Origin of the sequence: Pseudomonas sp. Teo4, from assembly GCF_034387475.1 — a bacterium.
Taxonomy (GTDB): domain Bacteria; phylum Pseudomonadota; class Gammaproteobacteria; order Pseudomonadales; family Pseudomonadaceae; genus Aquipseudomonas.
The window spans coordinates 1,250,548-1,365,890 of record NZ_JAXCIL010000001.1; the positions used below are offsets into that span (position 1 = coordinate 1,250,548).

At 63.0% G+C, this 115,343-nt stretch carries 65 protein-coding genes and 37 pseudogenes (2 of these 102 only partly in view); 51 read left to right on the forward strand and 51 right to left on the reverse strand.

Features of this window, described 5'->3' with window-relative positions; all coding sequences use genetic code 11:
- Positions 1-911 carry the 3' portion of an aliphatic sulfonate ABC transporter substrate-binding protein gene (locus tag PspTeo4_RS05925; protein ID WP_322362813.1) on the forward strand. Its footprint begins 19 nt before the window's first position, so the window shows 911 of its 930 coding nt (coding positions 20-930); its start codon lies off the left edge, out of view; the stop codon is at positions 909-911.
- 133 nt (positions 912-1,044) lie between these two features.
- Here the strand turns inward: PspTeo4_RS05925 and PspTeo4_RS05930 are convergent, their stop codons facing one another.
- Positions 1,045-1,524, reverse strand: coding sequence for a GNAT family N-acetyltransferase (locus PspTeo4_RS05930; protein WP_322362814.1), 480 nt, complete (start codon positions 1,522-1,524; stop codon positions 1,045-1,047).
- Positions 1,525-1,653: 129 nt separating this feature from the next.
- Here PspTeo4_RS05930 and PspTeo4_RS05935 point away from each other — a divergent pair, with 129 nt between their 5' ends.
- The 4 genes from PspTeo4_RS05935 to PspTeo4_RS05950 all read left to right on the forward strand — a co-directional run bounded on the left by PspTeo4_RS05935 (position 1,654) and on the right by PspTeo4_RS05950 (position 4,627).
- A complete protein-coding gene (locus tag PspTeo4_RS05935; protein ID WP_322362815.1) occupies positions 1,654-2,283 on the forward strand; it encodes a LysE family translocator in 630 nt (209 codons plus the stop codon).
- A 21-nt stretch (positions 2,284-2,304) separates the two neighbouring features.
- Positions 2,305-3,177: an alpha/beta hydrolase gene (locus PspTeo4_RS05940; protein WP_322362816.1), complete on the forward strand. Its 873-nt coding sequence runs from the start codon at positions 2,305-2,307 to the stop codon at positions 3,175-3,177.
- Positions 3,178-3,278: 101 nt separating this feature from the next.
- A complete protein-coding gene (locus tag PspTeo4_RS05945; protein WP_322362817.1) occupies positions 3,279-4,166 on the forward strand; it encodes a pirin family protein in 888 nt (295 codons plus the stop codon).
- Positions 4,167-4,366: 200 nt separating this feature from the next.
- Entirely contained in the window at positions 4,367-4,627 is a 261-nt protein-coding gene (locus PspTeo4_RS05950) for a DUF1652 domain-containing protein (protein ID WP_322362818.1), read from the forward strand.
- Between the two features lie 40 nt (positions 4,628-4,667).
- Here the strand turns inward: PspTeo4_RS05950 and PspTeo4_RS05955 are convergent, their stop codons facing one another.
- The 3 genes from PspTeo4_RS05955 to PspTeo4_RS05965 form a co-directional block, all read right to left on the reverse strand.
- Entirely contained in the window at positions 4,668-4,955 is a 288-nt protein-coding gene (locus tag PspTeo4_RS05955) for a hypothetical protein (RefSeq protein ID WP_322362819.1), read from the reverse strand.
- A gap of 110 nt (positions 4,956-5,065) precedes the next feature.
- Entirely contained in the window at positions 5,066-6,574 is a 1,509-nt protein-coding gene (locus PspTeo4_RS05960) for a phosphoethanolamine transferase (protein ID WP_322362820.1), read from the reverse strand.
- A 380-nt stretch (positions 6,575-6,954) separates the two neighbouring features.
- A complete protein-coding gene (locus PspTeo4_RS05965; protein WP_322362821.1) occupies positions 6,955-7,857 on the reverse strand; it encodes a DMT family transporter in 903 nt (300 codons plus the stop codon).
- 166 nt (positions 7,858-8,023) lie between these two features.
- Here PspTeo4_RS05965 and PspTeo4_RS05970 point away from each other — a divergent pair, with 166 nt between their 5' ends.
- Together PspTeo4_RS05970 and PspTeo4_RS05975 are read left to right on the forward strand one after the other, a co-directional pair.
- Positions 8,024-8,914 carry a LysR substrate-binding domain-containing protein gene (locus PspTeo4_RS05970; RefSeq protein ID WP_322362822.1) on the forward strand — a complete coding sequence of 297 codons (891 nt, stop codon included), beginning with the start codon at positions 8,024-8,026 and terminating at the stop codon, positions 8,912-8,914.
- A 110-nt stretch (positions 8,915-9,024) separates the two neighbouring features.
- A complete protein-coding gene (locus PspTeo4_RS05975) occupies positions 9,025-9,729 on the forward strand; it encodes an SDR family oxidoreductase (RefSeq protein ID WP_322362823.1) in 705 nt (234 codons plus the stop codon).
- Between the two features lie 54 nt (positions 9,730-9,783).
- Here the strand turns inward: PspTeo4_RS05975 and PspTeo4_RS05980 are convergent, their stop codons facing one another.
- The 3 genes from PspTeo4_RS05980 to PspTeo4_RS05990 form a co-directional block, all read right to left on the reverse strand.
- Entirely contained in the window at positions 9,784-11,145 is a 1,362-nt protein-coding gene (locus PspTeo4_RS05980) for a purine-cytosine permease family protein (RefSeq protein WP_322362824.1), read from the reverse strand.
- Positions 11,146-11,158: 13 nt separating this feature from the next.
- Positions 11,159-11,833 (reverse strand): isochorismatase family cysteine hydrolase, encoded by a 675-nt coding sequence (locus tag PspTeo4_RS05985; RefSeq protein ID WP_322362825.1) that lies wholly within the window; start codon positions 11,831-11,833, stop codon positions 11,159-11,161.
- Between the two features lie 129 nt (positions 11,834-11,962).
- Entirely contained in the window at positions 11,963-12,145 is a 183-nt protein-coding gene (locus PspTeo4_RS05990; protein WP_322362826.1) for a hypothetical protein, read from the reverse strand.
- Between the two features lie 290 nt (positions 12,146-12,435).
- Here PspTeo4_RS05990 and PspTeo4_RS05995 point away from each other — a divergent pair, with 290 nt between their 5' ends.
- Positions 12,436-13,254, forward strand: a complete 819-nt coding sequence (locus PspTeo4_RS05995; protein ID WP_322362827.1) for a substrate-binding periplasmic protein — start codon at positions 12,436-12,438, stop codon at positions 13,252-13,254.
- Between the two features lie 153 nt (positions 13,255-13,407).
- Here PspTeo4_RS05995 and PspTeo4_RS06000 read toward each other — a convergent pair whose 3' ends face one another.
- The 5 genes from PspTeo4_RS06000 to PspTeo4_RS06020 are packed head-to-tail and all read right to left on the reverse strand — an operon-like array spanning position 13,408 to position 19,090.
- Positions 13,408-13,998, reverse strand: coding sequence for a nucleotidyltransferase family protein (locus PspTeo4_RS06000; protein ID WP_322362828.1), 591 nt, complete (start codon positions 13,996-13,998; stop codon positions 13,408-13,410).
- Entirely contained in the window at positions 13,995-15,008 is a 1,014-nt protein-coding gene (locus tag PspTeo4_RS06005) for an XdhC family protein (protein ID WP_322362829.1), read from the reverse strand. Before PspTeo4_RS06005 ends, PspTeo4_RS06000 begins: the two co-directional genes overlap by 4 nt.
- Before the next feature lie 13 nt (positions 15,009-15,021).
- Positions 15,022-16,368, reverse strand: a complete 1,347-nt coding sequence (locus PspTeo4_RS06010; protein WP_322362830.1) for a cytochrome c — start codon at positions 16,366-16,368, stop codon at positions 15,022-15,024.
- 17 nt (positions 16,369-16,385) lie between these two features.
- Complete coding sequence (locus PspTeo4_RS06015; protein ID WP_322362831.1) at positions 16,386-18,635, reverse strand: xanthine dehydrogenase family protein molybdopterin-binding subunit; 2,250 nt, start codon at positions 18,633-18,635, stop codon at positions 16,386-16,388.
- Positions 18,635-19,090 carry a (2Fe-2S)-binding protein gene (locus tag PspTeo4_RS06020; protein WP_322362832.1) on the reverse strand — a complete coding sequence of 152 codons (456 nt, stop codon included), beginning with the start codon at positions 19,088-19,090 and terminating at the stop codon, positions 18,635-18,637. Before PspTeo4_RS06020 ends, PspTeo4_RS06015 begins: the two co-directional genes overlap by 1 nt.
- Positions 19,091-19,479: 389 nt before the next feature.
- Between PspTeo4_RS06020 and PspTeo4_RS06025 the strand changes: the two genes are divergently transcribed.
- Entirely contained in the window at positions 19,480-21,669 is a 2,190-nt protein-coding gene (locus PspTeo4_RS06025; protein WP_322362833.1) for an OsmC domain/YcaO domain-containing protein, read from the forward strand.
- A gap of 3 nt (positions 21,670-21,672) precedes the next feature.
- Here the strand turns inward: PspTeo4_RS06025 and PspTeo4_RS06030 are convergent, their stop codons facing one another.
- Entirely contained in the window at positions 21,673-23,508 is a 1,836-nt protein-coding gene (locus PspTeo4_RS06030) for a diguanylate cyclase domain-containing protein (RefSeq protein WP_322362834.1), read from the reverse strand.
- 264 nt (positions 23,509-23,772) lie between these two features.
- Between PspTeo4_RS06030 and PspTeo4_RS06035 the strand changes: the two genes are divergently transcribed.
- Positions 23,773-24,585: a class I SAM-dependent methyltransferase gene (locus PspTeo4_RS06035; protein ID WP_322362835.1), complete on the forward strand. Its 813-nt coding sequence runs from the start codon at positions 23,773-23,775 to the stop codon at positions 24,583-24,585.
- A gap of 109 nt (positions 24,586-24,694) precedes the next feature.
- Positions 24,695-25,468 carry a DUF6508 domain-containing protein gene (locus tag PspTeo4_RS06040; protein WP_322362836.1) on the forward strand — a complete coding sequence of 258 codons (774 nt, stop codon included), beginning with the start codon at positions 24,695-24,697 and terminating at the stop codon, positions 25,466-25,468.
- Between the two features lie 56 nt (positions 25,469-25,524).
- Here the strand turns inward: PspTeo4_RS06040 and PspTeo4_RS06045 are convergent, their stop codons facing one another.
- Positions 25,525-25,824 carry a hypothetical protein gene (locus tag PspTeo4_RS06045; RefSeq protein WP_322362837.1) on the reverse strand — a complete coding sequence of 100 codons (300 nt, stop codon included), beginning with the start codon at positions 25,822-25,824 and terminating at the stop codon, positions 25,525-25,527.
- Between the two features lie 263 nt (positions 25,825-26,087).
- Positions 26,088-28,208, reverse strand: a complete 2,121-nt coding sequence (locus tag PspTeo4_RS06050; RefSeq protein WP_322362838.1) for a TonB-dependent siderophore receptor — start codon at positions 28,206-28,208, stop codon at positions 26,088-26,090.
- A gap of 223 nt (positions 28,209-28,431) precedes the next feature.
- On the opposite strand from PspTeo4_RS06050, the gene PspTeo4_RS06055 reads away from it, so the two are divergent.
- The 3 genes from PspTeo4_RS06055 to PspTeo4_RS06065 all read left to right on the forward strand — a co-directional run bounded on the left by PspTeo4_RS06055 (position 28,432) and on the right by PspTeo4_RS06065 (position 30,821).
- The gene (locus tag PspTeo4_RS06055) at positions 28,432-29,010 is read left to right on the forward strand and encodes a hypothetical protein (protein ID WP_322362839.1); all 579 of its coding nucleotides are present in this window, start codon (positions 28,432-28,434) and stop codon (positions 29,008-29,010) included.
- A 94-nt stretch (positions 29,011-29,104) separates the two neighbouring features.
- A complete protein-coding gene (locus tag PspTeo4_RS06060; protein WP_322362840.1) occupies positions 29,105-30,319 on the forward strand; it encodes a YeeE/YedE family protein in 1,215 nt (404 codons plus the stop codon).
- Between the two features lie 31 nt (positions 30,320-30,350).
- Positions 30,351-30,821 (forward strand): OsmC family protein, encoded by a 471-nt coding sequence (locus PspTeo4_RS06065; RefSeq protein WP_322362841.1) that lies wholly within the window; start codon positions 30,351-30,353, stop codon positions 30,819-30,821.
- Between the two features lie 182 nt (positions 30,822-31,003).
- Here PspTeo4_RS06065 and PspTeo4_RS06070 read toward each other — a convergent pair whose 3' ends face one another.
- Entirely contained in the window at positions 31,004-31,333 is a 330-nt protein-coding gene (locus PspTeo4_RS06070; protein ID WP_322362842.1) for a hypothetical protein, read from the reverse strand.
- A 240-nt stretch (positions 31,334-31,573) separates the two neighbouring features.
- Between PspTeo4_RS06070 and PspTeo4_RS06075 the strand changes: the two genes are divergently transcribed.
- Positions 31,574-32,323 (forward strand): FadR/GntR family transcriptional regulator, encoded by a 750-nt coding sequence (locus tag PspTeo4_RS06075; RefSeq protein WP_322362843.1) that lies wholly within the window; start codon positions 31,574-31,576, stop codon positions 32,321-32,323.
- 338 nt (positions 32,324-32,661) lie between these two features.
- Here PspTeo4_RS06075 and PspTeo4_RS06080 read toward each other — a convergent pair whose 3' ends face one another.
- The 11 genes and pseudogenes from PspTeo4_RS06080 to PspTeo4_RS06135 form a co-directional block, all read right to left on the reverse strand.
- Positions 32,662-34,242: an aldehyde dehydrogenase (NADP(+)) gene (locus PspTeo4_RS06080; RefSeq protein ID WP_416196902.1), complete on the reverse strand. Its 1,581-nt coding sequence runs from the start codon at positions 34,240-34,242 to the stop codon at positions 32,662-32,664.
- A 185-nt stretch (positions 34,243-34,427) separates the two neighbouring features.
- Positions 34,428-35,980: pseudogene (garD, locus tag PspTeo4_RS06085) on the reverse strand (galactarate dehydratase).
- A 79-nt stretch (positions 35,981-36,059) separates the two neighbouring features.
- Positions 36,060-37,424 carry an MFS transporter gene (locus PspTeo4_RS06090; RefSeq protein ID WP_322362844.1) on the reverse strand — a complete coding sequence of 455 codons (1,365 nt, stop codon included), beginning with the start codon at positions 37,422-37,424 and terminating at the stop codon, positions 36,060-36,062.
- Between the two features lie 103 nt (positions 37,425-37,527).
- Positions 37,528-38,436 (reverse strand): annotated as a pseudogene (gene kdgD, locus PspTeo4_RS06095) (5-dehydro-4-deoxyglucarate dehydratase).
- A 570-nt stretch (positions 38,437-39,006) separates the two neighbouring features.
- Positions 39,007-39,818 (reverse strand): annotated as a pseudogene (locus tag PspTeo4_RS06100) (gamma-glutamyl-gamma-aminobutyrate hydrolase family protein).
- A gap of 333 nt (positions 39,819-40,151) precedes the next feature.
- Positions 40,152-40,877, reverse strand: a complete 726-nt coding sequence (locus PspTeo4_RS06105) for an amino acid ABC transporter ATP-binding protein (RefSeq protein ID WP_322364801.1) — start codon at positions 40,875-40,877, stop codon at positions 40,152-40,154.
- 174 nt (positions 40,878-41,051) lie between these two features.
- Positions 41,052-42,196: pseudogene (locus tag PspTeo4_RS29785) on the reverse strand (FAD-dependent oxidoreductase).
- A 16-nt stretch (positions 42,197-42,212) separates the two neighbouring features.
- Positions 42,213-42,922: pseudogene (locus PspTeo4_RS06120) on the reverse strand (ABC transporter permease).
- A pseudogene (locus PspTeo4_RS06125) lies at positions 42,919-43,637 on the reverse strand (ABC transporter permease). Before PspTeo4_RS06125 ends, PspTeo4_RS06120 begins: the two co-directional pseudogenes overlap by 4 nt.
- Positions 43,638-43,780: 143 nt before the next feature.
- Positions 43,781-44,531 (reverse strand): annotated as a pseudogene (locus PspTeo4_RS06130) (transporter substrate-binding domain-containing protein).
- A gap of 21 nt (positions 44,532-44,552) precedes the next feature.
- Positions 44,553-45,425 carry a MurR/RpiR family transcriptional regulator gene (locus PspTeo4_RS06135; RefSeq protein WP_322362846.1) on the reverse strand — a complete coding sequence of 291 codons (873 nt, stop codon included), beginning with the start codon at positions 45,423-45,425 and terminating at the stop codon, positions 44,553-44,555.
- A gap of 142 nt (positions 45,426-45,567) precedes the next feature.
- Here PspTeo4_RS06135 and PspTeo4_RS06140 point away from each other — a divergent pair.
- From PspTeo4_RS06140 to PspTeo4_RS06185, 10 genes and pseudogenes are all read left to right on the forward strand, one after another.
- Positions 45,568-46,591 (forward strand): annotated as a pseudogene (locus PspTeo4_RS06140) (Ldh family oxidoreductase).
- A gap of 389 nt (positions 46,592-46,980) precedes the next feature.
- Positions 46,981-48,175 (forward strand): annotated as a pseudogene (locus PspTeo4_RS06145) (aromatic amino acid transaminase).
- 227 nt (positions 48,176-48,402) lie between these two features.
- Positions 48,403-49,681: pseudogene (locus PspTeo4_RS06150) on the forward strand (serine/threonine transporter).
- 168 nt (positions 49,682-49,849) lie between these two features.
- Positions 49,850-50,331, forward strand: a pseudogene (gene tpx / locus PspTeo4_RS06155) (thiol peroxidase); the annotation flags it as partial.
- A 283-nt stretch (positions 50,332-50,614) separates the two neighbouring features.
- Positions 50,615-51,900 (forward strand): annotated as a pseudogene (locus PspTeo4_RS06160) (MdtA/MuxA family multidrug efflux RND transporter periplasmic adaptor subunit).
- Positions 51,897-54,994: pseudogene (locus tag PspTeo4_RS06165) on the forward strand (MdtB/MuxB family multidrug efflux RND transporter permease subunit). Before PspTeo4_RS06160 ends, PspTeo4_RS06165 begins: the two co-directional pseudogenes overlap by 4 nt.
- Positions 54,991-58,097, forward strand: a pseudogene (locus tag PspTeo4_RS06170) (efflux RND transporter permease subunit). The pseudogenes PspTeo4_RS06165 and PspTeo4_RS06170 overlap by 4 nt, the downstream one beginning before the upstream one ends.
- Positions 58,094-59,579, forward strand: a pseudogene (locus tag PspTeo4_RS06175) (efflux transporter outer membrane subunit). The pseudogenes PspTeo4_RS06170 and PspTeo4_RS06175 overlap by 4 nt, the downstream one beginning before the upstream one ends.
- Before the next feature lie 303 nt (positions 59,580-59,882).
- A pseudogene (locus tag PspTeo4_RS06180) lies at positions 59,883-62,025 on the forward strand (putative bifunctional diguanylate cyclase/phosphodiesterase).
- 125 nt (positions 62,026-62,150) lie between these two features.
- Positions 62,151-62,957, forward strand: a complete 807-nt coding sequence (locus tag PspTeo4_RS06185; RefSeq protein ID WP_322362847.1) for a lipase family protein — start codon at positions 62,151-62,153, stop codon at positions 62,955-62,957.
- Positions 62,958-63,472: 515 nt separating this feature from the next.
- Here the strand turns inward: PspTeo4_RS06185 and PspTeo4_RS06190 are convergent.
- Positions 63,473-63,731 (reverse strand): annotated as a pseudogene (locus PspTeo4_RS06190) (DUF1652 domain-containing protein).
- Positions 63,732-64,025: 294 nt separating this feature from the next.
- On the opposite strand from PspTeo4_RS06190, the pseudogene PspTeo4_RS06195 reads away from it, so the two are divergent.
- Positions 64,026-65,229 (forward strand): annotated as a pseudogene (locus PspTeo4_RS06195) (pyridoxal phosphate-dependent aminotransferase).
- Positions 65,230-65,562: 333 nt separating this feature from the next.
- Here PspTeo4_RS06195 and PspTeo4_RS06200 read toward each other — a convergent pair.
- Together PspTeo4_RS06200 and PspTeo4_RS06205 are read right to left on the reverse strand one after the other, a co-directional pair.
- A complete protein-coding gene (locus PspTeo4_RS06200) occupies positions 65,563-66,183 on the reverse strand; it encodes an RHS repeat-associated core domain-containing protein (protein WP_322362848.1) in 621 nt (206 codons plus the stop codon).
- Positions 66,184-66,264: 81 nt separating this feature from the next.
- Positions 66,265-66,913 (reverse strand): annotated as a pseudogene (locus tag PspTeo4_RS06205) (DUF1345 domain-containing protein).
- Between the two features lie 163 nt (positions 66,914-67,076).
- On the opposite strand from PspTeo4_RS06205, the pseudogene PspTeo4_RS06210 reads away from it, so the two are divergent.
- Positions 67,077-67,991 (forward strand): annotated as a pseudogene (locus PspTeo4_RS06210) (site-specific integrase).
- An 83-nt stretch (positions 67,992-68,074) separates the two neighbouring features.
- Positions 68,075-68,821, forward strand: a complete 747-nt coding sequence (locus PspTeo4_RS06215; protein WP_322362849.1) for an SDR family oxidoreductase — start codon at positions 68,075-68,077, stop codon at positions 68,819-68,821.
- Between the two features lie 9 nt (positions 68,822-68,830).
- On the opposite strand, the pseudogene PspTeo4_RS06220 reads toward PspTeo4_RS06215, so the two are convergent.
- The 6 genes and pseudogenes from PspTeo4_RS06220 to PspTeo4_RS06255 form a co-directional block, all read right to left on the reverse strand.
- Positions 68,831-70,906, reverse strand: a pseudogene (locus PspTeo4_RS06220) (PAS domain-containing protein).
- Positions 70,907-70,962: 56 nt separating this feature from the next.
- Positions 70,963-72,367, reverse strand: a pseudogene (gene mapR, locus PspTeo4_RS06225) (GntR family transcriptional regulator MpaR).
- Positions 72,368-72,406: 39 nt separating this feature from the next.
- A pseudogene (gene ccoG, locus PspTeo4_RS29790) lies at positions 72,407-73,807 on the reverse strand (cytochrome c oxidase accessory protein CcoG).
- Positions 73,808-74,600: 793 nt separating this feature from the next.
- Positions 74,601-75,502: pseudogene (locus PspTeo4_RS06245) on the reverse strand (hydroxymethylglutaryl-CoA lyase).
- 20 nt (positions 75,503-75,522) lie between these two features.
- Positions 75,523-75,921: a MerR family DNA-binding transcriptional regulator gene (locus PspTeo4_RS06250; RefSeq protein WP_322362850.1), complete on the reverse strand. Its 399-nt coding sequence runs from the start codon at positions 75,919-75,921 to the stop codon at positions 75,523-75,525.
- Positions 75,922-75,975: 54 nt separating this feature from the next.
- Positions 75,976-76,860, reverse strand: coding sequence for a helix-turn-helix domain-containing protein (locus tag PspTeo4_RS06255; RefSeq protein WP_322362851.1), 885 nt, complete (start codon positions 76,858-76,860; stop codon positions 75,976-75,978).
- A 173-nt stretch (positions 76,861-77,033) separates the two neighbouring features.
- Here PspTeo4_RS06255 and PspTeo4_RS29795 point away from each other — a divergent pair, with 173 nt between their 5' ends.
- The 11 genes and pseudogenes from PspTeo4_RS29795 to ureG form a co-directional block, all read left to right on the forward strand.
- Positions 77,034-77,306, forward strand: a complete 273-nt coding sequence (locus PspTeo4_RS29795; protein ID WP_416196903.1) for an FAD-dependent monooxygenase — start codon at positions 77,034-77,036, stop codon at positions 77,304-77,306.
- Positions 77,213-77,927 (forward strand): annotated as a pseudogene (locus PspTeo4_RS29800) (4-hydroxybenzoate 3-monooxygenase). Before PspTeo4_RS29795 ends, PspTeo4_RS29800 begins: the two are co-directional and overlap by 94 nt.
- Positions 77,928-77,944: 17 nt before the next feature.
- A complete protein-coding gene (locus PspTeo4_RS29805; protein WP_416196904.1) occupies positions 77,945-78,217 on the forward strand; it encodes a hypothetical protein in 273 nt (90 codons plus the stop codon).
- Between the two features lie 487 nt (positions 78,218-78,704).
- Positions 78,705-79,538 (forward strand): urease accessory protein UreD, encoded by an 834-nt coding sequence (locus PspTeo4_RS06265; protein WP_322362852.1) that lies wholly within the window; start codon positions 78,705-78,707, stop codon positions 79,536-79,538.
- Positions 79,539-79,547: 9 nt separating this feature from the next.
- Positions 79,548-79,850 (forward strand): urease subunit gamma, encoded by a 303-nt coding sequence (locus PspTeo4_RS06270; RefSeq protein WP_322362853.1) that lies wholly within the window; start codon positions 79,548-79,550, stop codon positions 79,848-79,850.
- 10 nt (positions 79,851-79,860) lie between these two features.
- Positions 79,861-80,178: an urease subunit beta gene (locus PspTeo4_RS06275; RefSeq protein WP_322364803.1), complete on the forward strand. Its 318-nt coding sequence runs from the start codon at positions 79,861-79,863 to the stop codon at positions 80,176-80,178.
- Positions 80,175-81,898 (forward strand): annotated as a pseudogene (ureC, locus tag PspTeo4_RS06280) (urease subunit alpha). Before PspTeo4_RS06275 ends, ureC begins: the two are co-directional and overlap by 4 nt.
- A pseudogene (ureE, locus tag PspTeo4_RS06285) lies at positions 81,895-82,376 on the forward strand (urease accessory protein UreE). The pseudogenes ureC and ureE overlap by 4 nt, the downstream one beginning before the upstream one ends.
- Before the next feature lie 18 nt (positions 82,377-82,394).
- Positions 82,395-82,940 (forward strand): HupE/UreJ family protein, encoded by a 546-nt coding sequence (locus PspTeo4_RS06290; RefSeq protein WP_322362854.1) that lies wholly within the window; start codon positions 82,395-82,397, stop codon positions 82,938-82,940.
- A complete protein-coding gene (locus PspTeo4_RS06295) occupies positions 82,940-83,611 on the forward strand; it encodes an urease accessory protein UreF (protein ID WP_322362855.1) in 672 nt (223 codons plus the stop codon). Before PspTeo4_RS06290 ends, PspTeo4_RS06295 begins: the two co-directional genes overlap by 1 nt.
- An 11-nt stretch (positions 83,612-83,622) precedes the next feature.
- Positions 83,623-84,227, forward strand: a pseudogene (gene ureG / locus PspTeo4_RS06300) (urease accessory protein UreG); the annotation flags it as partial.
- An 87-nt stretch (positions 84,228-84,314) separates the two neighbouring features.
- Here ureG and PspTeo4_RS06305 read toward each other — a convergent pair.
- The 5 genes and pseudogenes from PspTeo4_RS06305 to PspTeo4_RS06325 all read right to left on the reverse strand — a co-directional run.
- A pseudogene (locus PspTeo4_RS06305) lies at positions 84,315-84,359 on the reverse strand (hypothetical protein); the annotation flags it as partial.
- 104 nt (positions 84,360-84,463) lie between these two features.
- A pseudogene (locus PspTeo4_RS06310) lies at positions 84,464-84,973 on the reverse strand (diguanylate cyclase); the annotation flags it as partial.
- On the reverse strand, positions 84,970-85,812 hold the full coding sequence (locus PspTeo4_RS06315; protein ID WP_322362856.1) for a cache domain-containing protein: 843 nt from the start codon (positions 85,810-85,812) through the stop codon (positions 84,970-84,972). The pseudogene PspTeo4_RS06310 and the gene PspTeo4_RS06315, both read right to left, overlap by 4 nt.
- Before the next feature lie 64 nt (positions 85,813-85,876).
- The gene (locus PspTeo4_RS06320; protein WP_322362857.1) at positions 85,877-86,605 is read right to left on the reverse strand and encodes a thioredoxin family protein; all 729 of its coding nucleotides are present in this window, start codon (positions 86,603-86,605) and stop codon (positions 85,877-85,879) included.
- Between the two features lie 398 nt (positions 86,606-87,003).
- The gene (locus PspTeo4_RS06325; protein WP_416196905.1) at positions 87,004-87,660 is read right to left on the reverse strand and encodes an HAD family hydrolase; all 657 of its coding nucleotides are present in this window, start codon (positions 87,658-87,660) and stop codon (positions 87,004-87,006) included.
- 93 nt (positions 87,661-87,753) lie between these two features.
- Here PspTeo4_RS06325 and lexA point away from each other — a divergent pair, with 93 nt between their 5' ends.
- The 4 genes and pseudogenes from lexA to PspTeo4_RS06345 all read left to right on the forward strand — a co-directional run bounded on the left by lexA (position 87,754) and on the right by PspTeo4_RS06345 (position 93,486).
- Positions 87,754-88,371 carry a transcriptional repressor LexA gene (lexA, locus tag PspTeo4_RS06330; RefSeq protein WP_322362858.1) on the forward strand — a complete coding sequence of 206 codons (618 nt, stop codon included), beginning with the start codon at positions 87,754-87,756 and terminating at the stop codon, positions 88,369-88,371.
- Positions 88,371-88,990, forward strand: a pseudogene (imuA, locus tag PspTeo4_RS06335) (translesion DNA synthesis-associated protein ImuA). Before lexA ends, imuA begins: the two are co-directional and overlap by 1 nt.
- A 6-nt stretch (positions 88,991-88,996) precedes the next feature.
- A pseudogene (locus tag PspTeo4_RS06340) lies at positions 88,997-90,413 on the forward strand (Y-family DNA polymerase).
- Positions 90,410-93,486 (forward strand): annotated as a pseudogene (locus PspTeo4_RS06345) (error-prone DNA polymerase). Before PspTeo4_RS06340 ends, PspTeo4_RS06345 begins: the two co-directional pseudogenes overlap by 4 nt.
- A gap of 112 nt (positions 93,487-93,598) precedes the next feature.
- On the opposite strand, the pseudogene PspTeo4_RS06350 reads toward PspTeo4_RS06345, so the two are convergent.
- Positions 93,599-94,419, reverse strand: a pseudogene (locus PspTeo4_RS06350) (aldo/keto reductase).
- A gap of 1 nt (position 94,420) precedes the next feature.
- Positions 94,421-95,311: a LysR family transcriptional regulator gene (locus PspTeo4_RS06355; RefSeq protein ID WP_416196906.1), complete on the reverse strand. Its 891-nt coding sequence runs from the start codon at positions 95,309-95,311 to the stop codon at positions 94,421-94,423.
- Between the two features lie 141 nt (positions 95,312-95,452).
- On the opposite strand from PspTeo4_RS06355, the pseudogene PspTeo4_RS06360 reads away from it, so the two are divergent.
- The 5 genes and pseudogenes from PspTeo4_RS06360 to PspTeo4_RS06380 all read left to right on the forward strand — a co-directional run bounded on the left by PspTeo4_RS06360 (position 95,453) and on the right by PspTeo4_RS06380 (position 101,672).
- Positions 95,453-96,150, forward strand: a pseudogene (locus PspTeo4_RS06360) (CoA transferase subunit A).
- 35 nt (positions 96,151-96,185) lie between these two features.
- A pseudogene (locus PspTeo4_RS06365) lies at positions 96,186-96,841 on the forward strand (CoA transferase subunit B).
- A gap of 153 nt (positions 96,842-96,994) precedes the next feature.
- Positions 96,995-98,412, forward strand: a pseudogene (locus PspTeo4_RS06370) (short-chain fatty acid transporter).
- 243 nt (positions 98,413-98,655) lie between these two features.
- A complete protein-coding gene (locus PspTeo4_RS06375; RefSeq protein WP_322362859.1) occupies positions 98,656-100,878 on the forward strand; it encodes a TonB-dependent siderophore receptor in 2,223 nt (740 codons plus the stop codon).
- Positions 100,879-100,895: 17 nt separating this feature from the next.
- A complete protein-coding gene (locus PspTeo4_RS06380) occupies positions 100,896-101,672 on the forward strand; it encodes an AraC family transcriptional regulator (protein ID WP_322362860.1) in 777 nt (258 codons plus the stop codon).
- 27 nt (positions 101,673-101,699) lie between these two features.
- On the opposite strand, the gene PspTeo4_RS06385 is transcribed toward PspTeo4_RS06380, so the two are convergent.
- Positions 101,700-102,281, reverse strand: a complete 582-nt coding sequence (locus PspTeo4_RS06385) for a LysE family translocator (RefSeq protein ID WP_322362861.1) — start codon at positions 102,279-102,281, stop codon at positions 101,700-101,702.
- A gap of 259 nt (positions 102,282-102,540) precedes the next feature.
- On the opposite strand from PspTeo4_RS06385, the gene PspTeo4_RS06390 reads away from it, so the two are divergent.
- Positions 102,541-104,112, forward strand: a complete 1,572-nt coding sequence (locus PspTeo4_RS06390; protein ID WP_322362862.1) for a TerC family protein — start codon at positions 102,541-102,543, stop codon at positions 104,110-104,112.
- Here the strand turns inward: PspTeo4_RS06390 and rarD are convergent.
- The gene (gene rarD / locus PspTeo4_RS06395) at positions 104,075-104,962 is read right to left on the reverse strand and encodes an EamA family transporter RarD (RefSeq protein ID WP_322362863.1); all 888 of its coding nucleotides are present in this window, start codon (positions 104,960-104,962) and stop codon (positions 104,075-104,077) included. The genes PspTeo4_RS06390 and rarD overlap by 38 nt on opposite strands.
- A gap of 36 nt (positions 104,963-104,998) precedes the next feature.
- Positions 104,999-106,585, reverse strand: a complete 1,587-nt coding sequence (locus tag PspTeo4_RS06400) for a cyclic diguanylate phosphodiesterase (protein ID WP_322362864.1) — start codon at positions 106,583-106,585, stop codon at positions 104,999-105,001.
- A gap of 301 nt (positions 106,586-106,886) precedes the next feature.
- Here PspTeo4_RS06400 and hppD point away from each other — a divergent pair, with 301 nt between their 5' ends.
- A complete protein-coding gene (gene hppD, locus PspTeo4_RS06405) occupies positions 106,887-107,963 on the forward strand; it encodes a 4-hydroxyphenylpyruvate dioxygenase (RefSeq protein WP_322362865.1) in 1,077 nt (358 codons plus the stop codon).
- Between the two features lie 19 nt (positions 107,964-107,982).
- Here hppD and PspTeo4_RS06410 read toward each other — a convergent pair whose 3' ends face one another.
- Together PspTeo4_RS06410 and PspTeo4_RS06415 are read right to left on the reverse strand one after the other, a co-directional pair.
- Positions 107,983-108,789, reverse strand: coding sequence for a CSS-motif domain-containing protein (locus PspTeo4_RS06410; protein WP_322362866.1), 807 nt, complete (start codon positions 108,787-108,789; stop codon positions 107,983-107,985).
- 130 nt (positions 108,790-108,919) lie between these two features.
- Entirely contained in the window at positions 108,920-109,606 is a 687-nt protein-coding gene (locus tag PspTeo4_RS06415) for a type 1 glutamine amidotransferase domain-containing protein (RefSeq protein ID WP_322362867.1), read from the reverse strand.
- Positions 109,607-109,929: 323 nt separating this feature from the next.
- Here PspTeo4_RS06415 and PspTeo4_RS06420 point away from each other — a divergent pair, with 323 nt between their 5' ends.
- On the forward strand, positions 109,930-111,918 hold the full coding sequence (locus PspTeo4_RS06420; protein ID WP_322362868.1) for a hybrid sensor histidine kinase/response regulator: 1,989 nt from the start codon (positions 109,930-109,932) through the stop codon (positions 111,916-111,918).
- A 6-nt stretch (positions 111,919-111,924) separates the two neighbouring features.
- Here the strand turns inward: PspTeo4_RS06420 and PspTeo4_RS06425 are convergent, their stop codons facing one another.
- The 3 genes from PspTeo4_RS06425 to PspTeo4_RS06435 all read right to left on the reverse strand — a co-directional run.
- On the reverse strand, positions 111,925-113,529 hold the full coding sequence (locus PspTeo4_RS06425; protein WP_322362869.1) for a response regulator: 1,605 nt from the start codon (positions 113,527-113,529) through the stop codon (positions 111,925-111,927).
- A gap of 112 nt (positions 113,530-113,641) precedes the next feature.
- Positions 113,642-114,697, reverse strand: a complete 1,056-nt coding sequence (locus PspTeo4_RS06430) for a tetratricopeptide repeat protein (RefSeq protein ID WP_322362870.1) — start codon at positions 114,695-114,697, stop codon at positions 113,642-113,644.
- Between the two features lie 450 nt (positions 114,698-115,147).
- On the reverse strand, positions 115,148-115,343 hold the 3' portion of the coding sequence (locus tag PspTeo4_RS06435) for a TolC family protein (RefSeq protein ID WP_322362871.1). 1,220 nt of this gene lie beyond the right edge of the window; 196 of the gene's 1,416 nt are visible here — the last part of the coding sequence; its start codon lies off the right edge, out of view — the gene reads right to left on this strand; it ends in the stop codon at positions 115,148-115,150.

The following is a 115,343-nucleotide window of genomic DNA, read 5'->3' on the forward strand; positions in this document are numbered from 1 at the left end:
CCTTGCTGATGCTGCTGGGCCTGGCCGGTGTCGCCCAGGCGGCGGACCCTGCAACCTTGCGCATCGGTTATCAGAAGGGCTCGATCAGCCTGGTGTTGGCCAAGCAGCACCGCCTGCTGGAACAGCGCTTTGCCAATACCAAGGTCGAGTGGATCGAGTTCCCCGCCGGCCCGCAGATGCTTGAGGCGCTGAACGTCGGCAGCCTCGACATCGGCTCGACCGGGGACATTCCTCCGCTGTTCGCCCAGGCGGCGGGCGCCGATCTGCTGTACATCGGTGCCGAACCGCCCAAGCCTCGGGCAGAGGTGATTCTGGTGGCCAAGGACAGCCCGATCACGAGCGTGGAGGCGCTCAAAGGCAAGCGTGTGGCGTTGCAGAAGGGTTCAAGTGCACACAACCTGCTGCTGCGGGCGCTGGCCAAGGCCGGCTTGAGCATGCGCGACGTGCAGCCGGTGTACCTGGCGCCTGCCGATGCCCGGGCCGCGTTCGAGCGCGGCAGCGTGGACGCTTGGGCGATCTGGGACCCGTTCTACTCGGCCATCGAGTTGGAGGGCAAGGCGCGGTTGCTGGTTGACGGCCAAGGTTTGGGCTTGATCGGGCCCTTCATGCTGGGCGCGCGGGGATATGTCGAGGCCAACGGCGCCTTTGTCAAGCAGCTGCTAGCACAAATCACCCAGGCAGAGGCGCTGACCCGCAGCGATGAGGCGGGCAGCATCACGGTGCTGGCGCAGTTCATGGGCCTGCCGGAAGCGGTGGTGCGGCGCAGTTTCAGCCATCGTCCGGCTTCGCCGGTGCTGCCGGTGAGCGATGAGATTGTCGCGGCGCAGCAGCGTACGGCCGAGCTGTTCTTCGAGAACCGGGTGCTGCCCAAGCAGGTGGACATTGCCGGGGCGGTGTGGCGGCAGGACTGATGCCGCCTGTACCGGCCCCTTCGCGGGCAAGCCCGCTCCCACAGTGACTGCACTGACTTTGAAATATTCAAGCTCTAAAAGCTGTGTGGGAGCGGGCTTGCCCGCGAACACCGGCGACGCCGGTGCCATCCACCTAACCCTGGGCAAACTTCAGCAAGGTATCGCCATCCAACCGATACCGCACCCACTCATCCTGCGCCTCGGCCCCCAGTGACTGGTAGAACCCGATCGCCGGCTCGTTCCAGTCCAGCACGCTCCACTCCAGGCGCCCGCATCGGTTCGCCACCGCCTCGCGGGCAATGTGCCGAAGCAACTGACGGCCGGCACCATCGCCGCGTTGCTCGGGGGTGATGTAGAGGTCTTCCAGGTAGATGCCGTTGCGCCCCAGCCAGGTCGAGTAGCTGTAGAAATACACGGCAAAGCCGATGGCCTGGCCGTCGCGCTCGCAGATCAGGCTGTGCACCGTGCTGCCCTCGTCGAACAGGCTGTGCTCGATGTCGGCAATGGACGCCACCACTTCATGGCGGGCGCGCTCGTAGTCGGCGAGTTCGGTGATGAAGGCCAGAATCTGCGCGGCGTCGCTGCGCACGGCAGGGCGGATGGTGAGGCTCATGGGGGCATCCTTGTGATTGGGGTGCATCGCAAACAGTACAGTGATTTGTATCTGTTTAATTTAACTCAACTGTATCGGTCGCAGGCAGGGCGACTCGGTTAGTGTGACAGCAACGACAATAAATGCGGAATGCCCGTCATGCTTGCCTCTGCCGACCTGCTCATGGCCTTCGTGCTATTTGCCTTCGTTTCTTCCATCACTCCAGGCCCGAACAACACCATGTTGCTGGCTTCGGGGGTGAACTTCGGCGTACGTCGTACCATTCCCCACGCAATTGGCATCAGCGTCGGCTTCATGGTGATGGTGATGGCGGTGGGCTTCGGCCTGGGCGAGGTGTTCAAGGCATGGCCGCCGCTGTATACCGTGCTGCGCTACACCGGGGCTGCGTACCTGCTGTACCTGGCGTGGAAAATCGCCACCTCCGGGCCGGTTGGCCAGTCCTCGTCCGGCACCCGCAAGCCCCTCGGGTTCTGGGGCGCGGCGGCGTTCCAATGGGTCAACCCCAAGGCCTGGGTAATGGCCGTGGGGGCGATCACCACCTATACGCCAGCCCAGGGCTATGTGATGAACGTCATTGTCATCGCCGCCGTATTCGCCCTGGTCAACCTGCCGAGTGTCGGGGTCTGGGTCATGTTTGGCAGTGCCCTGCGCAACCTGCTGCAGAACCCGCGCTGGCTGATGCTGTTCAATGTCCTGATGGCCTTGCTGCTGGTGATTTCGCTGTACCCGCTGCTGTTTGTAGAATCGGCGTTTTCCTGAACCGATGAGTACTGCACGCCGATGGAGTTGATCCCCTGGTCCCACACATGCACCGAAGGTTTCACCTTGCGCGGCTGGCGCTCGCCGGCCAGCGGCAAGCCGCTGGTGCATTTTCTCCACGGCAATGGTTTCTGCAGCCTGGCCTACCAGCCTCTGTTGATGCGCCTGGCGGAGCATTTCGACCTGTGGCTGAGCGACGTGCAGGGGCATGGGGAAAGCGACCACGGCGGTGACTTTGTCGGCTGGAACCGCACTGCTGCGCTGGCCGTGGAGGCGTTCGAGGCCGGCCGTGGCGAGTACGGCGATGTACCTCGATATGCCGTCGGGCACAGTTTTGGCGGGGTGCTCACCGGCCTGATGCTGGCCAGCGAACCGCGGCTTTTCGCGCGTGCCGTGCTGCTCGACCCGGTGTTGTTCAGCCGTCGCATGATCGGGGTCATGGGCGCTGCCGCGTTGGTCGGTCTGCATCGCCGTCACGCCTTGGCCCGCAAGGCAGCCACCCGGCGCAGTCATTGGCCTGACCGCGAGGCGGCACTGGCCTCGCTGCAAGGGCGGGGCATTTTCAAGGGGTGGACCGCTGCGGCGCTGCAAGCCTATGTCGAACACGCCATCGGCGACTGCGGCGAAGCGGTGGTGCTCAAGTGCCGGCCCAGCCGAGAGGTAGAAATCTTCAGCTCGTTCCCGGCGCGTATGTGGCCAAGCCTTGGCAGTATCCAGGTGCCTACGCTGGTGTTGTATGGCGAGCACACTTACCCCTTCGTCCCGCATTCGGTGAACCGTCTGGCTGCGCTCAACGCCAATGTCGAGGCCAGGCAAGTGCCCGGCGGGCACTGTTTCATGCAGGAAGATCCGGCCATGGCGGCGGAACAGGTACAGGCCTTTCTTCAAGGTTGAGTTGATTGTCCTGCCAGTGGAACGATCCATGCCATTTCAGCCGTCTTCCGGCAAATTGGCATGGTTGTTAAGGTGAGCCCAGCCAAGAGAGGAGACTTCTCATGAAAAAGATTCTGGGTATCCACCGCAGCCCCCATGCCCACTGGGTTGGGGATGGTTTCCCGGTGCGCAGCCTGTTCACCTACGACAACCTGGCCAGCCAGATCAGCCCGTTCCTGCTGCTGGACTACGCCGGCCCTCATGATTTCACGCCCACCCGTGACCGGCGCGGGGTCGGCCAGCACCCGCATCGTGGTTTCGAAACCGTGACCATCGTCTACCAGGGCGAGCTGGAGCACCGCGACTCCACGGGTGCCGGTGGCCTGATCGGCCCGGGCGACGTGCAATGGATGACCGCCGCCAACGGCATCATCCATGAAGAATTCCATTCGCCGGCGTTCGCCCGCAGTGGCGGTACCTTGGAGATGGTGCAGTTGTGGGTCAACCTGCCGTCGCGGGACAAGCGCGCAGCCGCGGGCTACCAGACGCTGTTGGCCGCTGACATTCCGGTGGTGCAGCTGGAGGGCGAGGGTGGCAGTGTGCGGGTGATTGCCGGTGAGTATCTGGGCCACCAAGGGCCGGCACGCACCTTTACCCCAATGGATGTCTGGGACCTGCGCCTGAAGGCCGGTACGTCGCTGCAGTTGCCGGTGGCGCAGGGCCGCTCGGCTGCCCTGGTGGTGCTGCGCGGCAAGCTGCTGGTCAATGGCGAGCGTGAAGCCGGCCCGGCCAGTCTGGTGCTGTTCGAGCGCGACGGCGAGCATGTGGTGATCGAGGCGCAGGAGGGCAGCAGTGTGCTGCTGCTCAGTGGCGAACCGATCGACGAGCCGATCGTGGGCTATGGGCCGTTCGTGATGAACAGTCAGGCAGAGATCGCCGAGTCGTTCGATGACTTCCACGCCGGCCGGTTCGGGCAGATGGCCGACGAGCGCGAGGGCGCTGCGCACTGACCGCCCGTCGCGAAGTGCCAGCATCCAGTCGAACCGCCCGGCCCCGGGCGGATTCTTCCACTAAGGTGCTAAGGGATCTCCCTCATGATCATTGTTCAGGCGCATGGAGTGCCGCTTGAACATGCGCATTATCAATTGGCACCCCACGCGGCAAAGGCGTACTCACACAACAGGCCATCCAGTACAGAGAGGGTCGTACCATGTCGTTGATTGGAGTTTCGATGCTAGAGATGCGGCAAATGATCGAGCAAGCCTGCCTGCCCGATCGTTGTGAGGTCAGCTGCCCGGACGGCACCACCCTGACAATCCGCCTCGGTCAGGGACAATCGCTCGATGACTGCGTCACGCTGACGTCGGTTCCGCTGCAAAGCCTCAACAATTGCCGTGATCTGGTGCATCTGGTGGGCCAACTGCATGCCCTTCGCGATGCGCACCCAACGCCGCTGAAAGCCATTGCCTGACAGCGTCAAGCCCCGGCCCGCGCAGGCTGGCCGGGGGCACTCATTGCAGTTCGAGCAACAGGTTCAGCCCCCCGTCACCGCACTTGCCATGGTCGCGCACCACCCCTCGGTAATTACGCCCATCCCAGATGAAGGCCACGCTGTGGGCGCGGTCGACCTTGTCCGGCAGGGGCGGGCAAATGTGCAGGCGCAGGGCCGGGCGACCCTGTAGTGTCAGCGCTGCCAGTTGGCACTGGCACTCCACGCTTTGCGCTACCGGGCCGAACAGCGTGTCGCGCACGTAATCCAGTTGCAGGCAGGCATTGGGCGCGCGGCCAGGCATTTTCATGACCCTGGTGTTTCCGTGGCCGGGCGCAGTGCAGATCGCACGCTGGTCATGACAGGCTCCTCGCAAGTGGCGATGGGTATCTTCGTTTGAAACGTGTTCCGGGCAGATGTTCAATCGGCCTGATGAACGAGTTGCCCTGACGCCTTGGCTGCCGGACGGATGCTGAATTGGAACGACGGCACATAACCTGACCCGAGCAGGTAAGGGCATGTAGAGGGGATGAACGTATCGCTCATCAGGTCGTGGGCGCTGTTGTAGTCGTTGGTCAGCACGCCCGTGATACCCAGCAGCGTATGGGGCAGCGAAGAGATGCTGATGGGTTGGTCGGCCCTGTCCTTGAGCTTGGCGAGCCTGAGGTTGAGTGGGGCCGGCAGGTTGTCGGATGCCCAGATGAACGAAGAAACCGCCAGATCGTATTCATTGCCAATGCCATGGCCCAGCAGCCCGCGATGGTCATCCAGGATGTTTTCGCCATGGTCCGACGCGTAGACCAGCAGGGCAGAGCGCTTGCTGGCCTGCAGTTGGGTGATGAGGCTGTTCAGTATCCAGTCGGTGTAGAGAATGGTGTTGTCATAATCTGCGGTGATCTGGTCTTTTGCACTGTTGGTGGCCGGCTGGAACTTCCTGAAGTTGTCTGGATAGCGGCGCGCATAGTCGAAATGGCTGCCCTTGATGTGAATGAAGATGGCCTGTTTTCGTGTTCCACCGTCGAGCAGGATTTTTTCGTAGGCCGGAAGCATGGCGTGGTCATAGCTGCGTTCGAAGTAGTGGCGGTGCTGCGCTTCTGCGGCGATGTGCGGAATGATGCCGCCGAAGCTGTCGACTTCCTGGACTGACAGCCAGTGGGTGTCGTATCCCGCTTTTCTATAAATACCCACCAATGACTGGGACGAGGCGATCAGGTCCCAGTTGGAAATGGGCGACAGGCTGAGCATCGAAGGCACCGCCACCGACGTGTAGGGGGAGGTGGTGCACACGTTGTCCAGCCTGAACACCCCCTTCTGCCGGTCAAGGTTCGGCGTGGTCGGGTTGTGGTAGCCGTACAGTGACCAGTTGTGTGGGCGTGACGACTCGCCGATCACGAACACCAGGGTGTCGACGTTGGGCTCGTTGGTCTGGCTGATGATGTTCACCTGTGCAGTGCGGCGTTTGCTGATGTGTTCCTGCGATTGGGCGTGCAGATAAGTGGTCAGGCCGATTTGTGACAGGTAGCCGAACGGCGTGCTCTGGTCCTTTGCCGCCAGGTCCAGCACTGCGCCTTGGCCAAGGCCGTTGAGCGTGGCCGTCTTGTAGAAGTAGGCGCCGTAGCCCAGCAGCAGGGTGCATGCGCTCAGCAGGGCAAGTGCCCGGCTTTTGTAGAAGCGCCGTTTGTACAACCCGGCCAGGCCCAGGCCATAGCACAGGGCGAACAGGCTCAGCACCAACGCCACTGGCCGCCAGTAGGTGGCCACGAAGTCGCTCGCTTCCTTGTAGTTGGTCAGGGCGATGAAGACATAGGCAGCGGTCAGCCTGGAGTTGAAGTTCAGCACCAGGAACAGGTCGATGGTGGCCAGAAGGTAGAAGGGCAGCAGCAGCGCGTGGACTTTGAACTGGTTGGATGAGATGAACCGCAGCAGCACCAGCCAGAGTCCGGAGATGCCCAGTGTGAAGAGGGTCAGTAGGTCAATCTTCGAATGGTGCTGGTTGGCAACGGCTCTTATCACCAGGGGGGATAACAGGTATGACCACAAAACCAGGGTTGGCCATTCCGACTTCAATGAGTGAAGCGAGAACAGGGGCGCTTTTTCTGATGTCGGCATGTTTTGGTTGTTCTCGCAATAAGCCCACCCGCTCACTACCCAGGTAACGCCCGCCGCAAGGCGTGACGACATCCAGAGCCCCCAATCCGTACCCTCGCAGTAGCCAATTGCCGGTACCTAAGCACGAGCATAGACACCTCAGCCCACCCGTGCCTGGTCGAGTTGCGGCCGCAGGTCGGAGCGGGGCATGCGCTAGGCTGTCAGGTTCTGATCGTCGGCTGCGCAATGCGCAAACGTGCATGGAACTGCACCAGGGCTACGCCGGCAAGAATCAGGCACACCGCCATCCACGAGTCTGGCGTTACCGGCTCGCCCAGCGCGGCCCCGATCAGCAGGGCAACCACCGGCGGAATGTACGTCACGGCGGACGCTGCCAGTGCACCAAACGCGTCGACGATGAAGTAGTAGGCAAGGTAGGCCGCCCCGGTACCCAACAAACCCAGCCCGAACACCAGCCCAAACCCGGCGCGGTGGTCATCAAACACGGCCGTGATGCCCTGCAGCGGCGTTACGCTGAACAGCAGGGCCAGTGCCAGCCCGATCTGGTAGGTGGTGAGAGCAACGGCGGGCAGGCCAAGGGGAATGATGAAGCGTTTGGCGTAGACGAACGAGCAGCCCACGCTCAGCGAGCCAAAGATCATGTAGCCAATGCCCACTGGGTTGACGCTGCCCTGGGCTGACCAAGGTCTGGCCACCAGCAGGATGCCGATGAAGCCCAGCGCGATGCCTGCGGTATTCCACAGGTTCAGCCGTTCAGAGCGCAGGAACAGCCAGGCGCAAACAAAGGTGAACAGGGGGATGGCGCCACCGAGCATGCCGGCAATGCTGCTGTCGAGCAACGCAGTGCCTTTGGCAAAGGCGAAGTAGTAGACGGCAGTGGCCAGAAGCGACATCACCAGAAAGTGGTGACCGTGCCGCCAGTGGGACCAACGCAGCGCCTTCGTGGCAATGGCGTAGATCAGCACGGGCAGGAAACCGAACAGCACGCGCAACAGGGTGATTTGCAGTGGTGAGATGAAGTCGGCCGCCCATTTGACGAAGATGAAATTGCTGCCCCAGATGACGCCGAGGAAGGCGAAGGCGCAGATTGCGGTTCTGTTCATGGGAAAAGTGCTTCCAGTCGATGGTTTTTCTACTGACATAGGTTTATTTGGCCGCCGTTTGTGGCTAGCCTCGTGAAGTCGTTGTTCGACCTGCCCAGCGTAACCAGCTGCGGCCAGGGTGAGAGAGACAGCACAACTTCAACCAGCCAGTAGAAATTCTTTATCTATGCCCGAAGGTTTCCCGAACCTGCCATCACTGAACGCCCTGCGGGTGTTCGAGGTGGTTGCCCGTCACCTGAACTTTCGCCTTGCCGCCGAGGAGCTGGGCGTTACCCAGGCTGCAGTGGCCCAGCAGATTCGTGGGCTGGAAGCCAGCCTGGAACTGCGCTTGTTCGAGCGCTTGCCACGCGGGCTGGGCTTGACCGATGCCGGGCGTTCCTACAGTGGCAGCGTGCGCAGCGCCCTGGCGATGATCGATGAAGCGACGCGGCTGCTCAGGCCGCAGCCGCTGCACCTGACGGTCAGCGTCACCCCCACCTTCGCCTCTAAATGGCTGATTCCAAGGCTGGGCGCCTTTGCCGAAGCCAATCCGGAGATCGACCTGCGTCTGCTGGCCACGGACAAGCTCTCGCACTTCAGCACCGATGGCGTCGATGTGGCGGTGCGCTACGGCCAGCCGCCGTTCGGGCCAGGCCTGAATGCCGAGCTCTTGATGGAGCAGCGCATCGTCGCCGTTGCCAGCCCGCACCTGCTGGCCAGCAAAGGCAGGCCCGACAGTTTCGAGGCGTTGCAGGAGTTCGTGCTGTTGCACGATGCGCACAATTTCTGGCCCGAATTCACCGCCGCGCTGTTTCCTCAACACCCCCAGGGCACGGCGAAGAACATGCGCTTCAACCAGACGTCATTGGCCATCGAGGCTGCAATCAATGGGCAGGGCATCGCCTTGGCCAACCAGATGTTCGTTCAGGACGATATCGCGACCGGGCGCCTGGCGCAGGTGTTTGCCCAGCAGTTGCGGCTCGACAAGGCGTTCTACCTGGTCTGGCCACGCAAGGTCGGTACGCCTCAGGGGCTGGCGGTAGTCATGGAGTGGCTGCTGCAACAGGCCAGTGGCTAGACAATAGTTTTTCTACTGTAGAAACCAACTTTGACTGCCTCCCTCGCTGGCGATTGCGCTGCTAGTGTGATGACACTGAACCCGCACGGTTCCCATCCAATGGAGGCAGCATGTCAGTAGAAAAAGTAGCGATCATCACCGCAGGTGGCAGTGGCATGGGGGCGGCTGCGGCCCGGCGCCTGGCGGCGGACGGCTTCAAGGTCGGCATCCTGTCGTCTTCGGGCAAGGGCGAGGCCTTGGCCAACGAGCTGGGCGGTATTGGCGTGACCGGTAGCAACCAGTCGAACGAGGACTTGCAGCGGCTGGTGGATGCCGTGGTGGAAAAATGGGGCCGGGTCGATGTGCTGGTCAACAGCGCAGGCCACGGGCCACGTGCGCCGATTCTGGAAATCTCCGATACCGACTGGCACCTGGGCATGGACACCTACCTGCTCAATGCCATTCGCCCGACCCGCCTGGTGACGCCGATCATGCAGCGCCAGCAGGGCGGGGTGATCATCAATATCTCCACCGCCTGGGCCTTCGAACCCAGCGACATGTTCCCCACTTCGGCAGTGTTTCGCGCCGGCCTTGCCGCATTCACCAAGATTTTTGCCGACACCTACGCTGGCGACAACATCCGCATGAACAACGTGCTGCCAGGCTGGATCGACAGTCTGCCCGCTACCGAGCAACGCCGCGACAGCGTGCCGCTCAAGCGCTACGGCACCAGCGAGGAAATTGCCGCGACCATCGCGTTCCTGGCCGGCGAGGGCGCTGCCTACATCACCGGGCAGAACATCAAGGTCGATGGCGGCATTACCCGTCACATCTGACGTGAGTAATGCAACCCTGAACAGCTCGCCGGCCGTTCGGGGTTGCATGCAGGGTCAGGCCTCAGCGGCGCTGGCCTGCTGTGTCTTACGCCGGTTCATCAACACATAGTAAGCCAGCGCCGGGAACAGCAACCCGACCGCCCAGGCCAGGTCCACGCCCTGCAGTTGCGTGGCCAGGGGGCCAGCGTACAGCGAGGTGTTCATGAACGGCACCTCAAGCACGATGGTCGCCAGGAACACGCCGATGGCGATGCCGTTCACCCGCCCGTAGATACCCGACGGCTCGAAGATATCGGCGATCTGGTACACGCCTTTGCGCAGGGCGTAGTAGTCCACCAGGTTGATGGCCGTCCAGGGGATCAGGAAGTAGCTCATGAAGAAGATGAAGTTCAGGAAGAACTGGATGAAGTCATCCTGAGCGAGCGTGCACAGCCCGGTCGCCAACGCGCAGATCACCAGCATGAAGCCTGCGCGAATGCGCGGGGTGACCTTGAGTGCGGCAAACGGCTCGATCACCGTCACCGTCGACATGAAGGCGCCATAGAGGTTGAACACGTTGATGGCGATCTGGCCGTAGAGCACGAAGGCGAACGCCAGCAGCGTACCGCCGCCCAGCAATCCGACCAGGTTCAGGCCGACATTGTCGGCGAAGCCGGTCATGCCCTTGGCCAGCACCGCGCCAAGAATCATCATCCAGCTGCCGCCGATCACCGTACCTATGTAGCTGTACCAGAACACCTGGCGAGTCGAGGTGCGGGTTGGCAGGTAGCGGGAGTAGTCCGCCACATAGGGCGCGTAAGACAACTGCCAGGTCACCGAGATGCTCACCGAGGCCAGGAACGCTGGCAGGCTGAAGCCCTGCGCCGACCACTGTCCAGGCTCGACGGGCAGTGCCAGGGCGAGCAGGGTGGCGCCGCCGAACACCGCGATGGACAGCAACGACAGCACTTTCTGCAGGCGATGGATCAGTGAGTAGCCAAACAGCGCCACCAGGAAACAGGCCGCACCCAGCAGCACGATATTGCCCTCGTTGCTGAACGGGCTGGCCAGGGCGATTGCCTGCGCGGCCAACAGTGTGTTGCTGACGAAGAAGCCGATATAGATCAGCATGACGAACAGCAGCGGCACGATGGCGCCGTACACGCCGAACTGTGCCCGGCTCTGGATCATCTGCGGAATGCCCAGCCTCGGCCCCTGGGCCGAATGCGAGGCCATGAAGATGGCGCCGATCATCGAACCTAGCAGAATGGACAAGGTGCTCCAGAACAGGTTGAGCCCAAGGCTCACCGGTAGCACCCCGGCCGCGACCGTGGTGATGTTGGCATTGGCACCGAACCAGACGAAGAACAGCGAGCGAGGTTCGCCATGGCGTTCGGTTTCAGGAATGAAATCGATGCTGCGGTTTTCTACTTTCATGGTCTTCTCTCCCTCAGCCTTGGGCTACCAGATGGTTTTCCAAACGCGCGATGGCCTCGACGAAGGCCTCGGGCTGAAACGCCAGATGGTCCGGCTCATCGGTGCGCAGCGATGTGGCCGGCTGGTCGCGCCAGCGTTGCAGCAGCTGTTGGGTGTTGAAGATCTCCAGCCCGTAGACCCAGTTGGAGAGAATGTGCAGCGCCGAGTAGTGCGCGGCCTGGGTGGTGGCGGTGCAGGCGTCGGCCACCAGGGTCAGGCGCAGGTCATGCTGATAGGCATCGAAGACAGAGGTCATGACGCAGACATCGGTCAGCACGCCGATCACCACCAGATGCTTGATGCCCCGGCTGCTCAGCATCTGTGCCAGGCGGGTGCCATGGAATGCGCTGTAGCGCTGTTTGTCGATCACCACGTCGCCAGGCTGTGCGGCCAGTGCGTCGATGATTTCGATGGCGCGGGTGCCGGCACGGTAGGTGGTCGGCCTGCCTTGTGCGTCGACCGGTTCGCCGGGCGCCAGGTCGCGGCCAAGGGCGTCGTTGACATGGCGGGTGTAGAACAGCGGAATACCAAGGCTGCGCGCGGTTTCGATCAGTGCGCCAGCGTGTTCGATCACTTGATCGAAGCGTTCCAGGGGGAATCCATCTTCCTGTTGCAGGTCGATCACGAGCAATGCGGTGTCATGGTTCATCAGTTTCGTTCCAGATGGAGAACGGCGGCCAGGCCGATGGCGGCCTGCCGAACGTTCAACGGATAGCGAAGCGCAACGCACTGCGAAGCAGGCGCTGCGAGGAAACGAGCGAAGCGCTCGCGCAAGGAACTAGCTGACGATTTGCCAGAAACCGTTCTGCTTGGCCGCTACGCAGGCCGGCAGACGTTGCAGGGTGATGCGGCCTGGGCCGGAGGATCGGCGCAGATACCCATGCATGGCGCCACAGCGCACAAGCAGTCGCACGTCACCTTGGACATGGCGGTTGCCTGAGTGTGGGTATGAATGGGCCATTGCACAGCGCTCGGAGGAATTACCCATATACAACAGCAATTTTCAGGCCAATAACCTGATGAAGCCCAGAAGCTGCGGGCTTGAGAGGTTTTGGTTGATGGAATACCGTAATACGGTGTTACGTAGCGTATCGATAGGCTGAAAATTGTTTCTTCCTGAAGCAGCAGAAGGCTGCTGATGGTCCAGACTGTCTGATGCGAACGGCTTTCGATGCCGTCGTTGCCCAAGGGATGTGGCAGCTTCGGCGTCCATGTCCGGCCGCTGAATGCCAACTGTGCCGAGGGTTGTACATGGACGAGCGTGGTCCTTGCCGGTCGCTTCTGCTGGTCTGCGTCATGGCGGTGCTGCCCAAGGCGGCGTTTGCGACGCAGGATTGCCAGCATCTCACCGCCACAGGTAACCCAGAGTACCCCCCTTACCTGTGGCGTGACCCGGAAAACCCGCAGCGACTGATCGGGGCCAATGCCGACCTGCTCCAGCATGTGGGCAAGAGCCTGGGCCTGGAGGTGCAGGTGTTTTATACCGGCCCGTGGTCCCGGGCGCAGGAAGAGGTGCGCACCGGCCACATCGACCTGATGGCCGGATACTTCCTGACCCAGGCGCGACAACAGGTGATGGACTTCGTGAAGCCGGCGTTCCTGCACACGCCCAGCGTGGTCTGGGTGCGCCAGGACGGTGCTTTTGCCTACCAGGGGTGGGCTGACCTGCAAGGGCGCAAGGGCGGCACGTTGGTCAGCAACAGCCATGGCCAGCAGTTCGACGACTATGCCAAGGCCCACCTGAACCTCGAAGCGGTGCCCAGCGCCAAGCAGGCCTTCGAGAAACTGCTGCTCAAACGTAACGACTATGTGGTGTACGAGCAGTACCCCGGCATGGCGCTGGCGCGCACGCTGGGCATGGATCAGAAGCTCAAGGTGCTGGAGCCGCCGGTGGCCAGTGAAGGCCTGTACTTGGCGCTGTCACATCATTCGCCGTGCAATCAGCCCCTGCTGCGCCAACAGCTGGCGCAGAAGATGAAAGAGATCGTTGAAGGGCCGCTGCCGGGGCAATTGCTCGAGCAGAATCTGGAGCGTTGGAAGAACCAGCAGAAGAGCGCGATTCAGCGCTGATGCTGGAGACTACCGCTACAGGGGCTGCTGTGCAGCCCATCGCAGGCTTCGCCAGCTCCCACGGGTAGCTAATTGAATTATCCCTATCCAACTCCTTGGGGGTAGTTCACACCGTGGGAGCTGGCGAAGCCTGCGATGGGCCGCACAGCGGCCCTAATGGCCCTGGCTGATGAGATCGGCCGGTGTATCGACATCGCGCAACACGCCCGCATCCTCCACATCGACCCTGCGCCAGGCGTGTGGATTGTGCAGAATCACCTGCCTGCCACCCTGGTCGCCCTGCACCTGCGCAAGCGCTGGCCAGAACGCACGGCCAAACAGCACCGGATGACCGCGTTGGCCCTGGTGAAACGGCAATACAATGTGTCTTTCGCCGGCTTGCGCGCACAAGCGCTGCAGTGTCTCTGACGTCACCCAAGGCATGTCCCCGAGCAGGATCGCCACCGCCTGAGCCTGTGACCCATGCAGCGCTGCAATGCCCGCAGCCAGGCTGGCGGACAGGCCGCTATCGGCGTGCTCGGCATAGACCACCTTCACGCCTGCATCCAAGCCAAGTCGCTGTGGCTCATCCCCTGGGCGCAGCACCACAACCACCTCGTCGAAGTGCTCTTGCACCCGCCCTAGCGTCGTGGCCAGCAATGTCTGGCCCGAGGGCAGGGCAGCGATGCGTTTGTCGCTGCCAAAGCGTGTAGCCCGCCCGGCCGCCAGTACCAGCGCCGCGCAGGTCGGCTGGCCTGCTGTCACGCACCTACCTCCTGGGCGAACTTGGCTTGGCTTACGTTGAATGCGCCAGGTAACGCCACGCCATTCTTGGTCGCGAGCAGCTCGGCCATGACGCTGACGGCGATTTCAGCCGGGGTCTTGCTGCCGATGTAGATACCGATGGGGCCGTGCAGGCGCTGCAGCGAAGCTTCGGTCTCGCCGAAGTGCTCGACCAGGCGCTCGCGGCGCAGCTGGTTGTTACGCCGCGAGCCGATCACGCCGATATAGAACGCCGGGCCATGCAGGGCTTCGAGCAAGGCCAGGTCATCGAGCTTGGGGTCGTGGCTGAGGCCGACGATGGCGGTGCGCATATCGGCGGCATAGACCCGTACCACGTCATCGGGCATGCCGACCAGCTTCTCCACCCCGGCAACGTTCCAGCCGTCCATGTACTCGGGGCGTGGGTCGCAGACCGACACCTTGAAACCGTTGAACAAGGCCATGGTCGCCAGGTACTCGGCCAGTACGCCGGCGCCGATCAGCAGCAGGCGATATCCCGGGCCCAAGGTGTTGACCATGCGTTGGCCATCGAAGCTGAACGGGGTCGGGGTGCTGGTGACGGTCAGTTGGGCCTCGCCAGTGCGCAAGTCCAGTGTCCGTTGCACCAGGCTACCGGCATCGAGCTGGGCCAGAAGCTCATCCAGGCTGTGCCATGACGGGCTGAACTCCAGGATCAGCTCCAGGGTGCCGCCGCACGGCAGGCCGAAACGGTGCGCTTCATCGGCGCTGACGCCATACCGGACCACGTCAGGGCCTCGCTGTGCAATGCCGCTGCCGCCGTAAGCGGTGGTGTAGCGGTGAATGAGATCGTCCTCGATACAGCCCCCGGAGACGCTGCCGATCACGCGGCCATCGTTGCGCAGGGCCATCATCGAGCCCACGGGCCTGGGCGACGATCCCCAGGTACGGGCCACGGTGGCCAGCAATACCGGTTCACCGGCTGCGAGCCAGTCCCGGGCGGTGCGCAGGACCAGCAGGTCGATACTTTCCATCAGTCAATCCTGTTCAGCGCATCTGCAGAATGATCGGGCTGCTGCTGGCCGGGTCGGTGTGCCCGCGCAGCTTGGCGACCGCCTGGGCATTCACCGCGTCACCCTGGTTGCCCCAGCTGCCGCGGACATAACTCAACACCTCGGCAATCTCCTGGTCGGACAACTGCTCGCGGAACGCTGGCATGCGATAGGCATCCGGCAGCCCGGCCGTGACCACCCGCTGCGAGCCGTTGAGGGTGATGTTGATGGCCGATGCCTGCTCCTTGGCCAGTGCCGATGTGGCACCGGCCAGCGGTGGCATCCATTCGGCCTGGCCTTTGCCGTCCAGGCCATGGCAGGAGGCACAGCGGGTGACGTAGGTGTGCGCACCGGGCGCGTCGAGCTGGGTGCTGGCGGACACCGCCTGATACTGCCAAGGCGTGCCATCGCGCTGCGGGTCGCCGGGCAGCGATGCAAGGTAGTGGGCGATGGCCGCCAGGTCCTGGTCATTCATGAACTGGGTGGAGTTGTTGAAGGCCTCGGTCATCGAGCCGAACACCACGGCGTGCTGGTTGCGGCCGGTCTTGAGGAACCGCACGATATCGGCCTCGCTCCAGCGCCCCAGGCCGGTGTTGTGGTCTGCGCGCAGGCTCGGTGCATACCAGCCATCGAGCAGGGCGCCGGACAGGAACGCGTCGCCGGCCTCGTCCAGCGCTTTTTCGTTGAACGCAAGGCCCCGTGGTGTGTGGCAACTGCCGCAATGGCCCGGGCCCTGGACGATGTAGGCGCCGCGGTTCCACTGGGCGTCTTGCGCGGTTTTTTCCGCGTAGGGCGTGTTGGGGGCGAACAGCCCATTCCAAAAAGCAATCGGCCAACGCATGTTCAGCGGCCAGGGAATCTCGCCAGCTCGGTTGGGTTGGTTGACCGGCTGCACGCCTTTCATGAAAAAGGCATACAGCGCGCGCATATCATCGTCGCTGAGCTTGGCGTACGAGGGGTAGGGCATGGCAGGGTAGAGCCTGCGCCCACCCGGTGCGACGCCGTGGCGCACGGCCCGGTCGAAGTCGGCAAGGCTGTAGGCGCCGATACCGGTGGTGCGGTCGGGGGTGATGTTGGTGGCATGGATGACGCCCAGCGGGGTGGCCATTTCCAGCCCGCCGGCGAATGGCGCCTGCCCAGGCAGGCTGTGGCAGGCCACGCAGTCACTGAGCCTGGCCACGTACTCGCCACGGCTGACCAGCGCCGCCTCGTGTTGGGTGATGGGCTGGTTCTGAAACGGTGAGGCGGGCTCGCGGCTGACATACCAGGCCAGCAGGCCGGCTGCCAGCAGGCAAGGCAGCGCGAGCCAGCCAGCGGTTCTTGCGAATCGGCTTCGGGTCATGGGCAATCCTGGCTCGCTCAGCTGAAGGTGTAGCGGCTAAGGGGCATGCTGCGAATGCGCTGGCCCGTGAGCCGCGCTACCGCGTTGGCCACCGCCGGAGCGACTGCCGGCAGCGGCGGTTCGCCAATGCCGCCCATCTTCGCGCCGCTTTCGACAATGCGCACATGCACCCTGGCCATGCGCGAGGGCGGCAGGATCGGGTACAGGTCGTAATTGCGCGCCCTCGGTTTGCCGTCGACGTACACCGCTTCCTCAATCAGCGCCTGAGACAGCCCCAGAGCCACGGCACCGTTGACCTGCGCTTCGATGATCGCCGGGTTGACGATGCTGCCGGGGTCGATGGCCTGCCAGATGTCGTGCACCTTGACCTGGCCATTTTCGATGGACACCTCGGCAATCACCGCCGCCTCGGAGCCGAACGGCGACGCCATGGCGATGCCTCGGGCGCGCTTGCTGCCATCCTCGGCGGTGAACGGGCCGCGTTTCCAGCCGCCGGACAGTTCCTCGACGGCTTTTAACAGGTTGGTCAGCCGCGGGTTGTCTTTAAGCAGGTGCTGGCGCAGTTCGAACGGATCCTTGCCGCCCTTGTCGGCCAGTTCGTCGAGGAAGGCCTCGTAGAAGAAGTCGTTCAGCGAATTGCCCACCGAGCGCCAGTAGCCCAGCATCACCGGGCCTTTGACGTAGATTTGCGCAATGCGCTTGTTGGCAATGGCATACGACTTGCCGGAAAGCCCCTCCAGCGCGGTGGGGTCGATTTTCTCGCCCTGTTTGCCGGCCAGGGCCTCGGTTGGCCCTTCGGTGGCACTGACCGCCTCGATGGCGACCGGTAGGCCGTCGGCATCCAGCGCAGCGCGGAACTTGACCACCGCCATGGGCCGATGCACGTCACGCAGGAACTCTTCCTCGCGGGTCCAGATGAGTTTGACCGGTCGGCCGACCGCTTTGGCCAGTTCAATGGCCTGCGGGTAAGGGTTGGCCGACTCGTACAGAAAGTGCCGCCCGAAGAAACCGCCCAGCAGCGGCGAGTGCAGGGTGATGCGCGCCGGGTCCAGGCCGGTGCGCTTGGCGATGTCGTCGCGGAACATGTCGGGTGCCTGGTTGGGCAGCCAGACGTCCAGCGAGCCGTCGGGGTTGAAGCGGGCGATGGCCGACGGCGGCTCCAGCTGGGCATGGTTGAGGTACTGGTTGTGGTAGGTGGCCTCGACCGTGGTCTTGGCATCGGCCAGCGCCTTGGCCACATCGCCTGCGACTTCATCGTCACGGGCCGGCCCGGTTTCGGCGGCCAGGCGTTCACGGAAGGCGTCGCTGGAAAAGTCGGCCGGCATGGCCCGCAGTTTCGAGTCGGCCGCAGGCTCTTGCCAATCGACCTGTATGGCCTCGACCGCACGCTTGGCGTGCCACCAGCGTTCGGCCACCACCGCCACGGCGCCTGGCAGGCGATGCACCGAATGCACCCCCTTCATGGCCTTGACCTGGTCTTCGTTGCGCAGGCTGCCAACGGTCATGCCCAGGCGCGGTGCATGCTGCACGGCGGCATGCAGCATGCCGTCGACCTTGATGTCGATGGTGTACTGCGCCTTGCCGGTGGATTTGTCGTAGGCATCGACCCGGCGCACGGGTTTGCCGATCCAGCGGAACTGGCTGGGGTCGCGCAGCTTCACGCTGGCCGGGTCCGGCACGGGCAGGTCCATGGCACGTGCGGCCAGTTCACCATAGGCCAGCGAGCGGCCAGAGGCGGCATGCAGCACTTTGCCAGGCTCGGTGCTCAGCTCGCCGACTGGTACACCGAGTTGTTCGGCAGCGGCCTGCAGCAGCATGGCCCGGGCCAGGGCGCCGAGACGGCGCATGGTCGGGTAGCTCATGCGCACCGACATGCTGCCACCGGTAATGCGCATGCCGTTTTCCATCACCACGTAGGTTTCGCCGGGCGGCGCGCTGTCGAGCACGAAGGTGGCAGGGTCGGCATCCAGCTCTTCGCCGACGATCTGCGCCATGGCCGTGTAGACGCCCTGGCCGCCTTCCATGAACGGGCACAGCAGGCGCACGGTGCTGTCCGGGCGAATTTCCAGAAATGCCGGCACCTGGGTGCCGCGCTCTGCGGTGGCGGCCGCTGCGGCCTGGACACGGGCCGAGCCCAGCGGCAGGCCGAAGCCCAGGACCAGTGCGCCGACCGCTGTGCCGGCCAGAAAGCGCCGACGCGACAGGTTGACCGTTTCGCCCAACGGCAGCTTCAGCAGGTCGTCAGGGGTGTCGATGCGAATGTTCATCAGGCTTTACCCCCTTCGGCCAGTTCATGCACCGCCGCGTGAATGGCGTTGTAGGTGCCGCAGCGGCACAGGTTGACCATCGCCGCGTCGATCTGCGCGTCACTGGGTTTGGGGGTGTGCTTGAGCAGCGCGGTGGCGGCCATCACCTGGCCGGACTGGCAGTAGCCGCACTGGGCCACCTGGTGCTCGACCCAGGCCGCGACCACGCGCTTGCCCACCTCGTCGGCTTCGATGGCCTCGATGGTGGTCACTTCGCGGCCGACCACGCCCGCCACGGGCGTGACGCAGGCACGCACCACGTTGCCGTCCACCAGCACCGAGCAGGCGCCGCACTGGGCCAGGCCACAGCCGTATTTGGTACCGGTCAGGCCCAGGTCGTCACGAATCACCCACAGCAGGGGCGTGTCGGCGTCGGCCTCGACCTGGTAGGTCTTCTGGTTGATCCGTAGTTCCATGGTTCACCTGCTGATCATCGGTTGCTGTCGCATGTTCTTTTTGAGTGGGGAATACGTTGTTCCCCAATCCAGAAACGCTAGCACAGGGGGATGACCGTTGGTCTGGTGCAGGGCGCAGGTTCAGAGGATCAGGCAAGCAATCCGGTGGAATGCGCAAGCCGGCTCTTACACGTCTATGTGGGAGCCTCTGTCTTGTGTTGTCTGTACTGGCCTCATCGCCGGCAAGCCGGCTCCCACAGGTACTGCAGTGATCTCAAGGTCGGCGCGGTTCATGTGGGAGCCGGCTTGCCGGCGATAAGGCCCGTACAGACAAACAGGACTTCCAGGCCGAAAACCCGGATAATGCCGGCCAATTTCGTTTTGCACGCTTAAATCACGGTAATTCCCGCATGGAAATCAAGGTCAATTTTCTCGACAACCTTCGCCTAGAAGCCAAGTTCGACGACTTCACGGTCATCGCCGACCAGCCGATCCGTTACAAGGGCGATGGCTCGGCGCCGGGTCCGTTCGACTACTTCCTGGCGTCGTCGGCCTTGTGTGCGGCCTATTTCGTGAAGCTGTACTGCCAGACGCGGAACATCCCCACCGAGAACATCCGTCTTTCGCAGAACAACATCGTCGACCCGGAAAACCGCTACAACCAGATCTTCAAGATCCAGGTCGAGCTGCCCGAAGACATTTCCGAGAAGGACCGCCAGGGCATCCTGCGCTCCATCGACCGCTGCACGGTGAAGAAGGTGGTGCAGACCGGCCCCGAGTTCATCATCGAGGAAGTCGACAACCTCGATGCCGACGCCCAGGGCCTGCTGATGCCGGTGGCCGATTCCACCACCTACATCGCCGGCAAGGACCTGCCGCTTGAGCAGACCATCGCCAACATGTCGTCGATCCTGGCTGGGTTGGGCATGAAGATCGAGATCGCCTCGTGGCGCAACATCGTGCCTAACGTGTGGTCGCTGCATGTACGCGATGCGCAGTCGCCGATGTGCTTCACCAACGGCAAGGGCGCAACCAAAGAGGCCGCACTGGCCTCGGCGCTGGGCGAGTTCATCGAGCGGCTGAACTGCAACTTCTTCTACAACGACCAGTTCTGGGGCGAGGAAATCGCCAACGCGCCGTTCGTGCACTACCCCAACGAGCGCTGGTTCAAGCCTGGGCCCAAGGATGCGCTGCCGGTGGAAATCCTCGACGCGTACTGCCTGGACATCTACAACGGCGATGGCGAGCTGCGTGGCTCGCACCTGTACGACACCAACTCGGGTAACACCGAGCGCGGCATCTGCTCGCTGCCATTCGTGCGTCAGTCGGACGATGAGGTGGTCTACTTCCCGTCCAACCTGATCGAAAACCTGTTCCTCAGCAACGGCATGAGCGCAGGCAACACCCTGGCCGAAGCCCAGGTGCAGTGCCTGTCGGAAATCTTCGAGCGCGCGGTGAAACGCGAGATCCTCGAAGGCGAGCTGGCCCTGCCGGATGTGCCGCAAGAGGTGCTGGCCAAGTACCCCGGCATCCTGGCCGGTATCCAGGGCCTTGAAGAGCAGGGCTTCCCGGTGCTGGTCAAGGATGCCTCGCTGGGCGGTGAGTTCCCGGTGATGTGCGTGACCTTGATGAACCCGCGCACCGGTGGCGTGTTCGCCTCGTTCGGCGCCCACCCAAGCTTCGAGGTGGCGCTGGAGCGCAGCCTCACCGAACTGCTGCAGGGCCGCAGCTTCGAAGGCCTGAACGACCTGCCGCAGCCGACCTTCGAAAGCCACGCATTGACCGAACCGAACAACTTCGTCGAGCACTTCATCGATTCCAGCGGTGTGGTGTCGTGGCGCTTCTTCAGTGCCAAGGCCGATTTCGAATTCGTCGAGTGGGACTTCTCCGGCCAGGGCGAGGACTCGAACGTTCAGGAGGCCGAAACCCTGTTCGGCATTCTCGAAGACATGGGCAAGGAAGTGTACATGGCGGTGTACGACGACCTCGGCGCCAATGCCTGCCGCATTCTGGTGCCGGGCTACTCGGAGATCTACCCGGTCGAGGACCTGATCTGGGACAACACCAACCGTGCCCTGGCGTTCCGTGCCGATATCCTCAACCTGCACAGCCTCGAAAACCGCGCGCTGCGTGCGTTGCTCAAGCGCCTGGATAACTGCGAGGTGGACGATTACACCACCATCACCACCCTGATCGGCGTCGAGTTCGACGAAAACACGGTGTGGGGCCAGTTGACCATCCTCGAGCTCAAGCTGCTGATCTGCCTGGCCTTGCAGCGTTTCGAAGACGCCAAGGAGCTGGTCGAAGCCTTCTTGCAGTTCAACGACAACACCGTCGAGCGCGGCCTGTTCTACCAGGCCCTGAACGTGGTGCTGGAAGTGGTGCTGGATGACGAGCTGGAAATGGCCGATTACGAAGTCAACTTCCGCCGCATGTTCGGCAACCCGCGCATGGACGCGGTGCTGGGCTCGGTGGACGGCAGCGTGCGCTTCCATGGCCTGACCCCGACCAGCCTCAAGCTCGAAGGCCTCGACCGTCACCTGCGCCTGATCGAAAGCTACAAGAAGCTGCACGCCGCACGGGCCAACGCCGCCAAGTAAGGGTCAGTCGGGCGCGACGTTGCACCGGTTGCGCCCGAGCCGTTTGGCTTCGTACATGGCCTTGTCCGCCCGCGCCAGCACCTCTTCGGGGGTGTGACTGGCGCCCCCGGCACCGCGCACGTAAATGCCGATACTGGCGCCGATGGTCACCTGCGTGTCGCCGAAGCGGAACGGGTTGGCCAGGGTATCGCACAGCTTGCGTCCGATATCCCGGGCCGCGGCCTGGTTGGCCACTGAAAGGGCAATGACGATGAACTCGTCTCCGGCCAGGCGGGCCACCACATCGTTGGCCCGCATCACCGCCAGCATTCGGCTGGAGGCCGCCTGCAGCAGCAGGTCGCCGGTTTCGTGGCCGCATTCGTCGTTGACCTTCTTGAAGCCGTCCAGGTCGATGAAGTACAGCGCGAAGGCGATCTGTTGGCGCAGCGCGTAGGCCAGCTCGTGATGTAGCACCGCACGGTTGGGCAACCCGGTCAGCGGGTCGAGGGTCGCCTGGTCGAGCAACGACTTCTCGCGTTTCTTGCGCTCGGTCACGTCCAGCGACATCACGAAAAAGCCTTCGACCTTGCCCTGGCGTACGTCAGGCACGTAGCTGGTGTGCCAGACACGTGGATCGGCGGGGTTGTAGCGCACATCGTCAGCCTCCACGCGCTCGCCGGCCAGCGCCTTTTGGAAGAACGGCAGCAAGTGTTCGTACACATGCGTGGGCAGCACTTCGTCGACCTTGCGACCTTTCAGGTGGACCGGGTCCAGGTCAAAGATCTCCTTGTACAAGGCGTTGTTGAAACGGTACCTGAGCGCCGTGTCGATGTGTGCGATCAATACCGGCAGGTTGTCGGCAATGGCCTGCAGCGTGGTCTGGCTGCGTTGCAGGTCTTCGGTGCGCTGGGCCACCTGCTGCTCCAGCGAGGCCTGGTATTGCTGCAGGCGCAACTGGCTGCGGCGTACTTCGGTGATGTCGCGCACCGAGGCTACCAGCTGCGTGGGCGAGCCGTGTTCGTCGTGCAGGGCCGACATGCTCAGTTCCACCCACACCACGCCGCGTGCGTGACTTTGCAGGCGCAGGGTCTGCATGGCGCTGTCCTGCTCGCCGCTGAGCAGTGGCTGGGCGAGGGCGGTGTAAAGGTCGCGATCCTCGGGATGAACCTGCTGCAGCAAGGTGACCAGCACCAACGCCTCGGGCGGTTGGCCCATCAGCTGGCAAAATTCCCGGTTGGGTTCGTAGATACGGCCATCCAGGCTGAGAATGGCCTTGCTCGAAGGGCCTTCTTGAAACACCGTGCGAAAGCGTTCGGCCGAGGAAGTCAGGGCACTGCGTTCGGCCTCTTCGACAATGCGGGCGTCGATAGCCAGGCTGCGATGCAGCAGCTCGCGCTCGACGATCCGGGCCAGGTCGCGCAGGTGTGCCAGGTCTGCCTCGCTGAGTTGGCGTGGCCGGGTGTCCAGGGCGCAAAGGGTGCCGATGGTCAGGCCGCCGGCAAAGCGCAAGGGCACGCCGGCGTAGAAACGGATGAACGGGGCACCCACCACTAAAGGGTTATCGGCGAAGCGGGGGTCGGCTTTGGCGTCGGCGATCACCAAGGTGTCGTCGGCGTGTAGGGCATGGGCGCAGAACGCCACGTCGCGGGAGGTCTGCTGGGCGTCCAGGCCATGGCGCGACTTGAACCACTGGCGGTTCATGTCCACCAGTGAAACCAGGGCCATGGGCACGTCAAGCAGGCTGCCGACCAGGCGGGTGATGCGGTCGAAGTTTTCCTCGGCCGGTGTGTCGAGGATGTTCAGGCTGTCCAGAAAGCACAGCCGAGCGGCTTCGTTCAGGGGTGGTGGGGCGATTTGCATGGTGGGTCTCGCTTCCGGGCTGCGATGTCCTGATGCCAACCTTAGCGGGACGCTGTGGAAGCGCAAGCCGTCCGTTGGATCGGATCTAAACGGTTATATCCTTGTAATTAACGGGTCTTGCCGTTCGGCCCTGTGCTGCTTGCCGCGCCGCGATTGTGGCGTTTAGCTGATGAGTGGCCCTCAGTCGGCCTGAATCCTTCCTGACCCAAGGCGCGTCGACCGCCCCAAGTCGTTCGGTCGAGCGCCACACAGTAGGCGCAGACCATGAGCACATCTCTGGATTTCAATGCGTTGAAGACCCGCCAGCAGGCCGCCTGGGCCAGCGGCGATTATGCGGTGATCGGCACCACCTTGCAGATTGTCGGCGAGCGCCTGGCCGAGGCCTGCGACCTGCGCTGGGACGAGCAGGTGCTGGATGTCGCGGCCGGCAACGGCAATGCCACCCTGGCCGCTGCGAGGCGAGGCTGCAAGGTGACCTCCACCGATTATGTACCCGCGCTGCTAAAACGCGGCGAAGAGCGCGCCCGCGCAGAGCACCTGAGTGTCGAGTTCCAGGTGGCGGATGCCGAGGACTTGCCGTTTCGTGATGGCGCTTTCGATGCCGTGATCTCGACCTTTGGCGTGATGTTCACACCAAACCAGGCACAAGCAGCCCGCGAGCTGGCCAGGGTATGCCGCTCTGGCGGACGGATCGGCCTGGCCAACTGGACGCCGCAAGGCTTCATCGGGCAGATGTTCAAGACCCTCGGGCGGCATGTGCCGCCACCCGCCGGAGCACTGCCACCATCGCGCTGGGGGGATGAAGCACAATTACGGGAGATGTTCAGCGGTGAAATCGGCTCGATGGACATCAGCCATGAACACTTCAACTTCCGTTATCGCTCGGCCTCGCATTTCATCGATGTGTTCCGTACGTGGTACGGCCCAGTACACAAAGCCTTTGCTTCGCTGGAGCAAGACGGGGCACGGGCGCTGGAGGAAGACCTGACGCAGTTGCTGAATGAAAGCAACATTGGCGGCGCCTCGTCATTGGTGGTGCCCAGTGAGTACCTGGAGGTCGTGATTGTAAGGCGATGAGCACGCAGGTTTGGTACGGGTTAGGATAGCCCCAGGTTCTGCTCAGGCTCAGGGACGGAAAATGAAGTGGTTGCAAGGATTGAAGGGTTTCTTCAGGCGCGGGAAGGGCATGGACGCCCACCCCGATTTACCAGCCGTACCCGTCGCGCAAGCGGTCGATATCGATGCCGTGCTGGCTTACCTGCCGAGGTTGTATCCCGATGGCGTAGCGATCAGCACCTACGTAGTGCTTGAAAACGCCCATTACCCCACTTACCACGCCGTGGTTTCGGACTTCTACGACCTGCTGAGGATGCCTTGCTGGATGGAGGTCGACTACCTGGCGAAGGGCGCTGGGCACATGCTGGAAACACCATCGCTTACCGCACAGGCAGATCTGGCGGGCCTGCGCGCCATGTTCACATACTGTTTGAGGGGGGAGCGCTTCTGCGACGGGCATTGGGCCAGCATGATCGAGAAAGGCTATGTGATGAACCTGTTGCACAGGCTGAAAGTTGTGCGTGAGCAGATGTACCCCGATCAGCCCATCAGTGAAATCGACTTGATCTCTCGCTCGGCGGACGGGCGCTACCGCGTCGAGGTGGTGGTTTGGGAGGCCGGGCCTTCGCAATGGGTGCACTCGCCACGGGTAGTCGATACCTTGGCGGGGAGCTGCGTGTTTCGTTTCGAGGACGCGCGTTGGTCTGCCGAACAGGCCTCGTGGTTGAGCCCGACGCGGGTTCGCCTTCAACTGCGCAAGTACCCAGGGCAACCGTTGGCCGAAGGCCTGTGGGTGGACATCGAGTGTGGGCAGCAGGTAGCACACTGGGGAGAAGGAGGCGAGGTTGGGCTGGCAGACCTGGAGAGCATGCTGGACCGTATGCTGGAAAAGCTCGGCGAATAGTACGCCGGCTTACCAGGGGTTGTACGTCCAATGCTCAGGCGCTTCATGAAGAGCGCCTAACGCTTGCACTCGGCCGCGACCACCTGGCAGGTAGCAGGCGTCCCACCCGACCTGCCAGCGTAGCGTATGCAGTTGTTGAGCGACTTTTGCCGGGCGATGCTCAGGGTATTGCCCCAGGCAAGGCCGCCTTCGCCTTGGCTTGGCAGCGCCTTGGCATAGCATTTCGAGCCTGTTGCGGCGGCGGTGTAGCGCGTCTGTTTGGATTTGCTCGAACACCCGGCGGTCAAGGCCAGGCTGATGGCGATCAGAGCACTCGCAAACAGGCAGGTGCAGTGTCGTAGAGGGTGTGCACGCATGTCATTCCCCAAGCTCGGTGACGGTTGCTGTCCGGTTGGTAAATGCGCGTCAGGATATTTCATTACGGCCAGGTGGTGAACTATCCCGCGAACCCTCTTTCCTGGGGGTATAGGAAATGTAGTCGAGTGATGCTGGGGGCGCCTTCCCGAAGCTTGCAGGTTCCCTGTGGGAGCGGGTTTACCCGCGAAGCATGCGACACAGTGCATGGCACCGGCTAAGCCGGTGTTCGCGGGTAAACCCGCTCCCACAGGTGGCTAAAGGATCAGAAACGGTAGTTCAGGCTGGCTTCCAGAGTGCGCGGGGCACCTGGGGTGATCAGGTCGACCGAACCGTGCGCAGAGGCATAGTAGTCGCGGTCGAACACGTTTTTCAGGCGCAGGGCCATGTCCCATTGCGGCACGCTGTACAACAGCGCCGCATCGAAGGTGGTGTAGCCAGGCATCACCACCTTGTTGTCGAGTGCGGTGTAGCGCTCATCCACGTAGTTGGCGCCCGCGGCCACGCGCCATTGCGGGGTCAGGGTGCGTACCAGCCAGACGTTGGCGCTGTTGCGTGGGGTGAGTGTTGGCGTCTGGCCTTCGTTGGCTACGCCGTTGGTCTTGCTGTTGGACTTGGTGATCTCGGCGTCCAGGTAGGCATAGCCCGCATATACCTGCCACTTGTCCGTCAACTGGCCGCTGACGGTGGCCTCGAAGCCATCGGTGCGCTGTTCGCCAGCCAGTACGGTGAGGTTGGGGTTGGCCGGGTCGGCCGTCTTCATGTTGGTGCGTTCGAGACGGAAGATCGCCGCTGTAACCGAGAGGCGGTTGTCCAGCAGGTCCCACTTGGCGCCCAGCTCGTAGTTGGTGGTCTCTTCCGGTTCCAGGTGCTGGTTGCTTGGGCTCACCGCGAACACTTCGCCCGAGGGCTGGTAGCTGCGACTTACCGACACGTAGTAGGACTGGATCGCGTCAGGCTGGTACACCAGGCCGGCGCGGGGGCTCCAGGTCTTGTCGGTGCGGTCGAGGTCGACGTTCTGGCTGCGATCGTCGTCGTATTCCTGGCCGAAGATGTCGTAACGCACACCAACCAGGGCTTTCCAGTGCTCGCTCAGCTCGACCAGGTCCTGCACGTAGAGGCCGGTGGTCTGCTGGTAGTTGGTGCCCTTGGATGACAGGTTGGCGGCATGTTCCGGCACCGGTACCAGGCCGTCGCGGTACACCGGTACCTGGGCCACGTTGTTCTGGCTGAAGACCCGCTGATGCTTGTCCTGCATGCCCACTTCAACGCCGTACAGCAAGTTGTGCTGCATGCCGAGCAGCTGTGCTTGCTGCTTGAGTTCGGTCTGGTTGAACACGCCGTACTCGTCACGCGCCACGTTGCCGCGGTTGAGCTTGACCAGCAACTCGCCATTGGGCGCCGTCACGAAGCGGGTCGGGCTGCTGTCGGCCAGGGTGTTGTTGCGGTCCAGGTCGTAGCGGTAGTAGCGGCTGGTGTTGGTCAGGGTGAAGTCGTCGTTGATGCGGTAGTCGAGGCTGGCGGTGAACGAGAACACCTCGCTGCGGGCGTAGTCCTGGTCGGCATCGCCAGAGCCGAAGCGCTTGTCGCGGTCGACGTCCACCGGACGGTTGCCCAGGGCAGGGATGCCGAAGTCGATCAGGCGCTTGTCGTACAGGTAGGTGGCGCCCAGGTTCAGTTCCAGGTCGTCGGACAGCCTGAAATAGGCCGAAGGGGCGATGGCCTTGCGGTCGATGTAGCCGTCGTCGCGGAAGGTGTCGCTGTCTTCGAAGGCGCCGGTGACGCGGTAAGCCTGGTTGCTTTGCGGGTCGGCGAAGCCAGTGTCGAACTGGGTGCGGCGCTTGCCTTCGCTGTCGAAGGTGACGCCGACCTCGCGCTTGGGCGCAAAGCCAGGCTTTTTGCTGATGCTGTTGATCAGGCCGCCCGATGATCCACGGCCGTAGAGCACCGCGGCAGGGCCTTTGATGACCTCGACCCGTTCGATGTTGGACAGGTCGCGGAAGTACAGCGCGTCATCGCGCACGCCGTCGATGTACATGTCGCCGATGGCGCTGAAGCCGCGGATGGTGACCTGGTCGCGCTGACCGTCGCCGTTGGACAGGCCAACGCCAGGCACGTTCTTCAGCACGTCCTCCATGGACTGTGCGCCCTGGTCCTTTATCACGCTTTCGGGAACCACGTTCACGGTCTGCGGGATGTCGCGCAGCGGTGCGTCGATCTTCAGCGCGCTCTTGCTTTCGCTGGCCTTGTAGCTTTGCTGCTCGTAGGCGCTGGTAACGGATGTTGCGGGAAGCGCGAGGGCGTCCTGGGTTTGGGCATGAACGGCAGGGGCGACCAGCAGGCCTAGCACTGACAAAGAGGCAGGAGTGGCAGACAGTTTTGCCATGACAAGCGACTCGGTTGTTGTTTTGAGGTCGCGAATGGTAATGGTTAACAAATGTAAAGCAAGTGTAAAGGTTAATCATTTGCTAATAATTTTGTAATGGGATTTCGGATCCAAAAAATCCCCCAAAGGCCAACGTTTGCGGCAGGTTGGTGCGCATTGGCTATGCTTGTCGGCGCGTTAAGATTTCTTACCCATTCGCTTCAGATCACAAGGAAGCTGGCCTATGAAACCCATTAGCTCCCTCGCTCGCGCTGTTGCTCTTGCCTCGTTGTTGACGACGGTTAGCTTCACCACTCAGGCGGCAGATGTGCCGATTGGCAGCGAGGCGCTGGAAAGCCACGTCAAGACCCAGGTCCAAGCCATCGACCTGGAAAAGCGCCAAGTGACGGTAAAAGGTGCGAACGATAAAGATGTAACCTTTCAGCTGTCGGAAAAGGCCAAGTCTTTGCCTAACCTGAAAGTCGGCGACACCGTCGACATTTATGTCACCCGGGCAGTGGCCTACGTCCTCAATACCAACGTTGGCGGTGCGCCGAAGATGAGCGATGAGTCCGGTACCATCCGCGCCACGGCGGACAATCCCAACCCGGGAGGCGAAGCGTTCCGGCAGGTCAGGGTGACTTCGCAGATCAAGAAGATCGACCTCAAGACCCATGAAGTGAGCCTGCTGCCACCGGAGGGCAAGTTGCAGGTGGTCAAGGTCGAGAACCCCGACCTTCAGGCCAGGATGAAGAACCTCAAGGTCGGCCAGACGGTCGATGCCATCTATACCGAAGTGCTGCGGGTAGAGACCTCGCGCTAGCGATGGGCCGTGTAGCGGCTCCGTAGCAAGAACAGTAATCATTGACCCATGGCGTTATACTCGGCGCCCGTTTCACTGAATTCCGAGTAATGCAATGGGTCTTTCCACAACCGCCACACCTGAACCGCGCCGCCTGGGCGCGCCCTTGATCGCCTTGGTCCTGCTGCTGGCCGGCGCCTGGTTTCTCAACCTCAATGCCGGATTCAAGCAAGTGTTGCTGTTGATCGTCGGCGCGGCCCTGGGCCTGACGCTGTATCACGCGGCCTTTGGCTTCACCTCGGCCTGGCGGGTGTTCATCAACGAGCGCCGTGGCGCCGGGCTGCGCGCCCAGATGGTCATGCTGACCCTGGCTGTGCTGCTGTTCTTCCCGGCCCTGTCGGCTGGCAACCTGTTCGGAACCCCGGTAACCGGGCTGGTGGCACCAGCAGGGGTGTCCGTGGTGTTCGGCGCCTTCATTTTCGGCATCGGCATGCAACTGGGCGGCGGTTGCGCCTCCGGCACACTGTTCACCGTCGGCGGTGGCAACGCGCGGATGCTGGTGACGCTGCTGTTCTTCATCATCGGCTCGGTCTCGGCGACCCACCACGCCGATTGGTGGTTCGCGCTGCCATCGTTCCCGGCCACCTCGATTGTTCAGGCCTGGGGTGTCGGGCCGGCGCTGTTGGTGAGCCTGGCGGTGTTCGGCTTGATCGCCTGGGCTACGGTGGTTCTGGAGAAGCGTCGGTACGGTGCCCTGGAAGCGCCGGTCGCTAGCGAGCATCAAGGCCTGCGCCGCTTCCTGCGTGGCCCGTGGCCGCTGTTGTGGGGTGCCATCGCCCTGGCCTTGCTGAACTACGCCACCCTGGCCTTGGCAGGCCGCCCTTGGGGTATTACCTCGGCCTTCGCCCTTTGGGGTGCCAAGACCCTGAGCGGACTGGGGGTGGACGTCGGCAGTTGGGCATTCTGGCAGATGCCGGCCAACGCCAAGGCCCTGGCGGCACCACTGTGGCAAGACATCACCACCGTCATGGACCTGGGTATCGTCCTGGGGGCCTTGCTGGCGGCAGGGCTGGCGGGCCGCTTTGCGCCAAGCCTGAAGATCCCGCTGCCGTCGCTGATCGCAGCTATCATTGGCGGCCTGCTGCTGGGGTACGGCTCTCGCCTGGCCTACGGCTGTAACATCGGCGCCTACTTCAGCGGCATCGCCTCGGGCAGCGTGCACGGTTGGTTGTGGTTGGTGGCAGCGTATGCCGGCAATCTGATCGGTGTGCGCCTGCGTCCGTTATTCTTTGCCGGTGAGCGCCGTCCTGTGGCGCTCACCGGGTGTTAAGCCCATTGATGATCTGAACAAGGAGGTTCGCGTGGCGCATTACACCGCACAAGTGTCCTGGGCACGTGAGGGCCAGGATTTTCTCGGCAACCATTACAGCCGCAGACACCTGTGGCGTTTCGACGGTGGCGTCGAGGTGCCGGGTTCTTCTTCTCCCCATGTGGTGCCGTTGCCGTTTTCGGACGCATCGGCAGTCGACCCTGAAGAGGCCTTCGTCGCAGCGCTTTCGAGTTGCCACATGCTGTGGTTCCTGTCGCTTGCAGCGAAGCAGCGATTCTGCGTCGAGCAGTACGTGGACGATGCTGTCGGTGTGATGGGCCGCGATGACGCAGGGCGCATGGCTATGACCGTGGTGACCCTGCGCCCTAGGGTCGAGTTCGCGGGCCAACGTCAGCCGACGGTGGAGCAGTTGGAGCGCTTGCACCACCTGGCCCATGAGGAGTGCTTCATTGCCAACTCAGTGAAGACAGACGTGCGCTGCGAGCCGGTCTGTCCGCGCTGACCATCAAGAGCGGTTCAAGTCAGGACCACCCTTGCATCATTGGGGTGGTCTTTCCTCGATACTGGATTACTTAATCTTTATATGTAATTGAAAAATAAGGATTTATGTATTTTCAGGCTGATCGTTTTCTTTATCTAGGTTTGGCGTCACAAAAGCTCTGTAAATTATTGATAGTTAAGTAATTATCGCTTCGCGACCGCGTGCTGCACGCACTGCTCATAATACGTCTGCTTGATGTCCGCCGGCTTGAGTCGCGAGCGGCTGTTGTAGGTTTGCTCGGTAATGCCAAAGGCGGTCATGCGCATCCAGGGCTTGGGGAATTTGCGTACCTGCAGTTTCTTGCGGGTGGCGTACAGGGTCACCCCGGAGAGCTTGGCCTGCTGGGCCTCGGCGGCGATCTGCGAACCCCAGCCACAGACGTGGCGATCATTCTGGCTCAGCGTCCTGGCCTGGGCGCCAAAGGCGATCGTGGCCATCAGGCAGCCGGCCATCGTTGCTAGAAGTACCCGCATGTTGCTGTCCTAAGCGTCTGAAGGAGAAGGGAGTTTGCCTTCCATCAACAGGCCTGGGGGCCAGCAATTTGCTGTCAGGTGGTGGCGATGCGACTTCGAATCGCCAGCGTGGTTGGCATGCACGGGCCCGGGAAGTCATGCACTGTAGGCGACACCATTAGAAATACCGCGCCGAGTGTATGTGATCGTACAACTGCTTGCGCTATCATGACGGCTGTCTTTCAAGGTGAAATACAGGGCATGACAGAGCAACAGGTACAGGCAAGAACCCGGCGCAAGCCGCGCAGTCTGGCCCAGGAACTGGTCACGGTGCTGACCGAGCGTATCCGCAGCGGCCAGCTCAAGCGTGGTGACAAGCTGCCGACCGAATCGCAGATCATGGCCGAAGAGGGCGTGAGCCGCACGGTCGTGCGTGAAGCGATCTCGCGGCTGCAGGCGGCTGGGCAGGTCGAGACCCGCCATGGCATCGGCACCTTCGTGCTGGATGCGCCAGCTACCGGCGGTTTCCGCATCGACCCGGCGACCGTGGTCACCCTGCGTGAAGTGCTGGCGGTGCTGGAATTGCGCATTGCCCTGGAGATCGAGTCGGCGGGCCTCGCGGCCCAGCGGCGCAGCGACGAGGAACTGGCCGGCATGCGTGCCGCGCTGGATGAACTCAATGAAGGCGTTGCCCATGCTTCGGACGCGGTGTCGGCGGACTTCCAGTTCCACCTGCGCATTGCCCAGGCCAGTGGCAACCATTACTTCGCCGACATCATCAACCACCTGGGCACCAGCATCATCCCGCGCACCCGGCTGAATTCGGCGCGCCTGGCCCATGACGACCAGGCGCATTACATGAGCCGGCTGAGCCATGAGCATGAAGCGATTTACGAGGCGATTGCCCGGCGCGACAGCGAAGGGGCGAAGATGGCCATGCGCATGCATCTGAGCAACAGCCGTGAGCGCTTGCGTCAGGCGCATGAGGAAGCTGAGGCGCAAGGGGCCTGAGGTTTGAAGGTGCATGCCTTGGAAGGTTCGGTGCCTGTTAGATTGAGCGCCGCCCGCGCGGCGCATCGCGAGCAAGGCTCGCTCCTACGTTTGTTTCGGGCCAATTATTCCTGCGGAAGTTGCGCGCGAACGCTTTGGCGCACGACTCGAAGTCGCGTCGAACGAACAAGGCGGTCGCGCGCGTCTGTCACAGACATTACTGGCCCGAAAAAACGTAGGAGCGAGCCTTGCTCGCGATGCGCGCGCGGGCGGCGCTCGATCTACTGAACGGCGCAAACCTGACGCCGGACACACTAAAAAAGCCCCGCATATGCGGGGCTTTCTTTGTATCAGGACAATCAGATCGCCCCATCACTCCACTGCCCGTTGACCAGGCGACGCAGCCCCAGCGGGTTGCTGTCACGCAGCGCTTCAGGCAGCAGCGCCTGCGGGTAGTTCTGGTAGCACACCGGGCGCAGGAAGCGGTCGATGGCCAGGGTGCCGACCGAGGTACCACGGGCATCGGACGTTGCCGGGTATGGCCCGCCATGTACCATCGCATCGCACACTTCCACGCCGGTCGGGTAACCGTTGACCAGAATGCGGCCTACTTTTTCTTCCAGCAACGGCACCAGCCAGGCGAAGGCTTCGAAGTCCTCAGGCTCGCCGATCAACGTGGCGGTCAGTTGGCCGCGCAGGCCCAGCAGGGCGGCGCGCAGTTCGGCGTTGTCCTTGGCTTCAACGGCCACGGTGGTCGGGCCAAATACTTCTTCCTGCAGCAGCGGGTCGGAATCGACCAGCAGGCGGGCATCGGCCTTGAACAGTTGGGCGCGGGCCTGGCTGCCTTCTTGCGGCTGGCCGGCCAGGTGCTCGATACCGGTGTGGGCGTGCAGGTGCTCGAGGCCGCCGACGTAGCTGCGCAGGCCGCCAGCGTTAAGCATGGTTTGGCCGGCTTGCTGGTCCAGTTGCTGGCCCAGGTCAGCCAGCAACTGGCTGTACTGCGGCGATTGCAGGCCGATCACCAGGCCCGGGTTGGTGCAGAACTGGCCGGCGCCCAGGCATACGGAACCTGCCAGCTCACGGGCGATGGCTTCGCCACGCTTGGCCAAGGCTCCCGGCAGGATGATCACCGGGTTGATGCTGGACATCTCGGCGAATACCGGAATCGGCTGTGGACGCTCGGCGGCCATGCGGCACAGGGCATCGCCGCCTTTGAGCGAACCGGTGAAACCGACTGCCTGGATGGCCGGGTGCTTGACCAGCCACTCGCCGACGCCGCCACCAAAGACCATGTTGAACACGCCTTTGGGCATGCCGGTACGTTCGGCGGCGCGGATGATCGCGGCACCGACCAGGTCGGCGGTGGCCATGTGGCCGCTGTGGGCCTTGAACACCACCGGGCAGCCGGCGGCGAAGGCGGCAGCGGTATCGCCACCGGCGGTGGAGAAGGCGAGCGGGAAGTTGCTGGCGCCGAACACGGCCACCGGGCCGACGCCGATGCGCATCTGGCGCAGGTCGACGCGTGGCAGCGGTTGGCGCTCTGGCAGGGCCAGGTCGATACGTGCACCGAGGAAGTCGCCACGGCGCAGCACTTGGGCGAACAGGCGCATCTGGCCGCTGGTGCGGCCACGCTCGCCCTGGATACGGCCGGCTGGCAACGCGGTTTCACGGCAGACAATGGCGACGAAGGCGTCGTCCAGTTCATCCAGTTCGGCGGCAATGGCGTCGAGGAATTCGGCGCGGCGGGCCGGGCTCAGCTGGCGGAACTCGGCGAAGGCAGCCTTGGCAGCGTTGGCGGCCTGGTCGACTTCGGCCTCGGTGGCCTGGGCGAAGCTGAAGGGCAGGGCCTCGCCAGTGGTGGCGTCCAGGCTCTGCAGGCGCTGTGGGCCGGCGGCGCTGCGCTGGCCGGCGATGAAGTTGTGGCCGAGGATCTCAGGCATGGGGTGCTCCTGTAGAGGGAAGTGACGAGAGAATGTTTACTTGAAGGTCGTGCTCGGTCTTTGTGGGAGCGGGTTTACCCGCGAAGCAGTCGTCGCGGAACATGGCACCGGCTTCGCCGGTGTTCGCGGGTAAACCCGCTCCCACAGGGGGAGCGTCACTGTCGGACACCGAGCATGACGGGGCATCAGGTGATCGGCGCCGGGTTGAACAGGGTGATGTCGTTGTGCAACTTGTGCTGTTCGGCCCAGGTCTGCTTGCGGCCGCTGGCCACGTCCAGGTAGTAGTGGAACAGCTCCCAGCCCAGTTCTTCGATGGTCGAACGGCCACTGGCGATGCGCCCGGCGTCGACGTCGATCAGGTCGGGCCAGCGTTGGGCCAGTTCAGTACGGGTGCAGACCTTGACTACCGGTGCCATGGCCAAGCCGTAAGGCGTGCCACGGCCGGTGGTGAACACGTGCAGGTTCATGCCGGCAGCCAGCTGCAGGGTGCCGCAGACGAAGTCGCTGGCTGGGGTGGCACAGAAGATCAGGCCTTTGCGATTGACCCGCTCGCCAGGGCCGAGCACACCCTGGATGGCGCCGCTGCCGGACTTGACGATCGAACCCAGGGATTTTTCGACGATATTGGACAAGCCGCCCTTCTTGTTGCCCGGCGTGGTGTTGGCGCTGCGGTCGGCCGCGCCTTGTTGCAGGTAGCGGTCGTACCAGTCCATCTCGCGCACCAGGGCGTCGGCGACTTCCTGGTTCTCGGCGCGGGAGGTGAGCATGTAGATGGCGTCGCGCACTTCGGTCACTTCGGAGAACAGCACGGTGGCGCCGGCACGCACCAGCAGGTCGGCGGCAAAGCCCAGGGCCGGGTTGGCGGTGATGCCGGAGAAGGCATCGCTGCCGCCGCACTGCATGCCCAGAATCAGTTCGCTGGCCGGCACGGTTTCACGGCGGCGTTGGTCGAGCTTCTTCAGGCGGGTTTCGGCCAGTTCCATGATCTGCTCGATCATTTCGACAAAACCGAGGCTGGCATCCTGCAGGCGGTACAGCCAAGGCTCGCTGAGGTCCACCGATGGGTCGTTCTCGTGCATCACCTGGCCGGCCTGGAGCTTTTCGCAACCCAGGCTGATCACCAGCGCCTCGCCACCCAGGTTCGGGTTGCGCGCCAGGTTGCGCACGGTACGGATCGGGATGTAGGCATCGCGCGCGTTGATGGCCACGCCGCAGCCGTAGCTGTGGGTCAGGGCAACCACGTCGTCGACGTTGGGGTATTTGGGCAGCAGTTCGCTGCGGATGCGCTTGACCGCGTGTTCGAGCACGCCGGTAACGCATTGCACGGTGGTGGTGATACCGAGAATGTTGCGGGTGCCGACGGTGCCGTCGGCGTTGCGGTAGCCTTCGAAAGTGAAGCCGTCCAGCGGCGGCAGGGGGCAGGCACCGCGTCGCAGCGCGGCAGGCTGTCCAGCTCGGGGGCCGACGGCATGGATAGCTGGCTCTCCTGCACCCAGCTGCCCTGGCGCAGGTCTTCGAGGGCGTAGCCGATAATCTGCCCGTAGCGGCGCACCGGCTCGCCCTTGGCGATGTCCACAGTGGCCACCTTGTGGCTTTGCGGCACACCTTCGATCAGGGTCAGGCCGTCGGCGAAACGGGCGCCTTCGCCCAGGCCACCGTCGTTGACCACGACTACGACATTGTCGTCATCGTGAAGGCGGACGTAGCGGGGCGAGTCGGAGTGTTCGATCAACTGCATGTTGGGGCCCTACTTGTCAGGTTCTCAGGCTTTTGTACGTCCGCCCGCGCACGGCGGCTGCCGGCGCGGGCGTGTTCTTTCAGTGGCGCGAGCTGGCCAGTTCGCCGGTGGCGCCTGGCTCGGCTTCAACCTTTGGGTCGTCGCGCAACTCGATCCGCTTGATCGGGCCGACGATCACCAGGTAGCTGAACACCGCCACCAGCGCGTTGGCACCGACATACACCAGTGCCCACTTGAACGAACCGGTGGCACTGATGATGTAGCCGATGACGATCGGCGTGGTGATCGAGGCGATGTTGCCGAAGGTGTTGAACAGGCCACCGGAGAGGCCGGCGATCTGCTTGGGCGAGGTGTCGGCGACCACCGCCCAGCCCAGTGCACCGATGCCTTTGCCGAAGAAGGCCAGGGTCATGAAGCCCACGACCATCCATTCGGCATCGACGTAGTTGCAGAACACCATGGTGGTCGACAGCAGCAGGCCACAGACGATCGGCAGCTTGCGGGCGAAGGTCAGCGAGTTGCCACGGCGCAGCAGCCAGTCGGAAATCACACCGCCGAGCACCCCGCCAATGAAGCCGCAAACCGCTGGCAGCGAGGCGATGAAGCCCGCCTTGAGGATGGTCATGCCACGTTCCTGCACCAGGTACACCGGGAACCAGGTGAGGAAGAAGTAGGTGATGGCGTTGATGCAGTACTGGCCCAGGTACACGCCCAGGAGCATGCGGCTGGTCAGCAGTTGCTTGATGTAGCCCCACTTCGGCCCTGTGTTGGCGCCGCGTTTCTGGTCCATGTCCACCAGGCCGCCGTTCTGCTCGATGTGTTCGAGCTCGTCCTGGCTGATACGCGGGTGCTGGCGCGGGTTGTAGATGGTCTTCAGCCACACCATCGAGAACACGATGCCGAGTGCACCCATGACCACGAACACGTGCTCCCAGCCGAAGCTGAACACGATCCAGCCCATGATTGGAGCGAACAGCGCAGTGGCGAAGTATTGCGCCGAGTTGAAGATCGCCGAGGCCGTACCGCGTTCCTGGGTAGGGAACCAGGCCGCGACGATGCGGGCGTTGCCCGGGAACGACGGGGCTTCGGCGAAACCGACCAGAAAGCGCAGGGTGAACAGGGTCACGACCGCCCAGGCCACCGGCAGACCGCCGACGAAGCCCTGCAGCAGGGTGAACAGCGACCAGGTGAAGATACTGAAGGCGTAGACGTTCTTGGAACCGAAACGATCGAGCAGCCAGCCACCAGGAATCTGGCCAGCCACGTAAGCCCATCCGAAGGCGGAGAAGATATAACCGAGGGTTACGGCGTCAATGCCGAGGTCTTTCTGCAGGCTGGAGCCTGCGATGGCGATGGTAGCTCTGTCGGCATAGTTGATCGTGGTCACCAGGAACAGCATGAACAGGATCAGGTAGCGCACATGCGTCTTTTTAGTCGCTTGCATGCTGGTAAATCTCCCACTAGTTATTTTTGTGCGGGCTCACGAGTTGTAACCGGAGTGGGGGCAGCCCACTCCGGGTGCGGCAATGGCAGGCCGCAGGGGTCGCTTATTGCGGACCCATCTTGTCCATCAGAGCTGCGAGCATTTCGTATTCTTCGTTGGTCAGGTCGGTCAGCGGGGTACGCACCGGGCCTGCGTCGTAACCGGCGATCTTGGCGCCAGCCTTGACGATGCTCACGGCGTAACCGGCTTTACGGTTACGGATGTCCAGGTATGGCAGGAAGAAATCGTCGATCAGCTTGGCAACGGTGGCGTGATCGTCCTTGGCGATGGCGTGGTAGAAGTCCATCGCGGTTTTCGGGATGAAGTTGAACACCGCCGACGAGTAGACCGGCACGCCCAAGGCCTTGTAAGCCGCAGCATACACCTCGGCAGTCGGCAGGCCACCCAGGTAGCTGAAACGGTCGCCCATGCGGCGACGGATCGACACCATCAGCTCGATGTCGCCCAGGCCATCCTTGTAGCCGATCAGGTTCGGGCAGCGCTCGGCCAGCTTTTCCAGCAGGTCGGCGTTCAGGCGGCAGACGTTGCGGTTGTAAACCACCACACCGATGTTCACCGATTTGCACACGGCTTCGACGTGGGCGGCAACGCCGTCCTGGCTGGCTTCGGTCAGGTAGTGCGGCAGCAGCAGCAGGCCTTTGGCGCCCAGGCGCTCAGCTTCTTGCGCGTATTCGATGGCCTGGCGGGTAGAGCCGCCGACGCCGGCGAGGATTGGCACCGACTTGGCGCAGGTGTCGACGGCGGTCTTGATGATCTGGCTGTATTCGCTGGCAGCCAGCGAGAAGAACTCACCGGTGCCGCCGGCAGCGAACAGGGCGCTGGCGCCATGGGGGCGAGCCATTCCAGGCGCTTGATGTAGCCAGCCTGGTTGAAGTCGCCCTGGGCATTGAAGTCGGTTACGGGGAACGACAGCAGGCCGTGGGAGAGGATGGTTGAGTTCTTGTGGAGTCATTGTTGTAGGCATCCTATGGCGCTTGGGGTGAAGGGTGATGTTCTGCGTTGGAGGTAAGTTATCGTACAACTTGTGCGATGACTAGTCCCTGCGCAGAAATTTTTAGGTGGGGGTGGCTCGTCTCGGGATTTGCGGTGGGGCGTGGATCGCGCGCCGCCCGCGCGGCGCATCGCGAGCAAGGCTCGCTCCTACGTTTGTTTACGGCCAATAACGCCTGTGGCAGGCGCGCGCGACCGCCTTGTTTGTTCAGCTCGATATCGCGCCGTGCGCAAAGCGGTCGCGCGCTTTTCCCGCAGGAATAACTGGCCCGAAACAAACGTAGGAGCGAGCCTTGCTCGCGATGCGCCGCGCGGGCGGCGCGCGGGCGGCGCGCGATCTCCCAGGCGCAGAAAATGTCACGACAACCAATCAGTCATCGTATCTCTTGAAGGGGAGGGAAAAAACGATCGCGGAGACAGGCACAAGCCCGCCGCCCGCTTCCACGGGAAGTATTCTGGGACCAGCAGAGGGTGACCGAGGAAACGGGGGCGACATTGCGCCGCCCGCGATCAAAGCTAACGAAGCTGAGGGTCAGGCCGCCAGGTGGCGGTGGCTGCCCTGGGCCTTGCGGACCTGGGCGCGGCAGGCGTCGCCAAAGGCCTGGAACATCTTGATCGAGTCAGGGTTCTTCGCAGCCTGCCACTCCGGGTGCCATTGCACGGCGAAGAGGAAGGGCGAAATGCTCGGTGCGTGAATCGCCTCGACCAGGCCGTCTTCGGCGTGGGCGATAGGCTCGATGCCTTCACCGAGGTTGCGCAGGCCTGGCCATGCAGCGAGTTGACGCGGATTTCGTCGGTGCCGAGGGTGTCACGCAGCCAGCTGCCCGGCTTGATCTTCACGCTATGGACCTGAGCGTACTGCACGTCCACCGGGTCTTCCGGGTTTTCACGGTGGTCGTTGAAACCAGGTTCTGCGTAGACCTTCTGGTAGATATCACCACCCAGGGCCACGTTGATTTCCTGCATGCCACGGCAGATGCCGAAGATCGGCAGGCCACGCTTGATGGCCGCCTTGACCAGCGGCATGTCGAACAGGTCGCGGTTCTTGTCCTGGCCTTTGCCTGGGGTTTCGTTTTCCTGGCCGTACAGGGTCGGGTCGATGTTGCTGCCGGCACCGGTCAGGTACACGCCGTCGGCCATGTCCAGGTAGGTCTCCAGGTCTTCGACGCCGCAGCAGGTGGGCACCAGTACCGGGACGCAATCGGAGAACTCGACCAGCGGAGTGATGTATTTGTGGGTCATGACCTGGTAGTCATGGCCTTTGCGCTCTTGCATGCCCATGGTCATCAGGACGACGGGTTTGCGCAGGGAGGGTTGTTTGCTGCCAATGTTGCTGTTGGACATATGTCACCTTGAGACAGGTCCGACCTGTCGTTGTTGTGCAGGCGCACGGCCTTGGCCTTGTGTGCTGCCTGAACCCCGAGCACTGCCGGCTCGTCCGAGTCGACGATTCCGGTCGGGGCTTGAGAGATAGATTGCCAGAGCCGTTCGATATGTCAAACGACTGACAGGGGCTTTGGGGGGTTGGGCGCCGAAATTCGGGGGTTAAACCCTTGCGAGCCTCAGGCGGCAAAGGGTTTGGCAGGGGCTTAGGTCAATTATATTTAACGATGCAGTTGGGTCATTGCAGCGGTGCAATGATGGCGGCGCTACTGGCCCTATCGCCGGCAAGCCGGCTCAATGCAGTATCTGCGCTAGAAACGCCTTGGCCCGCGCCGTCCGCGGCTGGCTGAAGAACACCTGCGGCGGGCTGTCCTCGATGATCTGCCCACCCTCCAGGAACAGCACCCGCTCGGCCACCTGCCGGGCAAAGCCCATCTCATGGGTCACGCACAGCATGGTCATGCCCGTGCCGGCCAGTTGCACCAGCACATCCAGCACCTCGGCGACCATTTCCGGGTCGAGCGCCGAGGTTGGTTCGTCGAATAGCATGATCCGTGGCTTCATGCACAGTGCCCGAGCGATCGCCACGCGTTGCTGCTGGCCGCCGGAGAGCTGGTTGGGGTACTTGTGCGCCTGGCTTTCGATGCCGACCTTGCTCAGGTACATCCGCGCGCGTTCCTCGGCGTCCTTGCGCGACAGCCCGCGCACGCTGGTAGGGGCCAGCAGGCAATTGTCGAGCACGCTCATGTGCGGGAACAGGTTGAAGTGCTGGAACACCATGCCGATCTCGCTGCGCACCTGGGCGGCCTGGCGGGTGGTAGCGGCGAGGTCGGTGCCGTCGACCCGTATGGTGCCTTGTTCGGCCACTTCCAGGCGGTTGATGCAGCGGATCAGCGTCGACTTGCCCGAGCCGGACGGGCCGCACAGCACGATGCGCTCGCCTTCGCGCACCTTCAGGTCGATGTCACGCAGTACATGGAAGGCGCCATAGTGCTTGTTAAGGCCATCGATGCTGATCAGCGTCGGGCGCGCGTCGGGTTCAGGGCAAGGCTGGCAACGTTCAGGGGGCGGTCATATTGTTGTTCTCCCGCGTGGGTTCAGTCGAAACGTGCGGCGCTGTAAGGCGCAGGGTCGGTGAATGGGCGTTCGCCGGTGACCAGTTCGGCCAGCAGGCGGCCGCTGACCGGCCCAGGGTCAGGCCGTGGTGGGCATGGCCGAAGTTGAACCACAGCCCTTGTGCCTAGGGGCCGGCCCGATCACCGGGCGCATGTCTGGCAGGCAGGGGCGCCGGCCAAGCCAGGGGCGGTCGTCCAGGCGCTCGCCAAGGGCCGGAAACAGTTGGCGGGCCAGGGCCTCGCAACGCTGCAGCTGGATTTCATTGCCCGGCGCATCGCTGGCGGCGAATTCGATGCCGGTGGTCAGGCGTACACCACGGGCCATCGGCGCCAGTACGTAGCCGCCCTGGGTATCACAGACCGCATGCTCAAGCTGCGCGCCTTCACGGGTGGCGTAGTGCATGTGATAGCCGCGCTTGATGCCCAACGGGATGCGGTAACCCAGCCGCTCATAGACCTGCGCAGACTGCGGGCCAAGGCAGGCCACCACTTCATCAGCGGTAATCGGACCGCGTTGGCTCTCCACTTGCCAGCGCCCGGCCACCTGATTGAGGCTGCGCGCATCGCCATGCAGAAACTGCCCGCCGCGCTGCACGAACAGCGCCGCGTAACCCGGGTGAGGGCGCCGGGGTTGTTCACGGTTTTCGGGTCCAGCCAATGAATGCCACCGACCACCGTACTGTCGAGCTGATGTTCACGGGCCTGCAACTGGCCACGTTCGAGAATCTCGTACTTGAGGCCATAGCGGGCCAGGCCCTTGACCTCGGCCTTGGCCTGTTCGAACAGCGCCGGGTCGCGATACACCTCGATCCAGCCCTTGGCCTGCACCAGCCCCTCGAGGCCGGCTGCGTCGATCAGTGCGTCGTGTTCCTCGACGCAGCGCTGCACCAGCGGCAGCATGTCGGCAGCTGCGCTAGCCAGACGCCCAGGAGACGACTGTTGCCAGTAACGCAGCAGCCACGGCGCGGCCTTGGGCAAGTGCAACAGGCTGTAGCGCACATCGGGCTGGCGGTTCAGGCCATAGCGCAGCAGGGCGCTGAACTGGCGTGGGAAGGCGTAGGGGATCACGCTCGAACGCTCGATCAGGCCGGCGTTGCCGTGGCTGGTGCCGCTGCCGGGTTCGTCGCGGTCGATCAGGATCACCTGGCGACCGCGGGCTTGCAGGTGCAGCGCGGTGCTGACGCCGACGATGCCGGCGCCGAGGACAAGGGTCTGGCAATGCATGGAACGTATCCTTCGGTCAGTTCAAGTGGCGGCCCAGGCGGGCTTCCAGGTGTTTCAGCAGGCGCCGTACCAGTTCCACGATCACCAGGTAGAGCACGGCGGCCCACAGGTAGATCTGGAAGTCGAAGCTGCGCGAGAACGCCAGCTTGGTCACGCCCATCAGGTCGTAGATGGTCACCAGCGAAGCGATGGCGCTGGCCTTGATCATCAGGATCAGCTCGTTGCCCAGCGGGCCGATGGCCACCAGCAGCGATTGCGGCAGAATCACTTTGAAGAAGGTGGTCGAGCGCTTCAGGCTCAAAGCCCGCGCGGCTTCATATTGGCCTGGGGCGACCGCCATCAGGCTGCCGCGGAAGATTTCGGCCTGGTAGGCGGCGGTGTTCAAGGTGAAGGCCAGCAGGGTGCAGAACCACGCCTCGCGGAAGAACCACCACAGCCCGACGTCCTGCCAGAAGCCTTTGAGCGAACCCAGGCCGTAGTAAAGCAGGAACAGCTGCGCCAGCAGCGGCGAGCCACGGAAAAAGTAGATATAGCCAGCGGCATGCGCTGCAGCAGCAGGCTGCGCGACATGCGCGCCAACGCCAGCAGCAGGCCAAACACGGCGCCCAGGCTGAAGGAGATGGCCACCAACTTGGCGGTTACCAGCAGGCCATCGACGAATCGTGGCCCGTAACGCTCCAGCAGCTCGGGATTGAGCACCAGGCCCAGCAGTTGTTCGAAGCTCATGCCCGTGCTCCTTGCAGGTGACGGTTACAGCGCCGTTCGATGAAGGCGAACACCCGCCCTGACAACGCCGAGAACAGCAGGTAGCCGAGGCACGCGACGCCATAGAAGAACATTGGCTCTTTGGTCACGCTGACTGCCAGGTTGGTCTGGCGCATCAGGTCGACCAAAGAAATGGTCGACACCAGCGAAGTGTCCTTGAGCAGCGACAGCCAGTTGTTCGAAAGGCCGGGCAGGGCAATGCGCGTCAGTTGCGGCAGCACCACCTTGAAGAACGCCGTGCGCTTGCCCAGGCCAAGGGCCGAGCAGGCTTCCAGCTGGCCTTTGGGCAAGGTCTTGAAGGCGGCCAGCCAGATCTCGCTGGAGAACGCCGCGAACACCAGGCTGAAGGCGATCATGGCGGCCAGGAAGGTGTTGATCAGGAACTCGCCTTCATAGCCCAGGGCGGCGAGTGTCTTTTGTGCCGCGATCTGGCAGCCGTAATAGATGATCAGCAGGGTGAGCAGTTCTGGCAAACCACGAAACACGGTGGAGAAGGTGGTCGCCCAGGCTTTAGGCAGGCGTTTGCGAGAACGCGCCGCCATGGCACACCCAGGCCCAGGGGCAGGCCGATGGGCAGGCAGGCCAGGGCCAGCGAGACCGTTACCAGGGCACCGGCCAGCAGCGCCTGGCCCCAGCCACCGCTGGCGAAAGACAGCAAGGACAATTGATCGAGCATGACAAACCCCTTGTGTTGACTGGATCGGCCCTATCGCCGGCAAGCCGGCTCCTACAAATGCTGTGTGGGAGCCGGCTTGCCGGCGATGAGGCTCGCTCAGGCAATGCACAAGCCAGCTGTTTGCACAGGAACTGGCCTGAAGATCAGTTATAGATATCGAAGGCGAAGTACTTGCTGGCGATCTTCTTGTAGGTGCCGTTGGCGACGATCTCGGCCAGGGCGGTGTTCAACCGCTGGCGCAGCGCCTCGTCGTCCTTGCGTACGGCAATGGCGGCATCGGCCTTGGTGTCGGCCACATCGCCAAGGATCTTGCAGCAGTCCTGGCCGTTCTTGTTGATCCACTCATGCAGCGGGAATTTGTCGGCGATCACTCCGTCCAGACGACCAGCGGCCAGGTCGGCGTTGGCTTCGTCCATGGTCGGGTAGAGTTTCACATCGGCGCCGGCCTTGGCGTACACGTCCTCGGCATAGATCGCCTGGGTGGACGAAGACTGGGCGCCGACGGTGTAGCCATCGAACTTGGTCTGGGCGTCGTCGATCTTGCTGTCCTTGGCCACGGCGACGGTCAGCGGGTACGGTAATAGTGGTTGGTGAAAGCGATCTTCTTGCGCCGCTCTTCGGTGTCGATCATCGAGGCGACCACGGCGTCATATTTGCGCGCCATCAACGCCGGAATGATGCCTTCCCAGTCCTGGGCCACCAGGGTGCACTCGACTTTCATCTGCTCGCACAGGGCGTAGGTAATGTCGATATCGAAGCCGTGCAGCTTGTTATCGGCATCGACATAGTTGAAGGGCGGGTAGGCGCCCTCGGTGGCGAAGCGCAGGGTCTCGGCACTGGCGGCGCCGCCAGCAGCAGGGCACACGCACCCACCATAGCCATGGTCTTGTTCATCTTGCACCTCTTGCACTCTTGCTATTGTTGTTTGCCCGCCGGCCACGAGGTGTAGCCGACGAACTCGTTATGTAGAGCGGCAGTTGCTTCCAAGCGTCTTTCAACATCCGGCCCGAGCTTCTTGCAGACCTCGTTGACCATCAGGTGCACCCACGACAGCATGGGGGCGGTAGATTCCCAGAACAGATTGAACTCGGTGGGTATGCGGAACACCTCGTCGGCGTGGGCGTCGGCCCAGTCGCAGAAGGTGTCGGTCACCAGGGTGACGGGGATGCCGGCGGCCCGTGCCTTCTGGCACAGCAGCAGGGCGTGACGTGAATATCGGCGGGCCTCGAACACCACCAGGGCGCTTTGCTCGGCGGGCCCGAGCAACACTTCGCCGAAGTGCCCGGCGCTGCCATCGACCTGCTGCACGCCATCGCGCAGGTATTGCAGCAGGTGGGTCATGCACAGGGCGACGCCGCGCTCGGTCTGAAAACCGGCGATAAACACCCGGGGTTTCTGCGCCAGGCGCTGGGCGACCTTGTGCCAGGCGTCGGTCTGGCGGTATTCGTGGACCCGCACCAAGGCAGCCATTTCCAGTTCCAGGCTGCCAGCGGTGTCGCTGGGGTCGTGGTTCTGGCGGTATTCTTGCAGGCGATCACCCACCAGCCACGGGCCATCGCCCAGGTCGCTTTGCAAGTCTTGCTTGAGCGCTTTGAGGTGAGGGTAACCGAGCGAGCGGCAGAAGCGGCCGACACTGGACTCGCTGACGCCCAGCTTGGCGGCGATGCTGGCCGAAGTCTGGAACGGCAGTTCGTGCAGGTTGGCGAGCATGTAGCTGGCGATCTTGCGACCCGAGGCGGCGGCCCCTTGCAGGCTGTTTTCCAGGCGTTGCTTGATCGGTTGGCTCATGCTGCTGCTCCGGTGAGGCGTGAAATAGAAAATGGATGTTTTCTGTCATCAAGTCAATATTTGACAGATAGCTGTCACTTGCAGGAAAGTTTTTGTCGTTGCCAACGCTGTAGCCACTCCAAATCCAATAAAGGAGCTTCAGATGTCCGCACCTTCCACCAGCCCTGTCGTGCGTGTGCCGTTTACTGAACTGCAGGCGCTGTTGCAAGCGATTTTCAGCGCCACGGTTGCAGCGAGGCAGTGGCCGATGTGCTTGCCCACAACTGCGCCAGCGCCCAGCGCGATGGGGCCCACAGCCATGGCGTGTTCCGTATTCCCGGCTATGTCTCGACGCTGGCCAGCGGCTGGGTCGATGGCCGTGCCACGCCCAGGTGACTGACGTTGCGTCAGGTTATGTCCGGGTCGATGCTGGCGGCGGCTTTGCCCAGCCCGCCTTGGCGGCGGCGCGAGCGCTGCTGGTGGAAAAGGCCCGCAGCGCCGGCATCGCCGTGCTGGCGATCCACAATTCACACCATTTCGCCGCCCTGTGGCCCGATGTCGAGCCGTTTGCCGATGAAGGCCTGGTGGCGTTGAGCGTGGTCAACAGCATGACCTGTGTAGTGCCGCATGGCGCACGCAAGCCGTTGTTCGGCACCAACCCCATCGCTTTCGCCGCGCCCTGCGCCGAACATGACCCGATCGTCTTCGACATGGCCACCAGCGCCATGGCCCATGGCGATGTGCAAATCGCCGCCCGCGCCGGCCAGCAATTGCCAGAAGGCATGGGTGTCGATGCCAACGGGCAGCCAACCACCGACCCCAAGGCCATTCTCGAAGGGGGCGCGTTGCTGCCATTTGGCGGGCACAAGGGTTCGGCCTTGTCGATGATGGTCGAGCTGCTGGCGGCGGCCTTGACCGGTGGCCATTTTTCCTGGGAGTTCGACTGGTCAGGGCACCCTGGGGCCAAGACGCCATGGACCGGGCAGTTGATCATCGTCATCGACCCGAGCAAGGCCGAAGGCGAACGGTTTGCCCAGCGCAGCCGTGAGCTGGTGGAGCAGATGCAAGTGGTGGGGTTGACGCGGATGCCTGGTGAGCGGCGTTACCGGGAGCGCGAGGTGGCCGATGAAGAGGGCGTGGCGGTGACGCAGAGTGAGTTGTTGGAGCTTCAGAAAATGATTGTGTGAGCGGGAATACGGCTTGGGTCTTCTGATTTTGTTGGGATCGCGCGCCGCCCGCGCGCATCGCGAGCAAGGCTCGCTCCTACGTTTGTTTCGGGCCAGTAACGCCTGTGGCAGGTGCGCGCGACCGCCTTGTTAGTACGATTCGATATCACGTCATGCGCCAAAACGGTCGGGCGCGAATCCCGCAGGAATAATTGGCCCGAAACAGACGTAGGAGCGAGCCTTGCTCGCGATGCCGCGGCGGCGGCGCGCGGTCCAAAGGGCGAAAAAGCTCTCTCGCCATGCAATCTTGCATAGACAACCTTGCACAATAGTGGATGTTCCTCGGCGCGGACTCCGGGTATCCTCAGGGCAGCCTTTCCGAACTGTCCTGATCCAAGGAGCTGCACGCTGTGTTCAAACATGTCGATGCCTATGCCGGCGACCCGATCCTCTCGTTGATGGAAACCTTCAAGGCCGACCCGCGCGCCGACAAGGTCAACCTGAGTATCGGCCTGTACTACGATGAGGCCGGCGTGGTGCCGCAACTGGCGGCGGTGGATGCGGTGGAAAAACGCATCGCCGGCCAGGACCACGAAGCCTCGCTGTACCTGCCGATGGAAGGCCTGGCCAGCTACCGCCAGGCCATCCAGGCGCTGCTGTTCGGCGCTGACCACCCGGCCGTTACCGGCAAGCGCGTGGCCACCGTGCAGACCGTCGGCGGTTCCGGCGCGCTGAAAGTCGGTGCCGACTTCCTCAAGCGCTACTTCCCAGGCTCTGAAGTCTGGGTCAGCAACCCGACCTGGGACAACCACCGCGCCATCTTCGAAGGTGCGGGTTTCAAGGTTCACACCTACCCGTACTTCGACCAGGCCACCCGTGGCGTGGACTTCGCCGGCATGCTCGCCACCCTGCAGACCCTGCCGGAAAACAGCATCGTCCTGCTGCACCCGTGCTGCCACAACCCCACCGGCGCTGACCTTGAGCAGAACCAGTGGCAACAAGTGGTGGAAGTGGTCAAGGCGCGCAACCTGATCCGTTCCTCGACATCGCTTACCAGGGCTTCGCTGAAGGCCTGGTGGAAGATGCCTACGCCATCCGCGAAATGGCCCGCGCCGGCGTACCGTGCCTGGTCAGCAACTCGTTCTCCAAGATCTTCTCGCTGTACGGCGAGCGGGTAGGGGCCTGTCGGTGGTCTGCGACGACGAAGCCACCACCCAGAGCGTGCTCGGCCAGCTCAAGGCCACCGTGCGTCGCAACTATTCCAGCCCGCCCAACTTCGGCGCCCAGCTGGTGGCCGGCGTGCTCGGCGATGCGGCCCTGAACGCCCAGTGGGCGGCGGAAGTCGAAGTCATGCGCAAGCGTATTCTCGAGATGCGCCAGGCGCTGGTCGATGCCCTGGCGGTGCTGCTGCCGGGCCAGGACTTCCAGTTCTTCCTGCGCCAGCGCGGCATGTTCAGCTACACCGGCTTCAGCGTCGAGCAGGTGCGTCGCCTGCGTGACGAGTTCGGCGTGTACCTGATCGACAGCGGTCGGGTGTGCATGTCGGGCCTGCGTCCGGCCAACCTGCAACGGGTTGCCGAAGCGTTCGCCGCCGTCCAGAAGTGATGTAGCCTGGGCCGCTTTGCGGCCCTTTGGGAGCGGGTAAAACCGCTTCCACACCCTCCGTGTGCAACCCGTCTGTACACACAAGTGCAACCGTCCCTCGGGCGGGGCTTCCCCAAGTGCAACCTTTGCAGGCACAATCGCGCCCCTCTTCCCCGGTTGAGTTGGGCGAATCGTCTATTTCGCCATTCTCAGCCTGTTGCAGTCTTGCGAGTGGAGCTTCACCCGGAATGAATGAGCAGGCCCCAAGCGTTGAACAACGCTTTGCAGAATCGACCCCGCCACCCTCGGCAGCTGGTCGCGTCACGATACCACCTGGATGCTGGCCTGTTCGGCACAGCCATTGGCGCCGGAACCTTGTTCCTGCCGATCAACGCCGGCCTTGGCGGCTTCTGGCCATTGCTGGTGCTCGCCGTACTGGCGTTCCCCATGACTTATTTCGCCCACCGTGGCCTGACCCGTTTCGTGCTGTCCGGGCGCAGCGGTGGCGACATCACCGAGGTGGTCGAAGAACATTTCGGCATCAAGGCCGGCGCGCTGATCACCGTGCTGTACTTCTTTGCCATCTTCCCGATTCTGCTTATCTATAGCGTGGCGCTGACCAATACCGTCAGCAGCTTCATGGAGCACCAACTGCACATGGCTCCACCGCCACGGGCGATCCTCTCGTTCGTGCTGATTCTCGGGTTGCTGGCCATCGTCCGTTGCGGCGAGCAGGCCACGGTCAAGGTCATGAGCCTGCTGGTCTACCCGTTCATCGTCGCCCTGGCGCTGCTGGGCCTGTACCTGGTGCCGCACTGGACCGGCGGCATTCTCGACAGTGCCAACCAGGTACCGTCGGGTTCGGCCTTCCTGCACACCTTGTGGCTGGCGATTCCGGTAATGGTCTTCTCGTTCAACCACTCGCCGATCATCTCGGCGTTCGCGGTCGACCAGAAGCGTCGCTACGGCGAGCACGCCGATGAGCGCAGCGGCCAGATCCTGGCTCGCGCCCACCTGCTGATGGTGGTCATGGTGCTGTTCTTCGTCTTCAGTTGCGTGCTGACCCTCAGCAGCGCCCAGCTGGCCGAGGCCAAGGCGCAGAACCTGTCGATCCTCTCTTACCTGGCCAACCACTTCAGCAACCCGACCATCGCCTTTGCCGCGCCGCTGATCGCCTTCATCGCCATCGCCAAGTCGTTCCTGGGCCACTACATCGGCGCCAGCGAAGGCCTTAAGGGCATCATCGCCAAGGCCGGCATGCGCCCAGGTGCCAAGGCGCTGGACCGCGTGGTCGCCGCACTGATGCTGGTGGTGTGCTGGATCGTTGCCACGCTCAACCCGAGCATCCTGGGCATGATTGAATCCCTCGGTGGCCCGATCCTCGCGGTACTGCTGTTCCTCATGCCGATGTACGCCATCCGTCGCGTGCCGTCGTTGCGCAAGTACAGCGGTGCGCTGTCCAACGTCTTCGTCGTGGTCGTTGGCCTGGTTGCACTGACTTCGGTGGTATACGGCCTGATGGGCTGATTCCCCGAGGTAAATAAGAAATGTCCGGGTGGTCTGTGGCCATCCGGACATTTTTTTGTCCACAAGAATTGTCTGGCAATAAAACAATTTCTTCTTCCCCCATAGGCACCCGGCTGCCTTCATGCTTAACTCAGTGTCCTTTTCAAACCCCGTATAAGGATTACGTTCATGGCTCAAGTGACTCTCAAAGGCGGCCCGGTTCAGGTAAACGGCGAGCTGCCAAAAGTCGGTGCCAGGCACCTGCTTTCTCGCTGGTCGCTGGCAATCTGGCTGACACCTCGCTGAAGGACTTCGCCGGCAAGCGCAAGGTGCTGAACATCTTCCCAAGCGTCGACACCCCGACCTGCGCCACTTCCGTGCGCAAGTTCAACGCCCAGGCCAACGATGTCGCCAACACCGTGGTGCTGTGCATCTCCGCCGACCTGCCGTTCGCTCAGGCGCGTTTCTGCGGTGCCGAAGGCCTGGAGAACGTGAAGAACCTGTCGACCCTGCGCGGTGGCGAGTTCCTGCAGAACTACGGCGTTGCCATCGCCGATGGCCCGCTGGCCGGCCTGGCCGCCCGTGCCGTCGTAGTGCTGGACGAGAACGACAAGGTGCTGCACAGCGAGCTGGTTGGCGAAATCGCTGACGAGCCGAACTACGGCGGCGCTGGCTGTCCTGAAGTAAGGGTTTCGCAGGGCAGGGCAGGCCTTATGCAGCCCGTGCTGGCCCTATCGCCGGCACTGATAGCGGAACTCCCCAGCCTGCCTCCGCTCCAAGCAACACCTTGAAAACGCCCGGAACACGTTCCGGGCCGTTTTCATTTAAAGTTCAGCATCTTGGCAACGTCAGCCAAAGGTAAACCTCTGGTAAAGGGCCTTTGCTAAAACGATGCCAGTGCTTATCGTTCAAACTCTCCAAGCCGTCCTTTTCTGAACAAGGTTCGTTCAACCCATGCAAGCTTCCGTCTCCCGTTCTCCCCGTCGCTGGCTGTCGGCCTGCTGATCCTGCTGCTGGTGGCTGCACTGGCCTGGTGGCTGTGGCCCGCAGCGACGCCTGCGCACAAAGAAGCCAGCGGCGCGGCGCGGCGGCAAGGGCATGGGCATGGGCGGGCGCCCTGGTTTCGGTGCTTCCACCGACCCGGTGCCGGTGCGTGTCGAGCCGGTGCGGGTTGGCGATTTCCCGCTCTACTACAAGGCCCTGGGCACGGTCACCGCGACCAACACGGTCAATGTGCGTAGCCGGGTGGCGGGGAACTGGTGAAGATCCACTTCAAGGAAGGCCAACAGGTCAAGGTCGGCGACCTGCTCGCCGAAATCGACCCGCGCAGCTACCGCATCGCCCTGCAGCAAGCCGAGGGAACCCTGGCGCAGAACCAGGCGCAGTTGAAGAACGCCCAGGTCGATCTTGCCCGTTACAAAGGGTTGTACGCCGAAGACAGCATCGCCAAGCAGACCCTGGACACCGCTGAAGCCCAGGTTGCGCAATTCCAGGGGTTGGTGAAGACCAACCAGGCGCAGGTCAACGATGCCCGTCTGAACCTCGATTTCACCCAGATCCGTGCGCCGATCAGCGGCCGCGTCGGCCTGCGCCAGCTTGACTTGGGCAACCTGGTCGCCGCCAACGACACCACCGCCCTGGTGGTCATCACCCAGACCGAGCCGATCAGCGTCGCTTTCACCTTGCCGGAAACCGAGCTGAGCACGGTGCTCGAGCGTTACCGCAGTGGCGCCAGCCTGCCGGTCGAGGCCTGGGACCGTAGCGACAGCAAATTGCAATCCACCGGTGTGCTGGGCAGCCTGGACAACCAGATCGACACCACCACCGGCACCCTGAAGTTCAAGGGCCGTTTCGAGAACAAGGACCAAGCCCTGTTCCCCAACCAGTTCGTCAACGTGCGCCTGCTGGCCGACACCCTCAAGCAGGTGGTGCTGGCGCCGGCCGCGGCCATCCAGTTCGGCAACGACGGCACCTTTGCCTACGTCGTCAACGCCGAGAACAAGGTCAATATCCGCAAACTCAAGGTGGGCGCCAGCGACGGCGAGCACAGCGTGATCCTCGAGGGCCTGGCCGCGGGTGACCGGCTGGTGCTCGAAGGCACCGACCGCCTGCGCGAAGGCACCAAGGTGGACGTGGTGGAAGACAGCTCGCAGGTCCCCACCACCCCTGGCCAGCACCTGCAGGGCCAGGATGCCAAAGGCTCGGCCCAGGCGGGTGAAGCAGGCAAGGCGGGCGCATGAACCTCTCGCGCCTGTTCATCCTGCGCCCGGTCGCAACCACGCTGAGCATGCTGGCCATTGTTCTGGCCGGCCTGATTGCCTACAAATTGCTGCCGGTCTCGGCGTTGCCCCAGGTTGATTACCCGACCATTCGGGTCATGACCCTGTACCCCGGTGCCAGCCCCAGGTCATGACCAGTGCCGTCACCGCTCCGCTGGAGCGCCAGTTCGGCCAGATGCCGGGCCTTACCCAGATGGCCTCGACCAGTTCCGGCGGCGCTTCGGTGCTGACCTTGCGCTTCAGCCTGGACATGAACATGGACGTCGCCGAGCAACAGGTGCAGGCCGCGATCAACGCCGCCAACAACTTGCTGCCCAGCGACCTGCCGGCACCGCCGGTGTACAACAAGGTCAACCCCGCCGATACCCCGGTGCTGACCCTGGCCATCTCTTCCAAGACCATGCCGTTGCCCAAGCTCAACGACCTGGTCGACACCCGCGTGGCGCAGAAAATCGCCCAGATCAGCGGCGTGGGCATGGTCAGCATCGCCGGTGGCCAGCGCCAGGCGGTGCGCATCAAGGTCAATGTCGACGCTCTGGCCGCCAACGGCCTGAACCTCGAAGACGTGCGTACCCTGATCGGCGCCTCCAACGTCAACCAGCCCAAGGGCAACTTCGATGGCCCGACCCGGGTATCGATGCTCGACGCCAACGACCAGCTGCGTTCGCCCGAGGAGTACGCCAACCTCATCCTGGCCTACAACAACGGTGCGCCCCTGCGTCTGAAGGACGTCGCCGAGATCGTCGATGGCGCCGAGAACGAGCGCCTGGCCGCCTGGGCCAACGAGAACCAGGCCGTGCTGCTGAACATCCAGCGCCAGCCGGGCGCCAACGTCATCGAAGTGGTCGACCGGATCAAGCAGATGCTGCCATCGATCACCGACAACCTGCCCGCTGGCCTGGACGTTTCGGTGCTGACCGACCGCACCCAGACCATCCGTGCAGCGGTCAAGGACGTGCAGCATGAGCTGCTGATCGCCATCGTTCTGGTGGTGATGGTCACGTTCGTGTTCCTGCGTCGCGTCAGTGCAACCATCATTCCGTCGATCGCCGTGCCGCTGTCGCTGATCGGCACCTTCGGCGTCATGTACCTGGCCGGTTTCTCGATCAACAACCTGACCCTGATGGCCCTGACCATCGCCACCGGTTTCGTGGTGGACGATGCCATCGTCATGCTGGAGAACATCTCCCGGCATATCGAAGAAGGCGAAACGCCCATGCAGGCGGCGCTCAAGGGCGCTCGGCAGATCGGCTTCACCCTGATCTCCCTGACCTTCTCGTTGATCGCGGTGCTGATTCCGCTGCTGTTCATGGCCGATGTGGTCGGCCGACTGTTCCGCGAGTTCGCCATCACCCTGGCGGTGGCCATTCTGATATCGCTGGTGGTGTCGCTGACCCTGACCCCGATGATGTGCGCGCGTCTGCTCAAGCGCGAACCCAAGGAAGAAGAGCAGGGCGCTTCTACCGTGCCAGCGGTGCCTGGATCGACTGGCTGATCGAGCACTATGGTCGTGGTCTGCAGTGGGTGCTCAAGCACCAGCCACTGACCCTGCTGGTGGCCGTGGCCAGTCTTGCGCTGACGGTGGTGCTGTACCTGGCCGTGCCCAAGGGCTTCTTCCCAGCCCAGGACACCGGGGTGATCAGGGTATTTCCGAGGCGCCGCAATCGACGTCGTTCGCCGCCATGAGCGAACGCCAGCAGGCCCTGAGCAAGGTGATCCTGCAAGACCCAGCGGTGCAGAGCCTGTCGTCCTACATTGGTGTGGACGGCGACAACGCCACGCTCAACAGCGGCCGCTTGCTGATCAACCTGAAACCTCACGGCGAACGTGATGTCACTGCCGCCGAGGTCATCAGCCGCCTGCAGCCTCAGCTCGACAAGCTGGTGGGTATTCGCCTGTTCATGCAGCCGGTGCAGGACCTGAGCATCGAAGACCGGGTCAGCCGCACCCAGTACCAGTTCAGCCTGTCCTCGCCCGACGCCGAGCTGCTGGCGCAGTGGAGCGGCAAGCTGGTCCAGGCCCTGCAGCAGCGTCCAGAACTGCAGGACGTGGCCAGCGACCTGCAGGACAAGGGCCTGCAGGTATACCTGGTGATCGACCGCGACATGGCCAGCCGTCTTGGCATCAACGTGTCGCAAATAACCAATGCCTTGTACGACGCCTTCGGCCAACGGCAGATCTCGACCATCTACACCCAGGCCAGCCAGTACCGCGTGGTGCTGCAGTCCCAGACTGCGGCCAGCATCGGCCCGCAGGCGCTGGAGTCGATCCACGTCAAGCTCGCCACCGACGGCGGCCAGGTGCGGCTGTCGGCACTGGCGCGCATCGAGCAGCGCCAGGCCCAGCTGGCGATTTCGCACATTGGCCAGTTCCCGGCGGTGATGATGTCGTTCAACCTGGCCCACGGCGCGTCCCTGGGCGAGGCGGTGAAGGTGATCGAGCAGGTGCAGCAGGAAATCGGCATGCCGATTGGCGTGCAGACCCGCTTCCAGGGCGCTGCCGAAGCGTTCCAGGCCTCGCTGTCGAGCACCTTGCTGCTGATTCTGGCCGCCGTGGTGACCATGTACATCGTGCTGGGCGTGCTCTACGAGAGCTATATTCACCCGGTGACCATCCTATCGACCCTGCCGTCGGCGGCCGTAGGGGCCTTGCTGGCGCTGATCCTCAGCGGCAACGACCTAGGGATGATCGCCATCATCGGCATCATCCTGCTCATCGGTATCGTCAAGAAGAACGCGATCATGATGATCGACTTCGCCCTTGAAGCCGAACGCAACCAGGGCATGGCGCCGCGTGACGCGATCTACCAGGCGGCGCTGCTGCGCTTCCGGCCGATCCTGATGACCACCCTGGCGGCGCTGTTCGGTGCCGTACCCTTGATGCTTGCGACCGGCTCCGGCGCCGAATTGCGCCAGCCCTGGGCCTGGTGATGGTTGGCGGCCTGCTGGTCAGCCAGGTGCTGACGCTGTTCACCACGCCGGTCATCTACCTGTACTTCGACCGCCTGGCACGCCGCTGGCGCCCGGCCACTGACGCGAAGCAGGTCGAGGCATGAATCTGTCCGGACCTTTCATTCGCCGGCCGGTGGCGACCATGCTGCTGAGCCTGGCGATCATGCTGCTCGGTGGCGTCAGCTTCGGCCTGCTGCCGGTATCGCCACTGCCACAGATGGACTTCCCGGTCATCGTGGTGCAGGCCAACCTGTCCGGTGCCAGCCCCGAGGTCATGGCGGCTACCGTCGCCACGCCGCTGGAGCGCAAGCTGGGCACCATCGCCGGCGTCACCACGCTCACCAGTAGTTCGAACCAGGGCTCGACCCGGGTGATCATCGGCTTCGAGCAGGGCCGCGACATCGATGGCGCGGCGCGCGAAGTGCAGGCGGCGATCAACGCCACCCGCAACCTGTTGCCCAGTGGCATGCGCAGCATGCCCACCTACAAGAAGATCAACCCGTCGCAAGCGCCGATCATGGTGCTGTCGCTGACCTCGGATGTGCTGCAGAAAGGCCAGCTGTATGACCTGGCCGACACCATCCTGTCGCAGAGCCTGGCGCAGGTGAGCGGGGTAGGTGAGGTGCAGATCGGCGGCAGTTCGTTGCCGGCCGTGCGCATCGCGGTGGAGCCGCAACTGCTCAACCAGTACAGCCTGTCGTTGGACGAAGTGCGCACGGCAGTGGCCAATGCCAACCAGCGCCGACCCATGGGCTTCGTCGAGGATGCCGAACGCAACTGGCAGGTGCGGGCCAACGACCAGCTGGAAAAGGCCGCGGATTATGAGCCGATCGTGGTCCGGCAACAGAATGGCACCATTCTGCGCCTGTCCGACGTGGCAACCATCACCGATGGTGTGGAGAACCGCTACAACAGTGGCTTCTTCAACGACCAGAGCGCGGTGCTGCTGGTGGTCAACCGCCAGACCGGCGCCAACATCATCGAAACCGTCGACCAGATCAAGGCGCAACTGCCGGCCCTGGAGTCGCTGCTGCCAGCCAGCGTCAAGCTGAACGTGGCCATGGACCGTTCGCCGGTGATCAAGGCCACCCTCAAGGAGGCCGAGCACACCTTGCTGATTGCCGTGGTGCTGGTGATCCTGGTGGTCTACCTGTTCCTCGGCAGCCTGCGCGCTTCGCTGATTCCGACCCTGGCGGTGCCGGTGTCGCTGGTGGGCACCTTCGCGGTCATGTACCTGTGCGGGTTCTCACTCAACAACCTGTCGTTGATGGCGCTGATTCTGGCCACCGGCCTGGTGGTGGACGACGCCATCGTGGTGCTGGAGAACATCTCCCGGCATATCGAGGAGGGTGAGTCGCCGATGCGCGCCGCGTTCCTGGGCGCCAAGGAAGTGGGCTTCACCTTGCTGTCGATGAACGTCTCGCTGGTGGCGGTGTTCGTCTCGATCCTGTTCATGGGCGGCATCGTGCGTAACCTGTTCCTGGAGTTCTCGGTCACGTTGGCGGCGGCGATCATCGTCTCGCTGGTGGTTTCGCTGACCTTGACTCCGATGCTCTGCGCCCGCTGGCTCAAGGCGCAGCACAGCGAAAAGACCCGTCTGCAAGGCTGGAGCGATCAACTCCACCAGCGCATGGTCAATGTCTATGATCGCAGCCTGGGCTGGGCGCTGCGTCACAAGCGCCTGACCCTGATCAGCCTGCTGGTGACCATCGGCGTCAACATCGCCCTGTATGTGGTGGTGCCCAAGACCCTCATGCCGCAGCAGGATACAGGCCAGCTGATGGGCTTCATCCGCGGTGACGACGGCCTGTCGTTCAGCGTGATGCAGCCGAAGATGGAGATCTACCGGCGCGCCTTGCTGGCCGACCCCGCGGTACAGAGCGTTGCCGGGTTCATCGGCGGCAACAGCGGTACCAACAATGCCATGGTGCTGGTGCGCCTGAAGCCGATCAGCGAACGCAAGCTCAATGCCCAGCGGGTGATCGAGCGTTTGCGCAAGGAAATGCCCAAGGTGCCGGGTGGCCGGCTGTACCTGATGGCTGACCAGGACCTGCAGTTGGGCGGCGGTGGCCGCGACCAGACGTCGTCGCAGTACCTCTACACCTTGCAGAGCGGAGACCTGGCGGCGCTGCGCGCATGGTTCCCGAAAGTCGTCGCAGCCATGCGTGCACTGCCAGAACTGACCGCCATCGACGCCCGCGACGGCTCGGGCACCCAGCAGGTGACCCTGGTGGTCGACCGTGACCAGGCCAAGCGCCTGGGTATCGATATGGACATGATTACCACGGTGCTCAACAACGCCTACAGCCAGCGGCAGATCTCGACCATCTACGACAGCCTCAACCAGTACCAGGTGGTGCTGGAGATCAACCCGAAATACGCCTGGGACCCGACCACGCTGGAGCAGGTACAGGTCATTACCACCGATGGTGCCCGGTACCGCTGTCGACCATTGCCCGGTACGAGAACAGCCTGGCCAACGACCGGGTCAGCCATGAGGGGCAGTTCGCCTCTGAAGACATCGCCTTCGACGTCGCCGAAGGCTACAGCCCCGACCAGGCCATGAGCGCGGTGGAGCGGGCGGTGGCCAAGGTCGGCCTGCCCGAAGAGGTGATCGCCAAGCTCGGCGGTACCGCCGATGCCTTTGCCAAGACTCAGGAAGGCCAACCGCTGATGATCCTCGGCGCTCTGGTGCTGGTGTACCTGGTGCTGGGCATTCTGTATGAAAGTTACATTCACCCGCTGACCATTCTCTCGACCTTGCCCTCGGCCGGCGTAGGTGCCTTGCTGGCGCTGTACGCCACCGGCGGCGAGTTCAGCCTGATCTCGCTGCTGGGGTTGTTCCTGCTGATCGGGGTGGTGAAGAAGAACGCCATCCTGATGATCGACCTGGCCTTGCAACTTGAGCGCAACCAGGGCCTAACGCCGGAAGAGTCCATTCGCCGTGCCTGCCTGCTGCGTCTGCGGCCGATCCTGATGACCACTCTGGCGGCCATCCTGGGGGCTTTGCCGCTGCTGCTCAGCCGCGCTGAAGGCGCCGAAATGCGCCAGCCCCTGGGCCTGACCATCATCGGTGGCCTGGTATTCAGCCAGGTCCTGACCCTTTACACGACGCCGGTGGTCTACCTGTACCTCGACCGCCTGCGTCACCGTTTCAACCGTTGGCGCGGCGTGCGCACCGACGCCGCCCTGGAAACCCCGCTATGAACTTTGCCCAGACACCCCTTCACAGTGCCCTGCAATTGCTGACCCGTGGGCGGGCTCACGCCTGGTTGGCGCGGGGTTGTGCGCGGTGCTGCTCAGTGCCTGTACCTTGAGCCCCGACTACCACCGCCCTGAGCTGAGCACCCCGCCCAGTTCAAACAGGCAGAAGGTTGGACCCAGGCCAAGCCGTCCGATGCCATCGCCCGCGGGGCATGGTGGGAAATTTATGGCGATGCTGGGCTTAACGCGCTGGTCGAGGAACTCAACCGCAGCAACCAGACTGTCGCCCAGTCCGCAGCCCAGTACCGCCAGGCCCAGGCCCTGGTTCGTAGCAGCCGTGCTTCGCTGTTCCCAAGCCTTGACCTGAGCACCAGCAAGAACCGCTCGGCGCAAGGTACCGGCAGCAGCAGTTCGAGCCTGTCCAACAACAGCAGCGGCATCCGCAACACCTACAATGCGCAGCTCGGGGTGAGCTGGGAGATCGACCTGTGGGGCAAGCTGCGGGAAACCCTCAATGCCAACGAGGCCAGCGCTGAAGCCAGTCTTGCCGACTTGGCGGCGATCCGCCTGAGCCAGCAATCGGAACTGGTGCAGAACTATCTGCAACTGCGGGTCATCGACGAGCAGAAACGTCTGCTGGAAGCCACGGTGGCCGCCTATGAGCGGTCGTTGCGGATGAACGAAAACCAGTACCGCGCTGGCGTGGCCGGCCCCGATGCGGTGGCCCAGGCCCGTACCCAGCTCAAGAGTACCCAGGCCGACCTGATCGACCTGGCCTGGCAGCGCGCCCAATTCGAGAACGCCATCGCGGTGCTGATGGGCAAGGCCCCGGCCGAATTCAGTCTGGCGGACAGCAAGTCGATTCCGTCACTGCCGGACATTCCGGTATCGCTGCCCTCGCAATTGCTGGAGCGCCGCCCAGACATCGCTTCGGCCGAGCGCAATGTGATGGCGGCCAACGCCAATATCGGCGTGTCCCGCGCGGCGTACTTCCCCGACCTGTCCTTGAGCATGAGCGGTGGCTACTCCAGCAGCAGCTTCAGCAACTGGATCGAGCTGCCCAACCGCTACTGGTCGGTAGGGCCATCGCTGGCCATGACCCTGTTCGATGCTGGCAAGCGCAGCGCCGAAGTGGACCGCACCGTGGCCGTGTACGACCAGACCGTGGCGCAGTATCGGCAGACCGTGCTCGATGGCTTCAAGGAGGTCGAGAACTACCTGGTACAGCTCAAGGTGTACGCCGACGAAGCGGTGGTGCGCCAGGAGGCACTGGATGCCGCGCGGGAGTCGCTGCGCCTGACCGAGAACCAGTACCGCGCCGGGCTGATCGGTTACCTGGACGTGGTCAACGTGCAGACCACGGCGTTGAGCAACGAGCGCAGCGTACTCAACTTGCTGCAGGGGCGGTTGGTGGCGAGTGTGCAGTTGATTGCCGCGCTGGGCGGCGGCTGGAATGCCGATGAGGCGTTCGCCCAGCAGGAGTGACAGAGACCCCATCGCCGGCAAGCCGGCTCCCACAGATATTGCAGGGATCTTGAGAGCGGTGCGGTCCATGTGGGGGATACTGGCTTGTGTTGGCTGTACCGGCCCCATCGCCGGCAAGCCGGCTCCTACAGGTACTGCAATGATCTTGAGAGCGGTGCGGTCCATGTGGGAGCCGGCTTGCCGGCGATGAATGCACCGCGGATTTTGGATCCATTCTCACGCTCAAAAACCCCGTGCGTTTCGCCAACGCTTGAGTACAATTCTCAGTTTTTCGGGACATTCGTCCCGATGCTGGAACTCCCAATGCTGACCGGTAGCTACTCCTCCTCGCTGGTGCTGATTTCGCTGTGCGTGGCGATTCTGGCGTCCTACACCGCCCTTGACCTCACCGGACGCATCGCCACTGCGAAGGGGCGGGCAGTCCAACTGTGGATAGCCGGCGGGGCGCTGGCCATGGGTATCGGCATCTGGTCGATGCATTTCATCGGCATGTTGGCGTTCAGCCTGCCCATCCAGCTGGGTTATGACTTCGGCCTCACCGCCTTCTCACTGTTGATCGCAGTACTGTCCTCCGCATTTGCCCTGTGGCTGGTCAGCCAGCCGAGCCTGCCATGGCCGCAGCTGGGGTTCGGCGCATTGATCATGGGCGCAGGCATCAGCTGCATGCACTACACCGGCATGGGCGGCGCTGCGCATGCTCCCAGGCATCGATTACGACCCCACGCTGTTCGGCGCGTCCCTGATCATTGCCGTGAGCGCGTCGGCGGCGGCCTTGTGGATTGCCTTCAGGCTTCGCCAGCACACGCCGTATGTCCGGCACGTGCGTGGCCTGGCGGCGATCATCATGGGCTTTGCCATCGTTGGCATGCATTACACCGGCATGGCCGCCGCGAACTTCCCCGATGGCAGTTACTGCGGTGCGCTGGCCGAGGGCCTCAAGGGCGATGGCCTGGTCTACCTGGTGCTGATCACCACGCTGGCGGTGCTGTCGGTGGCCTTGCTCACGTCGGTGCTCGATGCCCGTCTTGAGGCGCGCACCGCCGAGCTTGCCCAGTCATTGACGCTGGCCAACCAGGAACTGATTCAGCTGGCCTTGCACGACACCCTGACTGGCCTGCCAAACCGAACGCTGCTTTCCGACCGTATCGAGCAGGCCATCAGCAAGGTGGCAGAGCAGGGTGGTTGTTTTGCGCTGATGTTCATCGACCTTGACGGCTTCAAACCCGTCAATGACGCCTTCGGTCACCATGTGGGCGATCAGTTGCTCAAGGAAGTGGCGACGCGACTGCGTGGCCATCTGCACAGCCAGGACACCCTGGCACGCATTGGCGGCGACGAGTTCGTGCTGCTGGTGGAGTTGCAAGAGCCAGACGATGCGATGGGCGTGGCGGTCAAGCAGGTCAACCTGATGTCGCGTCCCTTCCGTGTTGCCGAGCACGACCTGCAATTGTCGGCAAGCCTGGGAATCGTCCTTTACCCCGGCAACGGCCAGGACCAGCACGAACTGCTGCGCAATGCCGACGCCGCTATGTATCACGCCAAGAGCGCGGGCAAGAATGGCTACAGCTTCTTCGACGTGTCGATGAACAGCAATGCCCGCCAGCAACTGCAATTGCTTCAGGACCTGCGAATGGCCCTTGAGCAACGCCAGTTCCGCCTGCACTACCAGCCCAAGTTCGACGCCCAGGCTTGCCGCCCCATTGGTGCGGAGGCCTTGTTGCGCTGGGAGCACCCGCAGCATGGGCTGCTGCTGCCGGACCGCTTCATTGGCTTGGCGGAAAAAACCGGTTTGATCATTCCCATTGGCGAGTGGGTGTTGCATGAAGCCTGCCGACAGATGCGTGCCTGGATGATGCAAGGGCACGAGGACTGGCGCATCGCGGTCAACCTTTCGGCTATTCAGTTCTGCCATGCCGGTCTGGTCGACAGCGTTGCCCGCGCCTTGCGCGAAAACAACCTGCCGGCCAACCGGTTGACCCTGGAAATCACCGAAACCACCGCCATGCATGACGCCGATGCCAGCCTCACGGTGCTGCAGCGTCTGTCCGATATGGGGGTGGATCTGTCCATCGATGATTTCGGTACCGGCTATTCCAGCCTGATGTACCTCAAGCGCCTGCCAGCCAACGAACTGAAGATCGACCGAGGTTTCGTGCGCGACCTGGAACAGGACAGCGACGACGCGGCGATCGTTTCGGCAATCGTCGCGCTGGGTCAGGCCCTGGGCTTGCGGATTGTCGCCGAAGGTGTTGAAACCGACCGTCAGCAGGCTTTCCTGACACGCCTGGGCTGCGATTCGTTGCAGGGGTATCTGTTGGGGCAGCCTGTGCCGGGTGAGCAGTTCATGGCGGCACTTGGTACAGAGATCCGTGCCTCAGAGGGGCTACTAACTAGTATGATCCGGCTGCGGTCTGGGATGCTTTGGCTGCTCTGGAAACAATGCTGACTTAACTGGCCAAGGCCGCCCTGTCTTACTTGAGCCCATTAGATTCAGTCCATGGTTGCATGGCGTTTCGCAATGGGAGTATCCAGATGGGTAGCAAAGCTATAGTCGTTTCGTGTTGCTTTCTTATGAGCACATTAATCTCTGCGTCAGAGGATAGGCGGGCTCCAATATCAGGCAATGGGGCAACGCTCGACCCTTACTATTACGTCAGCGCCGAAACGTTGAGACTGGGCAAACATGGCCAGCTCATCAAGTATAAAGAAATCGACCCACCAGCCGGCTTGGAGCAGGCCAGTCAAAACTTCCTGGCTATTTATAAATCTGCCAAAAATGACGCTACCAACTCGCCGGTGGCGGTATCGGCTGTAATAGCCCTGCCAAAAGGGAAGAAGCCTGCCGGGGGATGGCCGATCGTGAGTTGGGCGCACGGTACTGTTGGAAGTGCAGACAAGTGCGCACCGTCGATGGACAACCATTTAATTGCCGATACACCCGCTCTGCGCCTGCACAAAGTCATCAATCGTTCGCCGCATGTCATGTTGAATGCTTTTTTGGACAACGGTTGGGCAGTGGTGATGACGGACTATGAAGGCTTGGGGACCGAAGGCCCTCACCCTTTCCTCAATGGTGCTTCGCAGGCGCGCTCGGTGCTCGACGCAGTTCGAACGGCGCGCCAGCTACCAGTCATCAAGGGGCGGGCACCTTTATTTTCTCGCAGCTTCGCAGTTGTTGGCCACTCTCAAGGGGGCAGGCGGCGTTGTTTGCCGGGCATCATCACGAGCGCTGGGCACCCGAACTTGATCTGGTGGGGGTTGCCGCCATTGCGCCCGCTTCCAGGTTGTTGGATCTGCGCTGGCTACCGGGTCTGGCATCTTCCAACGACAAGGCACGAGCAGCTCTGCCCTTTCTGGTACTTGCCACTCATGGTGTAAGGCGCGACGTGCCTGGGCTGGATTTGACGAAAGTGTATACACCAGCGGGTTCGCGATTATTCAATGAGACGGCGGACTCGCTGTGCCGGACAGAACTCAGTAACTCACAGTGGACAGCCGAAGGAGCCGAACTGTTCAGGCAGCTGGATATGACGGAACTGAATGAGTCACTTGCTGCCATGCACCCGGATTTATCGATTGCTGTGCCGATTCGAATTTCACAGGCGGCTCATGACGAGCGGGTGACTGCGGTAAACACGAGGGCACTCGTGAAGGCGAGCTGGAACTCACGAATGCCAATACGCTCCATGACCGCGCCGTGTGTTACCAGGAGTATTCGCATGTTGCGTCAGCAGACGAGGCCGTGTTGGGCGATCATTTCGGCATTTTCAAGACCGATATCAGTAATATGATCGATTGGCTTGAGATGCGCTTCGCCAAGCGAGTGCCGAGCCAATGCCAGGCATCCTCGTAAAATGGCAATAGGATGTGATGCAGGTTGATACAGCCAAGTTCTAACCTGCCTGCTGCGTCGAACAGAAAGGCACGAAAGCCTCCATCTCGGCCTCGACGGCTTCGATGATTCGCTCAACGTCCGAGGCCGCCATGATGGCCGCACACGGGATGCCGGCGATGGCGAGCAGGGTTTGCCCGTGGCGCGGTCGAACAGGCGGGCGACCATGCTGCGCGGCGCATCCATGCTGGCTTCGAAGCCCAGCGGTGGAAATGCCAACGCATCACCTGGCAGGCGTTGGGGAACGTCATCTTGTTCATGCCAGCCTCCTTGGCCCACTCCTGGGCGCGGTGATCGAGTGGCTGCGTGTGCGGTAACCGGGAACCTAAACATAGCACCTGGACCGCCATTGTCCCGTGCCATTCAAGACAAATGCATGAATGCATGACGGCGGTCACAGATGTGTCATACGTGCCATTTGACAAAAAAGTTCAGGCAAACGTTTTCCTCCAAGGCCGGCCGCCAGTTGCGTGATGGCCTCTGCTATGTTTAACCACAGTCGGCGCACAGTGTTTTCGGACAAGCGGTGCGAGCTGGGCAGACAGGAGACAGTCATGCGCTATTCCACGCTCACGCAACGCATCGCCGGCGACGCCGCCGCTGCCTGGGATATCCACTATCAGGCTCAAGCGTTGCGGCGGGAGGGTCGCGAAATCTTCCTGCTGTCGGTGGGCGATCCTGATTTCGACACGCCCAAACCTATTGTCGAAGCGGCGGTGAGCAGCCTGCGCCGAGGCGAAACCCATTACAGTGACGTGCGTGGCAGCCTGGCACTGCGCCAGGCCATTGCCCGGCGCAGCGGCCCGCAGGTGACGGCGGACCAGGTGGTGGTGCTGGCGGGCGCGCAATGTGCCTTGTATGCCGTTGCCCAATGCCTGTTCGAGGCTGGTGACGAGGTGATCGTCGCCGAACCCATGTACGTCACTTATCACGCCGTGCTTGCCGCGTGTGGCGCCGTGCCGGTGCCGGTGTCGGTAAGCCCCGAGCTGGGATTTCGGCTCGATCCATTGGCCGTGGCCCGGGCCGTCACGCCCCGTACTCGCGGCTTGATGCTCAACACCCCGCACAACCCAACCGGCGCCGCCATCTCGGCGCAGGACATGGCGCAGCTTGCGCATGTCTGCCGTGAACATGATCTGTGGCTGGTGTGTGACCAGGTCTACAGCGGGCTGCTGTTCGAAGGCGAGGCGGTCGACCCGGCCAGCCTGCCGGGCATGGCCGAGCGCTGCGTGATCATCGACAGTTTGTCCAAGTCCCATGCCATGAGTGGCTGGCGGATCGGCTGGGTGGTCGGGCCGCTTCAGCTCGCGGCGCACTTGGCCAACCTGGCCATGGCCATGCTGTTCGGCTTGCCGGAGTTCGTCATGCAGGCGGCCTGTGTCGCGCTGGAGCAAGACTTGCCCGCCGTGCGGCAGATGCGCGAGGCGTACCGGCTGCGCCGTGACCGGGTGTGCGTGGCCTTGGCCGATTGCCCGGGCATACGGGTTCATCGTCCGGCCGGTGGCATGTTCGTCATGCTCGATATCCGTGGAACCGGGCTCAGTGCCCAGGCGTTTGCCCAGCGCTTGCTGCTGGAGGAAGGTGTGTCGCTGTTGCCGGGGACGCCTTTGGCCCCAGTGCGGCGGGGCATGTGCGCATGGGGCTGGTGCTTGAGGCCGAGCGTCTGGAGGGGTTTGCCAGCGGATTTCCGCCTGTGTCCACCGCTTACTGGTTGAACATCGCCGTTTGAAGGCTGAATCTGAGAATCACTGGGTGTAACACCGAACCTTCCACTGAAGCGTTCAACTGCCGCGTAGCCAATCCACCCAGGTTGCTGAAGCAGGAGGACTTTGGAAATTATGGAATGGTGAGTTTTGAGACCACCTTTGGATTAGTGCGAAAAGGTCGGGGAGGACGTCAGTGTAATAGGCATGGCGGAACGTATACACTTGTGCTCCAAGTACTAGGCCAATGAGTGAAAATGAAGATATTGGGTCAAGCACATTCATGGCTTGCTCGGTGTTCGGTTGTGGCGGGAGAAATGGAGGCGCTTGGTTATTTAAAGGTACAGCCAGTTGCTGAAGTTGCTCGTTGTGTTGCCCTGCTGGGTTATCATCTCTGTGTTGTCGAGCCTGCTGGCGGGCATTGGCGGGGCTTGGTTATTTCGTCTTCCGCGATTGGAAAGAGCAGGATGATTTCGTTTAGCGAGGCGAGTAGCGTTTGCTGCACCACTTTTAGCGAGAGCGTCCGGGGGCGCCTCTGCGCTGCAGAAAGCTTTCTGCTCTGTCCTGATGGGTCTTGATAGTTGACTGGGTCGCCATGGCAGTATGCATAGCCATTACAGCCGCCTTTTCCAAAGGGAGACAGTGCATCCGGTTGGAAGAAACGCATTAACCCTGGATTGTAGAATCTTCGCCCATTACCCAGCGGGTAGGATTGTGTACACAGATCAAGCATTTGCCCAGTGAATCCAAGTGCGGAATTGATAGTGCCTGACTTATTAAAGCCATAAGGTAAATAACGCGCTGGTGAAATGGCGTTGGCAGTCCCCAGGATTGTATTGGCCTGGTCAGACCGATAAAGGAGATTGATGAATGCCCCTTCATGCGTCTGAGCTATGGTGATGGCGCCTGCCCAGATGAACCGATTCTTTCTTTCGCTTAATGCTGTTACTGGGCGATTATTTTGATAGTAAACCAGACTTTCTGATTTTCTAGCGTTTACGAGTTGCATGGAGACACCTTCGCGGGATTGACCCGGTTGATTATCTCTGAGCGGAAAGGTCGTGGCCTACTGTCAAATATATCAGGTGTATCAGCCCAGCAACCCGGCGGCAATGTTGATCGTGAAGCCCAAAATAGCCGTATTGAACACGAAACCTACCAATGAATGTGCCAGCACCACCCGTCGCAACGCCCGGCCAGCGACACCGACATCCGACGTTTGTACCGCCACATTGAGAGTGAACGAGAAGTAGTGGAAATCCCAGTAATCCGGGTTGCGTTCATCGTCCGCGAAGCGCAGTGGCGGCTCTTTTCCCTTGGCGGTGTAGAACAGGCGAGCGCGTAGTGCAGGCTGAAGATGCAGCCGATCATCAGCCAGGAGCCAGCAACAGTCAGCCCGGTGTAGAGGTAGTGCAGGGCCAGGTCGCTGCCGTGCAGCCCGCGGCTGGAAACCAGCTGCAGGGTCACCGCAGCCAGGCTGGCGATGGCCGCGATGCAGACGGTGAACAGCACCAGGCCGGCGTTCTCGTCTTCGATACGGGCAACCCGGCGCACGGTCTCGGGCTGGCTCGCCAGGTCAGCCACAGTACCAGCAGCAGGTACAGCCAGACGCCGAGGTTCCAGCCGATCAGTACGTGCTGGACGGTGTCGTCGGCAGGAATCAGCCAGGCACCGGCAACCCCTGCAAGGGTGGCGATGCTCAGGCGCGGGTGGGTGCGGGTCAGTCGATGGAACGCCATGCGGCCTCGGCGATGGGGAGTCATGGCTACCACGATAGCCTATGGGGTACCATCACGGGCCGTGCCACCGTCAAAGCCCTTGAATATCAAGGTGATGGCATTGACTCGCTTCACGCCCGGCGTTGCGGTACACCGCCCCAGGCTTCGCTACAGGATTCACGTTTTGTCCGACCTCACGCAAAACCCGTTGCTGCAATACCTGGCCCGGCTGGCCCCTCCAGCCAACAGACCATGCGTTACATTCTTCAGGATGCCGCCGACCGGCTTGGCTTCGTCGACTGCGACATCGTCGATGTACCCTGGCACCGGCTCGAGCCCGGCCACGTCATCGCGCTGGTGGCCGCCTTGCGCGCCGACGGTTACGCGCCGAACAGCTCGTCGCTTTACGTCAATGCGGTGCGCGGGGTGATGAACGAGGCCTGGCGCCAGGGGTTGATCGACCACGAGCGCTTGCTGCGCATCCGCGAGGTCAAACCGGACAGCGGCAGCCGTTTTGCCACCGGGGCGCAACCTGCGCCGCAGCCTGATCCGCGAACTGATGGACGTGTGCGCGGCCGACCCGCGTCCCCAGGGCGTGCGTGATGCGGCGATCATCGCGCTGTTGTACGGCACCGGCATGCGCAAGTCCGAGTCGGTGGACATCGACCTGGCGCAGGTGGATTTTGCCGAACGCAGCTTGCAGGTGGTGGGCAAGGGCAACAAGCAACTGGTCAAGTACGCACCGGCCTGGGCCTTTGAAAAGCTCCAGGCCTGGCTTGATCTGCGTCGTCAGGATCTGCCAGCAGGGGTGTCCGATGACCCGTTCCTGTTCAATCGTATCCGCCGTGGCAATCACATCACCCGGGCGCGCATCACCAAGCATGCGATCTACTACATCGCCCGTCAGCGGGGCGCCCAGGTTGGGGTGAAGATCATGCCCCACGATTTTCGCCGGGCATTCATCACCCGGGTGATCGAAGAGCATGACCTGTCGATTGCCCAGAAGCTTGCGCACCATGCCAACATCCAGACCACCGCCAGCTATGACCGGCGCGATGACAACGAACGGCGGCGGGCGGTCGACCGCTTCGATTACTGAAAAAGCGCCAGTCATCCCGGCATTCCCATGCGGTTGCTTTTCCCCTATTGTCGGTGGCTTCCAACCAGGCGATTGGCAGATCCATGGACAACGTTATCGTCATCACCGGTGCCAGCCGTGGCATCGGCGCCGCCACTGCGTTGCTGGCGGCTCAGCAGGGTTACCGCATCTGTATCAACTACCATGCCGATGATCGGGCCGCCGAAGGCGTTCTGGCCCAGGTCCGCGCGTTGGGTGCCGAAGCCATCGCCGTGCGTGCCGATGCCAGCGTAGAGGACGAGGTGATCCAGTTGTTCCAGCGGGTCGACCACGAGCTGGGCCCGGTCACTGCGCTGGTCAACAACGCCGGCACCATCGCCCAGCAGAGCCGGGTCGAGGACATGTCGGAGTTTCGCTTGCTCAAGGTGATGAAAACCAACGTGGTCGGGCCGATGCTGTGCGCCAAGCACGCGCTGCGGCGCATGTCCCGTCGCCATGGCGGGCAGGGCGGCGCCATCGTCAACGTGTCTTCGGTGGCGGCGCGCTTGGGCTCGCCCAACGAATACGTCGACTATGCCGCGTCCAAAGGGGCGCTCGACACCTTCACCATTGGCCTTGCCAAAGAGGTGGCCGGCGAGGGCGTGCGGGTCAATGGTGTGCGCCCGGGCTACATCCACACAGGCCTCCATGCCCTGTCCGGCGACCCGGAGCGGGTGGCCAAGCTCGAACCGGGCCTGCCCATGGGGCGGGGTGGGCGGCCAGAGGAAGTCGCCGAGGCGATTCTCTGGCTGTTATCGGACAAGGCGTCCTATTCCACTGGCAGTTTCATCGACCTGGGTGGCGGACGGTAACGCCGCCTGTCAGGGCTGCTCGCCGTCAAGCAGCAGCCGCACCTGGTCGGCAAGTGCTTCGAGTGCGAAGGGCTTGGTCAACACGCGAGTCCCTTGAAGCAACTGACCATCGCTGAGTGCAGCGCTTTCGTCGTAACCGGTGATGAACAGTACGCTCAGGTCGGGATACTGCGTTCGGCAGCGCTCGGCCAGCTGGCGGCCGTTCAGTCCACCGGGCAAACCGATGTCACTGAGCAGCAGATCTGGCCGCTCGCTGGTTTGTAGATGGGCTAGCGCGGCCGGGCCGTTTTCGAACGCTTCGACCTGGTAACCCAGTTCCTGCAGCACTTCACAGACCACCATGCGCAGCGCCGCTTGGTCCTCGACCAGCAGAACTCGCTGCCCAGTCGTGCGGGCTTTGTTCATTTGCAGGCGCTTGAGGCGCGGCGGCTGGCAGCGAGGGTTGCTCATGGTGGCGGGGCAGGTAGAGTTCCACCCGTGTGCCTTCGCCCACGGTCGAGCGCAGACGCAATTGCCCGCCAGACTGGCGCACGAAACCGTAGGTCATCGATAACCCCAGCCCGTGCCTTGGCCCATGGGTTTGGTGGTGAAGAACGGGTCGACGGCGCGCGCCACGACGTGCTCGGGCATCCCTCGACCATTGTCGACCACCGCCAGGTACACATACTCGCCGGGCGGTACCTCCAACGGACGCGCCTGGTCGCCGTCCAGCACGATGTTCTGACCAAAGATATCGATGGTGCCCCCGTCGGGCAGGGCATCGCGGGCATTGATGCACAGGTTCAGCAATGCGCTTTCCAACTGGGGAGGGTCGATGAACGTGGGCCACAGTTGCGAGGTGAAGCGACTGCTCAAGGTGATGCCGGGGCCAATGGTGCGACGCACCAATTCCTCCATCTCCGTCACCAGCGTGGCCACCTGGGTAGCCCGCGGTTGCAGGGTCTGCTGCCGGGAGAACGCGAGGAGGCGGTGGACCAGCGAAGAGGCTCGCTGCGCCGAACCACTGGACAGTTCGAGCAGCGGTGCGAGGTCGTCGAAGCGTGCCTGCTCCAGACGTTGGCGCATCAGTGCCTGGGTGCCGAGGATGCTCCCCAGCAAGTTGTTGAAGTCGTGGGCGATGCCGCCACCGAGCTGGCCAACCGCTTCCATTTTCTGTGACTGGCGCAACGCCTCTTCGGCCTTGATGCGGCGCTGTTGCTCCTGGATTCGCTCGCTGATGTCGTAGGCGAACAGGTAGGCCCCTTGAACCGCTCCACCATGGTCACGCAAGGCATTGAAGCGTAATTCGTAGTGACGAACGTTCGGCTCGGCGCCAAAGGCGCCAATTTCAGTGAATTGCTCGCCCGCCAGGGGCGCGCTGCCACAGCGGCAGGATCAATGTGCGGTCGCTGTCCTTGTCACCCATCAATTCGGGCAGGTAGTCGCCCACTTCCGGTGTGCGGCCGTACAGATTATGGAATTCCTCCTTGGCCTGTCGATTGACGGCCAGCCAGTGCATGCCTTTGTCGATCACATGCACGTTGACCACGCTGTGCTCCACCAATTCGGCGAACAGCCTGCGCTCGGCCAGTGCCTCGCTGACCCGTTGTTCGAGCTCTTCGTTGAGCTGCTGCAGAGCCAGCTCGGCCTGACGGCGTTCGGTCACGTCCTTGAACAGCACCGCGACCTGGCGTTTTTCCGGGGTTCGATACGAAATGTGGTCACCGAAAGCACATGGCCGGTGGCGACCAGTTCCTGCTCGAAGTGCAGCGGTTCGCCGGTGCGCAGGACGGCGCCATAGCGTGCCACCCAGTCGTCGGCTTCGTCCGGGACCATCTCGCGCAGCTTTTGCCCCACCACGTTGGGAATGCCGGCGTGCTTGGCGTAGGCGGCGTTGGCCAGCACATGCACGTAGTCGCTCAGCGGGCCGTGCGGGCCATCGAAGAACTCGATGATGCAGAAGCCTTCGTCCATGGTGTCGAACAGGAAGCGATAAAGGCCATCATCCAGCGCCTGTTGCTGCGCCAATGTGCTTTCAAGTTCGCGGTTGCGCTGTTGCAGTGCTTCGAGTTGCTGGCGCAAGTGGTGCAGTTCTCGGTGGGGCATGCAGGCGTCCGACAGTAGGGCATTGACCAACTTTAGCCTGCCCGCCCCGGTGGCGGCTAGAACGATCGCACGATGCGCCCCAGTGTTTCCATGGCCTGTTCGGCACCGTCATGCCAAGGGCTGCCGTAGTTCAGGCGAATGCAGTTGCCGAAGCGGCGGGTCGGCGAAAAGATCGGCCCGGGGCGATGCTGATGCCCTGGGCCAGCGCCATGTGGAATAGTTTGAGAGCGTCCATCTGCTCGGGCAGTTCCAGCCACAGGAAGTAGCCCCGGAAGGCTGGCTGACCCGTGTCTGCGCCGGGAAGTAGCGGGCAATGGCGGCCAGCATGTTGGCCTGCTGGCCTTCCAGGGCATAGCGCAGCTTGCGCAGGTGGCGGTCGTAGCCGCCGTGCTGCAGGTAGTCGGCGATGGCGGCCTGGGCGGGCATGGAGGCACAAAGCGAGGTCATCAGTTTCAGGCGTTCGACCTTCTGGGCAAAGCGTCCGGCGGCGACCCAGCCGATCCGGTAGCCGGGGCCAAGCTTTTGGCGAACGAGCCGCAGTGCATCACCAGGCCTTCGGTGTCGAAGGCCTTGGCGGGTTTTGGCGCTTGCTGGGCGTAGTACAGCTCGGCGTAGACATCGTCTTCGATAAGCGGCACCTGGTGGCGGCGCAGCAACTCGACCAAGGCCTGCTTCTTGGCTTCGGCATGCTGGCGCCGATGGGGTTCTGGAAGTTGGTCATGCACCACACCGCTTTGACCGGGTGCTTGTCCAAGGTCTGCGCCAGTACCCCCAGGTCCATGCCTTCGCGAGGGTGTACCGGAATCTCCACTGCCTTGAGCTTGAGCCGCTCCAGCACCTGCAGGCAGGCATAGAAGGCGGGGGCTTCGATGGCCACCAGGTCGCCGGGTTCGGTGACAGCCTGCAGGCACAGGTTCAGCGCTTCCAGCGCGCCATTGGTGATCAGCAGCTCCTCCATTGGCAGCATCAACCCGCTGACCATGTAGCGCAGGGCAATTTGCCGGCGCAATTGCGGGTTGCCGGGGAAAGGTCGGTGACCACCATGCGCGGGTCCATGGTTCGGCTGGCACTGGCCAGCGATCGCGACAGGCGTTGCAGCGGGAACAGCTCGGGGCTGGGGAAGGCCGAGCCGAACGGCACGGTGTTGGGGTCCTTGATCGATTCGAGAATCGAGAACACCAGCGCGCTGACATCCACCTCGGTGGATTCGCTGATCGGCGGCAGCGATTGCGGCTCGCTGAACGGGCGCGGTGCGTGGGCGTTGACGAAATACCCCGAGCGTGGCCGGGCGCGGATCAGCCCGCGGCGCTCAAGCAGGTAATAGGCCTGGAACACCGTGGACGGGCTGACGCCGTGCGTTTGGCTGGCGTAGCGCACCGAAGGTACGCGCTGGCCGGGGCCGAGCACGCCGGTGCGGATCAGTTCGGCTATGTCGTCGGCAAATCGTTCGTAACGTTTCATCGTGGATAACTGTCGTGGCCTTGGTGGCAGTGTAAGGGATCAGCGGTTCATCGGCGCTACGAAGCGGCTTTGCGCGACACTGCGCACCTCAGGCTCGTCAGTGTCTTCAATCACGAAGCTCAGTGTTTGCGAGCTACTGCTCGGACGCTCGGCCAGCATCGCGACCGATACCGGAAGTTCGCTCATTTCTCCTGCGGCGACGATCAGCTCACCCGGGCCATGCAGTTCGAAGCCTTCGGCATCGTCCAGGCGCAGCTGATAGCGCTGGGTCTGTTCGGTCTTGTTGATGACTTTGAGCAGGTAGATGTTCTCGATTTGCCCCAGGGCGTTCTCACGGAACAGGCCACGGTCCTTGATCACGTCCAGCGATACCATCGGGCGCATCTGCAGGGCCACCACCAGCGCGCCTATCATCACCAACAGGGCGGCGGCATAGCCCAGCAGGCGCGGGCGCAACCAGTGGGTGGTGCCACCTTGCAGGCTGTGTTCGGACTTGTAGCCGATCAGCCCGCGCGGGTAGCCCATCTTGTCCATCACCCCGTCGCAGGCATCGATACAGGCGGCGCAGCCGATGCAGGCCATCTGCAGGCCGTCGCGGATGTCGATGCCGGTGGGGCAGACCTGCACGCACAGGGTGCAATCGATGCAATCGCCCAGGCCCTGGGCGCGGGCGTCGCTGCCTTTCTTGCGCGCCCGCGGGCCTCGCCGCGACGCGGGTCGTAGGCCACGGCCAGGGTGTCCTTGTCGAACATCACGCTCTGGAAGCGCGCATACGGGCACATGTGCAGGCACACCGCCTCGCGCAGCCAGCCGGCGTTGATGTAGGTGGCGGCGGTGAAGAACAGCACCCAGAACAGCGCCACGCCGCCCAGTTGCAAGGTGAACAGCTCGGCCGCCAGGGGGCGGATCGGTGAAGTAGCCCACGAAGGTGAGTCCGGTCAGTACACCGATTGCCAGCCATAGGCTGTGCTTGAGCGTGCGGCGTGCCACCTTCGCCAGGCTCCAGGGCGCGGCGGCAAGCTTGATGCGCTGGTTGCGGTCACCCTCGGCGACTTTTTCGCACCACATGAACAGCCAGGTCCAGGTGCTCTGCGGGCAGCTGTAGCCGCACCACACCCGGCCGGCGTAGACGGTGATGGCGAACAGGCCGAAGGCACAGATGATCAGCAGGGCCGAGAGCAGGATGAAGTCCTGCGGCCAGAACGTGGCGCCAAAGATGTGGAACTTGCTGCTGGACAGGTCCCACAGCACGGCCTGACGGCCATTCCAGTTCAGCCACGCGGTACCGAAGAACAGCACGAACAGGGCGCCGGCGAAGGCTATTCGCAGGTTGCGGTACAGGCCGGTGAAGCTGCGGGTGTGGATGCCCGTGTCGGCCTGGTGGTTGCGGGGCTTGGCCTCGGACGGGGCGATCTCGATGACAGGAATGCGTTGGTTCATGGCTCGGTGCTCATCAGGCCTGGATCAGGCAAGAGCACTATGGCCCTCGAGCTGTTTTCAGCACAGGCTCAGATTTACCGATAAAAACCATATCAGATAGCATCGTCAGCCCGATGAGGTCACGAATTACGGGGCTTGTGACGTTGTCGGTCAGATACCTGCGGCGTTCCACCGCACCTGGCATTTGAGTTGGGCATTGGTGTTGGGCATTGGTATTGGGGGGAGGGGGGGATGAAGCTGGAGGGGAAAGCCAGGAAGCACTGAGGGGAGCCGAAGCTCCCCTCAAAGCGTTGTTGCCTGCTCTTTTTATTATTGAAGACTGGCTTTTTGTTGTTTTTGTTGGCCTGTCTTGATGTCGCGGGCGACCCCATTCGGGGTCAAGAGCAAACGTATTTTTTTGAGCGCTGACCTGCTTTCATCATGACTGACCCGATGCTGACTGCCGCTACCTGAAGGTAGTTTTATTGTTCTGTGTCAGACCGCGGGGCGAACCCCTGAAAAGCTTGCCTACTCCAAAAAAATCTGCTTGCTACGCCTCTGCCGTGTTGTTTTTGTTATGTCAGAGCCGTTACCTGTTGTTTTTATTGGGTGTCACGTTTTTGTTCTTGTTATGCCAAAGATATAGCAGGTGCCGTGCCAACTTTTTAAAAGCCTTTAAAATCAATGGCTTGGCATTTTGGTCGTCGTCGGGCGACCTGAAATTCTGTCGATTTGTTTCCCTGTTACCCGATTTTTTTCTGAAAATTGTGTGGGCGGTAACACTCCGCCCACACACATGTGACACCCGTGTGACTCAGCACACGCTGCTGCGTGCCCGTGCTACCCGCGAACCGTTGGCACGGCCCAGCACATCGCTGATGCGCTGCCCAGCGGCAATCAGCCGGTCAAGGTCAATGCCGGTGTCGATGCCCAGCCCTTGCAGCAGATACAGCACGTCTTCGGTCGCGATGTTGCCGGTGGCGCCCTTGGCGTAGGGGCAGCCCCCAGGCCTGCGACCGAGCTGTCGAACACGCTGATGCCTTCGAGCAGGCTGGCATAGACGTTGGCCAGGGCCTGGCCGTAGGTGTCATGGAAGTGCCCGGCCAGCTGTTCGCGTGGCACCTGGGCCGACACCACTTCGAACAGGCGTCGGGTATCGCCAGCGGTGCCGGTACCGATGGTGTCGCCCAGCGAAACCTCGTAGCAGCCCATCTCATGCAGGGCGCGGGCGACCGGTGCGACCTGTTCGGCGCTGACCTTGCCTTCATAGGGGCAGCCGAGCACGCAGGACACATAGCCGCGCACTCGCACGCCGTGGTTGCGTGCCGCTTCCATGATCGGTTCGAAGCGCTTGAGGCTTTCGCTGATCGAGCAGTTGATGTTGCGTTGGGAGAAGGCCTCGGAGGCGGCGGCGAATACCGCGACTTCCTTCACGCCCGCCGCCAGCGCGTCTTCGAACCCGCGCAGGTTGGGCGCCAGGGCGGCGTAGGTAACACCAGGGCGCTGCTTGATGCCTGCGAACACCTCGGCCGAGCCCGCCATCTGCGGCACCCATTTGGGCGAAACGAAACTGCCGACTTCGATGTAGCTCAGCCCCGCCTCGGTGAGGTCGTCCACCAGGCGCACCTTGTCGGCAACGCTGATGGGCTGGGCTTCGTTCTGCAGGCCGTCGCGCGGGCCAACTTCGACCAGGCGAACGTGTTTGGGCAAGGACATGGCAGGGTTCCTGTGGCGGGTCAACGGTGGTCGTTCTTGTTCAAGGTGGCGGCCAGGGCCTGCTCGCAGCGCTCCTGGGCGGTGTCCAGTTCCAGTTGCATCTGGTGGATGTCGAGCATCTGCTGCTCCAGCTGGGCGCGCCGTTCGGCGATTTTCGCCAGCATGCTGTTGAGCTGCTTGAGGTTGCCGCTGGTGGGGTCGTACAGCTCGATCAGTTCACGGCATTCTGCCAGCGAGAAGCCGATGCGCTTGCCCCGCAGGATGAGCTTGAGGCTGACCTTGTCACGGGCCGAATAGATGCGCTCCAGGCCGCGGCGCTCCGGGCTCAGCAGGCCCTGTTCCTCATAGAAGCGGATGGCGCGGGTGGTGATGTCCAGCTCGCGGGACAGGTCGGAAATGCTGTAGGTCTGGCTGCTCATGCTCGGGCTCGCAGGAAGGTATGTGGCTAACCTAATGGCAGGTTGACGTATACGTCAAGCAGGGGCGTGCGAAGGCGAGCGCCTGAATGCATTGGGCGTCTGGCCGCTCAGCCGTTTGAAGAACCGTGCAAAGTAGGTCGGGTCGCTGAAGCCCAGGCTGTCCGACAGCTGGCTGATGCTCATGCGCGTGTAGATCAGGTTGCGCCGGGCCTCCAGCAGCAGGCGCTGGTGCACCACCTGCAGGGCGGTCTGGCCGCTCAGCTCGCGGCACAGCTGGTTGAGTTGCAGGCTGGAAATGTTCAGGCGTGCGGCAAAGTCCTCCACCGACAGGTGTTCACGATAGTGCGCCTCGACCAGTCGCAAGTACTGGCCCAGCAGCAAACGGTCGCGTTCGTCGCGGTTGCGTGGCGCCAGCCCCTGTTGCTGGCGACGGCTGATCCACACCATCAGTGCGGTGACCAGCGCCTGCAGCATGGTCGCCCGCGCCGGGGCATTGCCCTGGTATTCCTGCTGCAAGGTCTCGATCAGGCTGCGCAGGCGCTGGCGGTCCTTGCCCAGCGGGTAGCAGGCGGGTGTGGAAAGCACCCGCAGCGGTGCACCCAGGCGTTGTTCCAGATCCGCTACAAGGGCCGAGCCGAAGGTCACCACATGCCCCTGAATGTCGGCGCTGAAGCGAAAGCCATGCACCGTCAGTGGCGGCACCACCTGAATTGCGGCTTCGCTGATTTCGCTGTGCTTGCCTTCGATTTCCACCTGGGCCTGGCCCCGCTGCACGTACAGCAACTGGAACAGGTCGGCGTGCTGGTGCGGCTTGATCTCCCAGTGGTGCAGCCGGCTGCGCACCGGGATGGTCTCGCAGTGCAGCAGGTCGGTGCTGGGCCAGGCCTGGTTTTCGCCATACAGCTGGAACAGCGGGACGCCGGGGAGGGTGGATTTCATTGCGCTTACACCTGTCCGTTAATCGAACGTTTTTTGTAAAAGTGCAGTTTTTACATGGGATAGCACACTTTTTGAGGGCCAGTGCCAGTAAAAATGCAAGGGCAAACCCTAACAGCAGATGCCCAGCCACTGCCAGTCGTGGGCTGGCATCGCCAGAACAAGAGACAACAACAATGAACACTCAGGTTGCAATCATCGGCGCAGGCCCGTCCGGCCTGCTGCTTGGCCAGCTGTTGCATAAAGCCGGCATCGACACCGTCATCGTCGAACGCCAAACCCTGAATACGTATTGGGCCGCATCCGCGCCGGTGTGCTGGAGCAGGGCACCGTCGACCTGCTGCGCGAGGCTGGTGTGTCCGAGCGCATGGACAGCGAAGGGCTGGTTCACGAAGGCGTCGAGCTGCTGGTGGGCGGGCGCCGCCAGCGCCTGGACCTCAAGACCCTGACCGGCGGCAAGACCGTCATGGTCTACGGCCAGACCGAAGTGACCCGCGACCTAATGGAGGCCCGCCAGGCCAGCGGTGCCCTCACTATCTATTCCGCCAGCAACGTGCAGCCTCACGAACTCAAAGGCGAGCGCCCTATCTGACCTACGAGAAAGACGGCCAGACGCACCGCCTGGACTGCGACTACATTGCCGGCTGCGATGGTTTCCACGGCGTGTCGCGCCAGAGCATTCCCGAAGGTGTGCTCAAGCACTACGAGCGCGTCTATCCGTTCGGTTGGCTGGGCTTGTTGGCCGATACCCCGCCGGTGAACCACGAGCTGATCTACGCCCACCACGAGCGCGGTTTCGTGTTGTGCAGCCAGCGTTCCCACACCCGCAGCCGCTATTACCTGCAGGTTCCGCTGGAGGAGCGCGTGGAGGACTGGTCCGACGAGCGCTTCTGGGATGAGCTCAAGGCACGCCTGCCCGAAGATGTGGCCGAGCGCCTGGTCACTGGCCCTGCACTGGAAAAAGCATCGCGCCGCTGCGCAGCCAGGTGGTCGAGCCGATGCAGTACGGCAACCTGTTCCTGGTCGGCGATGCCGCGCATATCGTTCCGCCCACTGGCGCCAGGGCCTGAACCTGGCCGCGTCGGACGTGAACTACCTGTACCGCATTCTGCTCAAGGTTTACCGCGAGGGCCGTACCGACCTGCTGGCGCAGTGTTCGCCGCTGGCGCTGCGCCGGGTGTGGAAAGGCGAGCGCTTCAGCTGGTTCATGACCCAGCTGCTGCACGACTTCGGCGACCACAAGGATGCCTGGGACCAGAAGATGCAGGAGGCTGACCGCGAGTACTTCCTCAATTCGCCGGCCGGTCTGGTGAACATCGCCGAAAACTACGTCGGGCTGCCGTACGAAGCGGTGGAGTAGGTCGCGGCCTACCCTGTGGGAGCCGGCTTGCCGGCGATGCAGACAACGAGGTGTATGGCACCGGCTCTGCCGGTGATCGCCGGCAAGCCGGCTCCCACATGGACTGCGCCAATCGTAAGACCACTGCAGAACCTGTAGGAGCCGGCTTGCCGGCGATAAGGCCGGTACTGGCCATACAAGGCAGCCGCTCCCCCAGTTACAGCACCCGTAAGCGTCGGCTTGTCTGCAATGGCCAGCAAACCAGGTCCTGCAAATCGGCGGCCCAAAACAGGGCCAAACGCCGCCCCCGTTTGTGCGCCATGGCCCTGCATGCCCGATGCCAGAGCAGTCGCCGCACATGTTTCATTTTCCTTCACCTGCGTAGTTGGCCCGCAACCTGCTATATCCAGCCAAAGAATTTGATCGAGTGGTCAGGCAGGCAACCCACCGCGGTGCCGCGCCGAACCCTCTCAACGGCCGCCAGGCCACGGATATCAGGGGCCGCAGGATGTCGCTCGCGGAGCAGATCGAACACACGCAACAGGATGCCGGCTGGAGCGCGCACTTGCAGCTGCGCTTCGTCGAGCGCGACGGCGTGACCCGCCTTGGTGCGCGCCGGCATTTCGGACCTCTTTTGGTGCAGCGCCCGTTCTACCCGGAAGGTGCACCGTGCCACGTCTATGTGCTGCACCCACCCGGTGGCATCGTCGCCGGTGACCGCCTTGAACTGGACATTCATCTGGAACCGGGCAGCCATGCGCTGCTGACCATGCCTGGGGCCAGCAAGTTCTACCGCAGCATCGGCCCCACCGCCCGGTTGCACCAGCGCTTTCACCTGCAAGCAGGCAGCACCCTGGAATGGCTGCCGCAGGACAGCATCTTCTTCTCCGGCGCCCGGGCGAGCCTCGACAGCCGCTTCACCCTTGAGCCCGGCGCGCGCCTGCTGGCGTGGGAAACCCTGTGCCTGGGCCGACCGGTGATGAACGAACGTTTCGACCAAGGCGCACTGGACAGCCGCCTGCGCATCGACATGCCCGGCGACCCGGGCCTGCACGAGCGCCTGCGCATCGAAGGCGGGCGCCTGGACAAGGTCGCCGGCCACCCATTGCTCGCCACCTTCTGCGCCGCACCTGCTGACCAAACGCTGCTGGAGCAGGTGCGGCCAATGCTCGAAGAGCTGGGCATTCCTGCCGGTGCCACGCTGCTGGGGCAACTGCTGGTGATTCGCCTGCTCGACCACGACAACCAACATCTGCAACGCACCCTGCAGCGCCTCTGGCATGTGCTGCGGCCGGCCGTTCTCGGCCTGCCAGCCTGCCCGCCGCGCATCTGGGCCACTTGAGAACACGCCATGGAATTGACCCCAAGAGAGAAAGACAAACTGCTGCTGTTCACCGCCGCGCTGCTGGCGGAACGGCGTCTGGCCCGTGGCCTGAAGCTCAACTACCCGGAAGCGGTGGCGTTGATCAGCGCCGCGGTGCTCGAAGGCGCCCGCGATGGTCGCACGGTGGCCGAACTGATGAGCCTGGGCCGCGAGGTGTTGGGCCGTGACCAGGTCATGGCGGGCGTCGCCGAGATGATCCATGACGTGCAGGTTGAAGCCACCTTCCCGGACGGCACCAAGCTGGTGACCGTGCATGACCCCATCGTCTGAGGAGCCGCACATGATTCCCGGAGAAATCCAGGTCGCCAATGGCGACATCGAACTCAATGTTGGCCGCGCCACCGTCAGCGTCAGCGTGGCCAACCATGGCGACCGGCCGGTGCAGGTGGGGTCGCACTATCACTTCTACGAGGTCAACGACGCGCTGGTGTTCGAGCGTGAACCCGCCCGTGGCTTTCGCCTGGACATTCCGGCCGGCACCGCCGTGCGCTTCGAACCGGGCCAGTCACGCACCGTGCAGCTGGTGGCCTACGCCGGCAAGCGCGAAGTGTATGGCTTTCAGGGCAAGCTGATGGGCGCGCTGGAGGAGCAGGCATGAGCCGTATTTCCCGTCGGGCCTACGCCGACATGTTCGGCCCCACTGTCGGCGACCGCGTGCGCCTGGCCGACACGGCCTTGTGGGTGGAGGTGGAGAAGGACTTCACCATCTATGGCGAAGAGGTCAAGTTCGGCGGTGGCAAGGTCATTCGTGACGGCATGGGCCAAGGCCAGATGCTGGCGGCCGAGGCCATGGACCTGGTGCTGACCAACGCGCTGATCATCGACCACTGGGGCATTGTCAAGGCCGATATCGGCGTCAAGCACGGCCGCATCGCCGCCATCGGCAAGGCCGGCAACCCCGACGTGCAGCCGGGCGTGACCGTACCGGTCGGGCCAGGCACCGAAGTGATCGCCGCCGAAGGAAAGATCGTCACCGCAGGCGGCATCGATTCGCACATCCACTTCATCTGCCCGCAGCAGGTGGAGGAGGCGCTGACCAGTGGTGTCACCACCTTCGTCGGCGGCGGCACCGGGCCAGCCACCGGCACCAACGCCACCACCTGCACGCCAGGCCCTGGTACTGGTACCTGGCGCGCATGCTCCAGGCCGCCGATTGCCTGCCGATCAACATCGGCCTGCTGGGCAAGGGCAACGCCTCGCAACCTGAAGCACTGCGTGAGCAGATTACCGCTGGCGCAGTGGGCCTGAAACTGCACGAGGACTGGGGTCGACCCCTGCGGCCATCGACTGCTGCCTGGGCGTGGCGGAGGAAATGGACATCCAGGTGGCGATCCACACCGACACCCTCAACGAGTCCGGCTGCATCGAGGACACCCTGGCTGCCATCGGCGATCGCACCATCCACACCTTCCACACCGAAGGCGCGGGCGGTGGCCACGCGCCGGACATCATCCGCGCGGCAGGGCAGGCCAACGTGCTGCCGTCCTCGACCAACCCGACCCTGCCGTACACGGTCAACACCGTCGACGAGCACCTGGACATGCTCATGGTCTGCCACCACCTGGACCCAAGCATCGCCGAGGACGTGGCCTTCGCCGAGTCGCGCATTCGCCGCGAAACCATCGCCGCCGAAGACATCCTCCACGACATGGGCGCCTTCGCCATGACCTCGTCCGACTCCCAGGCCATGGGCCGGGTCGGCGAAGTGGTGCTGCGCACCTGGCAGGTGGCGCACCAGATGAAACTGCGGCGCGGCCCGCTGGCCCCGGACACTGCCTACAGCGACAACTTCCGGGTCAAGCGCTACATCGCCAAGTACACCATCAACCCGGCGCTGACCCATGGCATCGCCCCATGAAGTCGGCTCGGTGGAAGTGGGCAAGCTGGCTGACCTGGTGCTGTGGGCGCCAGCCTTCTTCGCAGTCAAACCGGCCCTGGTGATCAAGGGCGGCATGATCGCCACCGCGCCCATGGGCGATATCAACGGCTCGATCCCGACGCCGCAGCCAGTGCACTACCGGCCGATGTTCGGCGCCCTTGGCGCGGCACGCCATGCCACGCGCATGACCTTCCTGTCGCAGGCCGCCATGGACCGTGGCCTGGCCGAGGAACTGGGGCTGTGCAGCCTGATCGGCGTGGCCCACGGCTGCCGCCAGGTGCGCAAGGCCGACATGGTGCACAACACCCTGCAACCGGTGATCGAAGTCGATTCGCAAACCTACCAGGTGCGCGCCGACGGCGAACTGCTGGTGTGCGAGCCGGCCAGCGAGCTGCCGCTGGCCCAGCGTTATTTCCTGTTCTGGAAGGAGCCAACATGATTGTCCTGACCCGCCGGATTTCTGCATCCGACACTGTTACCGGCACCGTCACCCTGGATGTGGACAGCCGCATCAAGAGCCGCCTGCGCGTCACCCTCGACGACGGTCGGGAGGCCGGGCTGATGCTCGAACGCGGTCACCTGCTGCGCGGTGGCGAGCTGCTCGGCGATGCCGACGGCAGCCAGGTGATTCGCGTGCTGGCCGCGCCGGAAGCGGTGTCCACGGTGCGCTGCGCCGACCCACACCTGCTGGCTCGCGCCGCCTACCACCTGGGCAACCGCCATGTGCCACTGCAGATCGAGCCGGGCCTGCTGCGTTTCCAGCACGATCACGTGCTGGACGACATGCTGCGCGGCCTGGGCCTGACGGTGGAAGCCGAACAGGCCCGTTCGAGCCGGAAGCCGGCGCCTACCAAAGCGCACCGCATAGCCACAGCCACAGCGACCATTTGTTCGTGCGCCTGCCTGCCCATTCCTGAAGCCCTTTGGAGCCAACCATGAAAAAAACGATTGCCCTTGCCTTGCTGATGGTGGCCTTGCCGGCCTTCGCCCACCCAGGCCATGACGCCAACCCGCTGCACGACGGCCTGCTGCACCCGCTGACCGGCCTCGACCACCTGCTGATGCTGCTGGGCACCGGCGTGCTCGCCGCGCTGACCCGCCGCAACCTGACCCTGCCGTTGGCCACCCTGGCGGCAATGTTCGGTGGCGCTGTGTGCGGCCACTTGTTCGGTGACGTACTGGGCATGGAAACCATGATCACCGCGTCGCTGCTGGTTGCCGCTGGCGCGATGCTGCTGCCCAGCCGTCAGGTGTTGCTGGCCCTGGCCATGCCGGTGTTCGCGCTGTTCCACGGCTGGGCCCACGGCGTCGAGGCCACCCCTAGCGCCTTCTGGCTGTTCAGCGCCGGCTTCGTCACCGTCAGCGGTTTGCTGCTGGTGGTCGGGTTCGCCGTCGGTTGCCTGCTGCGTCGCCACAGCGGCCTGCAAAAAGCCTTCGGTGGCGGCCTGCTGGCTGGCGCCGCCGTGGTGCTGGCCGGCTGATGAACAGCGACCTGGCACTGCTACGCCTGCTGCAACTGGCCAGCCCCGGCCTGCCAGTGGGCGGGTTTACCTATTCGCAAGGGCTGGAGTGGGCCGTCGAGGCGGGCTGGGTGCGCGACATCGCCAGCTTCAGCGCCTGGCAGCGTGAACAGTTGCACGACACCCTCGGCTACCTCGACTGGCCAGTGCTGGCGCGCCTGTATCGCGCCAGCCAGGCCCGCGATGCCGAGGCGTTCGGCCACTGGAGCCGGTTCTTGCTGGCCAACCGCGAAACCGCCGAACTGCGCCTTGAAGAGCAGCAGCGGCGCGGCGCTGACACGCATGCTCGACGGTTGGCAACTGGGCCAGGACCCGGCCTGGCGTGCCAGCCTGGAACTCAGCCAGCTGGGCGGCATGGCCTGGCTTGGCGCCCATTGGTCGATCCCGCTGCGCCAGTTGGCCTGGGCCATGGTTTTGCCTGGCTGGAAGGCGCGGTGATGGCCGGGGTCAAGTTGGTGCCGTTTGGCCAACAGGCCGCCCAGACGCTGCTGCGCGACCTGGGCGAAGAACTTTCCAGCGTGCTCGATCACGCCTTGGCGCTGGACGACGACCAGCTCGGCGGCGGCCTGCCGCTGCTGGCGATCGCCTCGTCACGCCACGAAACCCAATACACCCGTTTGTTCCGTTCTTGAGGACTGCCTACATGCAAACTTATCAGCAACCCCTGCGCGTCGGTGTCGGCGGCCCGGTCGGTTCGGGCAAGACCGCCTTGCTCGAAGCCCTGTGCAAGGCCATGCGCGACCACTACCAGATCGCCGTGGTCACCAACGACATCTACACCAAGGAAGACCAACGCATCCTCACCGAGGCCGGCGCCCTGGAACCCGAACGCATTGTCGGCGTTGAAACCGGTGGTTGCCCGCACACCGCCATCCGCGAGGATGCCTCGATGAACCTGGCCGCCGTGGAAGCCCTGGCGCGCGCAAGTTCGGCAACCTCGAAGTGATCTTCGTGGAAAGCGGCGGCGACAACCTCAGCGCCACCTTCAGCCCCGAATTGGCCGACCTGACCATCTACGTGATCGACGTGGCCGAAGGCGAGAAGATTCCGCGCAAGGGTGGGCCAGGCATTACCAAATCCGACTTCCTGGTGATCAACAAGACCGACCTGGCGCCCTATGTCGGTGCTTCGCTGGAAGTGATGGAGCGTGATACCCAACGCATGCGCCCGCAGCGGCCGTGGACGTTCAGCAACCTGAAGAAAGGCGAGGGGTTGCAGGCGGTGATCGACTTCATCGTTGAGCGGGGATGCTGGGCGTGCGGGGTTGAGGCCCAGCACTTCCACTCGGTTGCGGCCATTCTGCTTGGCCCTGTACAGCTGCTCATCTGCCTGCTTGAGCAAGGTTTCGGCCTGTTCGGTGTCCGCCTGCCGACAGGCCACGCCGATGGACAATGTAAGCCGGCCGACATAAGGCGTGTCGGCCTCGACAGTTCGACGGCCTCGCGGATACGTTCGGCGATGCGCCTGGCATCGGCTACGCCAGTGCCAGGCAGCAGCATGATGAACTCTTCACCGCCGACTCGGCAGGGCAGGTCTTGCTGGCGTGAGCTGTGTCGCAAAAGATCGGCAAGATGTTTGAGCACATCATCGCCTGCGTCATGGCCGTACGTGTCGTTTACTCGCTTGAAGTGGTCGATATCCAGTGCCAGCACGGCGAACATCTCACCGCTGATCATCAGGGTGTCCAGCGCCAACTGTAGCGCCCGGCGGTTGGGCAGGCCTGTCAAGGCGTCGTTCTGCGCCTGATCGCGCAATGTGCGGAACTTGTCCTGCAGTAACTGCCCGCCTGTGAGCAATGCACGGCTGATGGCGGCAGCTTCGGTGTACCAGGCATCGATGCGATGCAGTTGCTCGCTGGTTTCGTTGGCCGAAAGTTGGGTCGCGCTCTGGGCCAGTTGGCGCAGGGGTTTGGTCAGACGGTGAGCCATCCACAAGATCAGCAGCAGGCCAATGACGGCGGTGGGCATGCTGTACAACAGCACCTTTCGCATCATCTCGCGCAGCGGGCGAGGGCGATTTCCCGTGGCTGTTGGGCCACCACCGCCCAGTGTGTCTGCGCAACCGGGGCAAAGCCGGCGAGCATGGGTACGCCGACGTAGTTGGGGGCATCCAGAATGCCGCCTTCGCCGCGTAACGCCGCATCCAGGGTCGGGCTGCCGTCGATCTGGGTGCCAATCAGTTCAGGGTTGGTATGGTAGAGCAGCTGCCGCTTGGTGTCCCCGACGAAGACAATGGTGCCGTCGAGCTGAAAGTGCGAACCGATGGTCGTGTGCAGTGCACTTTCCTTCTTGAGGAATACCGAGCCACCCACGATGCCCAGGTAGCTGCCGTCGGCAGCGAAGATCGGCTCGGAAATGAAGATCACCAGGTTACCGCCACGGGAGATGAAGGCGGAGCTCACGAAACGCTTCCGAGCCGCCAGGGCCTGCTGGATTTCCGGTGAGTGACGCGGGTGACTGGTGGCTTGGCGGATATCGGGGTAGGCCTCAAGCACCTCGCCGTCGGCGTTGGCGATGATGATGGAATTGAAGTCTTGGTCCTGTAGCCGCAGACGCCGCACCTCGGCGTTGAGCAGTGCTGTGTCGCCAAGGCCCCCGCTCAGTTGGCGAGCGCTGTAGTGCAAGTGGCTGTGGGCCGACTGCAGGAACTCGCTGATGCTGGAAGCCACTTTACGGGCATAGGCCTGGTTGGCGTGAAGGGTAAAGCCGACCAGGGCGTTTTGCTGTACCTGATAGGCCACGAAAAGCGTGTTGCCCAAGGTCGCCAGGCAGGCCAGTACCACCATGCCGAGCACGAGGTTACGCAGGTCGAGGCGAAGTCGGCGTCTGGGCATGGTGGGCCTGTGGGGCGGGGCGATGCGCTCAAGTATGGCCGGTTTCCGGGCAAATACAGGCGCACTATTGATGGCAGCAGTGTGGGCTGCCCGGGTTCTCCTCGTAGCGGTCATGGTGGCGCACCCAGTCCATGGTGCCGGCCTCGTTGCGCCCCAGGGGCGCGATGTCGAGGAAGTTGTAGGTGTTGACCAGGATGTCGAGCCCGCGGGCGTAGGTGGAATAGGTGTGGTAGACCGTGCCGTCCTGGTCGCGCAAGAACGCGCTCAAGCCTGGCAGTTCGCTTTCGTTGCCCGTGTAGGGCTCATAGTTGTACTGGCGTTGGCCCTGGCTGCCCACGCTTACGCCGAAGTCTTCGTTGAAGCTGCTGGCGTGGGACGAGTACCACGGGAAGCGCCAGCCCATGCGTTGGCGGAATGCCTGGAACTCGGAGTAGGGCGCCCGCGAGACGGCGACCAGCGACACATCGTGGTGCGCCAGGTGCAGGTTGGCGCCATCGAAATGGTCGGCGAGGAAGGAACAGCCTGGGCAGCCTTCAGTCCAGCCTTCGGCGAACATGAAGTGGTAGAGCAGCAGTTGGCTGCGCCCGGCGAACAGGTCGGCCAAGGTCAGGTCGCCGTTGGGGCCGTGGAAGCGGTAGGGCTTCTCGACCTTGACCCAGGGCAGGGCGCGGCGGGCGGCGGCCAGCTCGTCGCGTTGGTGGGTGAGGGCCTTTTCGTGCAGCCACAGTTGCTGGCGGGCGGCCAGCCATTGGTCGCGTGAGACCACTGCGTGCTTGGGTTCGGGGGTGCTCATGGTACTGACTCCGCGCAGGGGGATTCAGTAATGGTCGTGTGGGGTGGGGTGGGATTCGACTGGGGAATCGAGAGGGCGACGAATGGTGGGTTGGTCAGTGGTAGGTGCTTGCCGGGGGAGCTGCAGCGCTCTTGAGATCGAGCGCCGCCCGCGCGGCGCATCGCAGGCTTCGCCAGCTCCCACATCTGTTTCGGGCCAATTAATCCTGTGGGAATAGCGCGCGATCCCTTTGGCGCATGGCTCGATATCGCGTCGTACAAACAAGGCGGTCGCGCGCGAACCTCACAGGCATAACTGGCCCGAAACAGATGTGGGAGCTGGCGAAGCCTGCGATGCGCCGCGCGGGCGGCGCTCGATCTCTCAGGCGCCACACCTCGTGCGCCATGCACCAGAAAGCCTCACCCCAGCATCCGCTCGATCACGCCCCACAACCGCGGATCATCGAAATCATCCACCACCAACTGCGCCCCGCAGCCAGCAGTCGCTCTGGCGTCTGGGTCGTGGCGATCCCCACGGTGAAGATCCCCGCCCGCTGGCCGCCTGCACCCCCGGCAGCGAATCCTCGAACGCCAGCGCCTGCCGGGCCTCAGCCCCAGGCAGCGCAGCCCGGTAAGGTAGGGCAGTGGATCGGGCTTGGCCCGCTCCAGCTCTTCGGCCACCAGCACATGCTCGAAGCGCTCGCCCAGGCCCATGGCGGTGAGCATGTGCTCGGCATTGAGCCGCGGCGCATTGGTTACCACGCACATGCCGATGCCATGGGCCTGGGCATGCTCCAGCAGACGCAGCAGCCCAGGCATGGGTTCGAGCGCCGGGGCCAGTTCGCGGAACAGCGCCTCCTTGCGATCAGCCAGTGCCTGGCACTGCGCGGTTGTGGCCTGGGGAAACAGGTCGGCAAACAATTCGCCATTGGCCCGGCCACTGACCTGGCTGTCGAACTGCGCCTGGGTCAGTTCGCGGCCGTCATGCTCACGCAGCAGTTGGCGAAAGGCCTGCAGGTGCAGGGTGTCGGTGTCGGTAAGGGTTCCATCGAGATCGAACAGCAGGGCGGTCAGCATCGGGCATCCAGGCATTGAAAAAACATACGCCCGGGGATGATAACCAAACCTGACGACGAGGGGGCTGTTCAGTGTGCTCCGAAAAGAGTACAAATGTACTCCATGGACAACTTGACCCCCAAACGCCGCGCAATCCTCGACTTCATCCGTGAACGCATCGCCGACCACGGTCAGCCGCCGAGCCTTGCCGACATCGCCACACGCTTCGGCTTCGCCTCGCGCAGCGTGGCGCGCAAGCACATCACCGCGCTGTGCCAGGCCGGCTACATCGACGTCACGCCCAACCAGGCGCGGGGTATTCGCCTGGCCGAACCCCTGCGTCGCCCGGAAATCCTCGAAGTGCCGGTGCTCGGCCGCGTCGCGGCGGGTGCGCCCATCGGCCCCGACCTGGACATCCACGAGCAGTTGCTGCTCGACCCCAGCCTGTTCCGCCGCACCCCGGATTACCTGCTCAAGGTGCGCGGCGACTCGATGGTCGACGACGGCATCTTCGACGGTGACCTGGTGGGCATCCGCCAACAGGGCGATGCCCGCGACGGTGAAATCGTGGTGGCGCGCCTGGACGGCGAAGTCACCATCAAGCGCCTGCAACGCCAGCCCGGTGGCTACCGGTTGGTGCCGCGCAACCCGGCCTATGCGCCGATCGATGTGGGGCCCGAGCATGAGTTCTTCATCGAAGGCGTGTTCTGCGGCCTGCTGAGGCGTGACTGATGGGCGCGGTGGTCGAACTCGACAGGCTGCTCGACCAGCGCCAGGTGTGGCGCGGGCGGCAGGCCCAGGTGCGCCCGCTCGGGTTGCAGCCCACCGGCCACGATGCCCTTGACCAGCGCCTGCCCGATGGCGGCTGGCCCGCCGCCGCGCTGACCGAACTGCTGCTGGCCAGCCCTGGTTGCGGTGAGCTGCAACTGCTGTGGCCCTCCTGGCGCGTCTGAGCGCCGAGGGCGGGCGGGTGGTGCTGGTGGCGCCGCCTTTCATCCCCTATGCGCCGGCCTGGCAGGCGGCCGGGGTCGACCTGCGCTGGCTGGCCCAAGTTGAAGCGGAGCCGGCGGATGCCCTATGGGCTGCGGAACAGTGCCTGCGTTCCGGCAGTTGCGCCGCCGTGCTGTGCTGGCCGCAGCGGGCCGACGACCGTGCCCTGCGGCGCCTGCAAGTGGCCGCCGAGACAGGGCAGGCCCTGGCTTTCGCCTGTCGGCCCCAGCACGCCGCGCACAACCCTTCGCCGGCTGCGTTGCGCATTGCCGTCGACACCCGCCCAGCGCAATGGCGGGTGCTCAAGTGCCGGGGCGGCCTGCCACCAGCGGTTCCTATCGCCTGTCCGGGGCGGGGCTGATGCGCCATGCTCTGGGCCTGCATTCTTCTGCCACAGCTGGCGCTGGATTCGGTCCTGCGCGAGCGGGACGACAGCGATACGCCGCTGGTGTTGATCGGTGGCCCGACCCAGCGCCGCGTGTTGCAGGCGGTCAGCCCGGCCGCAGCGGCGCTCGGCCTGCGTGCCGGGCAGACGCTCACTGCCGCGCGGGCCCTGGCCGATGGCTTTACCTGCGTTGAGGTCGACCCGACGCGCATCGAGCAGTTGCAACAGTTGCTGGCCGCCTGGGCCTACCGTTTCAGTGCCCAGGTGAGCCTGCATTACCCTCGGGCCTTGCTGTTGGAAGTGGGCTCCAGCCTGCAACTATTCGGCCCATGGCCCGCGTTCGAGGCCCGCTTGCGTCAGGAACTGGGCGAACTGGGGCTGCGCCAGCGTATCGTCCTGGCCAGCAACCCGGTGGCGGCCCGCATGCTTGCCAACGGCCACGATGGCTTGGCCGTGGCGTGCACCGAAGACACCCGCGCGGCGCTCGCACGCCTGCCCATCGACCGGGTAGGCCTGCCCCGTGACGCCGCCGAGGCCTTTGCCCGCATGGGCCTGCGCCAGCTGGGGCAGGTCCTGGCCTTGCCTCGTGATGCCCTGGCCAAGCGCTTTCCCGCCCAGGTGCAGTTGCACCTGGACCAGCTGCTGGCCTGCGCAAGCTGGCGCTGGATTTCTATCTGCCGCCCGACCGCTTCGAGACGCGGCTGGAACTCAATTTCGACGTCGAGTCGCACCAGGCCCTGCTGTTTCCACTACGGCGCATGCTGAACGACCTGGCCGCGTTCCTGGCTGGCCGGGACTGTGGCGTGCAGCGCTTCAGCCTGCACCTGGAGCATGCCGAGGGGCCGGACACCCTGCTCAAGGTCGGCCTGCTGGCCGCCGAGCGCGACGCTGGCATGCTGTTCGAGTTGGCCCGTGGGCGCTTGGAGCCGCTGCGCATTCCTGCGCCGGTGCGCAACCTGCGCCTGGTCGCCGATGACCTGCCGCCATTCGTGCCCCAGCACCAGGCCCTGTTTGACGCCCGCCCCCAGCAGGCGCAACCCTGGGAGCAGCTGCGCGAACGCCTGCGCGCGCGCCTGGGCGATGAAGCCGTGAAGGGCCTGCGCGCCGAGGCGGACCACCGCCCCGAGTGCGCCTGGCAGCGGGCAGAGCAGGGCGCTCAGGGCAGCCTGCCGGTGGCGCCGGGCAGCCGTCCCGGATGGCTGCTTGCGACCCCCTGGCGTTGGACGAGGTCGGCCACCGCTTGCTCGGGCATGCCGAACGGATCGAGTCGGGCTGGTGGGACGGTGGCGACGTGCGCCGCGACTATTACCGCATCGAAACCCGCGAAGGCCTGCGCGGCTGGGCTTACCGCGACCTGGCCCAGCCCGGTCCGCTGTGGCTTCAGGGGTGGTTCGCATGAGCACTCCGAGTTACGCCGAGCTGCATTGCCTGTCGAACTTCAGCTTCCAGCGCGGTGCGTCGAGTGCCGACGAGCTGTTCCGCCGTGCCCGCGAGCAGGGCTATCAGGCCCTGGCGATCACCGATGAATGCACCTTGGCGGGCATCGTGCGCGCCTGGCAGGCGGCCAAGGCCCACCAACTGCGGCTGATCGTCGGCAGTGAGGTGCGCCTGCAGGACGGGCCGAAACTGGTACTGCTGGTGGAGAACCTCACGGGTTACCAGAGCCTCTGTGCGCTGATCACCCGGGCCCGGCGACGGGCGCAAAAGGGCGCCTACCAGTTGCTGGGCGAAGACCTGCAGCAACACCACCAAGGGTTGCTGGCGCTGTGGGTGCCCGATGACCTGGACGACCCAGCCCCCGGCCAATGGCTGCAAGCGCTGTTCGGCGAGCGCCTGTGGCTGGCGGTGCACCTGCACCGGGGCAGCGATGACGAGGCCCGCTTGGCCCGCCTGCGAGCCTTGGCGGCGGGTTTGGGTATCCACGCAGTGGCTTGTGGCGATGTGCACATGCACAACCGTCGCCGTCGCGCCCTGCAGGATTGCATGGTCGCCATACGCGAGCATTGCAGCGTTTCAGAAGCCGGGCGCCACTTGTTCGCCAATGGCGAGCGGCACCTGCGCACGCTGGCGCAAGTGGCCGAGCTGTACCCCGCCGACCTGCTGGGCGAAACCCTGGCCATTGCCGAACGCTGCCAGTTCGAGCTGAGCGAGGTGAAGTATCAATACCCGCAAGAACTGGTGCCCGAAGGGCATTCCCCGGCGAGCTGGCTGCGTGAACTGTGCGAGCGCGGCCTGCCCATGCGTTGGCCGCAAGGCCCCAGCGACAAGGTGCGCACGGTGCTGGCCAGGGAATTGGCGCTGATCGCCGAGCTGGGTTACGAAAGCTACTTCCTGACCGTGCACGATATCGTCGCCTTCGCCCGCAGCCAGGGCATCCTCTGCCAGGGGCGGGGTCGGCGGCCAACTCGGTGGTGTGTTTCGTGCTGGGTATCACCGAACTCGACCCCATGGTGCACCGCCTGCTGTTCGAGCGTTTCCTGTCCCGTGAGCGCAACGAGCCGCCCGATATCGACGTGGATTTCGAACACGACCGCCGCGAAGAGGTGATCCAGTACATTTTCCGCCGTTACGGGCGGCACCGGGCGGCGCTCACTGCCGTGGTCAGCACCTATCACGCCGCGGGGCGGTACGGGATGTGGCACGGGTGCTGGGGCTGCCGGCCGATCAGGTGGATGCCCTGGCCAAGTGTTGTGGCCGCTGGAGCGACCGCATCCCCGATGCGCCGCGGTTGGCCGAGGCTGGTTTCGACGCCGCCAGCCCTTCACTGCGGCGCATCCTGGTGCTGGCCGGCGAGCTGATCGGTTTCCCCGGCACTTGTCGCAGCACCCAGGCGGTTTCGTCATTTCTCAGCAGCCGCTCGACCAGCTGGTGCCGTGGAAAACGCCGCGATGCCCGAGCGCACGGTCATCCAGTGGGACAAGGACGACTTGGACATGCTAGGCCTGCTCAAGGTCGATGTGCTGGCGCTGGGCATGCTCAGTGCCTTGCGCCGCTGTTTCGACCTGCTGCAGCGCCACCGGGGTCGACACCTGACCCTGGCGACCATCCCCGCCGAGGATGCCGCCACCTACGAGATGATCGGCCGCGCCGAGACCATGGGCGTGTTCCAGATCGAGTCGCGGGCGCAGATGGCCATGCTGCCCAGGCTCAAGCCCTGCAACTTCTATGACTTGGTGATCGAGGTGGCCATCGTGCGCCCGGGGCCGATCCAGGGCGACATGGTGCACCCCTATTTGCGCCGACGTCTGAAGCAAGAGCCGGTCAGCTACCCATCGCCGGCACTTGAAGAGGTGTTCAAGCGCACTTTGGGTGTGCCGTTGTTCCAGGAACAGGTCATGGAACTGGCCATGGTCGCCGCCGACTACAGCCCCGGTGAGGCCGACCAGCTGCGTCGCAGCATGGCTGCCTGGAAGCGTCACGGCGGGCTGGAGCCGCACCGAGAACGGTTGGTGCAAGGCATGCTGCGCAATGGCTATGAGCTGGCCTTTGCCGAGCGCATCTTCGAGCAGATCAAAGGCTTCGGCAGTTACGGTTTCCCTGAATCACACGCCGCCAGTTTCGCCTTGCTGTGCTATGCCAGCAGCTGGCTCAAGTGCCATGAACCGGCGGTTTTCACCTGTGCGTTGGTCAATAGCTGGCCCATGGGTTTCTACAGCCCCGACCAGTTGCTGCAGGACGCACGGCGCCAGGGGATCGAAGTCAGGCCGGTGGATGTATTTCATAGCGAATGGGACTGCACGTTGGAACCTGTGGCCGAGGATGCCTTGGCCATTCGTCTTGGGCTGCGGCAGATCCGAGGCTTTGCCGAAGGCGATGCCCGACGCCTGGTGCGGGCGAGGGCTGAGCGGCCATGGCGCGATGTCGAGGACCTGTGCCTGCGCGCCGGCCTCAACAGCCAGGCCCGCGCCCGCCTGGCCGATGCCGGCGCGCTACGGGCCTTGGCCCACAACCGTCACCAGGCGCGCTGGCAGGTAGCGGCGGTGCAGCCACAGTTACCGCTGTTCGCTGATGTGCAGGGCGCCCCTGAAACTGAAGTGGTGCTGCCTGCGCCAACGGTCGGGGAGGACCTGTTCGCCGATTACCGGGCCCTGGGCACTACCCTCGGCCCTCATCCACTGACGCTGCTGCGAGCCCGCTTGCGGGCATTGGGCTGTCGCAGTTCAAGCGAACTGGCAGATGTGGAGCATGGCGACAACATCGCCGTGGCGGGGCTGGTGGTCGGGCGGCAACGGCCACAAACCGCCAGTGGCGTGACCTTCGTAACCCTTGAGGATGAAGCGGGCATGGTCAATGTGGTGGTCTGGCGCGACCTGGCCGAGCGGCAGCGGCGGGCACTGGTGGGGTCACAGCTGCTCAAGGTCAGCGGGCGGCTGGAGCAGGAGAGCGGGGTGCGGCATCTGATTGCCCGGCGGCTGGAGGATATCAGCCCGTTGCTGCAAGGGCTGGATGTGCGCAGCCGGGACTTTCATTGACTTCACTGGCCTCTTCGCGGGTAAACCTGCTCCCACAGGGAGTTCACTGCCCTTGAGCGCGAAGAGTACCTGTGGGAGCGGGTTTACCCGCGAAGGGGTTGACCACAATCGCTCAAACCATCGCCAGAGGCTGCTTGCGCGTCGGCGCCGCAAACGCCCGGTCGATCGCCCGCAGGTCTTCGCTGGTCAAGCTCAACACCCCGGCCGCCGCATTCAACCGCACATGCTCCGGCGCCACTGCCTTGGGAATGGCAATGACCCCATCATTGCGCGTTACCCACGCCAGGCTGACCTGGGCCGGCGTCGCGCCATGCCGTTCGGCGATCTCGCTCAACACCGGGTGGTGCAACAACCGCCCGGCCTGGGCCAGCGGGCAGTAGGCCATGGTCGGCAAGCCACGCTTCTGGCTCCACGGCAACAGGTCGAACTCGATGCCGCGCTGCGCCGGGTTGTACAGCACCTGGTTGGTCGCGCAGTCGGCATTGTCCAGTTCGCGCAGGTCATCGACATCGAAGTTGGATACCCCCAACGGCGAATCTTGCCCTGCTCGCGCAGCCGCTCGAACGCCTCGACGGTTTCCTCCAGCGGGTACTGGCCGCGCCAGTGCAGCAGGTACAGGTCGATGCAGTCGGTGCCCAGGCGCTTGAGGCTGCGCTCGCAGGCGGCCGGCACACCGCGCTGGCTGGCGTTGTGCGGGTAGACCTTGCTCACCAGAAACACCTGGTCACGGCGCCCCGCGATGGCCTGGCCGACCACTTCCTCCGCACCGCCCTCGGCGTACATTTCTGCGGTGTCGATCAGGGTCAACCCCAGGTCGATACCCTGCTGCAGGGCCGCCACCTCGGCAGCCTTGCGACCAGGGTCTTCGCCCATGTACCAGGTGCCCTGGCCAATGGCCGGAACGCTGGAACCTGCCAGTTTCACGTAACGCATGTCACCTCCGGGGCTGAGTGTGGGAAAGCAGAACCTCAAGCAGCGCTTGCGCTGCGGTGGACAGTTTGTGGTCACTCAAGGCGATCACGCCAATGCGCCGTTCGACGATGGGGTCAACGAGGGTCACGCAGCGTGCGCCAAGTTCCTGCATCTGGTTGATGCACAGCGCCGGCACCGCGCTGACGCCCAGCCCACTGGCCACCATGCGGCCGATGGTCGACAGCTGGTGGCTCTCGAACGCTACCGCCAGCTTGCCGTGCCGTGCCGCCACGTTGTGTTCGAGCAGCAGGCGAACCGCCGAAGGGCGTTGCAAGGCAATGAAGTCTTCGGCCAGCAGCTGCTCCCAGGTGGCCTGCGGTTGCCCGGCCAGTGCCGAGTCGGCGGGCACCACGGCGACGAAGCGGTCAAGGTAGAGCGGGTAGAAGTCCAGCCCCTCGCTGTTGTCTGGCTCGAAACCGATGCCCAGTTCGACACGCCGATGACGCACCAGCTCCAGCACTTGCTCGTTGATCACATCATGCACCGTGACGTTGACCTTGGGGTAACGCTGGCGGAACACCTTGAGCGAGTGCGGTAGCAGGTTACCGGCGAAGGCGGGTATGGCAGCCACCGAAACCCGTCCCAGTTGCAGGGTGAAGCGCTGACGCAGCATCTCCTCGGTGTCGTCCCAGTCGGCCAGCAGGCGCCGGGCCATGGGCAGCAGCACTTCGCCTTCGGCGGTCAGGCTGACGCTGCGGGTGGTGCGGGTGAGCAGGGCGCCACCGAGGTTGTCCTCAAGCGCCTTGATGGTCAGGCTCAAGGCCGGTTGCGACACATGCAGGTGTTCGCCGGCCTGGGCGAAGCTCTGGTACTTGGCCACGGTGACGAAGGCGCGCAGTTGCTTGACGTTCATGGCAGGGTTCGGCCTTTGTTTTGGAAATATTATCAATCGATGATGAAAACAAAATTAACAAATCAGTCGCCAGCGGTGAAGATGCCTGCACACGCTCACCGACAGCCTCGTCGGTTCAACAACTACAAAAGGCGGATCAGCATGGCCGGACTGGACAAGCGCGTAGCAACCTATGAACAGGCACTCGAAGGCCTGACCGACAACATGACGGTACTGGCCGGCGGCTTCGGCCTGTGCGGCATCCCGGAAAACCTCATTGCCGAAATCAAGCGCCGTGGCGTCAAGGGCCTGACCGTGGTTTCCAACAACTGTGGCGTCGATGGCTTCGGCCTGGGCGTGCTGCTGGAAGAGCGGCAGATCCGCAAGATGGTCGCGTCCTATGTGGGCGAGAACGCCGAGTTCGAACGCCAACTGCTGAGCGGTGAACTGGAAGTGGAACTCACCCCACAAGGCACCCTGGCAGAAAAAATGCGTGCCGGCGGCGCGGGCATCCCGGCGTTCTACACCGCCACCGGCTACGGCACCCCGGTGGCCGACGGCAAGGAAGTGCGCGAGTTCAACGGCCGCAAGTTCATCCTTGAAGAGTCCATCACCGGCGACTTCGCCATCGTCAAGGGCTGGAAGGCTGACCACTACGGCAACGTGGTTTACCGCAACACCGCGCAAAACTTCAACCCGCTGGCCGCCACCGCCGGCAAGATCACCGTGGTCGAAGTGGAAGAGATTGTCGAGCTGGCGTATTGCTGCCCAGCGAAATCCACACCCCGGGCATCTATGTCGACCGCGTGATCGTCGGCACCTTCGAGAAGCGAATCGAAAAGCGCACCGTCAAGGCCTGAGCGCCGTCCTACAGAACAACAAAGAGATCCTGACCATGGCACTGACCCGCGAACAGATGGCGCAACGCGTCGCCCGTGAACTGAAGGACGGCTACTACGTCAACCTTGGCATTGGCATTCCGACCCTGGTGGCCAACTACGTGCCCGCCGACATGGACGTGATGCTGCAGTCGGAAAACGGCCTGCTGGGCATGGGCGAATTCCCCACCGAAGGCACCATCGATGCCGACATGATCAACGCCGGCAAGCAGACCGTCACCGCCCGCCGAGGCGCGTCGATCTTCGACTCGGCCCAGTCGTTCGCCATGATCCGTGGCGGCCATGTCGACCTCACCGTGCTGGGTGCTTTCGAGGTGGACGTGGAGGGCAACATTGCCTCGTGGATGATCCAGGCAAGCTGGTCAAGGGCATGGGCGGCGCCATGGACCTGGTGGCCGGTGCCGAGAACATCATCGTCACCATGACCCACGCCTCCAAGGACGGCGAGTCCAAGCTGCTGCCGCGTTGCAGCCTGCCGCTGACCGGCGCGGGCTGCATTCGCAAGGTGCTCACCGACCTGGCCTACCTGGAAATTGAAAATGGCGCCTTCATCCTGCGCGAGACAGCGCCGGGGGTGAGCGTCGAAGAGATCATCGAGAAGACCGCCGGCAAGCTGATCGTGCCGGACGATGTGAAGGAAATGACCTTCTAAAGGGGCCATACCTAGCCCTGTGGGAGCGGGTTTACCCGCGAATGCGTCGGTGAGTCGACTGTCGCATTCGCTGGTGAACCCGCTCCCACAGGGTTTTTGCGTTTCCGGCAGATTTACCGCAACAACCGATAAAACCAATAAAAGGAAGTTACCGTGGCCGCTGAAATCCAAGACAGCCGCTCCGCCCGCTTTGCCCTGCGTTGCTCCAACTGGGCCGAACGCTGGTTCCCCGACTCCTGGGTGTTCGCCGCCCTGGCGGTGATGCTGGTGTGCATCGGCGCCCTGACCATGGGCGCCAAGCCCACCGACACCGCCAAGGCCTTTGGCGATGGCTTCTGGAGCCTGATCCCCTTCACCATGCAAATGGCCTTCGTGGTCATCGGCGGCTATGTGGTCGCCAGCTCGCCACCTGCTGCACGGTTGATCGACCGCCTGGCACGCCTGCCCAAGAACGGCCGTTCGGCGGTGTGCTGGGTGGCGTTGATCTCGATGCTGGCCTCGTTGCTGAACTGGGGCCTGTCCCTGGTGTTCGGCGGCCTGCTGGTGCGTGCGCTGGCCCGTCGCACCGACCTGAAGATGGACTACCGCGCCGCCGGTGCCGCCGCCTACCTGGGCCTGGGCGCGGTATGGGCGCTGGGGCTGTCGTCTTCGGCTGCGCAGTTGCAGGCCAACCCGGCCAGCCTGCCGCCCTCGATTCTTGCCATCACGGGCGTGATTCCGTTCACCGAAACCATCTTCCTCTGGCAGTCCGGCGTGATGTTGGCCGCCCTGGTGGTCGTTTCGCTGATCGTCGCCTACGCCACCGCGCCCGGCCCGAACAGCGCACGCAGTGCCGAAGATTGCGGGGTCGACCCAAGCTTCACCGCGCCGCCTTCGCCGCAGCGCACGCGCCGGGCGAATGGCTGGAATACAGCCCGATCCTGATCCTGATGCTGGTGGCCCTGGCCGGTGGCTGGTTGTACCAGGAGTTCGCCACCAAGCCGGCGATTACCGCCATTTCCGGGCTCAACACCTACAACCTGCTGTTCATCATGCTCGGCGCCTTGCTGCACTGGCGCCCGCGCAGCTTCCTCGACGCCGTGGCCCGTGCGGTGCCGACCACCACCGGGGTACTGATTCAGTTTCCGCTGTATGGCTCGATCGCGGCCATTCTGACCCAGGTGAAGGGCGTTGACGGCGAGACGTTGGCCCACCACATTTCGCTGTTCTTCACCCAGATCGCCACCCACGACACCTACGCGTTGCTGATGGGTGTGTACTCGGCGGTGCTGGGCTTCTTCATTCCGTCCGGTGGCGGCAAGTGGATCATCGAAGCACCCTACGTGATGCTGGTGGCCAACGACCTGCAGTACCACCTGGGCTGGGCGGTGCAGATCTACAACGCCGCCGAGGCGCTGCCGAACCTGATCAACCCGTTCTACATGCTGCCGCTGCTGGGTGTGCTGGGGCTGAAGGCGCGGGACCTGATTGGTTTCTCGTTCGTGCAGTTGCTGGTGCATGTTCCGCTGGTGCTGGTGTTGCTGTGGGCATTGGGGACCACCTTGCAGTATGTGCCGCCGGTGATGCCTTGAAGTAATGGGCTGTCGCTGACGGCCTCATCGCCGGCAAGCCGGCTCACATGGACCGCGCAGATCTTGAGATCACTGCCGTACCTGTGGGAGCCGGCTTGCCGGCGATGAGGCCGGTACGAACACCGCAATCTTTACGTTCAGATGACATATCGATAACGATTCTTATCCGAGATTCGTTTTCATGTAACTGCCGCCAAACGGCAGCCATGGATCTTCATCGAATGTACAAGGAGTAAGGCAGCGATGTTCGCGCCCATCAGCCGTTCCATGACCCTCACCCTGGGTCTGTGCACCACCTTCCTCAGCCCTGCCGCACTGGCAGAAGACAACCAACCACGGGCAGAAGAGGGGGTACTGGAACTCGGCTCCACGGAAATTCTTGCCCAAAGCCTGGGCAGCACCACCGAAAACAGCGGCTCCTATACCACCGGCAGCATGAGCGCGGCCACGCGTCTGAACCTGTCGATCAAGGAAACCCCGCAGTCGGTCTCGGTCATCACCCGTCAGCAGCTCGACGACTTCCAGCTCAACACCCTGTCCGAGGCCATGTCACATGTCACGGGCGTCACGGTGCAGCGCAACGACTCGGAGCGACCGACCTATTATTCCCGCGGCTATGCGATCAACAACTTCCAGATCGACGGGATGCTCAACACCTTCTCCGGGCTCAAGTCGGATTCGGACACCATCATCTACGACCGCATCGAGGTGGTGCGTGGCGCTACTGGCCTGACCACCGGTGCCGGCGACCCGTCCGGCACCATCGCCATGGTGCGCAAACGCCCGACCCATGAGCTAGCGGTCAAGAGCGGTGTCAGCGCCGGCAGCTACGACAACTACTACAGCTACCTGGATGTCGGCGGCCCGCTGGGGTGGGAAGGGCGCCTGCGTGGTCGCACGGTGCTGGCCTACCGCGACAGCAAGTCATTCATGGACAAGTACGCCACCCAACGCGAGGTAGCGTACGGCATTCTTGAGGCGGACCTGACCGACAGCACCGTGCTGGCGGTGGGCTATGACTATCAGAACAAACATGTACAAGGTGCGTCCTGGGGTACGGTGCCGTACTGGAACGCCGATGGCGGCAAGGCCGACCTGCCACGCTCGACCAACCTGGCCGCGCCCTGGTCCTCTTGGCCACTGAAGGACCAGACCCTGTTCGCCACCCTGGACCAGCGCCTGGGCAATGACTGGCTGCTCAAGGCGGCCTACACCCATCGCCAGACCGACAGCGACGGCAAGGTGTATTACGGCGGCAATGGCTTCCCCGAGGCCGACCGCAGCGGCATGAAGGCCTGGGCCAGGCACATGTCGGGCCAGGAAAAGATGGACGCAATCGACTTCAACCTGGCAGGCCCGTACCAGCTGTTCGGGCGCAGCCACGACTTCATGGTCGGTTATGGCGAATCCGAGCGGCGCAACAGCTCGCCCTACCTGATCGCGCTTTCGCTGCCTGATGGCTACACCAGTATTCCCGACTGGAAGTACATGGGCTCGATACCCAAGTTCTACGACATCGACACCGGCCTGGATTCTTCACGCAGCTACATCCGCCAGAAAGCCGGTTACATTGCCACACGCCTGAACCCCACGGACCGCCTGCATGTGGTGCTGGGCAGCCGTTACGGCAGCTGGCAGACCAAAAGCCGCGACTGGACCTATGACGATGCGCTCAACGCCACCGAAACCCAGAGCAAGCAGACCCAGAACGACCAGTGGACACCCTATGCCGGCGTGCTCTACGACCTAACCGAGCAGTACACGGCGTACGTCAGCTACACCGACATTTTCAACCCGCAGACAGTTCGTGACGTCAATAAGCAGTACCTCGAACCCATCGTCGGCAAGGTGTACGAAGTGGGCCTCAAGGGCAGCCTGTACGACGATCGCCTCAACCTGAGCACGGCGGTGTTCCGCAGTAAGCAAGACAACGTCGCCGAACAGGACGACTCGGTGCCGCCGGGGCCGGACGGCGAAATCTATTACAAGTCTGGCGGCAAGGGCGTGGTGGTCGAAGGCTTCGAAGCCGAGATCGCCGGTGAGGTGATGCCCGACTGGCAAATGAGCCTGGGCTACAGCTACACCCATGCCGCCACGGGCGACAAGCAGCGCAAGAACACCGAGCAGCCGCTGAACCTGGTACGTTTCTCCACCACCTACAAGCTGACCCCGGCCTTGACCGTGGGTGGCAACCTGGACTGGCAGAGCGACAACTACAAGGCAGCCAACCGCCCGGTAGGGCGTAACACCGACGGCTCGATCATCACGGTCAAGGACACCATCAGCCAGAAGGCCTTCTCGGTGGTGGGGCTGATGGCGCGTTATCAGTTCGATGAGCATCTGTCAGCGTCGTTGAACGTGAAGAACCTGTTCGACGAGCATTACTACAATAACCTCGGGTTCTATAACGGGGTTTATCATGGCGAACCAAGGACGATGATGGTTAGTCTTGACTGGAAACTGTAACGGGTGAGGAGCGCTCGATGATCGAAGTGTCGCGGTTTTGGCGGGATCCGGCCTTGCCATTCGTCGAAGCGCGACGGGTAGGGGATGGGCGCAAGGTGTGTTATGCCGCCCATTCCCACGAGAGCTTTTCCATCGGTGTGATCACCGGCGGGCGCAGCCATTACCTGACCGGTGACAACCAGGTCGAAGTCAGCGCTGGTACCACGGTGCTGATGAACCCTGGCGTGGTGCACACCTGCAACCCGATTGAAGGGGATGCATGGTCTTACCTGATGCTGTTCGTCGACCTGCCGTGGTTGCGGGCGCTGGGGTTCGAACTGCCTGTGCAGACCTGTAGCACCTCGCCGAGGCTGTATGGCCGGCTACTGGAGGTTTTTGCCAGCCTGTTCGACGACGATGAGCCTCACCGCGAGACGCTGCTATCGGCGTTTTTCATGGACCTGCCAGGCTATTTGGGGCCGCCTTCGAGCGTTACCGCATCAGGCCATCCGCGGTTGGAAACGGCCGCTGCCTTCATCCGCGCGCACCGCACCGACCCGCTGAGCTTAGAGGATATCTGCGCTGCTGCCGGGCTTTCGCGGGCCTATCTGATCCGCGCATTCCGACAACGCTTCGGCCTCACGCCCCATGGATACTTGGTTGATCAGCGGGTACAGCATGCCCGGGCGCAATTGCGCCAGGGCAGGGCGATCGCCGAAGTGGCAGTGGAGTCGGGGTTCGCGGACCAGGCGCATCTGCAGCGGGTGTTCAAGCAGCATCTGGCGGCCACGCCTGGGCATTATCGTGATGCCTGATGTTGGTAATGGTCATCACTGGCCCTATCAAGCCATCAGATACCCCGCACTGGCCACCAGCAATGCCGCCAACCCCCGATTGAACGCCCGCACATGCCGAGGATTACCCAGATACCGCCGAATCACACTGCCAGCCCAGGCCCAGCCGGCCACCGACACGAAACAGATCGGGCCGTAGATCCAGGTAAACAACCACAGCAAGTGTTGCTCTCCACCGGTGTAGGCACCGACGCCGGCCACCGCCGCCAGCCAGGCTTTCGGATTGAGCCATTGCATGACTGCGCCATGCCAGGCGGACGGGGCGCTTTGGTGCTGTTCACTGTTCAGCCGGCCATCATCCATGGCCAGTTTCCACGCCATGTACAGCAAGAACGCCACGCCTCCCCAGTGCAACAGCACGCCCATCACAGGCCAACGCAAAAGAAGCTCGTGTAGCCCGAACCCGACCAGCAGCAACAACGCACAAAATCCGAGTGTGGCGCCCGCTACGTGGCTCAGGCTGGCCCGCAGGCCATGGCGGGCACCGCTGCCCAAGGCAACGATGTTTACCGGGCCGGGCGAAATTGAAGCTGCCAGCGCAAAGGCAGCCATGGAAAGTGCAAGCGTCATGGGGGCATTCCTGTTGTGGACGATGCCCGCAATCCTGAAGTGGCAGGCGGGTGACGTATTGAAGAAAAGTCCCCTGGAACGGTTGTTACAGCTTTTGTAATAGTTTCGCGCTGTTGGAAAAACCCGCAGTGGATGTAGGATCACCTTCCCATTTTTTGATCAAGGTACGTATGAGCACCTTCGCGGAGCCCCCCAGTCCCCGGCCTTCCTGGCCATCCTTCCCCCGTCCTTGTGACGCATCCCTTGTGAGTACCCGCTAATGGAATGGCTAGCCGACCCTACGGCCTGGCTGGGCCTGCTGACGCTTATCGTCCTCGAGCTGGTGCTGGGTATCGACAACCTGGTGTTCATCGCCATCCTGGCCGACAAGCTACCGCCCCATCAGCGCGACCGCGCACGGGTGATTGGCCTGAGCCTGGCGTTGATCATGCGCCTGGGCCTGTTGGCCAGTATCTCGTGGATGGTCACCCTGACCGCACCGTTGTTCGAAGTGTTCGACAAGAGCTTCTCCGGCCGTGACCTGATCATGTTGTTCGGTGGTGTGTTCCTGTTGTTCAAGGCCACCATGGAACTGCACGAACGACTGGAAGGGCACGTCGCCCAATCCAGCGGCCCGGCACGCCATGCCGCGTTCTGGCCTATCGTGGCGCAGATCGTGGTGTTGGATGCGGTGTTCTCGCTGGATGCGGTGATCACGGCCGTGGGCATGGTCGAGCAGCTGTCGGTGATGATGATCGCGGTGATCTTCTCGATCGGCATCATGATCGTGGCCAGCAAGCCTTTGACCCGCTTCGTCAACGCCCACCCCACGGTGATCATGCTGTGCCTGGGCTTCTTGATGATGATCGGCTTCAGCCTCACCGCCGAAGGCCTGGGCTTCCACATCCCCAAAGGCTACCTGTACGCGGCCATCGGCTTCTCGCTGCTGATCGAGCTGTTCAACCAGCTGGCCCGTGCCCGCCGCAAGCGCAGCCTGCAGCAGCACAGGCCGCTGCGTGACCGTACCGCCCATGCCGTGTTGCGCCTGTTGGGCGGGCGGCGGGTGGAAGCCGACGAGGTGGGCGAGGAAATTGCCGACCTGGTCGAAGGTGGCGAGGAGCAGGTGCTGTTCGACCGCCGTGAACGGGTCATGATCAGCGGCGTGCTGAACCTGGCCGAGCGGCCGATTCGCACGGTGATGACGGTGCGTGCCGAAGTCGATGCCATCGATCTGGCGCAGCCCGCCGAAGCCATCACTCAGGCCCTGGCCCATTCGCCGTATTCGCGCCTGCCGCTGATTCGCGATGGCCGAATCGATGAACCGCTGGGCTTCATGCACAAGAAGGAGCTGCTCAACGAGCTATTGTCCGGCAACCAGCCTGACCTGGAGCGCATGGCGCGGGCGCCGTTGAACCTGCTGGAGAGCTTCAGCATTCTCAACGCGTTGGAACAGATGCGCAGCCAGTCGACCCACATCGCCTTCGTGGTCAACGAGTTTGGTGACTTCACCGGCCTGCTGACCATGACCGACATCCTCGAGTCGATTGCAGGCGAGTTGCCCGATGCCAGTGAAGTGGAGGGGCCGGGCGTGGTCGAAGACAACGATGGCTTCGTGGTCAGCGGCGCCCTGAACCTCAGCCAGGTGCAGGCTCGGACTGGTTTCAGCGCCCGCGCCACCGAGGACTACCAGACCCTCGCGGGCCTGGTGATGAGCTTGCTGGACCGTCTGCCAGTGGTGGGTGACCGACTGGCCTGGAATGGCTGGAGCATGACGGTGGTGGCCGTGGAAGAGCGCCGGGTACGCCAGGTGCGGCTTAAACCGAACGCCGACGTTGGCGAAGCAGGTGCTTGATACCCTCGAGCACCAACACCAGCACCGCGGCCCAGATCGGCAGGTAGGTAAGCCACTGCTCTGGGCCGATGGTCTCGCCCAGCAGCAGCGCCACGCCCACCAGCAGCACCGGTTCGACGTAGCTGAGCAGGCCGAACAGGCTGAAGGGCAACAAGCGGCTGGCCAGTACATAGGCGATCAGGGCACAGGCACTGATCGCCCCCAGCAGTGGAATCAACCCATACAGGGCCGGATGTTGGAGCAGGTCGTTGGCGTTCAACGGCCCTTGGGTCACGAAATATACGGCCCAGGGCAGCAACAGGCACATGTCGCACCACAGCCCGCCCAGGTGGTCGGTGCGGCAGCGTCGACGCAGCACGAAGTAAATGGGGTAGCCGATGGTCACCACCAGGGTTTCCCAGGCAAAGCTGCCGTTCTGGTAAAGCTCGTGGCCCACGCCCAGCGCGGCGCAGGCCACGGCCACTTTCTGCAGCCGGGACAGGCGCTCGCCATAGACCACGCGCCCTGTCAGGACCATCGCCAGCGGTAGCAGGAAATACCCCATCGACACTTCCAGGCTGCGCCCGTGCAGGGGCGCCCAGAGGAACAGCCACAACTGCACGCCCATCAGCCACGACGTGCCAACCATGCCCAGCAACAGGAGCGGGTTTTGCCGTACCCGGGCGAGCAGGCCGCCGACCAGCTTGATGTCCTTGGTCACCAGCATGAACAGGGTGAGGCAGGGGAGGGTCAGCAGTGTGCGCCAGCCAAAGATTTCTTCGCCATCGAGCGGCGAGAGCAAAGAGGTATAGAAGTACATCACAGCGAACAGACAGGACGCCATGACCGACGAAAGAATGCCTTTTGACACGAATGCCTCGAATAGGGGGGGAGTTAAGCCGGTGGATCAGCCGCGCATGATCTCAGGGGGCGCTTCCTGCGGCAACTGCGTGATGCCTGGGCGGGCAGCCAGTGCCTGGAGAAACTGTGCCGCGGGCATGGGCTTGGCGAACAGGTAGCCCTGCTGATAGTCCACATGGTGTTTCGCCAGGTAGTCGCGTTGGGCAGTGGTTTCCACGCCCTCGGCGACGATGCCCAGCTCAAGCTTGCCCGACAGTTCGATAATGCTGTCGAGAATGTGCTGCGACAGTGCATCGCCACCGATCATCGCAACGAAACTTTGGTCGATCTTCAGGTAGTCGACCTTGAACTGGCGCAGGTAGTTGAGGCTCGACTGGCCGGTGCCAAAGTCGTCCAGGGCAATCATTACCCCCATCTCATGAAGCTTTTCGAACAACTCCAGCGTCACTGGTGTGGGCTCGATGAGTTTACGTTCGGTCAGCTCCAGGGTCAGGATCACCCGGCCTGGCGGGAAGTGCTGAAGGAAGGTCCGGCAGTCGTCGAGTAAACGCAGATCGCGGCAATGATCGGCGGTGATGTTGATGCCGATATGGAAGCCGTCCTCGATCAGCGCGCTATAGGGCGCCAGGGTCTGGGCGGTATGAACCATAAGGGCGCGGGTCATGGCGACGATCTGCCCGCTGTGTTCAGCATACGGAATGAACAGGTCAGGGCGCACCAGCCCTTCACGGGGATGGTTCCAGCGCATCAGCACCTCGGCCCCTGCCCAACGGTAGTCGTCCTTGCGCACCACCGGCTGGAAGTACGGCAGGAACTCGTCCGCCTCCAGGGCGCGTCTGAGTTCATTGCGTGGCGATGAAGCGCGGCGGATCTGCCAGTGGCACGCGGCTCCGGCCACCGCGCCAATGAACAGCAACAAGCTGAGCAGTGCCGGATAATGACTACGCAGCAGTGCGCCCTGTTTGCCGGCCTCATACCCGCCGTGGACGCTGAAGGGGTAACGGGTCGAACTTCGCACCACGTCGGCGCTGGCGGCGGTTGGTGGCGTGCCCTGGCGTACCACGCCATCCTTGCCCATCCAGTTGTCGCCGACACGGATCTGCAACACTTCATCCGGGCCAATCAGGCGCAGCGCCGTGAGCAGGTGCTCGCCGTCGACCGTGGTAATGGCGCCTCGGTCGCCCTCGCTGGCGCGGTACACCAGCAATGGATGACCGGGAGTCACCGAGTTGCCGTCCATCAGCCACAGTTTGCCCTCGGTATAATCGCGGGCATCGACCGGCTCGTCGAATTCGCCGAACAACGAAGTGCAATACAGCGTGTTGTGCTGGAACAGGTTGGTCGAGCGCACGAACGCGTTACGGGTCACCTGGCTGCGCAGGTTGAGCTTGATCTGCTCGCATGGGCTGCCGGCCAGCGGCAACAAGGCCTGGGCGGCGCCTGACAGGTTATCGAGTATGCGCTCGACATGGGCGACAACCTGAACCGTGGTGGCCAGGCTGTTGGCGCGCAGCTCACGTTGGGTTTGCCAGTCTATGACCACCAAGCCGCATGCCAGTGGCAACACGCCAACGGCCCAGGGGAGCAGGGCGCGCCAGCTCCAGCGGGCAGGACGTTTAACCGTGAGGGGCATGCTGGCCTAATCTTGTAGAGGAAGACCTGCACAGGATAGCCGCTCGTCGGGGTGCAGTGCTAACAAAAGCGCGACAAAGGAATTTACGCAATGTAGAATCGATTTACGAATACAACAATAAGGTTCTCCACCTCCGGAGGATCAAGCCCGCCGAGAATGGGTCCATATGACATACCATGGGTTCAAGCTGATCATTGGTGACTTCCTCGCCCGCAGCGTGCGGGGTATCCCGTGCTCACCGCCATTTACGTCCCACATCACAAGCAATTGATCATTTTTCGCTGCAGATGAGGACACGAACATGGCTGATATCTTCGACAATCCAATGGGCCTGATGGGCTTCGAATTCATTGAACTGGCGTCCCCGACGCCTGGCGTGCTGGAACCTGTGTTCCAGATACTGGGCTTCACCAAGGTGGCGACCCACCGCTCCAAGGATGTGCACCTGTACCGTCAGGGTGGCATCAACCTGATCCTGAACAACGAACCGAAAAGCATGGCGTCCTACTTCGCGGCCGAACATGGCCCGTCGGTGTGTGGCATGGCGTTTCGCGTGCGCAACTCCCATGAAGCCTATGCTCGCGCCCTGGAGCTGGGTGCCCAGCCGGTGGAAATCGAAACCGGCCCGATGGAGCTGCGCCTGCCGGCGATCAAGGGCATCGGTGGTGCCCCGCTGTACCTGATCGACCGTTTCGAGGAAGGTAGCTCGATCTACGACATCGACTTCAACTTCATCGACGGGGTTGACCGCAACCCGGTCGGCGCTGGCCTGAAGATCATCGACCACCTGACCCACAACGTCTATCGCGGGCGCATGGCCTACTGGGCCGGCTTCTATGAGAAGCTGTTCAACTTCCGCGAGATTCGTTACTTCGACATCAAGGGTGAGTACACCGGCCTGACTTCGCGCGCCATGACTGCGCCCGACGGCATGATCCGCATCCCGCTGAACGAGGAATCGTCCAAAGGGGCGGGGCAGATCGAAGAGTTCCTGATGCAGTTCAACGGTGAGGGCATCCAGCATGTGGCCTTCCTCACAGACGACCTGCTCAAGACCTGGGATGCCCTCAAGGGCTTCGGCATGCGCTTCATGACCGCGCCGCCGCAGACTTACTACGAGATGCTCGAAGAGCGCCTGCCGGGGCATGGCGAGCCGGTGGATCAGCTGCAGGCCCGTGGCATTCTGCTCGATGGTGCTTCCGAAGCCGGTGACAAGCGCCTGTTGCTGCAGATTTTCTCGGAAACCCTGCTGGGGCCGGTGTTCTTCGAGTTCATCCAGCGCAAAGGTGACGACGGCTTCGGTGAAGGTAACTTCAAGGCCTTGTTCGAGTCGATCGAGCGTGATCAGGTGCGCCGCGGCGTGCTGAACGTCGATTGACGACACTCGGGTGCCGCCGTCATGACTTGCAGGCGGTGGCACCCAACTTTTTACGCCCCATCCTCACTATCCCCCAGTAGACGATCGAGCCGGTCAGTATCCCCACCAAGGCGAGGGAAGGCATTATCTGAAGGAGCGACTGGCGGGCTTCTCGAGCCGTAAAGCCTTCTTCGTAGCCGCCTTTTACGGTGTAGCCATACTTCATTGAGTGCGCTGTTTCAAAGTACTCCGATTGTGACGGCCGCGCCGCGTCACGGCTATCACCATCACTCCATATATAATGTTCACCAAACTCCAGAAGCAGTGTCAGACCGTCCTGAAAACTGCGCAGCTCCTTGCTTAGCTCCAAGCCGTAAGTTGAAGCATAAACGCTCAGGTTATCGCGCCTGAGCTGGTACACGACCAACACTGAATTAGGTGCGGTAGGTGGGTCGAACACCAACATTACTGGCTTGTCCTGGTCGATGTACAAGCTTTCGTGCGACAGTTTTCCACTCGTCGAAGAGCAATAAGTCTTGCCATCTTGCGCCAATGTCAGCGAGCGAAGGTGTTGCATCCCCTGTACCAAGTCCACAAGCTTGCCCTTGGCCCGCGAACAGGGTTGGCCTGCCAAGGGCAGCACCAGTTTTGCCGACCCTTGCAATCGATCCAGCGCGATATCGATGGCGTAGACGGCTTCCTGAACGGATACGCGAGCATTTTCTTCAAGCCTGCGCTCCATTTGGTAGAGCATCACCAAAAGCCCGCTGGCAACAGGCATCAAACTGGTCGTAATGGCCAGCATGGGTGCCAACATGAAGCGCCCGAGTTGAGTGAGTTTCGACATACCATGCATTCCCCTTCGCTCAGATCTGCCGGGTGGGCAAACGAAGGGTGAGCCTAAGAAAGCTGCATTAGGCCGGCTGTAAGTCGCAAACTGTACATGCGCTGGGAATACGGGAAATCCGTTGTAGGTGTTATCGTCCCTTGAGCTTTGCGAGCACCTTTTCCGCCAATTCGCCAGTAGAGGCGGGGTTCTGGCCCGTGATGAGCCTGCCGTCCTCAACTACGAAGGGTTGCCAAGGGTCCTCATGCTTCGAGTACTGGCCACCGCGTGCTGTCAGCTCGTTCTCGGTCAAGAACGGAACCTCTTTTTCCAGTTCAGCCAATTCTTCTTCTGTATTTGAAAAGCCGGTCACTTGGCGGTCTTTCAGCAACAGGCTGTTGTCACTGAGTTTTATGTTCAGCAAACCCGCGACACCGTGGCAGACGGCGGCTACAACGCCTTTGCTTTCATAGATGCTTCGAGCCAACTCCTGCAGGCCGTGGCTATCGGGGAAGTCGTACATCACCCCGTGCCCGCCCGTATAGTAAATGGCACAGTAATCGCTCACCTTGACCTGGGCAGGGCTCAGTGTGCTGCCAAGCCGGTTCATGAACGCTTTGTCGTTGTACCACTGCCAATCCAGCTCTGGCGCCAGTTGCAAGCTATGGGGGTCGATGGGTACATAGCCGCCAGCGGGGCTGACATAGTCGACCGAGTAGCCCGCTTTCTCGACTTTCTCAATGAAGTGGACCGCTTCGCCCAGCCACAATCCGGTGGCCCGCTTGCGCTTCGGGTACTTGGCTGTATTGGTCAGCACAACCAGAATCTTCTTGCTCATGACCAGACTCCATTGGCAGCAAAGGGATAAAGCATCAGGTGGCAGCTGAGGCCTAATCAGCATAGCTGGGGATTGCAGTCGTGCCATTTGGCTGGTGGCGTTGTGCTACGTTGATGATCAGGAGGGCGTGACGCATCGCCTGCGGTAAACGTGTAATGGTTAACATTACAAAGTATTGCAGGAGCGCCCGTTCGCGCAGATGATGCAGACAATCCTTTCTTTCTCACGTTGACACTGGAATCAGCCTTTTGGGGAACCCTACGCCACAGCAACCTGCTCAGCAGACCGTCGCCCTGGTACCCGGCGCTGATGTTGCGGGCGCCATGGGCGAACGCATCGCGCGGTTCGACTGGGGGCGTACCGCATTGGGGCCTTTGCCTCGCTGGCCAGCCACGTTGCGCATTGCGGTCGACATGGTGCTCAATGCCCCGTTCCCCAGCGCCTTGGTCTGGGGGGCAGACCTTGTCGTGATTCACAACGAGGCTTACCAGGCGTTACATCCGGTTCAGCAGAATGCGCTGGGTAAAAGCTTTGACTTGCTGTGGCGTGACGTCTGGGGCGAGGTGGGGCCATGGGTGTTCGAGGCGTTGGAGGGGCGCGCAAACTTCGTTGGTGACAAACCCATACGGGTAGGTTTCGGCGCACAAGGTGCGCAAGCGTCCTTCGTTTTTTGCTACGCCCCCGTGCGTGATGATCAAGGGGTTGTAGCAGGTTTCCTGCATACGGTCATCGAGACCACGGCAGGCGCCGAATTGCAGCAGGCGTGGCAGGAGCAGGCCCAGGCGTTCGGGGCGCAGATCCATAAGTACACACAGGAACGCGAGCACCTCTGGGTACTGTCGCGCGATGCCATGGTTACAGTCACGCCTGAGCTTGTGTTGAAGGATGCCAACCCTACCTGGTATCGCGTTCTGGGCTGGAGTGAAGCCCAGGTACGCGACCATTCGCTGCTTGAGTTGATCCATCCGGCGGACCGCACCGAAGTGCAGGTGGCGATGGTCGATTTCGTTCACGGCAAGAGCGGTGATACGTTCGAGACCCGTCTGCGCCATCAGGATGGGCATTATCGATGGTTTCGCTGGAGCGCCAGGTTCGACGGCTCGCTGCTGACGGCCGTGGGCCGCGACATCACCGACGATCGTGACGAGATCACGCGCCAGTCCGAAGCGCTATTGCGCAACAGCCAGAGGCTCGAGGCCGTTGGCCAGTTGGCAGGTGGTATGGCCCATGAAATGAACAATTTGTTGTCCGGTATCGGGGGTAGCCTCGAGTTGTTGCAGCGGCGTCTGCATCAGGGGCGTACGGATCGCCTGGATGACTACGTCGACGTGGCCCGTGATGCTGTACAGCGAGCCATGAACCTCACCCATCGGTTGCTGGCGTTTTCCCGCAGCCAACCGCTCAAGCCTGTCCCCCTGGACCTCAACCGTCAGTTGACAGCACTCCAACCGGTGTTGCTTCAGACCCTGGGCGCCGAGATGCGCCTGCAATGGCAACTGGATATCGAACCCTGGACCGTCTGCCTGGATCTGACGCAGTTCGAGACCGCACTGATCAACCTGTGCAGTAACGCTCGTGAAGCCTGCCTGGAGACCGGCAGCGTGACCATTCGCTGTGCCAACGAACGGCTTGCCACCGCGTTCCCCAATGACACGGGCTTGCCGCCAGGGGACTACGTGGCTGTTCACGTCGAAGACGACGGCCATGGTATGTCCGAAGTCGAGAAGGGCCGGGCCTTTGAGCCTTTTTTCACCAGCAAGGCTCTGGGGCGCGGTGCCGGGCTTGGGCTTGCGATGGTCTACGGCTTCGTTCGCCAGTCGGGGGGATACGTGTGGATCAGTTCGGCACCCGCAGAGGGGGCCAGGATTTCGATGTTGTTCCCACGCTGCCACCACTCGCTACCTGCTGAGCCGCCCGCGCCGATGCCAGTGACCGAACAGGCTCGTGGGCAGCGGCTGTTGCTGGTGGATGATGAGTTGAACCTGCGCGAGCTGATGCGTGAGTATCTGAATGAATGCGGCTTCGACGTTTACCAGGCCGGTGATGCCAATGAAGCACTGCTGCGGTTTCAGATGGATGGCCCGTTTGACCTTGTCATCACCGATATAGGCTTGCCGGGTGGATTCAGCGGGCGGCAGTTGGCAAAGGCGATGCGTCAGCTCGTGCCTGCGCAGAGGGTTCTGTTCATAACAGGGTTTGTCGAGCCTGCGATACACGCCCAACTGCTCGCAAAGCCGGGTACGGCGCTGATGCTCAAACCCTTCGAGTTTGACGGCTTGTTGAGCCAGGTCTTGCGAATGCTGGCCGATTGAGCAGGCTCAAGGTTTACCCAGCATCTGTGTGACCTGTTGCTGCAGCGCCTTGAGCTCGAACGGCTTGCAGATCAATTGCATGCCAGGCGCAAGGAAACCCTCGCGGGTCATGGCCGTCTCGGCATAGCCGGTGATGAACAGCACCGCCAGCCCTGGCCGCAGGGTGCGTGCGATTTCCGCCAGTTGCCGGCCGTTCATGCCAGGCAGGCCGACATCACTGATCAGCAGGTCGATATTCTGCGCAGAGCGCAACACCTTGAGCGCGTCGTCGGCATTGCCAGCGCTCTGGCAGGTGAACCCTTCTTCCTGCAGCGTCTGGCACAACAAGCGGCGCACGTGCAGGTCGTCCTCGACCACCAGCACGTCATGACCGCCTGCGTGAAGCGCCAATGGGTCCGTTGCTGGCTCGGTCTGCCCTGGCCCGCTGTGGCGCGGCAGGTACAGGTCCACCCGGGTACCCTGGCCGATATGGCTATGCAGGGCAACGTGACCACGGGACTGTTTACTGAAACCGTACACCATCGACAGGCCAAGGCCGATACCTTGGCCAACCGGCTTGGTGCTGAAAAAGGGTTCGAAGGCATGCTCCAGGGTGGTTTGCGACATACCCTGGCCGTCGTCGATGATGCTCAGGCGCAGGTACTCGCCGTCGGCAAGGCCGTCGCTGCGGCCTGGGTCGGCGTCGATCTGCTGGTTGCTCGCCTCGATGCACAGCGCCCCACCGCTGGGCATGGCTTCGCAGGCGTTTAGCAGCAGGTTGTCGAGGGCTTCCTGCAGCTGCACGCCGTCGGCCTCGACGGCCCAGAGGTCGCTGGGTAGCCGTACTTCGAGCGTGACCGAGTCGTTGAGGGCGCCCTGCAGCCGTTGCACCTGCAACAGTGGGCGCAGGTCAATGCGCTGGCTGTTCAGCGATTGTCGGCAGGAAAACGCCAGCAGACGGTGGGTGAGTCGGGCAGCACGGGTGACCGCCTCTCGGCCCATGCGCAGAACGCCGTCGAGGCCCTCGCTGCGGCCTTGCTTCAAGCGGCGGTCGATCAGTTCGAAACTGCCACCTATGCTGGTCAGCAGGTTGTTGAAATCATGTGCCACACCCCCGGCCAATTGGCCGATAGCCTCCATCTTGCGCGCCTGGTACAGGGCCAGATCCTGTGTCCGCTGTGCCTGGCTGCGGGCGTCGAGCTGTAGTTGCAGCCCCTGCAACTGTTCGCGTGCCAGGTATTGGCGACGACGGTTGCGCAGCGCGATGCGGGCCAACTGCAAGAGCTGTCCGTCCTCGAATGGAGAGGCTAGAAGGGTCAGATTTCCCAAGGGGTGCTCAGAGGTGTCGGTGAGCAGCGAGCATGGCTCGGTGAGCAGTACGATGGGCAGGTCCGACCAGCTGGGCTGGTCATTGATGAACCCTTGCAACAAGGCGTTTTTCTCGCTGTTCAGCGTTTTCTCGGCGATGATCGCCATGCCGGCTCCCTCCATCAAGCGGGCCTGCAAATGGGCGACATCGTGCGCGCAAAGGCAGTTGATACCGGCTGTTGCCAGCAGCTTGGAGGTGGTTGCGGCGAGCTGAGCGGGGGCCAGTATCAGGGCGCGCTCATCCAGCGACAAAGAACTGGCCAAGACGACTCTCCCGTGTCAAAGGGCAGCGCCAGTCGTGGCCCTGCCGCCAGTGGTCCGATAACCTCTGGACCACAGCGCATCGTCAAGGGTTCAACGCAAGTTACCGGCTTCGTTACAGCCCTTGTTGCAGTGCCGGGTCGTCGGGGTTCTGCCGCTCCAGTTCGGCCAGCAGTACCTGCACGTTCTGCAACTGGCCGGTCTCCTTCCAGTACTGGATCAGCAACAACCTGGCCCGGCGATTGGCCGGTTGGCGGCTGAGCAGGGTTTCCAGTTGCTTCTGGGCCGCATCACCTTGTTCCAGGTCGTGCAAGGTCACCGCCAGGGCATAGCGGTAATCGGTGTTGTCGGGCTCCAGCTCGACGGCGCGGGCCAGGGCCAGCAATGCGTACTCACGTTGCTCGTGACGGTTGAGCCATAGGCCCAGCTCGTTTTGCAGAAAAGCCGAGTCCGGGCGCAGGGCCAGGGCCTTGGCCAGCACCTGGCGCGATTCGTCATGTTTACCCTGGCGTTCCAGCAGGCGTACCTGGGTGGCCAGGGCGTCGAGGCCGTCCGGGTCCACCGCCAGACTGCGCTGCAGGGCGGCGGCGGCCTGGTCGTAGTCGTTTTCATGCAAGTAAAGACGCGCCAGGTGGACTTGCGCTGCAGCATCTTCGGGCTGTTTTTCCAGTGCCTGCTGGTATTGCTCGAGTGTGGTTTGCAGCGGCCCGAAATACAGGCCGATGGCATCCGGGTCCAGCCCCAGCAAGGCATCCACCGCGGCAAAACGCACGCTCTGGTCATCGTCGTCCAGCAACGGCCCGAGCACCAGGCTGCGCTGCGCCGCAGGCAGCAGACGACGGACACCGGCGATGGCGGCGCGGCGTACCAACGGGTCAGCATGCTCCAGGTCCTGCTGCGCAAGCTTCAGCGCCTGTGGCGAGGGGTAGTTGGGCAGTTCGGCGTAGAGGGCGGCGCGGCGAATCGGCGTGAGGTCGTCGCGTTGCAACTGCTGGTACAGCACCCGCGCAGCACCCGGCAGGCCATCATGGGCCTGGCGCAATGCCTTGGCATAGCTGTGCGGGGGCAAGGTCGGCGGGGCGGGTTGATCATCGCGGCGCAGAAAGACCAACGCCGACGACGCCAGGATCACAGCCAGCAAGGCGATCAGGTAGCGGTGGCGTCTGGGCATTATGCGGTCCATGGCGGTGGGAAGGCAGAGCTTGGGGCAGAACGCCCCGGTCTGCAAGCAGCGCAAGATTGGGAATGGGTGGCTGCGATGTGCTTGTCTTGGGTTTTGGGGTGGTGCGTATATCGAGCGCCGCCCGCGCGGCGCATCGCGAGCAAGGCTCGCTCCTACGTTTGTATCGGGCCAGTCATGCCTGTGATAGTCGCGCGCGACCGCCTTGTTTGTACGACTCGATATTGAGCCGTGCGTCCAAAGCGGTCGCGCGCATTTCTCACAGGACTCATTGGCCCGAAACAAACGTAGGAGCGAGCCTTGCTCGCGATGCGCCGCGCGGGCGGCGCTCGATCTGACAAACCCCGAATATATTGTGGCAAACCCAATAAAAAAGCCCCGCAGGCACAAGGCCTGCGGGGCAAACGGTTGGGGGAGGATCCAACCAAAGGAGTCGTTGAATCAGTGGGCGCTGGCGACCGTCTCAGGCTGCCAGCCGCCACCCAGGGCCTTGTAGATCGAGACGATGCCGCGGTACAGCTCGACCTCGCCTTGGGCTTGGGCGTCTTCTGCACTCAGACGCTCGCGTTCGGCATCCAGCAGCACCAGATAGTCCACCGTGCCCTCGCGGTAGCGCACCGACGCCAGGTCGGCGGCC

Bases quoted from the DNA above. Each gene is read 5' to 3' on its own strand.
- PspTeo4_RS06005 (WP_322362829.1), bottom strand. From the start codon at position 15,008: ATGGAAAGTATCGACCTGCTGGTCCTGCGCACCGCCCGGGACTGGCTC.
- PspTeo4_RS06265 (WP_322362852.1), top strand. From the start codon at position 78,705: ATGTCGCTCGCGGAGCAGATCGAACACACGCAACAGGATGCCGGCTGG.
- PspTeo4_RS06375 (WP_322362859.1), top strand. From the start codon at position 98,656: ATGTTCGCGCCCATCAGCCGTTCCATGACCCTCACCCTGGGTCTGTGC.
- PspTeo4_RS06215 (WP_322362849.1), top strand. From the start codon at position 68,075: ATGGACAACGTTATCGTCATCACCGGTGCCAGCCGTGGCATCGGCGCC.
- PspTeo4_RS05930 (WP_322362814.1), bottom strand. From the start codon at position 1,524: ATGAGCCTCACCATCCGCCCTGCCGTGCGCAGCGACGCCGCGCAGATT.
- PspTeo4_RS06380 (WP_322362860.1), top strand. From the start codon at position 100,896: ATGATCGAAGTGTCGCGGTTTTGGCGGGATCCGGCCTTGCCATTCGTC.
- PspTeo4_RS06410 (WP_322362866.1), bottom strand. From the start codon at position 108,789: ATGTCGAAACTCACTCAACTCGGGCGCTTCATGTTGGCACCCATGCTG.
- PspTeo4_RS06315 (WP_322362856.1), bottom strand. From the start codon at position 85,812: ATGCCCAGACGCCGACTTCGCCTCGACCTGCGTAACCTCGTGCTCGGC.
- PspTeo4_RS06200 (WP_322362848.1), bottom strand. From the start codon at position 66,183: ATGCAACTCGTAAACGCTAGAAAATCAGAAAGTCTGGTTTACTATCAA.
- PspTeo4_RS06355 (WP_416196906.1), bottom strand. From the start codon at position 95,311: ATGAACGTCAAGCAACTGCGCGCCTTCGTCACCGTGGCCAAGTACCAG.
- PspTeo4_RS06255 (WP_322362851.1), bottom strand. From the start codon at position 76,860: ATGAAATCCACCCTCCCCGGCGTCCCGCTGTTCCAGCTGTATGGCGAA.
- PspTeo4_RS06185 (WP_322362847.1), top strand. From the start codon at position 62,151: ATGAGCACATTAATCTCTGCGTCAGAGGATAGGCGGGCTCCAATATCA.
- PspTeo4_RS06420 (WP_322362868.1), top strand. From the start codon at position 109,930: ATGGGCGAACGCATCGCGCGGTTCGACTGGGGGCGTACCGCATTGGGG.
- PspTeo4_RS06035 (WP_322362835.1), top strand. From the start codon at position 23,773: ATGAGCACATCTCTGGATTTCAATGCGTTGAAGACCCGCCAGCAGGCC.
- PspTeo4_RS06320 (WP_322362857.1), bottom strand. From the start codon at position 86,605: ATGAGCACCCCCGAACCCAAGCACGCAGTGGTCTCACGCGACCAATGG.
- PspTeo4_RS05940 (WP_322362816.1), top strand. From the start codon at position 2,305: ATGGAGTTGATCCCCTGGTCCCACACATGCACCGAAGGTTTCACCTTG.
- PspTeo4_RS06070 (WP_322362842.1), bottom strand. From the start codon at position 31,333: ATGCGGGTACTTCTAGCAACGATGGCCGGCTGCCTGATGGCCACGATC.
- PspTeo4_RS06015 (WP_322362831.1), bottom strand. From the start codon at position 18,635: ATGAACATTCGCATCGACACCCCTGACGACCTGCTGAAGCTGCCGTTG.
- PspTeo4_RS06030 (WP_322362834.1), bottom strand. From the start codon at position 23,508: ATGCAAATCGCCCCACCACCCCTGAACGAAGCCGCTCGGCTGTGCTTT.
- PspTeo4_RS06075 (WP_322362843.1), top strand. From the start codon at position 31,574: ATGACAGAGCAACAGGTACAGGCAAGAACCCGGCGCAAGCCGCGCAGT.
- PspTeo4_RS06020 (WP_322362832.1), bottom strand. From the start codon at position 19,090: ATGGAACTACGGATCAACCAGAAGACCTACCAGGTCGAGGCCGACGCC.
- PspTeo4_RS06250 (WP_322362850.1), bottom strand. From the start codon at position 75,921: ATGAGCAGCCAGACCTACAGCATTTCCGACCTGTCCCGCGAGCTGGAC.
- PspTeo4_RS05990 (WP_322362826.1), bottom strand. From the start codon at position 12,145: ATGGCCCATTCATACCCACACTCAGGCAACCGCCATGTCCAAGGTGAC.
- PspTeo4_RS06010 (WP_322362830.1), bottom strand. From the start codon at position 16,368: ATGACCCGAAGCCGATTCGCAAGAACCGCTGGCTGGCTCGCGCTGCCT.
- PspTeo4_RS05955 (WP_322362819.1), bottom strand. From the start codon at position 4,955: ATGAAAATGCCTGGCCGCGCGCCCAATGCCTGCCTGCAACTGGATTAC.
- PspTeo4_RS06270 (WP_322362853.1), top strand. From the start codon at position 79,548: ATGGAATTGACCCCAAGAGAGAAAGACAAACTGCTGCTGTTCACCGCC.
- PspTeo4_RS06090 (WP_322362844.1), bottom strand. From the start codon at position 37,424: ATGCAAGCGACTAAAAAGACGCATGTGCGCTACCTGATCCTGTTCATG.
- PspTeo4_RS05995 (WP_322362827.1), top strand. From the start codon at position 12,436: ATGGACGAGCGTGGTCCTTGCCGGTCGCTTCTGCTGGTCTGCGTCATG.
- PspTeo4_RS06415 (WP_322362867.1), bottom strand. From the start codon at position 109,606: ATGAGCAAGAAGATTCTGGTTGTGCTGACCAATACAGCCAAGTACCCG.
- PspTeo4_RS06400 (WP_322362864.1), bottom strand. From the start codon at position 106,585: ATGCCCCTCACGGTTAAACGTCCTGCCCGCTGGAGCTGGCGCGCCCTG.
- PspTeo4_RS06430 (WP_322362870.1), bottom strand. From the start codon at position 114,697: ATGCCCAGACGCCACCGCTACCTGATCGCCTTGCTGGCTGTGATCCTG.
- PspTeo4_RS29795 (WP_416196903.1), top strand. From the start codon at position 77,034: ATGAACACTCAGGTTGCAATCATCGGCGCAGGCCCGTCCGGCCTGCTG.
- PspTeo4_RS06275 (WP_322364803.1), top strand. From the start codon at position 79,861: ATGATTCCCGGAGAAATCCAGGTCGCCAATGGCGACATCGAACTCAAT.
- PspTeo4_RS06060 (WP_322362840.1), top strand. From the start codon at position 29,105: ATGGGTCTTTCCACAACCGCCACACCTGAACCGCGCCGCCTGGGCGCG.
- PspTeo4_RS06080 (WP_416196902.1), bottom strand. From the start codon at position 34,242: ATGCCTGAGATCCTCGGCCACAACTTCATCGCCGGCCAGCGCAGCGCC.
- PspTeo4_RS05985 (WP_322362825.1), bottom strand. From the start codon at position 11,833: ATGAACCATGACACCGCATTGCTCGTGATCGACCTGCAACAGGAAGAT.
- lexA (WP_322362858.1), top strand. From the start codon at position 87,754: ATGTACTCCATGGACAACTTGACCCCCAAACGCCGCGCAATCCTCGAC.
- PspTeo4_RS06390 (WP_322362862.1), top strand. From the start codon at position 102,541: ATGGAATGGCTAGCCGACCCTACGGCCTGGCTGGGCCTGCTGACGCTT.
- PspTeo4_RS06040 (WP_322362836.1), top strand. From the start codon at position 24,695: ATGGACGCCCACCCCGATTTACCAGCCGTACCCGTCGCGCAAGCGGTC.
- PspTeo4_RS05975 (WP_322362823.1), top strand. From the start codon at position 9,025: ATGTCAGTAGAAAAAGTAGCGATCATCACCGCAGGTGGCAGTGGCATG.
- PspTeo4_RS06025 (WP_322362833.1), top strand. From the start codon at position 19,480: ATGGAAATCAAGGTCAATTTTCTCGACAACCTTCGCCTAGAAGCCAAG.
- PspTeo4_RS05950 (WP_322362818.1), top strand. From the start codon at position 4,367: ATGTCGTTGATTGGAGTTTCGATGCTAGAGATGCGGCAAATGATCGAG.
- PspTeo4_RS06055 (WP_322362839.1), top strand. From the start codon at position 28,432: ATGAAACCCATTAGCTCCCTCGCTCGCGCTGTTGCTCTTGCCTCGTTG.
- PspTeo4_RS06385 (WP_322362861.1), bottom strand. From the start codon at position 102,281: ATGACGCTTGCACTTTCCATGGCTGCCTTTGCGCTGGCAGCTTCAATT.
- PspTeo4_RS06290 (WP_322362854.1), top strand. From the start codon at position 82,395: ATGAAAAAAACGATTGCCCTTGCCTTGCTGATGGTGGCCTTGCCGGCC.
- PspTeo4_RS06045 (WP_322362837.1), bottom strand. From the start codon at position 25,824: ATGCGTGCACACCCTCTACGACACTGCACCTGCCTGTTTGCGAGTGCT.
- PspTeo4_RS05980 (WP_322362824.1), bottom strand. From the start codon at position 11,145: ATGAAAGTAGAAAACCGCAGCATCGATTTCATTCCTGAAACCGAACGC.
- PspTeo4_RS06135 (WP_322362846.1), bottom strand. From the start codon at position 45,425: ATGAGCCAACCGATCAAGCAACGCCTGGAAAACAGCCTGCAAGGGGCC.
- PspTeo4_RS06295 (WP_322362855.1), top strand. From the start codon at position 82,940: ATGAACAGCGACCTGGCACTGCTACGCCTGCTGCAACTGGCCAGCCCC.
- PspTeo4_RS06325 (WP_416196905.1), bottom strand. From the start codon at position 87,660: ATGCTGACCGCCCTGCTGTTCGATCTCGATGGAACCCTTACCGACACC.
- PspTeo4_RS06050 (WP_322362838.1), bottom strand. From the start codon at position 28,208: ATGGCAAAACTGTCTGCCACTCCTGCCTCTTTGTCAGTGCTAGGCCTG.
- PspTeo4_RS05970 (WP_322362822.1), top strand. From the start codon at position 8,024: ATGCCCGAAGGTTTCCCGAACCTGCCATCACTGAACGCCCTGCGGGTG.
- PspTeo4_RS05945 (WP_322362817.1), top strand. From the start codon at position 3,279: ATGAAAAAGATTCTGGGTATCCACCGCAGCCCCCATGCCCACTGGGTT.
- hppD (WP_322362865.1), top strand. From the start codon at position 106,887: ATGGCTGATATCTTCGACAATCCAATGGGCCTGATGGGCTTCGAATTC.
- PspTeo4_RS05965 (WP_322362821.1), bottom strand. From the start codon at position 7,857: ATGAACAGAACCGCAATCTGCGCCTTCGCCTTCCTCGGCGTCATCTGG.
- PspTeo4_RS05935 (WP_322362815.1), top strand. From the start codon at position 1,654: ATGCCCGTCATGCTTGCCTCTGCCGACCTGCTCATGGCCTTCGTGCTA.